At 62.8% G+C, this 91225-nt stretch carries 88 protein-coding genes and 2 pseudogenes (1 of these 90 cut by a window edge); 51 read left to right on the top strand and 39 right to left on the bottom strand.

Annotated elements, in window-relative coordinates:
* Window positions 1–132: 132 nt before the first annotated feature.
* Window positions 133–354 (top strand): annotated as a pseudogene (locus HU218_RS17115) (transglutaminase-like domain-containing protein); the annotation flags it as partial.
* Window positions 355–435: 81 nt separating this feature from the next.
* Window positions 436–930, top strand: a complete 495-nt coding sequence (locus tag HU218_RS17110; protein WP_343033019.1) for a DUF4129 domain-containing protein — start codon at window positions 436–438, stop codon at window positions 928–930.
* A 49-nt stretch (window positions 931–979) separates the two neighbouring features.
* Here HU218_RS17110 and rpoS read toward each other — a convergent pair whose 3' ends face one another.
* The 5 genes from rpoS to nadA all read right to left on the bottom strand — a co-directional run bounded on the left by rpoS (window position 980) and on the right by nadA (window position 5568).
* Window positions 980–1921, bottom strand: coding sequence for an RNA polymerase sigma factor RpoS (rpoS, locus tag HU218_RS02485; protein WP_174873365.1), 942 nt, complete (start codon window positions 1919–1921; stop codon window positions 980–982).
* A gap of 43 nt (window positions 1922–1964) precedes the next feature.
* The gene (locus tag HU218_RS02480; RefSeq protein ID WP_246210701.1) at window positions 1965–3143 is read right to left on the bottom strand and encodes a peptidoglycan DD-metalloendopeptidase family protein; all 1179 of its coding nucleotides are present in this window, start codon (window positions 3141–3143) and stop codon (window positions 1965–1967) included.
* Window positions 3143–3817, bottom strand: a complete 675-nt coding sequence (locus tag HU218_RS02475; protein WP_246210700.1) for a protein-L-isoaspartate(D-aspartate) O-methyltransferase — start codon at window positions 3815–3817, stop codon at window positions 3143–3145. Before HU218_RS02475 ends, HU218_RS02480 begins: the two co-directional genes overlap by 1 nt.
* Window positions 3802–4542, bottom strand: coding sequence for a 5'/3'-nucleotidase SurE (gene surE / locus HU218_RS02470; protein ID WP_174873364.1), 741 nt, complete (start codon window positions 4540–4542; stop codon window positions 3802–3804). Before surE ends, HU218_RS02475 begins: the two co-directional genes overlap by 16 nt.
* Window positions 4543–4650: 108 nt before the next feature.
* Window positions 4651–5568 (bottom strand): quinolinate synthase NadA, encoded by a 918-nt coding sequence (nadA, locus tag HU218_RS02465; protein ID WP_174873363.1) that lies wholly within the window; start codon window positions 5566–5568, stop codon window positions 4651–4653.
* A gap of 249 nt (window positions 5569–5817) precedes the next feature.
* On the opposite strand from nadA, the gene HU218_RS02460 reads away from it, so the two are divergent.
* From HU218_RS02460 to xerD, 6 genes are all read left to right on the top strand, one after another.
* Window positions 5818–8523: a bifunctional acetate--CoA ligase family protein/GNAT family N-acetyltransferase gene (locus tag HU218_RS02460; protein WP_174873362.1), complete on the top strand. Its 2706-nt coding sequence runs from the start codon at window positions 5818–5820 to the stop codon at window positions 8521–8523.
* Window positions 8524–8600: 77 nt separating this feature from the next.
* On the top strand, window positions 8601–8849 hold the full coding sequence (gene rpsP / locus HU218_RS02455; protein ID WP_174873361.1) for a 30S ribosomal protein S16: 249 nt from the start codon (window positions 8601–8603) through the stop codon (window positions 8847–8849).
* Between the two features lie 32 nt (window positions 8850–8881).
* Window positions 8882–9391 carry a ribosome maturation factor RimM gene (rimM, locus tag HU218_RS02450; protein ID WP_174873360.1) on the top strand — a complete coding sequence of 170 codons (510 nt, stop codon included), beginning with the start codon at window positions 8882–8884 and terminating at the stop codon, window positions 9389–9391.
* On the top strand, window positions 9391–10161 hold the full coding sequence (gene trmD, locus HU218_RS02445) for a tRNA (guanosine(37)-N1)-methyltransferase TrmD (protein ID WP_174873359.1): 771 nt from the start codon (window positions 9391–9393) through the stop codon (window positions 10159–10161). Before rimM ends, trmD begins: the two co-directional genes overlap by 1 nt.
* 1 nt (window position 10162) lies before the next feature.
* Window positions 10163–10522 (top strand): 50S ribosomal protein L19, encoded by a 360-nt coding sequence (gene rplS, locus HU218_RS02440; protein ID WP_174873358.1) that lies wholly within the window; start codon window positions 10163–10165, stop codon window positions 10520–10522.
* An 81-nt stretch (window positions 10523–10603) separates the two neighbouring features.
* Window positions 10604–11494 (top strand): site-specific tyrosine recombinase XerD, encoded by an 891-nt coding sequence (gene xerD, locus HU218_RS02435; protein WP_174873357.1) that lies wholly within the window; start codon window positions 10604–10606, stop codon window positions 11492–11494.
* A gap of 102 nt (window positions 11495–11596) precedes the next feature.
* Here xerD and clpA read toward each other — a convergent pair whose 3' ends face one another.
* Window positions 11597–13879, bottom strand: a complete 2283-nt coding sequence (gene clpA / locus HU218_RS02430) for an ATP-dependent Clp protease ATP-binding subunit ClpA (protein ID WP_174873356.1) — start codon at window positions 13877–13879, stop codon at window positions 11597–11599.
* The gene (gene clpS / locus HU218_RS02425; protein ID WP_174873355.1) at window positions 13879–14187 is read right to left on the bottom strand and encodes an ATP-dependent Clp protease adapter ClpS; all 309 of its coding nucleotides are present in this window, start codon (window positions 14185–14187) and stop codon (window positions 13879–13881) included. The genes clpA and clpS overlap by 1 nt, the downstream gene beginning before the upstream one ends.
* 238 nt (window positions 14188–14425) lie before the next feature.
* On the opposite strand from clpS, the gene HU218_RS02420 reads away from it, so the two are divergent.
* On the top strand, window positions 14426–14629 hold the full coding sequence (locus tag HU218_RS02420) for a cold-shock protein (protein WP_174873354.1): 204 nt from the start codon (window positions 14426–14428) through the stop codon (window positions 14627–14629).
* A gap of 53 nt (window positions 14630–14682) precedes the next feature.
* Here HU218_RS02420 and mdtH read toward each other — a convergent pair whose 3' ends face one another.
* Window positions 14683–15897: a multidrug efflux MFS transporter MdtH gene (gene mdtH / locus HU218_RS02415; protein ID WP_174873353.1), complete on the bottom strand. Its 1215-nt coding sequence runs from the start codon at window positions 15895–15897 to the stop codon at window positions 14683–14685.
* Between the two features lie 94 nt (window positions 15898–15991).
* On the opposite strand from mdtH, the gene HU218_RS02410 reads away from it, so the two are divergent.
* A complete protein-coding gene (locus HU218_RS02410; protein ID WP_174873352.1) occupies window positions 15992–16879 on the top strand; it encodes a LysR family transcriptional regulator in 888 nt (295 codons plus the stop codon).
* Between the two features lie 80 nt (window positions 16880–16959).
* Here the strand turns inward: HU218_RS02410 and icd are convergent, their stop codons facing one another.
* Both icd and HU218_RS02400 read right to left on the bottom strand, forming a co-directional pair.
* Complete coding sequence (icd, locus tag HU218_RS02405) at window positions 16960–18204, bottom strand: NADP-dependent isocitrate dehydrogenase (protein ID WP_174873351.1); 1245 nt, start codon at window positions 18202–18204, stop codon at window positions 16960–16962.
* A gap of 258 nt (window positions 18205–18462) precedes the next feature.
* Window positions 18463–20700, bottom strand: coding sequence for an NADP-dependent isocitrate dehydrogenase (locus HU218_RS02400; protein ID WP_174873350.1), 2238 nt, complete (start codon window positions 20698–20700; stop codon window positions 18463–18465).
* Window positions 20701–21157: 457 nt separating this feature from the next.
* On the opposite strand from HU218_RS02400, the pseudogene HU218_RS02395 reads away from it, so the two are divergent.
* Window positions 21158–21745, top strand: a pseudogene (locus HU218_RS02395) (pseudouridine synthase); the annotation flags it as partial.
* A gap of 219 nt (window positions 21746–21964) precedes the next feature.
* Window positions 21965–23743, top strand: a complete 1779-nt coding sequence (gene aceK / locus HU218_RS02390) for a bifunctional isocitrate dehydrogenase kinase/phosphatase (protein ID WP_174873348.1) — start codon at window positions 21965–21967, stop codon at window positions 23741–23743.
* Window positions 23744–23814: 71 nt separating this feature from the next.
* Here the strand turns inward: aceK and HU218_RS02385 are convergent, their stop codons facing one another.
* The 3 genes from HU218_RS02385 to HU218_RS02375 all read right to left on the bottom strand — a co-directional run bounded on the left by HU218_RS02385 (window position 23815) and on the right by HU218_RS02375 (window position 28790).
* On the bottom strand, window positions 23815–24234 hold the full coding sequence (locus tag HU218_RS02385) for a hypothetical protein (protein ID WP_174873347.1): 420 nt from the start codon (window positions 24232–24234) through the stop codon (window positions 23815–23817).
* Window positions 24235–24307: 73 nt separating this feature from the next.
* Window positions 24308–26851: a DNA mismatch repair protein MutS gene (gene mutS, locus HU218_RS02380; RefSeq protein ID WP_174873346.1), complete on the bottom strand. Its 2544-nt coding sequence runs from the start codon at window positions 26849–26851 to the stop codon at window positions 24308–24310.
* Between the two features lie 94 nt (window positions 26852–26945).
* Window positions 26946–28790 carry a sensor domain-containing diguanylate cyclase gene (locus HU218_RS02375; protein WP_174873345.1) on the bottom strand — a complete coding sequence of 615 codons (1845 nt, stop codon included), beginning with the start codon at window positions 28788–28790 and terminating at the stop codon, window positions 26946–26948.
* Window positions 28791–29005: 215 nt separating this feature from the next.
* Between HU218_RS02375 and HU218_RS02370 the strand changes: the two genes are divergently transcribed.
* The 4 genes from HU218_RS02370 (at window position 29006) to HU218_RS02355 (ending at window position 32269) form a co-directional block, all read left to right on the top strand.
* Window positions 29006–29575: a GbsR/MarR family transcriptional regulator gene (locus tag HU218_RS02370; protein WP_174873344.1), complete on the top strand. Its 570-nt coding sequence runs from the start codon at window positions 29006–29008 to the stop codon at window positions 29573–29575.
* A 3-nt stretch (window positions 29576–29578) separates the two neighbouring features.
* A complete protein-coding gene (locus tag HU218_RS02365) occupies window positions 29579–30916 on the top strand; it encodes a cytochrome ubiquinol oxidase subunit I (RefSeq protein ID WP_174873343.1) in 1338 nt (445 codons plus the stop codon).
* Complete coding sequence (locus HU218_RS02360; RefSeq protein ID WP_174873342.1) at window positions 30913–31923, top strand: cytochrome d ubiquinol oxidase subunit II; 1011 nt, start codon at window positions 30913–30915, stop codon at window positions 31921–31923. The genes HU218_RS02365 and HU218_RS02360 overlap by 4 nt, the downstream gene beginning before the upstream one ends.
* Before the next feature lie 211 nt (window positions 31924–32134).
* Window positions 32135–32269: a DUF3149 domain-containing protein gene (locus tag HU218_RS02355; RefSeq protein WP_174873341.1), complete on the top strand. Its 135-nt coding sequence runs from the start codon at window positions 32135–32137 to the stop codon at window positions 32267–32269.
* 159 nt (window positions 32270–32428) lie between these two features.
* Here HU218_RS02355 and HU218_RS02350 read toward each other — a convergent pair whose 3' ends face one another.
* Window positions 32429–33217 carry an inositol monophosphatase family protein gene (locus tag HU218_RS02350; RefSeq protein ID WP_174873340.1) on the bottom strand — a complete coding sequence of 263 codons (789 nt, stop codon included), beginning with the start codon at window positions 33215–33217 and terminating at the stop codon, window positions 32429–32431.
* 144 nt (window positions 33218–33361) lie between these two features.
* Here HU218_RS02350 and HU218_RS02345 point away from each other — a divergent pair, with 144 nt between their 5' ends.
* Genes HU218_RS02345 through HU218_RS02335 form a run of 3 tightly spaced genes read left to right on the top strand, consistent with a single transcriptional unit; the run spans window position 33362 to window position 35509 of the window.
* Entirely contained in the window at window positions 33362–34138 is a 777-nt protein-coding gene (locus HU218_RS02345; protein ID WP_174873339.1) for an RNA methyltransferase, read from the top strand.
* Entirely contained in the window at window positions 34135–35046 is a 912-nt protein-coding gene (locus HU218_RS02340; protein ID WP_174873338.1) for a DUF1853 family protein, read from the top strand. Before HU218_RS02345 ends, HU218_RS02340 begins: the two co-directional genes overlap by 4 nt.
* A 7-nt stretch (window positions 35047–35053) precedes the next feature.
* On the top strand, window positions 35054–35509 hold the full coding sequence (locus HU218_RS02335; protein ID WP_174873337.1) for a flavodoxin family protein: 456 nt from the start codon (window positions 35054–35056) through the stop codon (window positions 35507–35509).
* Between the two features lie 57 nt (window positions 35510–35566).
* Here HU218_RS02335 and fnr read toward each other — a convergent pair whose 3' ends face one another.
* Complete coding sequence (gene fnr, locus HU218_RS02330) at window positions 35567–36313, bottom strand: fumarate/nitrate reduction transcriptional regulator Fnr (protein WP_174873336.1); 747 nt, start codon at window positions 36311–36313, stop codon at window positions 35567–35569.
* Window positions 36314–36424: 111 nt separating this feature from the next.
* On the opposite strand from fnr, the gene hemN reads away from it, so the two are divergent.
* The gene (gene hemN, locus HU218_RS02325; protein WP_174873335.1) at window positions 36425–37831 is read left to right on the top strand and encodes an oxygen-independent coproporphyrinogen III oxidase; all 1407 of its coding nucleotides are present in this window, start codon (window positions 36425–36427) and stop codon (window positions 37829–37831) included.
* Window positions 37832–37934: 103 nt separating this feature from the next.
* On the opposite strand, the gene HU218_RS02320 is transcribed toward hemN, so the two are convergent.
* The 14 genes from HU218_RS02320 to iscR all read right to left on the bottom strand — a co-directional run bounded on the left by HU218_RS02320 (window position 37935) and on the right by iscR (window position 49027).
* A complete protein-coding gene (locus HU218_RS02320) occupies window positions 37935–39359 on the bottom strand; it encodes an alanine/glycine:cation symporter family protein (RefSeq protein WP_174873334.1) in 1425 nt (474 codons plus the stop codon).
* Window positions 39360–39634: 275 nt separating this feature from the next.
* Window positions 39635–40072 (bottom strand): Rrf2 family transcriptional regulator, encoded by a 438-nt coding sequence (locus HU218_RS02315; protein ID WP_174873333.1) that lies wholly within the window; start codon window positions 40070–40072, stop codon window positions 39635–39637.
* A 56-nt stretch (window positions 40073–40128) separates the two neighbouring features.
* The gene (hmpA, locus tag HU218_RS02310) at window positions 40129–41376 is read right to left on the bottom strand and encodes an NO-inducible flavohemoprotein (RefSeq protein ID WP_425509241.1); all 1248 of its coding nucleotides are present in this window, start codon (window positions 41374–41376) and stop codon (window positions 40129–40131) included.
* A gap of 142 nt (window positions 41377–41518) precedes the next feature.
* Window positions 41519–41779: a hypothetical protein gene (locus HU218_RS02305; RefSeq protein ID WP_174873331.1), complete on the bottom strand. Its 261-nt coding sequence runs from the start codon at window positions 41777–41779 to the stop codon at window positions 41519–41521.
* Between the two features lie 106 nt (window positions 41780–41885).
* Complete coding sequence (gene udk / locus HU218_RS02300; RefSeq protein WP_174873330.1) at window positions 41886–42500, bottom strand: uridine kinase; 615 nt, start codon at window positions 42498–42500, stop codon at window positions 41886–41888.
* A gap of 87 nt (window positions 42501–42587) precedes the next feature.
* Window positions 42588–43223 (bottom strand): glutathione S-transferase family protein, encoded by a 636-nt coding sequence (locus HU218_RS02295; RefSeq protein ID WP_174873329.1) that lies wholly within the window; start codon window positions 43221–43223, stop codon window positions 42588–42590.
* A 133-nt stretch (window positions 43224–43356) separates the two neighbouring features.
* The gene (gene iscX, locus HU218_RS02290; RefSeq protein WP_174873328.1) at window positions 43357–43551 is read right to left on the bottom strand and encodes a Fe-S cluster assembly protein IscX; all 195 of its coding nucleotides are present in this window, start codon (window positions 43549–43551) and stop codon (window positions 43357–43359) included.
* Window positions 43552–43561: 10 nt separating this feature from the next.
* A complete protein-coding gene (gene fdx, locus HU218_RS02285) occupies window positions 43562–43903 on the bottom strand; it encodes an ISC system 2Fe-2S type ferredoxin (protein WP_174873327.1) in 342 nt (113 codons plus the stop codon).
* 44 nt (window positions 43904–43947) lie between these two features.
* Window positions 43948–45807: a Fe-S protein assembly chaperone HscA gene (gene hscA, locus HU218_RS02280; protein ID WP_174873326.1), complete on the bottom strand. Its 1860-nt coding sequence runs from the start codon at window positions 45805–45807 to the stop codon at window positions 43948–43950.
* A 58-nt stretch (window positions 45808–45865) separates the two neighbouring features.
* Window positions 45866–46399 carry a Fe-S protein assembly co-chaperone HscB gene (gene hscB, locus HU218_RS02275; RefSeq protein ID WP_174873325.1) on the bottom strand — a complete coding sequence of 178 codons (534 nt, stop codon included), beginning with the start codon at window positions 46397–46399 and terminating at the stop codon, window positions 45866–45868.
* A gap of 86 nt (window positions 46400–46485) precedes the next feature.
* On the bottom strand, window positions 46486–46809 hold the full coding sequence (iscA, locus tag HU218_RS02270) for an iron-sulfur cluster assembly protein IscA (RefSeq protein WP_174873324.1): 324 nt from the start codon (window positions 46807–46809) through the stop codon (window positions 46486–46488).
* A 46-nt stretch (window positions 46810–46855) separates the two neighbouring features.
* Window positions 46856–47239 carry a Fe-S cluster assembly scaffold IscU gene (iscU, locus tag HU218_RS02265; RefSeq protein ID WP_174873323.1) on the bottom strand — a complete coding sequence of 128 codons (384 nt, stop codon included), beginning with the start codon at window positions 47237–47239 and terminating at the stop codon, window positions 46856–46858.
* A 55-nt stretch (window positions 47240–47294) separates the two neighbouring features.
* Window positions 47295–48512: an IscS subfamily cysteine desulfurase gene (locus tag HU218_RS02260; RefSeq protein ID WP_174873322.1), complete on the bottom strand. Its 1218-nt coding sequence runs from the start codon at window positions 48510–48512 to the stop codon at window positions 47295–47297.
* Between the two features lie 23 nt (window positions 48513–48535).
* Complete coding sequence (gene iscR / locus HU218_RS02255) at window positions 48536–49027, bottom strand: Fe-S cluster assembly transcriptional regulator IscR (protein ID WP_174873321.1); 492 nt, start codon at window positions 49025–49027, stop codon at window positions 48536–48538.
* Window positions 49028–49367: 340 nt separating this feature from the next.
* Here iscR and HU218_RS02250 point away from each other — a divergent pair, with 340 nt between their 5' ends.
* Window positions 49368–50489, top strand: a complete 1122-nt coding sequence (locus HU218_RS02250; protein ID WP_174873320.1) for a beta-ketoacyl-ACP synthase III — start codon at window positions 49368–49370, stop codon at window positions 50487–50489.
* A gap of 58 nt (window positions 50490–50547) precedes the next feature.
* Here the strand turns inward: HU218_RS02250 and HU218_RS02245 are convergent, their stop codons facing one another.
* Window positions 50548–51474, bottom strand: coding sequence for a LysR substrate-binding domain-containing protein (locus HU218_RS02245; RefSeq protein WP_174873319.1), 927 nt, complete (start codon window positions 51472–51474; stop codon window positions 50548–50550).
* A gap of 403 nt (window positions 51475–51877) precedes the next feature.
* On the opposite strand from HU218_RS02245, the gene HU218_RS02240 reads away from it, so the two are divergent.
* From HU218_RS02240 to HU218_RS02185, 12 genes are all read left to right on the top strand, one after another.
* The gene (locus tag HU218_RS02240) at window positions 51878–53470 is read left to right on the top strand and encodes an ABC transporter substrate-binding protein (protein ID WP_174873318.1); all 1593 of its coding nucleotides are present in this window, start codon (window positions 51878–51880) and stop codon (window positions 53468–53470) included.
* A 338-nt stretch (window positions 53471–53808) separates the two neighbouring features.
* Window positions 53809–54837, top strand: a complete 1029-nt coding sequence (locus HU218_RS02235) for an ABC transporter permease subunit (RefSeq protein ID WP_174873317.1) — start codon at window positions 53809–53811, stop codon at window positions 54835–54837.
* A gap of 13 nt (window positions 54838–54850) precedes the next feature.
* A complete protein-coding gene (locus HU218_RS02230) occupies window positions 54851–55777 on the top strand; it encodes an ABC transporter permease subunit (RefSeq protein WP_174873316.1) in 927 nt (308 codons plus the stop codon).
* A 9-nt stretch (window positions 55778–55786) separates the two neighbouring features.
* Window positions 55787–56761, top strand: coding sequence for an ABC transporter ATP-binding protein (locus tag HU218_RS02225; RefSeq protein ID WP_174873315.1), 975 nt, complete (start codon window positions 55787–55789; stop codon window positions 56759–56761).
* Entirely contained in the window at window positions 56758–57732 is a 975-nt protein-coding gene (locus tag HU218_RS02220) for a peptide ABC transporter ATP-binding protein (protein WP_174873314.1), read from the top strand. The genes HU218_RS02225 and HU218_RS02220 overlap by 4 nt, the downstream gene beginning before the upstream one ends.
* A 131-nt stretch (window positions 57733–57863) precedes the next feature.
* Entirely contained in the window at window positions 57864–58403 is a 540-nt protein-coding gene (coaD, locus tag HU218_RS02215) for a pantetheine-phosphate adenylyltransferase (RefSeq protein WP_174873313.1), read from the top strand.
* A gap of 89 nt (window positions 58404–58492) precedes the next feature.
* The gene (locus HU218_RS02210) at window positions 58493–59467 is read left to right on the top strand and encodes a class I SAM-dependent methyltransferase (protein WP_174873312.1); all 975 of its coding nucleotides are present in this window, start codon (window positions 58493–58495) and stop codon (window positions 59465–59467) included.
* A 109-nt stretch (window positions 59468–59576) separates the two neighbouring features.
* Complete coding sequence (gene trxA, locus HU218_RS02205; protein ID WP_174873311.1) at window positions 59577–59939, top strand: thioredoxin; 363 nt, start codon at window positions 59577–59579, stop codon at window positions 59937–59939.
* A gap of 120 nt (window positions 59940–60059) precedes the next feature.
* Complete coding sequence (locus HU218_RS02200) at window positions 60060–60590, top strand: glutathione peroxidase (RefSeq protein ID WP_174873310.1); 531 nt, start codon at window positions 60060–60062, stop codon at window positions 60588–60590.
* A gap of 120 nt (window positions 60591–60710) precedes the next feature.
* Entirely contained in the window at window positions 60711–61967 is a 1257-nt protein-coding gene (gene mltA / locus HU218_RS02195; protein ID WP_174873309.1) for a murein transglycosylase A, read from the top strand.
* Window positions 61968–61995: 28 nt separating this feature from the next.
* Window positions 61996–63120 carry an efflux RND transporter periplasmic adaptor subunit gene (locus HU218_RS02190; RefSeq protein ID WP_174873308.1) on the top strand — a complete coding sequence of 375 codons (1125 nt, stop codon included), beginning with the start codon at window positions 61996–61998 and terminating at the stop codon, window positions 63118–63120.
* A 10-nt stretch (window positions 63121–63130) separates the two neighbouring features.
* Entirely contained in the window at window positions 63131–66253 is a 3123-nt protein-coding gene (locus HU218_RS02185; RefSeq protein WP_174873307.1) for an efflux RND transporter permease subunit, read from the top strand.
* A 73-nt stretch (window positions 66254–66326) separates the two neighbouring features.
* Here the strand turns inward: HU218_RS02185 and HU218_RS02180 are convergent, their stop codons facing one another.
* Window positions 66327–67145 (bottom strand): mechanosensitive ion channel family protein, encoded by an 819-nt coding sequence (locus tag HU218_RS02180; protein WP_174873306.1) that lies wholly within the window; start codon window positions 67143–67145, stop codon window positions 66327–66329.
* Between the two features lie 171 nt (window positions 67146–67316).
* On the opposite strand from HU218_RS02180, the gene hemE reads away from it, so the two are divergent.
* The 7 genes from hemE (at window position 67317) to HU218_RS02145 (ending at window position 74615) form a co-directional block, all read left to right on the top strand.
* Window positions 67317–68378 (top strand): uroporphyrinogen decarboxylase, encoded by a 1062-nt coding sequence (gene hemE / locus HU218_RS02175; protein WP_174873305.1) that lies wholly within the window; start codon window positions 67317–67319, stop codon window positions 68376–68378.
* Window positions 68379–68741: 363 nt separating this feature from the next.
* Window positions 68742–70913, top strand: a complete 2172-nt coding sequence (locus tag HU218_RS02170) for a primosomal protein N' (RefSeq protein ID WP_174873304.1) — start codon at window positions 68742–68744, stop codon at window positions 70911–70913.
* Window positions 70913–72304 carry a D-alanyl-D-alanine carboxypeptidase/D-alanyl-D-alanine endopeptidase gene (gene dacB / locus HU218_RS02165; protein ID WP_174873303.1) on the top strand — a complete coding sequence of 464 codons (1392 nt, stop codon included), beginning with the start codon at window positions 70913–70915 and terminating at the stop codon, window positions 72302–72304. The genes HU218_RS02170 and dacB overlap by 1 nt, the downstream gene beginning before the upstream one ends.
* A 28-nt stretch (window positions 72305–72332) precedes the next feature.
* Complete coding sequence (grxC, locus tag HU218_RS02160) at window positions 72333–72590, top strand: glutaredoxin 3 (protein ID WP_174873302.1); 258 nt, start codon at window positions 72333–72335, stop codon at window positions 72588–72590.
* A gap of 121 nt (window positions 72591–72711) precedes the next feature.
* Complete coding sequence (gene secB / locus HU218_RS02155; protein ID WP_174873301.1) at window positions 72712–73164, top strand: protein-export chaperone SecB; 453 nt, start codon at window positions 72712–72714, stop codon at window positions 73162–73164.
* Between the two features lie 7 nt (window positions 73165–73171).
* The gene (locus HU218_RS02150; RefSeq protein WP_174873300.1) at window positions 73172–73615 is read left to right on the top strand and encodes an SH3 domain-containing protein; all 444 of its coding nucleotides are present in this window, start codon (window positions 73172–73174) and stop codon (window positions 73613–73615) included.
* Between the two features lie 4 nt (window positions 73616–73619).
* Window positions 73620–74615 (top strand): NAD(P)H-dependent glycerol-3-phosphate dehydrogenase, encoded by a 996-nt coding sequence (locus tag HU218_RS02145; protein ID WP_174873299.1) that lies wholly within the window; start codon window positions 73620–73622, stop codon window positions 74613–74615.
* A 37-nt stretch (window positions 74616–74652) separates the two neighbouring features.
* On the opposite strand, the gene HU218_RS02140 is transcribed toward HU218_RS02145, so the two are convergent.
* From HU218_RS02140 to aroQ, 6 genes are all read right to left on the bottom strand, one after another.
* A complete protein-coding gene (locus HU218_RS02140) occupies window positions 74653–75192 on the bottom strand; it encodes a redoxin family protein (RefSeq protein WP_174873298.1) in 540 nt (179 codons plus the stop codon).
* A gap of 117 nt (window positions 75193–75309) precedes the next feature.
* Window positions 75310–76500, bottom strand: coding sequence for a DUF3426 domain-containing protein (locus HU218_RS02135; protein ID WP_174873297.1), 1191 nt, complete (start codon window positions 76498–76500; stop codon window positions 75310–75312).
* Window positions 76501–76590: 90 nt separating this feature from the next.
* Window positions 76591–77481 (bottom strand): 50S ribosomal protein L11 methyltransferase, encoded by an 891-nt coding sequence (prmA, locus tag HU218_RS02130; protein ID WP_174873296.1) that lies wholly within the window; start codon window positions 77479–77481, stop codon window positions 76591–76593.
* A gap of 3 nt (window positions 77482–77484) precedes the next feature.
* On the bottom strand, window positions 77485–78840 hold the full coding sequence (gene accC, locus HU218_RS02125) for an acetyl-CoA carboxylase biotin carboxylase subunit (RefSeq protein ID WP_174873295.1): 1356 nt from the start codon (window positions 78838–78840) through the stop codon (window positions 77485–77487).
* 148 nt (window positions 78841–78988) lie between these two features.
* The gene (gene accB, locus HU218_RS02120) at window positions 78989–79450 is read right to left on the bottom strand and encodes an acetyl-CoA carboxylase biotin carboxyl carrier protein (RefSeq protein ID WP_174873294.1); all 462 of its coding nucleotides are present in this window, start codon (window positions 79448–79450) and stop codon (window positions 78989–78991) included.
* A gap of 28 nt (window positions 79451–79478) precedes the next feature.
* Window positions 79479–79928, bottom strand: coding sequence for a type II 3-dehydroquinate dehydratase (gene aroQ / locus HU218_RS02115; RefSeq protein WP_174873293.1), 450 nt, complete (start codon window positions 79926–79928; stop codon window positions 79479–79481).
* A 279-nt stretch (window positions 79929–80207) separates the two neighbouring features.
* Here aroQ and queA point away from each other — a divergent pair, with 279 nt between their 5' ends.
* The 7 genes from queA to ubiB all read left to right on the top strand — a co-directional run bounded on the left by queA (window position 80208) and on the right by ubiB (window position 85927).
* Window positions 80208–81233 carry a tRNA preQ1(34) S-adenosylmethionine ribosyltransferase-isomerase QueA gene (gene queA / locus HU218_RS02110; protein WP_174873292.1) on the top strand — a complete coding sequence of 342 codons (1026 nt, stop codon included), beginning with the start codon at window positions 80208–80210 and terminating at the stop codon, window positions 81231–81233.
* The gene (locus tag HU218_RS02105) at window positions 81233–81604 is read left to right on the top strand and encodes a gamma-butyrobetaine hydroxylase family protein (protein WP_174873371.1); all 372 of its coding nucleotides are present in this window, start codon (window positions 81233–81235) and stop codon (window positions 81602–81604) included. Before queA ends, HU218_RS02105 begins: the two co-directional genes overlap by 1 nt.
* A 2-nt stretch (window positions 81605–81606) precedes the next feature.
* Window positions 81607–82338, top strand: coding sequence for a bifunctional demethylmenaquinone methyltransferase/2-methoxy-6-polyprenyl-1,4-benzoquinol methylase UbiE (gene ubiE / locus HU218_RS02100; protein WP_174873291.1), 732 nt, complete (start codon window positions 81607–81609; stop codon window positions 82336–82338).
* Entirely contained in the window at window positions 82338–82886 is a 549-nt protein-coding gene (locus HU218_RS02095; RefSeq protein ID WP_174873290.1) for a M15 family metallopeptidase, read from the top strand. Before ubiE ends, HU218_RS02095 begins: the two co-directional genes overlap by 1 nt.
* On the top strand, window positions 82883–83554 hold the full coding sequence (locus HU218_RS02090) for a YiaD family glycine zipper/OmpA-like lipoprotein (protein ID WP_174873289.1): 672 nt from the start codon (window positions 82883–82885) through the stop codon (window positions 83552–83554). The genes HU218_RS02095 and HU218_RS02090 overlap by 4 nt, the downstream gene beginning before the upstream one ends.
* 93 nt (window positions 83555–83647) lie before the next feature.
* Window positions 83648–84232, top strand: a complete 585-nt coding sequence (locus HU218_RS02085; protein WP_174873288.1) for a ubiquinone biosynthesis accessory factor UbiJ — start codon at window positions 83648–83650, stop codon at window positions 84230–84232.
* 162 nt (window positions 84233–84394) lie between these two features.
* A complete protein-coding gene (gene ubiB / locus HU218_RS02080) occupies window positions 84395–85927 on the top strand; it encodes a ubiquinone biosynthesis regulatory protein kinase UbiB (RefSeq protein WP_174873287.1) in 1533 nt (510 codons plus the stop codon).
* Between the two features lie 79 nt (window positions 85928–86006).
* Here ubiB and HU218_RS02075 read toward each other — a convergent pair whose 3' ends face one another.
* Together HU218_RS02075 and HU218_RS02070 are read right to left on the bottom strand one after the other, a co-directional pair.
* Window positions 86007–86357 (bottom strand): GlpM family protein, encoded by a 351-nt coding sequence (locus HU218_RS02075; protein ID WP_174873286.1) that lies wholly within the window; start codon window positions 86355–86357, stop codon window positions 86007–86009.
* Window positions 86357–86725 carry an Mth938-like domain-containing protein gene (locus HU218_RS02070; protein WP_174873285.1) on the bottom strand — a complete coding sequence of 123 codons (369 nt, stop codon included), beginning with the start codon at window positions 86723–86725 and terminating at the stop codon, window positions 86357–86359. The genes HU218_RS02075 and HU218_RS02070 overlap by 1 nt, the downstream gene beginning before the upstream one ends.
* A 131-nt stretch (window positions 86726–86856) precedes the next feature.
* On the opposite strand from HU218_RS02070, the gene HU218_RS02065 reads away from it, so the two are divergent.
* The 4 genes from HU218_RS02065 to thrC all read left to right on the top strand — a co-directional run.
* Complete coding sequence (locus HU218_RS02065; RefSeq protein ID WP_174873284.1) at window positions 86857–88086, top strand: pyridoxal phosphate-dependent aminotransferase; 1230 nt, start codon at window positions 86857–86859, stop codon at window positions 88084–88086.
* Window positions 88087–88280: 194 nt separating this feature from the next.
* Entirely contained in the window at window positions 88281–89591 is a 1311-nt protein-coding gene (locus tag HU218_RS02060) for a homoserine dehydrogenase (RefSeq protein ID WP_174873283.1), read from the top strand.
* Window positions 89584–89907, top strand: coding sequence for a hypothetical protein (locus HU218_RS02055; protein ID WP_174873282.1), 324 nt, complete (start codon window positions 89584–89586; stop codon window positions 89905–89907). The genes HU218_RS02060 and HU218_RS02055 overlap by 8 nt, the downstream gene beginning before the upstream one ends.
* Before the next feature lies 1 nt (window position 89908).
* A protein-coding gene (gene thrC / locus HU218_RS02050; protein WP_174873281.1) for a threonine synthase crosses the window boundary here: on the top strand, window positions 89909–91225 show its 5' portion. 90 nt of this gene lie beyond the right edge of the window; the window shows 1317 of its 1407 coding nt (coding positions 1–1317); it begins with the start codon at window positions 89909–89911; its stop codon lies beyond the right edge, outside the window.

Here is a 91225-nt window from a genome sequence, read left to right as displayed (position 1 = left end):
CACCTCTACCCCGCGTTCTCCTTTGTTTTTTTTTTTTAAACACCCGCGCCCCCCGCGATCTCCCCACCCTGCTTCTCGTCGGCGGCGTCGGTTGTGTAAAAGGGCCTTAGCTACCCCCTTAACCCGCCGCAGCTACAGGGTAATGTGGTGGATGGCTTCCTGTTCGGTAGCCGGCAGGGCTTCTGCGAGCATTTCGCCTCCGCGTTTACTGTATTGGCGCGGGCTGCCGGGATGCCGGCGCGGGTGGTGGTGGGGTTTCAGGGCGGGGAGTTCAACCCGAACGGTGGATTCTGGTTGATCCGCTCTTCGGATGCCCATGCCTGGAGCGAGGTCTGGCTGGCTGGCCGCTGGCAGCGGGTCGATCCTACCGCGCTGGTGGCGCCACAGCGTAGTGCCGATGGTATCGAGCAGACCTTGCCGGCTGCCGCTCCGGCCATGCCGTTGCTGGGCGGACGCCCGCCGCTATGGCTACGCTGGGCGACGCAGCAGTGGCAGGCGGCCAACTTTGGCTGGCAGCGCTGGGTCGTGGGCTATGACGCGGAACGCCAGCTCAGCCTGTTCCGGCAGCTGGGGCTGGATGGCGTGTCGGTGCGGGCGGTACTGTTGCTGCTGGTCGGCGGTATGTTGCTGGTGATGCTGCCGCTGGTGTGGTGGCTGTTGTGGCGCCGGCAGCCAGCGCAGACGCCTCAACAGCAGGCATGGCAGCATTTGCTGCGCCGTTTGCAGCGGGCAGGGATTCCGGCGCTGGAGAGTGATACGGCCAGTCAGTTGCAGGCCAAGGCACAGGGGTTGGCCGCAGAAGAGGGGCATCAGCTTGAGGCGCTGCTGCAGCTGTGGCAGCGCTGGCAGTATGCGCCGCAGCCCCCCGTAGATGCCGCGCGGCAATGGCGTCAGTTATTGCGCCGTTTTCGTCCGCGTCGCCCACGCTGAAAACAAAACCGCCGGCAGGGGCCGGCGGTGTGGGGCAGCAGGCGGATGATCAGATCAGGAAGTCCTTGGTCACGCCACGGCGACGCAGGATGCGGCGCAGATGCTCCAGCCCTTCGATCTGGATCTGCCGCACCCGCTCGCGCGTCAGGCTCAGCGCACTGGCCAGTTCTTCCAGCGTGCAGACTTCATGGCCGTTCAGCCCGTAGCGGCGTTCGATCACCATGCGTTGTTTGTCGGTGAGCTGGGCCAGCCATTCATGCACAAAGTGCTCGATCTGGGCATTGTGCAGCTGGATATCCGGTTCTTCGTGCTGTTCGTCGGGGATCGACTCGCCAATGGACAGCATCGGGTCGATGTCCAGCGGCGCATCCAGCGAGGCCATGCGCTCGTTCAGGTTGAGTACCTTGCGTACTTCCTCGACGGTCTTGCCGGTCAGGTGGGCGATGTCCTCGATCGACGGCTCCCGCCCCATCTGGCTTTCCAGGTGGCGCGAGGCGCGTAGATAGACATTGAGTTCCTTGATGACATGCACCGGCAGGCGGATGGTGCGCGACTGGTTCATGATCGCGCGTTCGATGCTTTGGCGAATCCACCAGGTGGCATAAGTTGAGAAGCGGAAGCCGCGCTCCGGATCGAACTTTTCCAGCGCGTGCATCAGGCCGATATTGCCCTCTTCGATCAGGTCGAGCAGGGCCAGGCCGCGGTTGATGTAGTGCTTGGCGATGTTCACAACCAGCCGCAGGTTGTGCTCGATCATCTTTTGCCGGGCAGTGAAGTCACCCTGCACAACGCGCCGGGCCAAGGCGACCTCCTCGGCCGGCGTCAGCAGGGCATTGCTGCCGATATCGTTGAGATAGATCTGGGTGACATCCGCGATCTCCTCGTATTCCTTGGCTGCGGCAGCTTCCTCGGCTTCTTCCGCTTCGGCACGCAGGCCGGTTTCGGCTTCTTCGTCCAGTACTTCTTCCAGCAGATCCAGTTCGTCGCTCATGATCTTCCCCCGCTTGCGTTAGGACTCAAGACGGGGTTAGCCGTCAGGAGTGCTGTTCCAGGTACTTGCTTGGGTCTACGGGCTTGCCGAGTTGACGGATCTCGAAGTGAAGCTTGACCTGATCCGTATCGGTACTGCCCATTTCGGCGATCTTCTGCCCTTTTTTGACCGTCTGGCCTTCCTTTACCAGTAACTGGCTATTGTGGGCGTAGGCGGACAGGAAAGTTTTGTCGTGGCGCAGGATGATGAGCTTGCCATAGCCACGCAGACCGTTACCGCTGTACACCACCTTGCCATCGGCAGCCGCAACCACGGGTTGCCCCGCCTTGCCACCGATATCCAACCCTTTATTCTGATCAGAGAAACCTCTGATCACGCTACCCTGGGTTGGCCAGCCCCAGACTGGACCTGTCGCCTTGACCTTGTCACCGGCAGCATTGTTGTCTGTTGCTGGCACGGACGCGGAGGCATCTGTTTTCGGCGTTGCCGTCACAGTTGCCGGCATGTTGACCGGGGCAGGGCTGGCTGTTTTGCCGTTACCTTCACTCAGGGCCGGGAGACTCTTGCTGGCCTCTTCCGAATAGGGCAATTTCAAGGCTTTCGGATAGCGCTTGATTTCTACCCCGTCTGCTGCTGCGCCAGAGGGCGCTTTGGCAGAGGCCGGCATTTGCCCGGTAGCCGGCCTGCTTTCAATCGGTTTACCTTCTACTGCGGCAGCCTGTGCCGAGGCGCTGGCGGTTCCAGGTGGGGTCAGGCGCAAGACCTGGCCAACCTTGATATTGAAGCCTTCCAGATTGTTCCATTCGGCCAGGTCCTGGTAGCGCAGGCCATTGTTTACGGCAATGCGGTATACCGTCTCGCCTGGCTGCACTGTATGGGTTGCCTGTCCGCCTGCTATTGCCCGTGGGCGAAGGCTGCCGCCAATGGCCATTGCCTGTGTAGTCGCCTTGCTGCCATTGCTGGCTGCTACTGCCGCAGCTGGCTGGCTTTGGCTGGCGCTGCCCAGAACAGAGGGTTGGCCGCGAACAATCTGGGCCGGCGTATCTTGTTGCAATTGTGCGCAGGCACTTAGCAACAATGCGCCCAATAGTGGACTAAAACGAGTAATTTTTTTAGTTAGCGAATTGTTATGCATTGTTGTCAGTTTATATGCCAGCATTCCATACAAAGTAAATTGTCTGACAAAGCTGATTGAACGGGGTGTTGCGTTTTTGCCTTGCATCACTGCTTGCCCGGGAGCAGGGGCACGAATTTTGCGGCTTCCAGTTTGGTCTTGCGCATGCCGTCTGCGGTTTTCTCATACAACCACAGGTGCTGTTCCTGGCTATCTCCTACTGGCAGGATCAGCCTGCCGCCATCGGCTAGCTGCTCCAGTAAGGGTGTCGGAACCTGGCGTGCCGCAGCGGTGATGATGATGCTGTCAAAGGGCGCGATGTCAGGCAGACCGAGATGTCCATCGCCGTGTACCAGCCGGGCATGAACCAGCTTGGCATTGCGCAGGTTCTGTCTGGCTTTGTCCAGAATGCCGGCCAGACGTTCAATGGAAAATACCTGTGCTCCGGTTTTCAGCAGCACTGCTGTCTGGTAACCGCAGCCGGTGCCGACCTCCAGAATCTTGCCGGCAGCGGCTTTGCCTTCCAGCAGTTTTTCGGTCATGCGTGCGACCGTCAGCGGTTGCGAGATCGTCTGACCTTGGCCGATAGGCAAGGAAACATCGTCGTAGGCGCGAGTCGCCAGCGCCTGGTCGATGAACAGGTGGCGGGGGACCTCAAACATGGCGGCCAACACGCGTTCATCGGCGATGCCTTGCTGGCGCAGGCGCTCCACCATGCGCATGCGGGTGCGTTCCGATACCATGCCGTAGTTATTGCCTGCAGCTACTAGGGGTTGAGCCATGTCTTGATTGCACCCAGTTGGTCGCGGGCTGTCAGATCGATCATCAGCGGCGTGACTGACACTTGTTTGCGGCGGATGGCGTTGAAGTCGGTGCCGTCTCCGGCATCCTGCTCCGGACCGACCGGCCCGACCCAGTACACGGTTTCACCGCGCGGGTTCTGGGCGCGGATAACCGGCTCGGCCATGTGGCGGCGGCCCAGACGGGTCACTTCAAACGCTCCCAGCTGGTCCGGGGGAAGGTCCGGGACGTTGACATTCAGCAGCATCGGACTGGCAAACGGTTTGGCAATGAAGCGCTGCACCAAGTCGCTGGCAACCCGGGCGGCGCCATCAAAGTGATTGTTCTTGCCAGCCAGTGACACGGCAATTGCCGGAATGCCCAGTAGAAAGCCTTCTGTCGCGGCTGCCACGGTACCGGAATAGAGCGTGTCCTCGCCCATATTGGGGCCGTGGTTGATGCCGGAGATGACCAGGTCCGGGCGCTGTTCCAGAAAGCCGGTGACGGCGACGTGAACGCAGTCGGTTGGTGTGCCGTTAACGTAGTAGAAACCGTTAGCGGCTTTTTTCACGGATAACGGGCGATCGAGTGTCAGCGAGTTGCTGGCCCCACTGCGATCGCGTTCAGGAGCGACGACTACTACATCGGCCAACTTGCTCAGGCTGGCAGCCAGCGCCGCCAGGCCGGGGGCAAAATAGCCATCATCATTGCTGATCAGAATTCTCATGTCGCCCTTCCATTCAGAATGGCTGATTGTATCTATCTCCGGGCGTGGCGGGAACCTTATGCCGCAAGTGAAACAGCCCGCCATGCGGCGGGCTGTTCTTTGCGGTGCTTAACGATAGTAGCGCTGGCTGAATTCCAGCATCCGCTCGATCGGTAGGCGCGCGGCATCCATTTCCGCATCGCTGAGGTAGTCGATGCGGGTGCCGATGCCCTGCTGGGCGCGCTTCACTGCCTCGATGGTATTCATCTTCATGTACGGACAGGAGTTGCACTGGCAGCCGGCATAGATCGGGGCCTGGCGAATGTCCAGGTCCGGGCGGGCAAGGCGCATGTTGTAGAGAATGCCGTCTTCGGTGGCGACAAAAATCACATCTGTCACGGCGCCGGTGTAGGCTTTAACCCAGTTGAGCATGCCGGATGTGGAGCCTACGTATTCGGCACGCTTCAATACCGGCAGCGGGCTTTCCGGGTGCGCAATCAGGTGGGCCGGGCTGCTGCTGGCGCTGAGTGCTTCGTCAAGGGCGGCTTCGTTGAACTTGTCGTGAACTTCGCACACGGCAGACCACAGCGGCATGTTGTAGCCGTACTGATGGTTCAGATAGGCGCCCATATTGCGATCTGGCGAGAAGATCACCTGTTTGCCCTGCTCGTAAAGGTGGGCGATGATGTCGTCCACATTGCGGCTGGTAACGATCCAGTCGGAAATGGCTTTGTGTGCCGCCGACGAGTTGATGTAGGACACGTGCACATGGTCGGGGTAGCTCTCGCGCCACTGTTGCAGTGCCGCGACATCCGTCTGGGTGACCAGCGAACAGGTGGAGCCGGCATCCGGCAGGATGACTTCTGCCTGCGGATTGAGAATCTTGGCGGTTTCCGCCATGAAGCGGACACCGGCAAACACGATGATGTCGGCGTTGGATTCGCGGGCGAACAGGGATAGTTCCAGGCTATCGCCGACCTTGTCGGCCATTTGCTGGATTTCAGGCTGAGTGTAGTAGTGGGCGAGGGTAACGACGCGTTTGCTCATGTGCTGCTCCCGGCTGGGACGGCCTCGGTAAGTCGGGGTTATCGTTTGATGCGGCGCAACATTATGGCGCCGCCAAACTGGAAAGATTAGCAATAATAGACAGGTGGCGCTACTGTCGAACGTCGCTTGATGCGGTTGGCAAGTCGTGTCCAACGCGGTCAGCCGATAGTCATCGCCATTATCGGCCGTGGGTTTGGCTGCTTGTGCTCGTGCGGCCAACTGACTCGTTTTGCATCGGAAATCACCATCATGAAGCCGCATTATCTGACGCCGCTGTTCTCTCCCCGCAATGTTGCCGTGATCGGTGCCAGCGATACACCGGGGTCGGTCGGGCAGGCCGTGTTTGCCAACCTGCTGGCGGGTAATTTCCAGGGCAAGTTGTATCCGGTCAACCTCAATCACAAAGTGGTGGGCGGTATCCCGGCCCAGCCGTCGGTACGCCTGATCGAAGGGCCGGTGGATATGGCGGTGGTGACGACCGCCTTGCGCAGCCTGCCGGGTATCGTCAAGGACTGTGGCAAAAAAGGGGTGAAGGGCATCCTGCTGGCCAAGGATTTTGCCGACTCGGAGGCGCAGGAACGCGCCGCACTGGTCGAGGCACAGTCGATTGCCAAGCACTACGGTATTCGCATACTTGGCCCCAATGTGCTGGGGCTGATGCGGCCGGTAGCCGGCTTCAATGCCAGCAACTACAACAGCCGGGTCAAGGCCGGCAACCTGGCGCTGGTGTCGCAGTCATCGGCGCTGTGTACCGCGATGCTGGATTGGGCCGACAGCAAGGGCATCGGTTTTTCTAGTGTGGTATCGGTGGGCGAGGCGCTGGACGTCGAATTCGGCGAGATACTTGATTACCTGGTGGCTGATAACTTTACCCAGGGCATTCTGCTGCATGTACATCATGTGCACGATGCGCGGCGCTTCATGAGCGCCCTGCGGGCCGCGGCCCGCACCAAGCCGGTGGTGGTGGTGAAGTCGGGGCGCTACGAGGACGATGTCACCGGCCTGACCCACTCATCCAATCTGGTGGAAAGCGGTGACGTGTTCGATGCCGCACTGTCGCGCGCCGGTGTGCTGAGGGTGTCCACCATTGCCCAGTTGTTTACTGCCGCCAAAGTGCTGGCGGCCAACTATCGGGTGCAGGGCAAGCGGCTGGCGATTGTGACTAACGGCATCGGTCCCGGGGTGCTGGCGGCGGACAGCGCTTATATGTATGGCGTGGAACTGGCCAAGTTGTCCGATGCTTCCATGGCGCTGCTGAATGATGCCTTGCCCGCCAATTGGTCGCACGGCAACCCGGTGGACATCATCGGCGATGCCAGTCCGGTGCGTTTCCGTACCGCGGTCAAGGTGTGTCTGGACGATCCGAATGTCGACGGTGTGCTGGTGATCTTTACGCCGCAGGCCGGCACCGATCACCTGACCACCGCGCAGCTGATGGTGGGGTTGCAGCGGGAATCGAGCAAACCGATGTTCCTGTCGTGGCTGGGTGATGCCAAGGTGTCGGAAAGCCGCGAGCTGTTCTCCAAGGCCAAGTGTGCGCATTTCCGCGCGCCGGAATTCGCCATCGAGGTGTTCCGTAACCTGTCTTCCTATCACCATAACCAGCAGATGCTGCTGCAGACTCCGGCGCCACTGGAAGGAGCGCAGGTGCTGCCGGACGTCTCCAGAGCTCGTGCCGTGATCGCCGCGGCCAAGCAGCAGGGGCGGGCGGTCTTGTCTGAGCGGGAAAGCAAGGATGTGCTGGCGGCGTTCAATATTCCGGTCAATCCGGCGCGGCTGGCACGCGACGCGGATGAAGCGGCAAGGTTGGCCGCAGACATCGGCTATCCGGTGGTGCTGAAGATCGACTCTCCAGACATCATCTACAAGTCCGATGTTGGTGGCGTGGAATTGAATATCGCCAACGAGCCAAGTCTGCGCGAAGCCTATGCGGCGATTCTGGCGCGCGCCAAGGCGGCGCGGCCGGATGCGCGGCTGGAAGGTGTGTCGGTGCAGTCGATGCGCAAGCGCCGCAATGCGCGGGAGTTGATGGTGGGGGTGACCCACGACGCGTCATTTGGACCGGTGATTACCTTCGGTGCCGGTGGCATCGCGGTGGAGGTGATGCAGGATCGGGCGCTGAGCCTGCCGCCGGTCAACCACTATCTGGTGGAGCGCATGATCGACAAAACCCGTATCGGTCAGATACTGGGGCCATTCAAGAACATGCCGGCAGTGGACATGGAGGCGCTCAAGAGCGTGTTGCTGCATGTGTCGGAGCTGGTGTGCGAATTGCCGGAAGTGCGCGAAATGGACATCAATCCGGTGATGGCCGATGAGCAGGGGGTGTTGGCGCTGGATGCCCGCATCATCATCCAACCTTTGCCGGCGCGCAGCAAACCGTATGGCCACATGGCGATCATGCCGTACCCGATGCACATGGTGCATTGCTCGATGCTGAAGGATGGCACGCCGGTGATTATCCGCCCGGTGCGGCCGGAAGATGCGTATATGCAGCAGGAGTTTGTGCGCAACCTGTCGGAGGAAAGCCGTTACAACCGCTACATGTCAAGCATCAAGCAGCTGTCGCAATCGATGCTGGTGCGCTTTACCCAGCTGGATTACGACCGCGAGATGGCATTGGCGATGATCCATGAGTCAGAAGGCGTGGAAGAGCAGCTGGCAGTGGCGCGCTATGTCACCGATCCGGACAACGAAAGTTGCGAGTTCGCGCTGGAAGTGGCCGATCACTGGCAGGGCAAAGGGATCGGCGCCATTCTGATGAATGCGCTGTTCGATGCCGCGCGCGAACAGGGGCTGAAAATCATGGTGGGCGAGGTGCTGGCCGGCAATAAAGGCATGCTCAAACTGATGACGCGTCTGGGCTTTAGCGTGCAGGTGCACCCGGAAGACAGGGCGTTGACGATAGTGACCAAGAACCTGTTGCCGGAGCCCGCCGCGACGCCGGCCCAATAAGCACTTGCGGCGTAAGGGAAAAATGCCATAGAATCGGGGGCTTTTCTACGAATCCGAATTTTTGAGGATAATCGACAATGGTAGTTATTCGCCTCGCCCGCGGCGGTTCCAAGAACCGTCCGTTCTACAACGTAGTTGTTACCGATTCCCGCAACCGTCGTGACGGCCGCTTCATCGAGCGTCTGGGCTTCTACAACGCCGTAGCCAACGACAAGCAGGAACGTGTTCGCCTGGCCATGGACCGCGTGAACCACTGGATCGGTGTTGGCGCGCAAGTGACCGACGCTGTTGCCAAGCTGCTGAAAGAGCAGTCCAAAGCTGCCTGATTTGTCTTTAGGCCAGCAAGGAAGCAAGGCGCATGCGTGACGCAGATCTAGTGGTAATGGGGTTCGTCCGCGGCGCCTTTGGTGTTCGTGGCTGGGTGAAAGTCCAGGCAGACACCGAAAATACCGACAGTCTGTTCGACTACCCGCAGTGGTGGTTGAAGCAGAAAAACGGCGAATGGAAGGCTTTTACTTTCGAAGACGGTGCCGTCCAGCCCAAGGCGCTGGTGGTGAAGTTCGAGGAAGTAGATGACCGCGATGTGGCGGAAGCCATGCGTGGCATGCAGGTAGCTGTTCCGCGTGAACAGTTGCCCAAGCCTCCGGCGGATGAGTATTACTGGATTGATTTGATTGGCCTCGAAGTGGTCAACCGCGAGAACATCGTGTTGGGCAAAGTAGCCGACTTGATGGAAACCGGTGCCAACGACGTTCTGGTTGTCCGTGGTGAAACGGATGAGCGGCTGATACCTTTTGTGTCGGATTACATTGTCGATGTTGATCTGGCCGCAAAACGCATCACCGTGGACTGGGGCCTGGATTATTAATGCAGCTTGATGCCATTACGCTGTTCCCTGAGATGTTCGATTCGCTGACCCGCTTCGGGGTAACCCGGCGGGCACTGGAACAGTCGATCTGGCAGTTCGGCGCCTGGAATCCGCGCGACTTCACTACCGACAATTACCATACCGTAGATGATCGCCCTTACGGCGGTGGGCCTGGCATGGTGATGATGGTAGAGCCGCTGGAAAAAGCCATTGCCGCGGCGAAAGCCCGGCAGTCGGCGCAAGGTGTCGAGCAAAGCCACGTTATTTATCTGTCACCGCAAGGTGGCCGGCTGACGCACTCCAAGGCGGCGGAACTGGCACAAAAGCCAGGGCTGATCCTGCTGTGCGGCCGCTATGAAGGTATTGACGAGCGCCTGATCGACAGCGAAGTCGACGAAGAAATCTCGGTTGGGGATTATGTGCTATCCGGCGGCGAATTGCCTGCGATGGTGTTGATGGACGCGGTGCTGCGTTTGCTGCCCGGCGTGCTCAACGATGCGCAGTCCGCCTATGAAGATTCGTTCGTGAACGATCTGCTGGATTGCCCGCATTACACTCGGCCGGAAGAATATCGTGGTGTGCGTGTCCCGGATGTCCTGATGTCCGGCAATCACGCCATGATCGCCAAGTGGCGGCTGAAGCAGTCTCTGGGGCGCACTTTCGAGCGCCGTCCCGATCTGCTGGCGTCGCGCACATTGACCAAACAGGAATCTCGGCTGCTGGCGGAGTACCAGCAGGAACAAGATTCCGGCAAAAACAAGGAGCATTAACATGGATCTGATCCAGCAACTGGAACAGGAAGAAATCGCCCGTCTGGGTAAAACCATCCCTGAATTTGCACCGGGCGATACCGTTATCGTTCAGGTAAAAGTGAAGGAAGGTAACCGCGAGCGTCTGCAGGCTTACGAAGGTGTGGTAATCGCCAAGCGTAGCCGTGGTCTGAACAGCTCCTTCATCGTGCGCAAGCTGTCTTCCGGCGAAGGCGTTGAGCGTACTTTCCAGACTTTCTCCCCGCTGGTAGCTTCCGTTGAAGTGAAGCGCCGTGGTGACGTACGTCGCGCCAAACTGTACTACCTGCGTGGTCGTACCGGTAAGTCGGCACGTATCAAGGAAAAACTGGTTCGCAAGTAAGCCGTTATGGTTTGACTTGTCGTACCCTGAAAGCGCCAGCAACTGCTGGCGCTTTTTTCATGTCCAACGTTGGCCGCATAGATGACGGTAGCCGCTTCTCTCTATCTCGACGCATTCCTCGACACCTTGTGGCTGGCAGATAATCTGTCTGCCAATACCCTGGCGGCTTATCGCCGTGATCTGCAACGGCTGGAACAGGCATTGCAGCCGTATGGGCATAACCTCGACACCGCCGATACCCCGGCGCTGGAGCAGGTGATGCTGCAGCTGATCGAGACCGACAAGCCCGCTACCCGCGCCCGGCGCCTGTCAGCTGCCCGCCGTTTTTACCATTACTTGTGTCAGCAGAAGCTGCGGGCCGATGATCCAACCGTGCATCTGCAGGCTCCCAGGTTGGGCTTGCGACTACCAGGTTCGCTGTCGGAGGGGCATGTCGAGGCCTTACTGGCGGCGCCGGACGTGGACACCACACTTGGGCTACGTGACCGTGCGCTGATCGAAACCCTGTATGCCACCGGGCTGCGGGTCAGCGAGCTGGTCGGGTTGACGCTGCCGCAGTTGCATCTGAATGAGGGCTATGTGCGCATCATCGGCAAGGGCAACAAGGAGCGGCTGGTGCCGCTGGGCGAGCTGGCGGAAGGCTGGTTGCGACGCTACCTGGCAGAAAGCCGGCCGCTGATCATGGGGGCAGTGCGCGGCGATGACCTGTTTGTCAGCAATCGCAAGCAGGCGATGACGCGGCAGATGGCCTGGCACCTGATCGTCAAGTACGGCCGTCAGGCGGGGATACCGCCTCTGTCGCCGCATACCTTGCGTCATGCCTTTGCGACACATCTGGTAAATCATGGTGCCGATTTGCGTGTGGTGCAGCTGTTGCTGGGCCATGCCAGCCTGTCTACCACTCAGATTTATACCCACGTGGCGCGCGAACGGCTGAAGGCGCTGCATGCCATGCATCATCCGCGTGGTTAACTGGTGCTGGCCGCGACTCCCCTTGGTTTCAGCATGTTGCGGCCAACGTTGGCCGCAAAAAAACGCCCCGCTAAGCGGGGCGCTGTTTTATGAATGGACAGTTCAGACCATGGCTTCGGCTACCTCGCCGAAACTCAGCGCGACCTTGCCTTCGTCGTCCAGATCGACAGTGACTTCGCCGCCATGCGCCAGCTTGCCGAACAGCAGCTCGTCGGCCAGCGCCTTGCGGATGGTGTCCTGGATCAGGCGTGCCATCGGGCGGGCACCCATCAGTGGATCGAAACCATTCTTTGCCAAGTGCTTGCGCAGCTCGTCGCTGAAATGGATGTCCACTTTCTTGTCTGATAGCTGGTGCTCCAGTTGCATCAGGAACTTGTCCACCACCTGCAGGATGATGGCTTCGTCCAGCATGCGGAACGGGATGATGGCGTCCAGGCGGTTGCGGAACTCCGGACTGAACAGCCGCTTGATGTCAGCCATCTCGTCCCCGGTCTGCTTGCTGCCGGTAAAGCCGATCGAGGCCTTGGATAGCGACTCGGCGCCGGCGTTGGTGGTCATGATGATCACCACGTTGCGGAAGTCCGCCTTGCGGCCGTTGTTGTCGGTCAGCGTGCCATGATCCATGACCTGCAGCAGCACATTGAAGATATCCGGATGCGCTTTCTCGATCTCGTCCAGCAGCAGCACCGCATACGGATGCTTGTTGATCTGCTCGGTGAGCAAGCCGCCCTGCTCGAAACCGACGTAGCCCGGAGGCGCACCGATCAGCCGCGATACTGCGTGACGCTCCATGTACTCGGACATGTCGAAGCGGATCAGCTCCACGCCGAGGAAGTAGGCCAGCTGCTTGGCCACTTCGGTCTTGCCCACCCCGGTCGGACCGGAGAACAGGAAGGAGCCGATCGGCTTTTGCGGGTTGCCGAGGCCGGAGCGCGACATCTTGATGGCCGCGGCCAACGCCTCGATGGCTTTGTCTTGGCCGAACACTACGCTTTTCAGATCGCGGTCCAGGTTCTTCAATACATTGCGGTCGTCGCTGGAGATGGTCTTGGCCGGAATGCGCGCGATCTTGGCAATGATGTCCTCGATCTCGCCCTTGTTGATCACCTTCTTCTGACGCGACTTGGGCAGGATTTTCTGTGCCGCGCCGGCTTCGTCAATCACGTCAATGGCCTTGTCCGGCAAATGACGGTCATTGATGTAGCGGGCGGACAGCTCGGCTGCGGTAGACAGCGCGGCCAACGTGTATTTCACCCCGTGATGTGCCTCGAAGCGGCTCTTCAGCCCCTTCAGGATCTCGATAGTCTGTTCTACCGATGGCTCCGGCACATCGATCTTCTGGAAGCGACGGGAGAGTGCGCTGTCCTTCTCGAAGATGCCGCGATATTCGCCATACGTCGTGGCGCCAATGCAGCGCAGGCTGCCATTGGACAGCGCCGGCTTCAGCAGGTTGGACGCATCCAGCGTGCCGCCGGATGCGGCGCCAGCGCCGATCAGGGTGTGAATCTCGTCAATGAACAGGATGGCGTGGCTGTCTTCGGACAGCTGCTTGATCACCTGTTTCAGGCGCTGTTCGAAGTCGCCGCGATACTTGGTGCCGGCCAGCAGCGCGCCCATGTCCAGCGAATACACGGTGGCGCGGGTCAGTACCTCCGGTACTTCGCCAGCCACGATACGACGCGCCAGCCCTTCGGCAATGGCGGTCTTGCCCACGCCGGCCTCGCCGACCAGCAGCGGGTTGTTCTTGCGACGGCGGCACAGAATCTGGATCACGCGCTCGACTTCGTGCTCGCGACCGATCAGCGGATCGATCTTGCCGTCACGGGCCTGCTGGTTCAGGTTCTGGGTATAGTTTTCCAGTGCGCCACCCGGCGAGCCGCTGCCATCCTCGTTCTCGTTCTCGCCGCTGTCGTGGTGATCCTGGCTGCTCGAGCTGGAGGAAGGCTTGGAGCTTTGCTTGGTAATGCCGTGGGAAATGAAGTTCACCACATCCAGGCGCGAGATACCCTGCTGGTGCAGGTAGTACACGGCATGCGAATCCTTTTCGCCGAAAATGGCGACCAGGATGTTGGCCCCGGTGACTTCCTTCTTGCCGGAAGACTGCACGTGCAGGATGGCGCGCTGGATCACGCGCTGGAAACCGAGCGTGGGTTGGGTTTCCACGTCGGCATCACCCGGTACGGTGGGGGTGTGTTCGTCGATAAAGTCGGACAGCTGTTTTTTCAGCTGCTCGAGATTGGCACCGCAGGCACGCAGGACTTCGGCCGCAGACGGGTTGTCGGTCATCGCCAAGAGCAGGTGCTCAACGCTGATGAATTCATGCCGCTTGCGCCGTGCATCCATGAACGCCATGTGCAGGCTTACTTCCAGTTCCTGGGCAATCATCAGTTTTCCTCCATGACACACTGCAGCGGATGCTGGTGCGTCTGTGCGTGCTGCAAAACTTGTGCAACCTTGGTGGCGGCGATGTCTTTGGTGTAAACACCACAAAGACCCCTGCCTTCATTGTGGACCTGCAACATCACGCGGGTGGCTTTTTCCGCGTCCATGTGGAAGAAGTGCTGCAACACCTCTACCACAAAATCCATCGGGGTAAAATCATCGTTTAGTAACAAGACCTTATACAGAGGCGGCGGATTCGCCCGGACTTTTGTAGCCTCTGTTGAAACATCATCCTTGTACTGCGTAGACATGGGAGCCTTCTGCGAATTCGCGCTCAATTCAATTTTGGTTCGGGCAAGGGCTTTTTCAAGGTCTGCCGCTTTCTATTGCATTGTCTTGACGTTGTCACAGCCAGAGCGTAGAACTGCAGTCGGTGTTCCGCTGTGACGTGTCAGCCGTATGTATTACTGTACCTGCTGCTGCGCGCAAGCTCTCAATAATTTGCAGGCCTCACCAACCTGCTACCGTCTACTTGAGGTTTAGTGACACATGGCAACTGGTATCGTTAAGTGGTTCAACGACGCTAAAGGTTTTGGTTTCATCACTCCGGATGAGGGTGGTGAAGACCTGTTTGCACATTTCTCCGCAATCAATGTGCAAGGTTTCAAATCGCTGGCTGAAGGTCAGCGTGTAAGCTTCGAAGTGACCCAAGGCCCGAAGGGCAAGCAAGCGTCCAATATCCAGAAGGTGTAATCGCGTTACGCGGTTTTGCCTGCAAAAACCCGCATCGCCAGATGCGGGTTTTTTTATTGTCCCAATGCGCCGCTGGCGTGCAGCCGGCCAATCGATGGCGTCTGCAACTGCCGCTGTAGCGCCAGCAGGGTGACGATGCCGACTACGGTCAGTACCAGCCACGGCAAGGCCGGCAACGCCATGCTACGTGAAATATCCAGCAGCCAGCCGCCGCCCAGGTAGCCGGCGGCACCGCCCAGTGCCAGGCCCAGCCGGCTGGTGCCGGTGTAGCTGGCGCGAGCCTCGCTGCTGGCCATGCTGGCGAGCAGCGTCTCGCGTGCCGGTTCGGTAATCAGCGAGCCGATATAGAACAGCGCCAGGACTGCGAAGGCCATCACCGGCTGGCGAATCATGCTCATCAGCAGCAGGCTGAAACACATCAGTCCAATACCGCACAGAATGCGCCCCGCTGGCGTGAAGTGCCGCTCGCCGATGCGCGCCAGGGGGTAGAGCAGGCTTAGCGACAGCACGGTTTCCAGTGCAAACATCCAGCCCACCGCCTGGTTGCTGCCGGTCAGTTGCTTCAGCACGACCGGCACCAGCAGCATGATCTGTACGCCCAGCGCGTAGTAGCCGCTGAGGGTCAGCACCAGCTGCATGTAACGGCGATCGGCCAGTACCGTGCGCATCGAAGCCAGCGGCGAGCTGCGGCGGGCGGGAACGCGATAGCGCGGCAGTAGCCACAGGGTGGCCGCCGCGGCCAACACGAAGATAGCGCCGCCTCCCATACCCACCCCCCAGAAGTCGAAATGCAGCAGCCAGGAGCCAATCATGGCGCCGGCGACGCCGGCGGCACTCTCGACCATCATCAGCAGCGCGTAGAAGCGGCTGCGCTCGGACGGGCGAGTCAGCTTGAGGATCAGCGCCGAGCGCGGCGGATCGAACAGTGTGCCGCCCAGCCCTGACAGCACACAGGAAAATATCAAGAGCGTCGCGCTTTCCGCTTCGGCCATGGCGGCGAAACCGGCCGCGCGCAGCAGCATGCCGCCCACGATCAGCGGTCGGGCGCCATAGCGGTCAGCCAGCGAGCCACCCAGCAGCCCCAGCCCCTGTTGCAACAGCTGGCGAATGGCCAGTGCCAGCCCGACGGCCGCCGCGGCCCAGCTCATCTGGTCGACAAAATGCAGGCTGATCAGCGGAAACACGATGAAAAAGCCGAATACCACCAGCGCGGTGTCGAGAAAGATGAAATAGCGCCCCAGTCGTCGCGCCTGTGCCATGCGTGCCATGATCGCCCCATTCCCTGAATTGGTGCCCTATTGTCATGGTGGGCTAGCTATCATAGAAGCCGTTAACAGCTAATAATTACTATTGGATTTTATTATGGCTATTTCGATGGATGACCTGGCGCTGCTGCTGGATATCGTTGCCTGCGGCAGCTTCAGCCAGGCGGCGGCCAGGCGTGGCTGGTCGCAACCGCAGGTCAGCCAGCGCATTGCCGCGCTGGAGGCCGATATTGGCGCGCAGCTGTTTCTAAGGCACCGTCGCGGAGCCGTGGCGACGGCGGCCTGCCAGGCCTTTCTGCCGGCGGCGCGTAGCGCGCTGGAGACGCTGGAAGTTGGCCGCAAGGCGGTGCAGGGCGCACCGGCGCTGCCGCGGCTGACGCTGGCCTGCCTGCCGTCGCTGGCCTCGGTGGTGTTCGGGCCGGTATTGCTGGCGCTGGCCGAGGCACCGTTCGAAATCCGCTGCAGTACCGATCATTCTCCGACGATCATGGAGTGGCTGCTCACCGGTACCGCCGAGGTGGGGTTCGTGCTGAAGTGCCCGCCGATGGCCGGTATCCAGATGGAGCGTATCTGGCGTTCGCCGATTGTGCCGGTGGTGCATAAGAGCCATCCGCTGGCCCGCGCCGGCAGCTTGACGCTGGCCGAGGTGGCCAACCAGCGGTTGGCGCCACAGTTCTGGGGCGATGGCTGCGACGAGTTGCTGGCCTTGTTGCGGCCGCATCGCACGGTCAGTTGGCCGCTGCACGCGGTACAGCCGGCAGTGGCGGCGCGCGAGCTGGCGATGGAACATGGCTTTCTGACCTTCACACCGGAGGTGACGGTAAAACGGGATTTGCGCGAGGGACGGTTGGTGAAGCTGCAGATCAGCGACCTGCCGTTGTGGCAGTGGGAAGTGATGATGGCATGGCGCGCCGGCAAGCGCGCGGATGCGCCCAAACAGCAGGTACTGGACACGGTGCGGGCAATGGCGCCGGACTGGGCATAGCGGCGTGCGGCCAACGTTGGCCGCAAGGCTGTAAAGCACAAGGCCCGCACTGCGGGCCTTGTGCTTCGTCACGGCATGGCTTACATCCGCGCGATCATCGCATCGCCGAAGGCGGAGCAGCTGATCTCGGTGGCGCCGTCCATCAGGCGGGCAAAGTCGTAGGTGACCTGCTTGTCGGCAATCGCGGCTTCCATCGAGTGGATCACCAGGTCGGCGGCCTCCTTCCAGCCGAGGTGGCGCAGCATCATCTCGGCGGACAGGATCAGCGAACCCGGATTCACCTTGTCGAGGCCGGCGTACTTCGGCGCGGTGCCGTGGGTGGCTTCGAAGCAGGCGTACTGGTCGGAGATGTTGGCACCGGGGGCAATGCCGATGCCGCCGACCTGCGCCGCCAGCGCATCGGAAATGTAGTCGCCGTTCAGGTTCAGCGTGGCGACCACATCGTATTCGGCCGGGCGCAGCAGGATCTGCTGCAGGAAGGCGTCGGCAATGACATCCTTGACGACGATGTCGCGGCCGCTGTGCGGGTTCTTGAACTGGCACCACGGGCCGCCGTCAATCGGTTGGGCGCCGAATTCTTCCTGCGCCAGCTTGTAGGCGACATCACGGAACAGCCCCTCGGTAAACTTCATGATGTTGCCCTTGTGCACGATGGTCACCGAGCGGCGGTCGTTGTCGATGGCGTAGCGGATGGCGGCGCGTACCAGGCGCTGGCTGCCCTCGATCGACACCGGCTTGATGCCGATGCCGGAAGTTTCCGGAAAGCGCATCTTTTTCACGCCCATCTCGTCCTGCAGGAACTTGATCACCTTTTGGGCACCGTCGGACTGTGCGGCCCATTCGATGCCGGCATAGATGTCCTCGATGTTCTCGCGGAAGATCACCATATTGACCAGCTCCGGCTGTTTCAGCGGCGAGGGCACGCCGCGGAAGTACTGTACCGGCCGCACGCACTGGTACAGATCCAGCTCCTGGCGCAGTGCCACGTTCAGCGAACGGATGCCGCCGCCCACCGGCGTGGTCATCGGCCCCTTGATGGAGACCGAGTATTCCTTCAACGCATCGAAGGTTTCTTTCGGCAGCCACTCGTCCGGGCCGTACAGGCGGGTGGATTTCTCGCCGGCATAGACCTCCATCCAGTGGATTTTTTTCGTGCCGGCATAGGCTTTGGCAACGGCGGCATCAACCACCTTGATCATCACCGGGGTGATGTCGATGCCGATGCCGTCCCCTTCGATGAACGGAATGATCGGGTTGTTCGGTATCGGCTGCCCCGGCACGATTTTCTGCCCGCCGGCCGGCACCTTGATATGGGATGCAGTCATCGATGACTCCTTTGTTGTTGAGCGATGGCGTGGCAAGCCGCGCGACGGCCCGGTCTATGGCCGCGGCAAAAAGGCGGCTCCTGCTTGTTATTGTTAGTTCAAGGTTGGCCGCAGCGGTATCGGAGTTAACGGTGGCCGTTACCGGGCATGCTGCCGGGCGGCGACTGGCAGGCACAAAAAAACGCCAGGGCAATGCCCTGGCGTTGTCGGGTGCGGAAGGCCGGGCCGCCGTGGCGGCCGCTTTCCTGTTACGGCGATTTAGGCGTTGACGTTGGCCAGCGCGGCGTTGAAGGTCGCGCTCGGACGCATTACCGCCTCGCACTTGGCTCGGTCGGCCAGGTAGTAACCACCGATGTCCACCGGCTTGCCCTGTACCGCCTTCAGCTCGGCCACGATCTGCTGCTCGTTGTCAGCCAGCGTCTTGGCCAGCGGCGCAAACTGGGCGGCCAGTTCGGCGTCGGCAGTCTGTGCGGCCAACTCCTGTGCCCAGTACATGGCCAGATAGAACTGGCTGCCACGGTTGTCCAGCTCGCCGGTCTTCGGCGACGGGCCCTTGCTGTTGTCCAGCAGTTTGCCGGTAGCGGCATCCAGGGTCTGGGCCAGGATCTTGGCCTTGTCGTTGCCGGTTTTCAGGCCGAGGTCTTCCAGCGATACCGCCAGCGCCAGGAATTCGCCCAGCGAGTCCCAGCGCAGGTGGTTTTCTTCTACCAGCTGCTGTACGTGCTTCGGTGCGGAGCCGCCGGCACCGGTTTCGTACATGCCGCCACCGGCCATCAGCGGCACGATGGACAGCATCTTGGCGGAGGTGCCCAGTTCCATGATCGGGAACAGGTCGGTCAGGTAGTCACGCAGGATGTTGCCGGTTACCGAGATGGTGTCCAGACCGCGGATCACGCGCTCCAGGGTGTAGCGCATCGCGCGTACCTGCGACATGCACTCGATGTGCAGGCCGGTGGTGTCGTGATCCTTCAGGTAGCGCTTCACCTTCTTGATCAGTTCGTTTTCGTGCGGACGGTACGGGTCCAGCCAGAAGATTGCCGGCATGCCGGAGTTGCGGGCGCGGGTCACGGCCAGCTTCACCCAGTCGCGGATCGGGGCATCTTTTACCTGGCACATGCGCCAGATGTCGCCCTGTTCCACGTTCTGGCTCAGCAGCACTTCGCCGGTGGCCAGGTCAACGATATTGGCCACGCCGTCTTCGGAGATCTCGAAGGTCTTGTCGTGCGAGCCGTACTCTTCGGCTTTCTGTGCCATCAGGCCAACGTTCGGTACGGTGCCCATGGTCTTCGGATCGAAGGCGCCATGCCATTTGCAGAAGTTGATCATTTCCTGATAGATGCGGGCGAAGGTCGATTCCGGCATTACCGCCTTCACGTCCTTCAGGCGGCCATCGGCGCCCCACATCTTGCCGCCGTTGCGGATCATCGCCGGCATGGAGGCATCGACGATGATGTCGTTCGGCGAATGGAAGTTGGTGATGCCCTTGGCGGAGTCCACCATAGCCAGTTCCGGACGATGCTCGTGGCAGGCGTGCAGATCACGTTTGATCTCGTCCTGCTTGGATTGCGGCAGGGTGGCGATCTTGTCGTACAGGTTGGACATGCCGTTGTTCACGTTCACGCCCAGCTCGTCGAACAGCTTGCCGTGCTTCTCGAAGGCTTCCTTGTAGAAAATCTTCACGCAGTGGCCGAACACGATGGGGTGGGACACCTTCATCATGGTGGCCTTCACATGCAGCGAGAACATCACGCCGGTTTTGTGTGCGTCTTCGATTTCCTTCTCGTAGAACTCCAGCAGCGCCTTCTTGCTCATGAACATGGAGTCGATGATCTCGCCTTCCAGCAGCGATACCTTCGGCTTCAGCACGATGGTCTGGCCGCTCTTGGTCACCAGCTCCATCTTCACGTCGCGGGCGCGATCCAGGGTCATGGACTTCTCGCCGTGGTAGAAGTCACCGTGGTGCATGTGCGATACGTGGGTGCGCGATGCCTGGCTCCACTCGGCCATGCTGTGCGGGTGCTTGCGCGCGTATTCTTTCACCGCCTTGGGGGCGCGGCGGTCGGAGTTGCCTTCACGCAGTACCGGGTTCACCGCGGAGCCCAGGCACTTGCTGTAACGCGCCTTGATGGCTTTCTCTTCTTCGGTGGCCGGGTTTTCCGGATAGTCCGGTACGGCATAGCCCTTGGACTGCAGTTCCTTGATGCAAGCCTGCAGCTGGCCAACGGAGGCGCTGATGTTCGGCAGCTTGATGATGTTGGCGTCCGGGTCCTGCGTCAGGCGACCCAGCTCGGCCAGGGTGTCCGGCACTTTCTGTGCGTCGGTCAGATAATCGGGGAACTCGGCCAGTACCCGGGCGGCTACGGAAATGTCGGCAGTATCGACATTGATGCCGGCAGGGGCGGTAAAGGTACGGATGATCGGCAGGAAGGCGCTGGTTGCCAGCGCGGGCGCTTCGTCGGTAAGGGTGTAGATGATGGTCGGCTGTTCCGAAGGCATTACGCTATCTCCATGATTATCTTGTGACGACATAACGATGGCACGGGGGGCTTGCTGTGCGGGATGACAACCCGTGTCGACGCGGGGAAAGACTCAGGAAAGGCGGGCTCTGGGTTCCGGCGGCTTGTGGCGTACGCTGAACGGAGATGCCCGCGGACTCTCGGGCGGCTTTTCAGATGCGAATTATACCTCGCCGCAGCCGTTCTGTTCGACGCACATTCGAACTTTGATGTCGTTTTGGCAGTGAACGCTTGTTCGAATCTGAATTGTGTTGCGGCGCGGCGACGACGGCAGCCTCCTATTCCGTCGCGCTATAGCAGCTATGGTGGTTTTGTGTTCTTAAACGAATGTTTGAATTCGCCGTTTTCCCCGCCTGCTCGCCAGGTAAACGGCGGGGTGACCGGGGCTTGCCGTCGTTTGTTATCATCGCGACATTCGTTTATTGCCGTGACTCGCCATGCCTCAACTCATCCTGCTCAACAAGCCGTACGGTGTCATCTGCCAGTTTTCCGACCACCCGCTGCACCCGACGCTGAAGTCGTGCGTGTCGCAAGCCGGTGTCTATCCGGCCGGCCGGCTGGATACCGATAGCGAGGGCCTGCTGCTGCTGACCGGCGATGGCGAACTGCAGCATCGCATCAGCGATCCGCGCTGGAAGCAGCCGAAGACCTACTGGGTGCAGGTGGAAGGGCGGCCGGACGAGGACAAGCTGGCGGCGCTGCGTGCCGGCGTCGATCTCGGTGACTTCGTTACCCAGCCGGCCGAGGTGCGGGTGTTGCCGGAACCACCGGCACTGTGGGAGCGCAAGCCGCCGGTACGCTTTCGCAAGACGGTGCCGGATACCTGGCTGGAAATCATCATCAGTGAAGGCAAGAACCGCCAGGTGCGGCGCATGACTGCCAAAGTGGGGTTGCCCACCTTGCGCCTGGTGCGGGTGGCTATCGGCCCGTGGCGGCTGGACGACCTGCAGCCGGGCATGCAGCGCAGCATCGAGGTTTCTCTGGCCGATCTGCCGCGCCCGCGCCATGCCAAGCCCGCCGGGCCGGCCCCGGCGCGGAAGGACCCGAAACCGCAGGCAGTGCCGAAAGCTGCACCGACGCCAGCGCCGGCGCCGCGCTTCCGCTTTGCCAAGAAGAAGTGACGACCACTGATTGACGGCGTGATGGCCGGGGTGCCGCTTGCGGCGGCAGACAGCGGGCTCATCCCGATCCATAGTGGATAGTCCGGCCTGCGTTGCCGACGCGGGCGCAAGCGAGGTGACGCGATGCAGATCCCCGAATACTACAACCCGGTGGCGCGCGAAATTGCCCAAGCATTGGTGGAGGGCTTCGACCGCCATTACCGGCTGTTTCGCCACACTAGCCGGCAGGCCAAGCAGCTGTTCGAGGATGCCGACTGGCAAGGGGTACAGGCGCTGGTGCGCGACCGTATCCAGTTCTACGACGAGCGGGTGCAGGAGACGGTGCAGCGGCTGCAGCAGCAGTACCATGCCGACTTGCTGGATGACGAGATCTGGCAGCAGGCCAAGCTGTACTTCATCGGCCTGCTGACCAACCACAAGCAGCCGGAGCTGGCCGAAACCTTCTTCAACTCGGTGTTCACCCGCATCCTGCACCGTGACTACTTCAACAACGACTTCATCTTCATCCGCCCGGCGTTGTCTACCGAGTACATCGAATCCGATCCGCCGTGCTATCGCAGCTACTATCCGGCACCGGGCGGTTTGCGTCGCACCTTGCGCCAGATCGTCACCGATTTCGGCTGGCGGCGGCCGTTTGCCAAGCTGTCGCGCGACCGGGCGCGGGTGATCCGCGCGGTGGATGAGTTTTGCGGCCAACGTTGGCCGCAGGCCGAGGCCAACCTGCAGGTCCAGGTGCTCTCCAGCGCCTTCTACCGCAACAAGAGCGCCTACATCTTCGGCAAGGTGCTGAATGGCGGGCAGGTCTACCCGTTCGCATTGCCGGTGCTGCACGATGGCGATGGCCGGCTGTATCTGGATACCGTGCTGCTGGAGCCGTGGCGCATCGGTGTGCTGTTCTCCTTCAGTCGCGCCTACTTCATGGCCGATATGGAAGTGCCGTCCGGTTACGTGCAGTTCCTGCGCTCGATGCTGCCCACCAAGACCAAGGCCGAGCTGTACACCATGCTGGGGCTGCAGAAGCAGGGCAAGAACACCTTCTACCGCGATTTCATGCAGCACCTGCAGCACTCCAACGACCAGTTCATGATCGCGCCGGGTATCCGCGGCCTGGTGATGCTGGTGTTCACCCTGCCGTCCTACCCCTACGTATTCAAGCTGATCAAGGATGTGTTCGGCGGCCCCAAGGAAGTGGATCGAGCCACGGTGAAGGCCAAGTACCAGCTGGTAAAGCGCCACGACCGGGTTGGCCGCATGGCCGATACGCTGGAGTTTTCCAACGTGGCGTTTCCCAAGGCGCGCTTTACCGGCGAACTGCTGGACGAATTGCGGCAACTGGCTGGCAGCAGCATCGAGGAAAGTGCCGATACGCTGGTGATCCGGCACCTGTACATCGAACGGCGCATGAAGCCGCTGAACCTGTATCTGATGAACAGCGACGAGGCGGAGAAGGAGCGGGTGGTGCGCGAATACGGTGACGCGATCCGCGATCTGGCTGCGGCCAACATCTTTCCCGGCGATATGCTGTTCAAGAATTTTGGCGTGACGCGTTATGGTCGGGTAATTTTTTACGATTATGACGAAATCGAGTACATGACCGACTGCAACTTCCGCCGCATTCCGCCGGCGCCAACGCCGGAAATGGAGATGTCGGGCGAGGCGTGGTACCCGGTGGCGCGTGGCGATGTGTTTCCGGAGGAGTTCGGCACTTTCCTGCTGGGCGACCCGCTGGTGCGGCGGGTATTCCTGCACTACCACCGCGAGTTGCTGGATGCCGGTTTCTGGCAGCACAAACAACAGCGCATCCGTGACGGGTTTATCGAGGACTTCTATCCCTATCCGGTGGAAATGCGCTTCTGCCATCGCTATCCACGCCCGGCCCCGCGCACCGGCGGCGGCTACTGAGCGGCGGAAACGAAAGCGGGAGGCATCGCCTCCCGTTTGGGGTACTGCAGCTGCTCACGCCAGGCCGGCGGTCAGCGGTGGTCGTCAAAATACGCCACTGGGCCGGCGCTGGTCAGGCCGACATGAAAACAACTGTGCTCCGGAAATACCTCGCCGGCATTTTCTGCCGCGCGCACCACTTCGAACAGAACTTCCACCTCCTTGAAATACTTGGTAATGCGGTGGTTGTCAGACAGCCAAGTCTGGATGGCTGCACGTTGCGGGTGGTCGCCTTCTACCGCCAGGACACAGTCAGGGTGGCTGACCAGGCTGATAGCGGGCGGGATGGAGATACCATGGGTATCCAGTTCTTCCCGCACGATGCGGGCAAATTGCGATAACTCCTTGCTGGCACGTTCACGGATACCCGACAGCGGGAGGGCTTCGCCACCGTTGGCGGCACCGAACAGGCGCGCCAGCGCGGAAACTACGGCGTTACCTTCTGCATGCATAATCTTTTTGTCTCCTTTTCTCGGTGGCTCTCGATAAATTTATTGTAGGAAAGCCCGAAAAAATAACCTGCCTTTATTTTGTCATTTTTTGTAATTCGTACAGTTTTTCCAGCGCCTGGCGGGGAGAAAGATTGTCGACATCCAGCTCGGCCAATGCTTCCACTGCCGGGTGCGGTTCCGGCTCGTGCTGGATCACCACCGGGCTGCTGAACAGGTCCGGTTGCGCGCGGGCGGCGGACTCGTTTTCCAGCTCGGTAAGATAGCGCCGCGCTTCGCGGATCACCTTGGGCGGCACGCCGGCCAGCTGCGCCACCGCCAGGCCGTAACTCTGGCTGGCCGGGCCGTCTTCCACATGGTGCAGGAACACGATGCGGTCCTTGTGCTCCACCGCCGACAGGTGCACGTTGGCCACGCTGTTGTACTCGCTGGCGAGGCTGGTCAGTTCGAAGTAATGGGTGGCAAATAGCGTGTAGGCGCGGTTCTTTTCGATCAGCGCGCGGGCGATGGCCCAGGCCAGCGCCAGGCCGTCGAAGGTGGAGGTGCCGCGGCCAACCTCGTCCATCAGCACCAGCGATTTTTCGCTGGCGTTGTTGAGGATGTTAGCGGTTTCGGTCATTTCCACCATGAAGGTGGAGCGGCCGCCGGCCAGGTCGTCGCTGGCGCCGATGCGGGTGAAGATGCGATCGATCTGGCCGATGGTGGCGCGTTCGGCCGGCACAAAGCTGCCGATGTGCGCCAGCAGGGTGATCAGCGCGTTCTGGCGCATATAGGTGGATTTACCGCCCATGTTCGGGCCGGTGATCAGCAGCAGCTTGCGCTCGGCACCCAGCACGGTGTCGTTGGCGATGAAGCGCTCTACCTCGGCCTCCACCACCGGGTGGCGGCCGGCGATGATTTCCAGCCGGGTGTCGGCCACGAATTCCGGTTCCACGTAGTTGTGGGTCTCGGCCCGCTCGGCAAAGGCGGCCAGCACGTCCAGCCCGGCCACGGCCTGGGCGATCAGCTTCAGCTCGCTGATGTACGGCGCCAGCTGGTCCAGCAGCGCCTCGTACAGCTGCTTTTCCAGCGCCAGCGATTTGTCCTGCGCCGACAGCGCCTTGTCCTCGAAGGCTTTCAGCTCCGGGGTGATGTAGCGCTCGGCATTCTTCAGCGTCTGGCGGCGGCGGTAGTCGTCCGGTACGTTGTCTGACTGTGCCTTGCTGACCTCGATGTAGAAGCCGTGCACCTTGTTGAATTCCACCTTCAACGTGCTGATGCCGCTGCGCTCCTTCTCGCGCGCTTCCAGCGCCAAGAGGAAGTCGCCGCAGTCGGTCTGGATGGCGCGCAGCTCGTCCAGATCGGCGTGGAAGCCGTGGTTGATCACGCCGCCGTCGCGCAGGAAGGTGGACGGCTCCGGCAGGATGGCCTCGCTCAGCATGGTTTCCACCGGCGAGTTATCCGGCAGCAGCGCGGCCAACTCGCCCAGCAGCGGCGCCGGCAGCGCTGCGGCCAACGTTTTCACGCCGCTCAGCGCCTTGAGCGAGTCGCGCAGCGCCGCCAGATCGCGCGGCCGTGCCGAGCGCAGCGCCACGCGGGCGGTGATGCGCTCGATGTCGGCCACTTCGCGCAGCTGCGCATGCACCTCGCCGTGTGCGGCCAACAGGGCGCGCACTGCCTGCTGGCGGCGAATCAGCTTGTCGTGCAGGCGAATCGGGTGATGCAGCCAGTGGCGCAGCAGGCGGCTGCCCATGCTGGTGGCGCAGGTGTCCAGCAGCGACGCCAGGGTGGGGGAGGGCTCGCCGCGAATGGTTTCGGTAAGCTCCAGGTTGCGGCGGGTAGCGGCATCCATGCGGATCAGCTCGCCGGCGTCTTCCACCGCCAGCTGGGCGATGTGTGCCGGGTTCACGCCTTGCGTCGATTTGACATATTCCAGCAGCGCGCCGGCGGCGCCCACCGCCACCGGCAGGGTGTCGGCGCCGAAGCCAGCCAGGTCGCGCGTGCCGAAGTGGCGGGTGAGTGCCAGCTGCGACGATTCCACATCGAACTGCCACGGTGGCAGCTTCTTGCGAGGCATGGTGATGGCGTCGAACGCCGCCAGGCCGGTATCGTCTGGAATCACCAGCTCGGCCGGCTTCAGCCGCTCCAGCTCGCTGTGCAGCTCCTCCACGCCGGTCTGCATGATCTTGAACTCGCCGCTGGCCAGCGACAGCCAGGCCAGGCCCAGCACGCCCTTGTGCATGTTGATGGCCAGCACCAGGTTGTCGCGCTTGTCGTCCAGCAGCGCGGCGTCGGTCAGCGTGCCGGGGGTAACGATGCGCACCACCTTGCGCTCCACCGGGCCCTTGGCCAGCGCCGGGTCGCCGATCTGCTCGGCAATGGCCACCGATTCGCCCATCTTCACCAGCCGCGCCAGGTAGCCTTCCGCTGCGTGGTAGGGGATGCCGGCCATCTTGATCGGCTGGCCGCCGCTGGCGCCGCGCGCGGTGAGGGTGATGTCCAGCAGCCGCGAGGCTTTCTCGGCGTCCTCGTAGAACAGCTCGTAGAAATCGCCCATGCGGTAGAACAGCAGCTTGTCGGCGTGATCGCGTTTCAGGGCGAGGTACTGCTGCATCATCGGGGTGTGCTGGGGCGTGCTCATCGGGTGAATCCTGGGCAAAAGGTTGGCCGCAAAAATGCTGGCGCCCCGACTGGCGGGGCGCGGCGCGACATTTTACGGGATGCCATGCGGCTCGTCACGGCAGGGCGATGCAGCGGTTCCTGCCGGCGTGCTTGGCCTGGTATAGCGCCTGGTCGGCACGCATCATCATGCCGTGGCTGTCTTCGCCGTCGCGCTGTGCGGTGGCACCGATCGACACGGTGAGGGCAACGCTTTGCTGCTGGTAGTGCAACGGCTGCTGTCGCAGCTGTTGCTGCAGTTTTTCGGCATATTGCTGCGCGGCGGCCAGCGGGATGCCCGGCAGCAGCACGGCAAACTCTTCGCCACCCAGCCGGCCGGCCAGGGCGCCGGCGGGCAGCTGCTGGCAAAGCAGGGCGGCAAAGTGCGTCAGCACATGGTCGCCGCAGTCGTGGCCGTAGCGGTCGTTGACCTGCTTGAAGTGATCGAGGTCGAGCATCCACAGCGTCAGCGGGGCTGTTGCCTGCGCGGCGGCCTGGTCCAGTTGCAGCAGGAAATGGCGGCGATTGGCGATACCGGTGAGCATGTCGGTGCTGGCCTGTTCAAGCAGCTGCCGCTCCAGCGCCTTGCGCTCGCCGATGTCGCGCGCCGAGCCCAGGACAACCGGTTTGCCGTCCAGCAGCAGGCGGCGGGCGCAGACTTCGATTTCGAGCAGGTGGCCGTCGCGGTGACGGTTGACGCTGTCGAAGGTTTCGCCGCCCTCCAGGGTGCTGGCCAGGCGCTGGCAGATCAGCTCGGGGCTGCTGTTGGGTACTACCTGCCACAAGTGCATGGCCAGCAGTTCTTCCTGGCTGTAACCCAGCATCTGGCACAGGCAGTCGCTGACTTCCAGAAAGCGGCCTTCCATGTCGATGATGGAAAACGCATCGGCCGAGTTCTGCAGCACGGCCTGATACCAGCTGGTGCGGCTATCCAGCGAACGGCGGATTTCGCTGTTTTCCATGAGCACCGCCAGCAGGCGGGCGCATTCTTCCAGCATGGTGATGGCCTGCGGCGTGGGCGTGGCCGGCTGGTGCTGGTAGACGGCAAAAGTGCCATGCACCTTGCCCTTGCTGTCGATGATGGGTTCGGACCAACAGCTGCCGAGATCGAAGCGGGCGGCAATATCGCGGTAGGGCGCCCAGTACGGGTGCTGCTGCAGGTTTTCCGCGACCACGCGCTGGCCGCGCCAGGCGGCGGCCCCGCAGCTGCCTACCGCCGGCCCGATCGCCATGCCATGCAAAATGCTGTTGTATGCCGCCGGCAACGACGGTGCGGCCAACGGGCGCATGCGCTGCTGGTCATCCAGCAGCACGATGGCACACAGCCACGCCGGGTACTGTTGTTCGATCTGGTCGACTACGCCGGCCAGCAACTCGGGGAGCGGTTGCTGCCCGTCCAGATATTGCCGCAACACACCGCTGTGCAGCTCATGCCAGTGCATGCGCAGCTGCCGGGCTTCATCCTGTTGCTGGCGTTGCAACTCGGCGCCGGCACGGCGGGCAAACGGTGCCACGCTGGCCAGCAACTGCTCATCGAAGCTGTCGCACTGCGGGGAGAACAGACTCAGCACGCCCAGGCTGGTGCCGCTGCTGTCATATAGCGGCCAACCGGCATAGTCCCGCCAGACTCCGCCCAGCGGCGAGGCCGCGGCCTGCGCTGCCTGCTGGCGCAATGGCTGGCCGCTGCGGAGCACCTGTTCGCAGGGCTGGCCGGTTATCGCGTAGCCGGCAGCGGCATGCGGCAGGTTGCTGTGCACGATGCGCACCTGCTGCGACGGCTGCTCGGGCTGGCTGCCGATGACGGCCTGGCAGCCCGGGTAATGCGCGGCGATACCGTCAACCAGTGCCTGCAGGCACTGGCTGCCCGTGAGCGGGGCGGTAGCGTGCAGCAACTCGGTGCTAAGCCTGGAAGGGTCGTTCATGAGAACCCCGGGGGATGGCGATAGCAACAGTATCGCTTTTGTATCAACAGCCAACAATATGTAGCAATGCGCCAAGCACGGCTGGCGGCGATGCGGTTTGATGCAGGGCAAGCGATGGTCGGCGTAGCGGGCTGCCGAAGGTGACTGCCGAGACGCTTGCATGCGGTCTTTGATTTGTGTCAAACTTTCAGAAATTACTGAAAATTGGAAAAGACATGAATCTGCCACCCCTGATCCAGTCCTTCGTGCTGCATTTCGGCGAGATGGGCAGCCACTGGGGCATCAACCGCACCGTCGGCCAGATCTACGCCTTGCTGTACGTGTCCGACAAGCCGCTGAATGCCGACGATATCGTCGAGGCCATCGGCTGCTCGCGTTCCAATACCAGCATGGCGCTGAAGGAGCTGCAGGCGTGGCGGCTGGTCAAGCTGCAGCATCTGCCGGGCGATCGGCGCGAGTATTTCTCCACCCCGGACGATGTGTGGGCGATTTTCAAGACGCTGGCCGAGGAGCGGCAGAAGCGCGAGGTGGAGCCGACGCTGACCATGCTGCGCGGCGCGATGCTGGAAACCCCGTCCGGCGAGGCCGAACGTCACGCGCAGGCACGCATGAACGAGATGTACCAGTTGATCGAGCTGGTGACCAAGTGGTTCGCCGACATCCGCGACATGGATGTCGAGACGCTGCAGAAGCTGATGAAGCTGGGCAGCCAGGTGCAGAAGGTGTTGCAGTTCACCCAGAGTCTGTCACGCCTCACCGGCCGCGACAGCGGCAAGGAGGAGTAAATCATGGAGTCGCTCGACCCCGTCACCCTGGCGCGCATCCAGTTTGCGGCCAACATCAGTTTCCACATCCTGTTTCCCACCATCAGCATCGCCATGGGCTGGGTGCTGCTGTACTTCAAGACCCGTTTCGACCGCAGTGGCGATGCGGCGTGGCTGGACGCCTACGGCTTCTGGGTCAAGATCTTCGCGCTGACCTTTGCGCTGGGGGTGGTGTCCGGCATCACCATGAGCTTCCAGTTCGGCACCAACTGGCCGGGTTATATGCAGCACGTCGGCAACGTCGCCGGGCCGCTGCTGGCCTACGAGGTGCTGACTGCGTTCTTTCTGGAGGCCACTTTCCTTGGCGTGATGCTGTTCGGCCGCTCGCGGGTGAGCAACCGCGTACACACGCTGGCCACCTTCCTGGTGGCGTTCGGCACCACGGTGTCGGCGTTCTGGATCATTGCGCTCAACTCGTGGATGCAGACCCCGGCCGGCGTCAGCGTGGTAGGCGGCAAGGTGCATGTCGTGAGCTGGCTGGCGGTGATCTTCAATCCGTCGATGCCCTACCGGCTGACACACATGCTGCTGGCCTCCGGCCTGACCGTGGCCTTCCTGGTGGCCGGCGTGTCGGCCTACCGCTGGCTGCGTGGTGACCGTGTCGCCAGCGTGAACGCGGCGCTGAAAACCGGGGTAACGTTGGCCGCCGTGCTGATTCCGTTGCAGATCCTGGTTGGCGACGCGCACGGGCTGAATACCTTCCACCACCAGCCGGCCAAGCTGGCGGCGATCGAGGGCGTATGGCACACCGAGCGCGGCGCGCCGCTGCAGCTGTTTGCGCTGCCGGACGAGGCCACGCAGTCCAACCGCTACGCACTGGGTATTCCCAAGCTGGCCAGCCTGATCATCACCCACAGCTCGGACGGCGAGATTCGCGGCCTGAACGAGTTTGCCGGCGCACATCCGCCGGTGGCCAAGGTGTTCTGGAGTTTTCGCGTGATGGTGGCGGTAGGGATGGCGATGCTGCTGGCCAGTTGGCTGACGGCGTGGCAGCTGCGCCGCCGTGGCGAGCCGGCGCCGTGGCAGGCACGGCTGCTGGTGGCGATGACCTTTTCCGGTTGGCTGGCGACGCTGGCTGGCTGGTATGTGACCGAAATCGGCCGCCAGCCGTGGCTGGTGACCGGCATCCTGCGCACCGCCGATGCGGCGTCCAGCGTCGGTGGCGGCATGATCCTGTCCACCTTGCTGATGTACCTGGCGCTGTATGTGGTGCTGCTGGCGAGCTATGTGTCGGTGGTGTTCTATCTGGCACGCAAGGCCGGCAAGCCGCTTGCGGCCAACCTTGAAGGAGTGACGGCATGACTGCGGAACTGGTATTGCCGGTGATCTTTGCCGGGCTGATGGCGATCTCGCTGCTGGCCTACGTGATTCTGGACGGCTACGACCTCGGCGTCGGCGTGCTGTTGCCGCTGGGCAGCGATGAGCAGCGCGACACCATGATCGCCAGCATCGGCCCGTTCTGGGATGCCAACGAAACCTGGCTGGTGCTGGGCGTCGGCCTGCTGCTGGTGGCGTTTCCCATGGCGCACGGCATCATCCTGGGCGAGCTGTACCTGCCGGTGGCGCTGATGCTGCTGGGGCTGATCCTGCGTGGCGTGGCGTTCGACTTCCGTGTCAAGGCGCAGGCGCACCACCAGCCGGCATGGAATGCCGCCTTCGCGGCCGGCTCGCTGTTGGCCGCAGTGAGCCAGGGGGTGATGCTGGGGCGCTATCTGACCGGCTTCGCGCCCGGTGCTGCAGCGTGGGGCTTCGCGCTGCTGGCGGGTATCGGGCTGACCGCCGGCTACGTTTTGCTGGGTGCCGGCTGGCTGATCATGAAAACCGAGGGCGAGCTGCAGCAGCGTGCTGTCCGCTGGGCGCAGCGCGCGCTGCTGGGAACCGGTCTCGCGGTGCTGCTGGTGTCGATCGCCACTCCGCTGGCAAGCGCACGCATCGCCGCCAAGTGGTTTGCGTTGCCGGATTTCCTGCTGTTGTTGCCGCTGCCGCTGGCCAGTCTGGCGCTGTTCGTACTGCTGGCCATCAGCCTGCCAAGGTTGGCCGCAAGGCAGGCGGCGGGCAATGACAACTTTTGCTGGCTGCCGTTTGCCGCCACCGTCGGTATCGTGCTGCTGTCGTTCTGGGGGCTGGCCTATAGCGTGTTTCCGGAGATCGTCATCGGCCGGCTGGATATCTGGCAGGCGGCCAGCGATGCGGAAGCGCTGCGGGTTATTCTGGCGGGGGCCATCGTGGTGCTGCCATGCATCGCCGGCTACACCGTGTTTGCTTACCGCGTGTTCCGCGGCAAGGCGCGGGGGCTAAGCTATTCCTGAAGTAAAAACATTGCGCCAACACAAAAGGGCAGGAGAAATCCTGCCCTTTTTTGCGCCTGATACTGCATGACTGTGCGGCATATCCGGTAGTGCGGGATACAAGCGGTTACGCAGCGTTACTGCTGCTTGACTTGCATCAAAGCCCCTGTTTTGCGCATGGGTATGATGGCTTCATCCAGATTGAATGCCGGACTGCCGGAAGGAGAACATCGTGGAACTGTGGAAACAGCTGCTCTCGGATGATGTAGGTCGGTTGAGCATTATCGTGATTACGGTCACGACGATTATTGTCACTGTGGTGGTGAGCTATTTCGTCAAGAAGGCGAAATCCCGCGACGACAAGTAACACAGACGGCAGCTTTGGCCGGAACGAATCCTCTTGATGTGTGTGTGTTTGGGGGGGCGGTGGTGGGCCGTACCCCCTTCTTTTTTTGTGCACACAGACGCAAAAACACAAAAGCCCCCGACGGCGTTGCCGTCGGGGGCTTTTGCATGGGCGTGAGGATTACTTCACGTGCTGCGCGATGATCGGCAGCAGCTGACCCAGCACTTTCGGCGGAGCGGCCACGATGTCGCCGCTTTCGAACCAGGTCTGCTCGCCGTGGAAGTCGGTAACCATGCCACCGGCTTCCTGCACGATCAGGCTACCGGCTGCGATGTCCCACGGCTTGAGGTTGAATTCGAAGAAACCGTCCACGCGGCCGCAAGCCACGTTGCACAGGTCCAGCGCGGCGGAACCTTCGCGGCGGGCACCGGCGGTTTTCTTCAGTACGTCCTTCAGGATGTCCAGGTGGGGGTCCCGCATGCTCTGGTCGACAACCGGGAAGCCGGTGGGGATCAGGCATTCGTTCATGTTGATGCGCTTGGACACGCGGATGCGACGATCGTTGAGGAACGAGCCCACGCCGCGGCTGGCGGTGAACATATCGTTGCGGTTCGGGTCGTATACCACACCCTGCTGGATCTGGCCCTTGTGCGCCAGCGCGATGGAGATGCAGTACTGCTGATGGCCGTGGATGAAGTTGGTGGTGCCGTCCAGCGGATCGATGATCCACTCGTATTCGGCGTTGCCGAGGCCGGAGGCACCGGACTCTTCTGCTAGAATCCCGTGCTTCGGATACGCTTCCAGAATGACATCAATGATCGCCTGTTCGGCGGCACGGTCGACTTCGGACACGAAATCGTTGTGCTTCTTGTTTTCGACGCGAATGGAATCCAGGTTCAGCGATGCGCGCTGGATCACATTGGCGGCGCGGCGAGCGGCTTTTACCGCGACATTGAGCATAGGATGCATTGACGGCCTCACAATAGAAATGGGCAATCGTCGTCCCGCTGTCGGGCGACGCCTGCCGTAAACTTGTCTGGGTTAAGGAGCGACAAAACCCCGTCGCAGCGACGGGCGTTTCGGAAAACCCGCGATTCTACGCAAAATCACCCGATGAATAAACCCCAAGTACCTGATTTTTTGAAGAACATTCGCGTCGTGCTGGCGCGTCCCAACCATCCGGGCAATATCGGCTCGGCGGCGCGGGCGATGAAAACCATGGGGCTGACCCGGCTGTATCTGGTAGAGCCCAAAGTGTTTCCGTCCGAAGAGGCCGATACCCTGGCCTCCGGCGCGGTGGACGTGCTGCAGACCGCCACCGTGGTGTCGACCCTGGCCGAGGCGCTGGCCGATGTCACCGTGGCCTGCGCGCTGACCAGCCGCCGCCGTGAACTGACCACGCCGCTGTCCATTCCGCGAGAAACCACGCCGGAACTGATCGCGCGCGCGCGTGACGGCGAACAGGTGGCGCTGGTATTCGGCAACGAGACTTTCGGCCTGTCGATCGAGGAAGTGGAGCAGTGCAACCGGCTGGTGACCATCCCGGGTAACCCGGACTACTTCTCGCTCAACCTTGCCATGGCAGTGCAGGTGATGACTTACGAGCTGTTCAGCCACACCGGCGTCAACGTCGACTACCTGAAGCCGGACGGCAATAGCGCCACCCAGGGCGAGGTGGACGGCATGGTGGATCACCTGGACGCCACGCTGGAAGACATCGGCTACTACCGCCGTCGCAACAGCGAACGCATGATCCGCCGCCTGCGCACCATGTTCCACCGTGCCGGCCTGCTGCGCGAGGAGATCGACATCCTGCGCGGCTTCTACAAGCAGGCGCAGCGTCTGGCCGGCAAGGAGCAGGCCGGCGACAAGGACGGTAACGAGGCATGAGTTACCGTCACCGGCTGGCAGATGGCCTTCGCGCACTGCGTTGCCAGCCGGTGCGCGATCTGGCATTTCTGCTGAGTTGCCCGCCGCCGTGGCATAGCGGCGCAGAACTCGACTGCGCCCGCTTGCTGGGGCCGCAAGGTTGGCCGCAACTGTTGGCGCTGGATGCGGCACCGCAGCCCTTGCTCGACTGGCTGGCCGCGCACCCGACACGCCGGCTGGGGGTGTATGCCGAGCTGCTGTTGCAGTTCTGGTTCGAGCACGCGCCACACATCGACTGCGTGGCGGCCAACCTGCCGCTGGCCGAGCATGGCCGCAGCATCGGCGAATTCGACTATCTGTTGCGCATCGACGGGCAGCCGTTGCATCTGGAGGCGGCCAGCAAGTTCTACCTGCAGCTGGATGATGCCAGCGGCGAACTGGTCGGCCCCAGCCTGCGCGATGCCTGGCCGCTGAAATACCGCAAACTGGCCAGCCAGCTGGCGCTGTCCTGCCACCCGGCGGCGCAGCTGCCGGCTGGCTTTGCCGGTTGCCCAGCCTACAGCCGGCTTAGCGGCTGGCTGTTTTATCCGGCGGCTCCGCGGCCAACGTTTCCGTGCAATACGGATGCCTGTTGCGGCTGGTGGCGGCGTTTGTCCGAACCCTGGCCGCAGCACGATGCCGATAGCCGCTGGCTGGTGCTGCCGCGGCTGTGCTGGCTGGCGCCGGCGCGCGCGGCGGACGAGGTGGTGCTGACGCTGGCACAGCTGCAAGCCGAACTGGCGCTGGCCGATGGCGCGCGACTGGTGGCGGAGCTGGTGATCGGGGCGGACGGCGACTGGCACGAGATCGCGCGCGGCTTCGTGGTGCGCGACGACTGGCCGTTGCCCGGCATGCTGGCCGAACTGCAGCGCAAGTTGGCCGCATCGTGAGGCGGTGATGAAAACCCTGCTGTTCGTCTATGCCAGCCAGAGCGGCCATACCCGCGCGCTGGTGACGGCCGCCGCCGCGGCGGCCGGTGGCGAGGACACGGTGGCCGTGCGGGTACTGCCGGCGCTGCAGGCCGGCATCGACGATCTGCTCGGCTGTCACGCACTGGTGCTGGCGACGCCGGAGAACTTCGGTTACATGGCGGGCGCGCTGAAGGATTTTCTCGATCGGACTTTCTACCCGGCACAAGGCAAGGTGGCGGGCCTGCCTTACGCGGTGATCATCAGCGCCGGCAACGACGGCCAGGGCGCGCTCTCCGCCATCCGCCGCATTGCCACCGGCTACCCGCTGCAGGAGGCGCTGCCGCCATTGCTGGTGCAGGGCGAGGTAACGGCGGCAGCGCTGGACGCCGCCGCCGAGCTGGGCGCCACGCTGGCGGCGGCATTGTCGATCGGCGCTCTCTAGCCGCCAGCAAAAAAAAAAACGCCCCGCAGGGCGGGGCGTGCTGGATTGCGGGCCGGATCAGCGCAGGCTGTTGGCTTGGGCGCAGCCGGCAACCAGTGCCTTCAGCTCTTCCGGTTGCAGCATCTGGATGTGCTTGTGATCGACCTTCAGCCAGCCCTGCTGCTGGAACTTGGACAGCGTGCGGCTGACGGTCTCCAGTTTCAGCCCCAGGAAGCTGCCGATTTCCTCACGGCTCATGCGCAGGATGAAATCGTAGGCGGCAAAGCCACGCGCCGACAAACGCTGCGACAGGTTGAGCAGGAAGGCAGCCAGCCGTTCCTCGGCCTTCATATTGCCCAGCAGCAGCATCACCGACTGGTCGCGCACGATCTCGCGGCTCATCAGGCGGAAGAAGTGGTGCTGCAGGCTGGGGATGTCGCGGCCCAGCGTTTCCATACGGTTGAACGGCAGCTCGCACACCTCGCTGTCCTCCAGCGCGATGGCATCGCAGCCGTGCTGGCTGGCGGAGATGCCGTCCAGCCCCATCAGCTCGCCGGACATGTGGAAGCCGGTAACCTGCTCGCGGCCATCCTGGCTGGAAACGCAAGTCTTGAAGTAGCCGGTACGCACCGCATACAGCGAGCGGAAGCCTTCGCCGGAGCGGAACAGGTATTCGCCACGTTTCAGGCGACGGCTCTGGCGGATAACGGCATCCAGCTGGGCCATTTCTTCCCGGTTCAGGCCAACGGGCAGGCAAAGTTCACGCAGACTGCAGTTGGAGCACGACACTTTCAGCGTGTGCAGAGTGGGGGTTTGCTCGGTCATTGGGTTCCGGTTTTCGCAAGGCTAGAGGCTTGCTTGACACGTATCAAAGCGTGGCAAGGCTGAATTGCGCAAATTTACCAGCCCACCACCAGTTTTCCAAGCCAGAAAATTATGACACCCACCGCCCCCTTTATGCCGACCCAATGTGTTTTCGATAGAGAACTTATCGAAAGACTTGAAGGATCCGGTCCGCGCTACACTTCCTATCCGACGGCAGACCGCTTTCACGGCGGCTTCGGGGTGAAGGATTACGAACACTGGCTGGAGCAGCATGCCATCGGCGCCAGCCACCGGCCGATCTCGCTGTATGTGCATGTGCCGTTCTGTAACACCATCTGCTATTACTGCGGCTGCAACAAGATCATTACCAAGGACAAGAGCCGCGCCGACCAGTATCTGGACTACCTGGAAAAGGAAATCGCGCTGGTGGCGGCGCGCTTGGGCTACCGCGAAAAGGTGATCCAGCTGCATTTTGGCGGCGGTACGCCGACCTTCCTTTCCGACGAGCAACTCAGCCGGGTGATGGCGGCCATTAATAAGCATTTCGAGTTGCTGCCGGATGGCGAATTTTCCATCGAGATCGACCCGCGCAAGGTTGGCCGCGACACCGTGCTGCATCTGGGCAAGCTGGGTTTCAACCGCATGAGTGTCGGCATCCAGGATTTCGACCCGGCGGTGCAGCAGGCGGTCAACCGCCTGCAGAGCGAGGAAGAAACGCTGACCGTGATCAACGCGGCGCGCGAGGCCGGCTTCAAGTCGGTGAGCGTGGACCTGATCTACGGCCTGCCGCTGCAGAGTGCCGACTCGGTACGCCGCACCGTGGACAAGGTGCTGGCAATGAATCCGGACCGCATCGCGCTGTACAACTACGCGCACCTGCCCAGCGTGTTCATGCCGCAGCGGCGCATCAACGAGGCCGATCTGCCGACCGCCGAGCACAAGCTCGACATCCTGCAGAACTCGGTGCAGCAGCTGACCGATGCCGGCTACGTGTTCATCGGCATGGACCACTTTGCCAAGCCGGACGACGAACTGACGCGCGCGTTGCAGCAGGGGCGCTTGCAGCGCAACTTCCAGGGCTACTCCACCCATGCCGACTGCGACATGATCGGTCTGGGCGTGTCGTCGATCGGCAAGGTCGGCCCCTGTTACGTGCAGAACGAGAAAGACATCGACGCCTACTATGCGGCGCTGGATGCCGGCCATCTGCCGGTGCTGCGCGGCATGACGCTGACCCAGGACGACATCCTGCGCCGCAGCGTGATCCAGTCGCTGATGTGCCGCTTCTCGCTGTCGGTGGAGGCAATCGAGGAAATCTTCGGCATCAACTTCGCGCAGTACTTTGCCGACGAACTGCCGCAGATCCGCGAACTGCAGAAGATGGGCTTGCTGACCTTCGACGGAGACTTCCTGATGGTGGCGCCCAAGGGCCGCTTCCTGATCCGCAACATCGCCATGATTTTCGATCGTCACCTGCGCGAGCGCGAAACCAAGGCGCGCTACTCCAAGACCATCTAGTCGGCCTAGTGATTCGGCCATAAAAAAACCGCCACCCGGCAAGGGCGGCGGTTTTTTTTGTCTGCCCGTCTGCGGCCAACGTTGGCCGCAGCGGCGCAGGGGCTTACTTCCAGCTTTCCGGGTGGATCTTGGCCTGGATTTCCGGGTATTGCTTCACATCGAACACCGGCTGCTTGTTGCCGGCTTTCAGCTGCTGCTGGTAGTCCTTCAGCAGGGTGAACACATACTTGGACAGCATCACGATGGCGAACAGGTTGATCAGCGCCATGATGCCCATCGACAGGTCGGCCATGTCCCATACCAGCGGCGAGCTGCCGATGGCGCCGAATGCCACCATGAACAGCACCAGCAGGCGGAAGCCCAGCATCACCAGCTTGTTGTTCTTGATGAACTCGACGTTGCCTTCGGCGTAGGCGTAGTTACCGATGATGGAGCTGAAGCAGAACAGGAACAGTGCCACCGCCAGGAAGTGACCGCCCCAGCCGCCCAGCGTGGCGGACAGTGCTGCCTGGGTCAGTTGCACGCCCTTGAGCTCGGCACCCGGTACGTAGGCACCGGACAGCAGCACGATGAAGGCGGTGCAGGAGCACACCACGATAGTGTCGATGAACACGCCGAACATCTGCACGATGCCCTGGCTGGCCGGGTGGCGGGTAGTTGCCGCGGCGGCCGCGTTCGGGGCGGAGCCCATACCGGCTTCGTTGGAGAACAGGCCGCGCTTGATGCCCAGCATCATCGACTGGCTAATGGCATAGCCGGCAAAACCGCCAGCCGCCTGTTGCAGGCCGAAGGCGCTCTTCACGATCAGCATGATGACGCCCGGGATTTCCGCCAGATGACCGAAGATCACGAACAGGGTCATGCCCAGGTAGATGGCGGCCATCAACGGCACCATCCATTCGGCAACTTGTGCCACCTTGCGCAGACCGCCGAAGATGATCGGCGCGCTGATCAGCACCAGGCCGATGGCGACCAGGTTCTTGTTCCAGCCCCAGGCACCTTCGGTGGCGGCCACGATGGAGTTGGCCTGTACCGCGTTGAACACCAGGCCAAAGGCCAGGATCAGCGACAGCGAGAAGGCGATACCCAGCCAGCGCATGCCCAGGCCCTTCTGGATGTAGTAGGCCGGACCGCCGCGGAAGGTGTTGTCGTGGTGGCTGACCTTGAACAGCTGTGCCAGGGTGGATTCGGCAAACGCGCTGGCCATGCCCAGCAGTGCGGTCATCCACATCCAGAACACGGCACCCGGGCCGCCCAGGGCGATGGCGGTAGCCACGCCGGCGACGTTACCGGTGCCCACGCGGGAGGCGAGGCCGGTGGCAAAGGCCTGGAACGAGGAAATGTCGTTCTCGCCGCCGATGTGGCTGCGGCCGCCAAGCATTTCCTGCCAGCCGCGCGGCAGCAGGCGCAATTGCATGAAGCCGGTGCGCAGCGTGAAAAAGACGCCTACGCCGATCAGGATGTAAATCAGCAGCTGGCCCCAGATGAGGTCGTTGCCCTGATTGATCAGGTTATGGAGGGCTTCCATGTCGACTCCTAAAGGAAGAGTGAAGGTGTTGTAAAAGGTCGTTCGGGGACTCTTGTTGTTCGGTTTCGCGCAAATGTGCCCGAGGGCGCGCATCATACCGCAAAAATAAATTGTATACGTTCGAAAACGAATATATGTCGCTGAAAAAGCAAGCATTTGGCACGAATGCTTGATCGGATTGGAATGTGTTGTGGCGAAACGAACTATTTGAGGCGGGATGCGCTGCCGGCAGGGGGCGCCGGCAGCGGGGGAGGTGACACAACCGGCCCGGCGGCTCAGGCCGGGCGCAGCTGATGCAGGATGGCGATCGCTTCGCCAGTGGGGCTGGCGACGACGTCGGCCAGGGTGTAGCGGTCCAGCACGGCAAAGAACGCCGCCAGTGCCTCGTCCAGCACCCCCTTGAGCCGGCAGCGGCCGCGCAGGAAGCAAGCCGGTTCGGCGCAGTCGATCAGGTCGCCGATGTCTTCCAGCGTGCGGATGATCTCGCCCAGTCGGTAGTGGCTGGCCTGACGCGCCAGCGCCAGGCCGCCACCCTTGCCGCGGCTGGTGGCCAGCCAGCCTTGTTGCGCCATGAAATGCACCACTTTCACCAGATGATTGCGCGACACGCTGAAGCGCTCGGCAATCTCGCCGATGGTGACCGGGGTAGCGCTGGGCGTGCTCAGGTACATCAATACCCGCAGGCCCAGGTCGGTGAAGTGCGTCAGTTGCATGGTGCTGGCTTGGCTGGCAAAGCACAGAGCATACGCTTGCTGGACGTTGGCCTCAATTACAGCCCGGCGCCGCCGGTGCCGAATGCCTCGGCATGGATGCGATCTGCCGACACCCCCAGCGCCAGCAGCGCGGCTTTCTGCTGCTGCATGAACGGCAACGGGCCGCACAGGTAATAGTCGGCATCCGCCAGGATGGCGCTAGCGGCGACCGTCGCCAGCGTCATGCGGCCAACGTGCTGGTAGTCGCTGCCGGCCACATCCTGCTGGCGCGGGAATTCGTACCAGCAGTGCGCCTGCAGCTGCGGGTATTCGCGGCTCCAGTTGGCCAGCTGCTGGCGGAAGGCATGCACGCCACCGTGGCGGCAGGCATGCAGGAAGCGGATCTGCCGCGGGCTGTCCTGTTGCAGCAGCTGTTCCAGCATCGACAGCATCGGGGTGATGCCGACACCGGCGCTGATCAGCACCACCGGGCCGCTACGCTCTTGATGCAGGAAGAAGTCGCCCAGCGGCGGTGCCACGTCGAGGACGTCGCCGACGTTTACCGCGTCATGCAGCTGGTTGGAGACCATGCCGGCGGGGCTGTCGTTGCCGGCTTCGCGTTTCACCGAGATGCGCAACGCGCTGCCGCCGGGCGCTGCCGACAGGCTGTACTGGCGCGGCTGCATCATGCCCAGTTGCGGCACCAGCAGGCGCAGCGACAGGTACTGCCCCGGGCGATAGTCCGGCAGCGGGCCGCCATCGGCCGGTTGCAGATAGAAGGAGGTGATTTCCTCGCTTTCCACCACCTTGCGGCCAACCTTGAAACCGCGCCAGCCGCTCCAGCCGCCCGGCTGGTTGGCGCTCTGCTGGTACAGCTTGGCTTCCTCGGCGATCAGGATATCGGCCAGCTGGCCGTAGGCGGCAGCCCAGGCGGCGATCAGCTCGTCGCTGGCGGCCTCGCCCAGCACTTCGCGGATCGAGGCCAGCAGGTGAGCGCCGACAATCGGGTAGTGCTCGGCACGAATGCCGAGACTGGCGTGCTTGTTGGCGACCAGCGCCAGTACCGGCGCCAGTACCGACGGGTCGTCGATGTGTTCGGCGTAGGCGGCCACGGCCATGGCCAGCGCCTGTTGCTGGCTGCCGGCCTGCTGGTGGCCCTGGTTGAAGATCTGCTTCAGTTCCGGGTTGTGCTGGAACATGCGGGCGTAGAAATGGCGGGTAAGGGTAACGCCGTGTTCTTTCAGTATCGGGGCGGTGGCTTTGACCAGTTGGCGGGTGACTGCATCCAGCATGGGGGTGTCCTTTAAGGTGTGTAATTTATACATATTTAAAGGCGCCAGTATCGTGATGAAGCTGGTCGCCGCTCTGCCGTGTCGGTTTGGTGAGGCTACCGGCGGCGGCAAAAACTAAAGATGTGCAAACTATACATATTTAAAGCCGCACTGTCACCCGTGCACCGCTAACGGTTTAGAACGGGTGAGCGGATGGCAAGCGTTGCGGTGGCGGCAGGCATGAAAAAACCGGGCCGCAGCCCGGTTTGTCGCTACCGTCCGCCTCCGTGATGTCGTCGGCGTCAGTGTGCCAGTGGTCCTGATACCAGTCATCAAGCTCGGCCAGCAGTGCCTGCTTGTGGCCGAAACGCGCGCCGGAGGCGCTGCGCTGGTGGGCGCCGCCCTTTTTCATTTGCGGCGCATGCGCAAACGGATTGCGCGGTTTTATCGTCAGCATGGGGTCTCCCGGTGGATAACGCTGGCGGCCAACCTGGCAGGTTGGCCGCCGCTGCCCGCTTGGAGCGGGTGGTGGCGACAAAGTTGCACCCTGCCGCCAAATTGCTTCAGCCGATCAGGCTGGCGACCTTGGTGGTGATGATGTCTACCGCCGGCTCGTTGGCGCCGTGCGGCAGGATCACGTCGGCAAAGCGCTTGGTCGGCTCGATGAACTGGTTGTGCATCGGCCGCACGGTGCTCAGGTACTGCTCGATCACGTTGTCGGTGGTGCGGCCGCGCTCGGCGATATCGCGCTTCAGGCGACGGATGAAACGCACATCGGCGTCGGTGTCGACGAAGATCTTCAGCGACATCATGTCGCGCAGGGCCGCGTCGTACAGCGGGAACAGCCCCTCGATCACGATCACCGGCGCCGGCTCCACGCGCACGGTTTCCTCGGCGCGGTTGTGGCGGGCAAAGTCGTAGACCGGCATGTCGATGCCCAGCCCGTTGCGCAGGTCGTCGATGTGCTCAATCAGCAGCGGCCAGTCAAAAGCCTGCGGATGGTCGTAGTTGGTGCCCAGGCGCTGTTCGAACGACAGGTGGCTCTGGTCGCGGTAGTAGTAGTCCTGCACGATCACCGCTGCCATCTCCGGCCCGATCGCCTCCAGTACCTTGCGGGTAACCGTGCTCTTGCCGCTGCCGCTGCCGCCGGCGATGCCGATGATGAACGGTGTGCTCATGGATGTTGCCCCAGAAAAAAAGCCCGCCATTCTAATGACTTGGCGCGCATCCGACTACCTGTCCGCACAAACGGGCCGCTGCCGGCCTTATGCCAGCGTGCCGGCCTGTTCGGTTTCCGCGGCGTCGAACCATTCCAGCATCGCGCTATCGGCCAGTACATGGTCGACATAGGCGGCGGCCGCTGCCGGCAGCTCGATGCCGTAGCTGACGAAACGGCAGGCTACCGGTGCGAACATGGCATCGGCGATGCTGAAGCGGCCGAACAGCCACGGGCCGGCGTCCTGGTGGCGATGGCGCAGCTGTTGCCAGATGTCGCAGATGCGCTGGATGTCGGCGGCGGCTTCTGCCGATGGCTGATGGCGGGTGCGCAGGGTGATGTTGAACGGCAGCTCGCCGCGCAGCGCCAGAAAGCCGCTGTGCATTTCGGCGGCAATCGCGCGCGCCTCGGCGCGCTCGGCCTGGTCGTCCGGCCACAGTCGGGAGGCCGGGAACAGCTCGTTGAGGTATTCGCAGATCGCCAGCGAGTCATGCACGCGCAGATTGTCGTGGAACAGCACCGGCACCTTGCCGGCCGGGTTGGCCGCCAGCAGGTGCTGGCGGGTGTCCGGCATGTACAGGCGGATGTGCTGTTCGCGGAACGGTTCGCCGATGTGCTTGAGCAGCAGCCACGGCCGTAACGACCACGACGAGAAATTCTTGTTGCCGATTACCAGGGTCAGCATGACAGTCTCCGGGAGCAATGGTGGAAAGCGGAATGCTCCAGCATAGCAAAGCCGCTCCGCCGGCAGGCGGGATAAACGCAAACGCCCTGCACGGGGCAGGGCGTTTGTCAGGGCATGCGGCCAACGTGCGGACTTATTCCGCCTCGTCGATCCATGCCTGCTGGATGGCTTCCAGCACTTTTTCGCCGCCACGCATGTGGTCGTCGTCAAAGCCGGGCAGGTCCACGACCCAGTTATGCAGGTCGACAAAGCGCACGGTCTTCGGATCCACCTCCGGATGCGCGTCGCACAGTTCGATGGCGATGTCGTGGATGTCGCTCCATTTCATGGCAGGCTCCTCAGTGATGTTCGCGGGCGTGGTTGATGGTGTAGCGCGGAATCTCCACTACCAGGTCCTGGTCGGTAACGATGGCCTGGCACGACAGCCGCGACTGCGCTTCCAGACCCCAGGCCTTGTCCAGCATGTCGTCTTCCAGCTCGTCGGACGGCGGCAGCGAATTGAAGCCCTCGCGCACGATGACATGGCAGGTGGTGCAGGCACAGGACATCTCGCAGGCGTGCTCGATCTCGATGTCGTGGGCCAGCAGTGCTTCGCAGACGGTGGTGCCGGTGGCGACGTCGTCAAGTACGGCGCCATCCGGGCACAGGTCGGTATTGGGCAGCACGATGATACGCGGCATGGAATGTTCTCCGGGTTGGCCGCACGCGGCGGCCGTCTCAATGGTTACAGGGCGCCGATGTTCTTGCCTTTGAGCGCGCGCTGGATGTTGCGGTCCATGCGGCGGGCGGCAAACGGCTCGCTAATCTGGTTCAGGCGCTGGGTGGCAGCATTGACCTCGCGGGTCTGCTGGGGGGCAATGGCGGTATGCAGGCCGGCCAGCGCGCCATCCAGCTCGGCACGCTCCTCGGCGGCCAGCAGGTCGCCGTCCACTTCCAGCGCGGCGTGGATGGCGGCGATCAGGCTTTCGGCATCCACAATCGCCTCGCGCAGCTTGCGGGCGTTGATATCGTCCTGCACGTGGGTCATCGACTCGGTCAGCATGCGGCTGATCTCGTCGTCGGACAGGCCGTAGGACGGCTTCACCTCGATGTGGGCTTCCACGCCGGAGGTCAGCTCGCGCGCGGTCACCGACAGCAGGCCGTCGGCGTCCACCTGGAAGGTAACGCGGATGCGGGCGGCACCGGCCACCATCGGCGGGATGCCACGTAGTACGAACTTGGCCAGGCTGCGGCAGTCGGCCACCAGCTCGCGCTCGCCCTGCAGCACATGGATGGACATCGCGGTCTGGCCATCCTTGAAGGTGGTGAACTCCTGCGCGCGTGCCACCGGAATAGTGCTGTTGCGCGGGATGATCTTCTCGGCCAGGCCGCCCATGGTCTCGATGCCCAGCGACAGCGGGATCACATCCAGCAGCAGCCAGTCCTCGCCACCCTTGTTGCCGGCCAGTACATCGGCCTGGATGGCGGCGCCCAGCGCTACTACCTTGTCCGGATCGAGGTTGGTCAGTGGCGGGCGGCCGAAGAAGTCGCCAACGGCTTTCTGCACCTGCGGCATGCGGGTGGCACCGCCCACCATCACCACGCCCTTGACGTCGTCGATGGTGATCTTGGCGTCGCGCAGCGCCTTGCGTACCGGCAGCAGCGTCTTGTCGAGCAGGGTCTTGCTGATGTCGTGGAAGGTGGCCTGCGACAGTTCCAGGTCCACGGTCAGACCATCGGACAGTAGTGCGGTAATGCGGGTGCTGGCGTGCTCACTCAGCGCTTCCTTGGCTTCGCGGGCGCGGGTCAGCAGCAGGCGGGTATCCTGTGCGGTCAGGCCGTGCAGGCTGGCCTGTTCCAGAATCCAGCAGTAGATGCGGTGGTCGAAGTCGTCGCCGCCGAGCGAGGAGTCGCCGCTGGTGGCCAGCACCTCGAACACGCCGCGCGACAGCGCCAGCACCGACACGTCGAAGGTGCCGCCGCCGAGGTCATACACCACATAGGTGCCTTCGGAGTCGTTGTCGAGGCCATAGGCGATGGCCGCGGCCGTGGGTTCGTTCAGCAGACGCAGCACGTTGAGGCCGGCCAGACGGGCGGCATCCTTGGTGGCCTGGCGCTGGGCATCGTCGAAGTAGGCCGGCACGGTGATCACCGCGCCCACCAGATCGCCGCCCAGGCTGCGCTCGGCGCGCTCCTTCAGGGTGCGCAGGATGTCGGCGGAGACTTCCACCGGGCTCTTGTTGCCGGCGCGGGTCACCAGCTGCACCATGCCCGGCGCGTCGACAAAGCGGTACGGGCTGCGGCCAACGTCCTGGATGTCTACCAGACCGCGACCCATGAAGCGTTTGACCGACACTACCGTGTTGGCCGCATCGCGGCTCTGTTCGGCCTGCGCGGCGTAGCCCACCACGGTGTCGCCATCCGGCGCGTAGCGCACTACCGACGGCAGCAGGTTGCGGCCCTGCTCGTCCGGCAGCACGACGGCGCTGCCGCTGCGTACGGTGGCAACCAGCGAGTTGGTGGTACCCAGATCGATGCCCACTGCCAGACGGTGCTGGTGCGGGGCGGCGGAGAGGCCGGGTTCGGCGATTTGCAGTAGGGCCATGTCGGGTCAGCTTATTTTGTGCTCAGGTTGGCCGCGGCCAAGCTGAGGTTTGTTCGGTTCAGTACAGCAACGCTTCGATGGCGTCGCCGATTTCCTGGTCCAGTTTTTCCAGAAAGCGCAGCTTGCGTACCAGCAGCGCGGCGGCGGCGTGGTCCGGCGCATCGTCCAGCACCGTGGCCAGCTCTTCTTCCAGCGCCTTCACATCGCCGCGCAACTGCGCGGTCAGGGCTTCCAGTGCCGCCACATCCTTGCCGTGACGCGCATCCTCGATGCTCTCGCGCCATTCCATCTGTGCCATCAGGAACGCCGGCGGCATGCTGGTATTGGTTTCTTCGGCAGTGTCGACACCGGCCAGCGTCAGCAGGTAGCGGGCACGCGCTAGCGGCGATTTCAGCGTCTGGTAGGCTTCATTGATGCGGGTAGCCTGCATCAGTGCCACGCGCTTTTCGGCATCGCCGGCGGCGGCAAAGCGGTCGGGATGGGCCGCGGCGGCGGCGGTGCGCCAGGCGCTGTCCAGCTGGGCCGCATCGATACGGAAACGGCGCGGCAGCTGGAACAGCGCAAAGTGATCCTGCGAGAAGTCGGCGGACATGCGGGCTTTCTGCAAAAACCGGGGATGAAAACGCTAAAACCGGCCCTGCCGCGTGGAGGCAGCAAAGCCGGCAGGGCAGAACGGGCTTAGACGTTGAAGCTTTCGCCGCAACCGCACTCGTTCTTCACGTTCGGGTTGTTGAACTGGAAGCCCTCGTTCAAGCCTTCCTTGGTGTAGTCCAGCTCGGTGCCGTCGATGTAGGCCAGGCTCTTGGCGTCGGTGAAAACGGTAACGCCGTGGCTTTCGAAGGTGACATCGTCGTCGCTGGCGATGTCAACGAACTCCAGCTTGTAGGCCATGCCGGAACAGCCGGAGGTCTTCACCCCCAGGCGGATACCCAGACCCTTGCCGCGTTTGGCCAGGAAGTTGCTGACGTGGGTTGCTGCGCGTTCGGTAAGCGTGATTGCCATTTGCTTCTGCCTTCTTGCTACCGGCAGGCCGGAGCCTGCCGTGGAATCATTTCGCGTGCTTCTGCTTGTAGTCGGCCACGGCCGCCTTGATGGCGTCTTCGGCCAGGATCGAGCAGTGGATTTTCACCGGCGGCAAGGCCAGTTCTTCGGCGATTTCGGTGTTCTTGATCGCCAGTGCTTCGTCCAGCGATTTGCCTTTTACCCACTCGGTCACCAGCGAGCTGGAGGCAATGGCGGAGCCACAGCCGTAGGTCTTGAACTTGGCGTCTTCGATCACGCCTTCTTCGTTGACCTTGATCTGCAGTTTCATTACGTCGCCACAGGCCGGTGCTCCCACCATGCCGGTACCAACCGATTCGTCACCCTTGTCGAAAGCGCCCACGTTGCGCGGGTTTTCGTAGTGGTCCATCAACTTGTCGCTGTAAGCCATGATCTTCTCCTGCGTGCGGCCAACCCTGTAATGTTGGCCGCATCATCAAAACGGTTTAGTGGGCAGCCCACTCGATGGTGTTGAGGTCGATGCCTTCCTGGAACATTTCCCACAGCGGCGACAGTTCGCGCAGCTTGCCGATCTTCTGCTGCAGCAGCTTGACCGCGAAGTCGATGTCTTGCTCGGTGGTGAAACGGCCGATGGAGAAGCGGATCGAGCTGTGCGCCAGTTCGTCGTTGCGGCCCAGGGCGCGCAGTACGTAGGACGGCTCCAGCGAGGCGGAGGTACAGGCCGAACCGGAGGAGACGGCCAGGTCCTTGATCGCCATGATCAGGCTTTCGCCCTCGACGAAGTTGAAGCTCACGTTCAGGTTATGCGGTACGCGCTGCTCCATGTCGCCGTTCAGGTACACCTCTTCGATGCTCTGCAGGCCGGCCCACAGGCGGTCGCGCAGCGCGCCGATGCGGGCGTTTTCCGCGGCCATCTCTTCACGGGCGATACGGAAGGCGGTGCCCATGCCCACGATCTGGTGGGTAGCCAGGGTGCCGGAGCGGAAACCGCGCTCGTGGCCGCCACCGTGCATCTGGGCTTCCAGGCGCACGCGAGGCTTGCGGCGGATGTACAGCGCGCCGATGCCTTTCGGACCGTAGGTCTTGTGGGCGGAGAAGCTCATCAGGTCAACCTTGAGCTTGTCGAGGTCGATCTCCACCTTGCCGGTGGCCTGGGCGGCATCCACATGGAACAGCACGCCACGGGCGCGGCACAGTTCGCCCAGTTCGGCGATCGGCTGAATCACGCCGATTTCGTTGTTCACCATCATGATGGAGGCCAGGATGGTGTCCGGGCGCAGCGCGGCTTCGAAATCGACCAGGCTTACCAGCCCGTTTTCCTGCACGTCGAGATAAGTCACCTCGAAGCCCTGACGCTCCAGCTCGCGCATGGTGTCCAGCACGGCCTTGTGCTCGGTACGCTGGGTGATCAGGTGCTTGCCCTTGCTCTTGTAGAACTGGGCTGCGCCTTTCAGCGCCAGGTTGTTGGATTCGGTGGCACCGGAGGTCCACACGATCTCCTTGGGATCACAGTTCACCAGCTGGGCAACGTCGGCGCGGGCGTTTTCCACGGCTTCTTCCGCCACCCAGCCGTAGCTGTGGCTGCGGGAGGCCGGGTTGCCGAACTGTTCGGTCAGGTACGGGATCATTACTTCGGCCACGCGCGGGTCAACCGGGGTGGTGGCGGAGTAGTCAAGGTAGATCGGGTGCTTAAGCTCGCTCATTACGGGTTCTCCACGTAGTCGCGTCAGGCAGCGTTGCTGCCGGCGATGGCGTCGCTACAGGCGGCTGTGCGGCGCAGGGTGCGTTGATCTTGTACGACGCTGGTGTCTTTTGCCTTCTGGTTGTCTACCAGGCTGGCCAGGCTGATCTTGGACAGGTAGTCGAAGATGGTGGCGTTAAGGCTGGTCCACAGGTCGTGGGTCATGCAGCGGTGGTTGTCGTGGCAATTCTCGCGGCCGCCGCACTGGGTGGCGTCTACCGGTTCATCCACGGCAACAATGATGTCCGCGACGGAAATCTCGGCCACGGTACGGGCCAGGGTGTAACCGCCGCCCGGTCCGCGCACGCTTTCAACCAGCTGCGCACGGCGCAGTTTGCCGAACAGCTGTTCCAGGTAGGACAGCGAAATGCCCTGGCGCTCGCTGATGCCGGCCAGCGTTACCGGTCCGCCGGTTTCGCGCAGGGCGAGATCCAGCATGGCGGTGACGGCAAAGCGTCCTTTGGTGGTGAGGCGCATGGTGTAGGCTCCCAGAGTGGTTGACCGGATTATCCTAATTCCGAGTAATTTAGTCAACTATTGCGTGCGGGGAGTCCGGTATGAATGGCGGCAAAGATAAAGGCGTGGCCGGCAAGGGGGAATCCTGCGCTTGGCGTAGTCCGGACGGCTGATCCGGTGCCGGTTCGGGGCAGGGCTGCGGCGAAGCCGGGATTTTACCTGTAAATCCGCGAGCTTGGCAGTGTTTTTTCCATTGCCGGGATGTGAGTCGCTGGTGCGGTGATGGCATGGTGTATCATTGGGCAAACAATTGTTTGATTGATGGTGGGCCAAGCTGCCCGACAGAACGAAGGAAACAACCATGCAAGATGTGGTGATCAGCGGCAGCGGCCTGTTTACGCCGCCCCATGCCGTTAGCAACGAGGCGCTGGTAACGGCGTTCAACGCTTATGTGAACGACTACAACCAGCAGCACGCTACGGCTATTGCCGCCGGTGAATTGGCGCCGCTACAGGAGTCCAGTGCGGAATTCATTGAAAAGGCGTCCGGTATCAAGCAGCGCTATCTGATGGATGCCAGCGGCGTGCTGGACCCGCAGCGCATGACGCCGTATCTGCCGGAGCGCAGCAACGACGAGTTGTCGGTGCCGGCCGAGATGGCGGTGGCTGCTGCGCGCGACGCGCTAGCCGCAGCCGGCAAGACGGCTGCCGACATCGATATGGTGATTGCGGCGGCTTCCAATATGCCGCGCCCGTATCCGGCGCTGTCCATTGAAGTGCAGCAGGCGCTGGGGATCAACGGTTTTGCCTTCGACATGAATGTGGCCTGCTCGTCGGCGACTTTCGGCATCCAGACCGCCGTCAACGCCATTGCCAGCGGTCAGGCACGCGCGGTGCTGATGGTGAATCCGGAAGTCTGCTCGGCGCATCTGAACTTCCGCGATCGCGATAGCCACTTCATTTTTGGCGATGCCTGCACCGCGGTGGTGCTGGAGCGTGCCGACACGGCGACTGCGGCCAACGTGTTCGAGGTGCTGGGCTGCAAGCTGGCGACCGTGTTCTCCAACAATATCCGCAACAATTTCGGCTTCCTCAATCGCTGCGACGAGAGCGGCAGCGGTGCGCTCGACAAGCTGTTTGTGCAGCAGGGGCGCAAAGTATTTAAAGAGGTATGTCCGATGGTGGGTGAGCACATCGTGACGCACCTGGACAGTAAGGACATCCAGCCGGCCGGGGTAAAGCGCTTCTGGCTGCATCAGGCCAACCTCAGCATGAACCAGCTGATCGCCCGCCGTGTGCTGGGACGTGATGCCGATACTCTGGAAGCGCCGGTGATTCTGGACCGCTACGCCAATACCAGTTCAGCCGGTTCGGTGATCGCCTTCCATCTGCATCATGCCGATATGGCCGCTGGCGACATCGGCGTGCTGTCGTCGTTCGGGGCCGGCTACTCGGTTGGTAGCGTGATCGTCCGCAAGCGCTGAATGGACTGACTGCAACAAGGGCGCCAGTAGGCGCCCTTGTTGTCATGCGGCCGGGCTCTTACTCCTGCGTCAGTGCAGTCGCCCACGGCAGCAATTGCTTGTCGTTTACCACGCTCAGGGTGGCACGGCGGAAGTCCTGCAGGATGGCCGAACGGCTGCCGCTGGACGGGTAGGCGAGCACATAGCTGTGACAGGTGTCGGTGACAAAGGGGCGAGTGATAACACCCTGGTGTTGCCATAGCTCGGAAGCGAACGGTTCGACGATAGACACGCCAAAACCGTGTGCCACCATCGCGTAGCGGGTATGTGAGGTGTGGGTGCGGATGGTGTAGTGCGGATGCACACCGGCATGGCCGAAGTACTTGGCTTCCTGGTTCTGGCTGAGCGGGTAATTGGGCATCCAGCCGATGACGGTTTCGTGGGCGAGATCCTGCGGGGTGATGACCTCGCGGGCGGCCAACGGGTGATCGGCGCGCATGGCGCACAGCACGGGGGCTTCCAGCAGCGGTTCGACTTCGATGCCGGCAATGGCCGGAATGCTCAGGCTCAGGGCGACGTCTACCTTCAGATCCTGCAGCTTTACCATGACTTCGGCGTTGCCAACGGTATCGATCTTGACGGGGACATCGGGGCGCAAGGCAAAGAACTCTTTGAGGATGTGCGGCAGCAGGCTGGTCGAAAGGACAGGCATGCAGGCAATGGCCAACCCTTCGTTTTCCTCGGCGCGGATGGTGTCTGCGGCCTGACGCAGGCGCTCCAGGCCGAGAAAGTTCTCCTCGACCGCGCGCTGGAAGCGGATGGCGGCCGTCGTTGGCTCCATGCGGCCTTTGGTGCGGTTGAACAGCCGGAAACCAAGGTCTTCCTCCAGATCGCTGATCAGGCGGCTGATGGCAGGCTGTGTGATGTGCATGCGGCGTGCGGCGGCAACCGTCGTGCCGCAGCTCATCAGGCAACGAAATGCCTCGATCTGTCTAAAACGAATCATTTTTATTTGTGGCGGCGCGGTTGGCCGACATGGAAAACGATGCGTCAACCCTATAACAAAATCACATAGAACATCAATTTTATTTAGTGGATGTGATAGCGAGGCTTGTGAAATACTCGGCCGCCATCGGCCCTGGAAGGTGTCCGACTGGGCACCGGAGCCCGGCCCCGTGCATGAGGGAGCATGCAGGGAGTGCAAACTGCCGCCACGCGGCCCCAGAAACATAAATGCACAGTGATAAATGCATGGCACAACAAAATGGCAGCTAATTACTTGTGATCAGCCGCCTGCGTTCCATAATGCATTTGTCCGGGGCTAACAAAATCCGGTACGCCTTTTGCATTGTTTATGTGGCAATGCCAGGTATCACTTCTTCAAAAATAGAAATAGGGAAATGAGAAACATGCAAGTAGCCAAGCATCTGCTGTTTGCTGCCGGTCTGACCGTTGCAGCAACTGCCGCCCACGCCGCGGGCACCCTGATTTACTGTTCCGAAGCCAGCCCGGAAGGCTTTGACTCCGCGCAGTACACCGGTGGTACCACGTTTGACGCTGCCGGCCATGCCATGTTCAACCGACTGGTCGAGTTCGAAAAAGGTTCCACCCGCACCATTCCGGGTCTGGCCGAGTCCTGGACCATCTCTCCGGATGGCAAGGAATACACCTTCAAGCTGCGCAAGGGCGTGAAGTTCCATACCACCGACTACTTCAAGCCGAGCCGCGAGTTTGGTGCCGATGACGTGGTGTTCACCTTCACCCGCATGATCGACAAGAACTTCCCGTTCAACAAAGCCTACCCGGCAGAATTCCCGTACGCCTCCGATACCGGTCTCGATGCCAACATCGTGAAGGTGGAAAAAGTTGACGCCAATACCGTCAAGTTCATCCTGAAAGACCCGGACGCCGACCTGCTGGCCAAGATCGCCATGCCGTTCGCTTCGGTGCAGTCCGCTGAATACGCCGACAAGCTGCTGAAGGAAGGCAAAGCCTCCATGATCAACCAGCAGCCGATCGGTACCGGTCCGTTCGTATTCGTGCGCTACCAGAAAGATGCGCAGATCCGCTACAAGGCCAACAAGGACTACTGGCGCAAGGGTGCGGTTAAAGTCGACAACCTGATCTTCGCGATCACTACCGACGCCTCGGTACGTGCGCAGAAGATGAAGGCCGGCGAATGCCACATCATGTCCTATCCGAAACCGCAGGATCTGGCCAGCATGAAAGCTGACCCGGCACTGAAAGTGACTACCGCTCCGGGCTTCAACATCGGCTACCTGTCGTACAACGTTGAAAAGCCGATGCTGAAGAAGCTGGAAGTGCGTCAGGCACTGGACATGGCGATCAACCGCAAGGCCATCATCGACGCGGTATACCAGGGTCAGGGCCAGGAAGCGGCCAACCCGTTCCCGGCTTCGCTGTGGTCCTACAACAACAAGCTGCGTAACGCCCCGATGGACATCGCCAAAGCCAAGGCCCTGCTGGCCAAGGCCGGCTATCCGAACGGCTTCGAGATCACCCTGTGGGCGATGCCGGTACAGCGTCCGTACAACCCGAACGCCAAGCTGATGGCCGAAATGATCCAGTCCGACTGGGCCAAGATCGGCGTGAAAGCCAAGATCACCACCTACGAATGGGGTGAGTACCTGAAGCGCATGAAGAACGGCGAACACGACACCGGCCTGATCGGCTGGACCGGCGACTATGCCAGCCCGGATAACTTCCTGGGCGTGCTGCTGACTTGCGAAGCCGTAGGTGGCTCCAACTATGCCCGTTACTGCAGCAAGGACTTCGATGCCGCAGTCCTGAAGGCACGCAAGAGCACCGACATGAAAGAGCGCACTGCGCTGTACATGAAGGCTCAGGAAATCTTCAAGAAAGATCTGCCGTGGTCGACCATTGCCCACTCGACTGTAAACCAGCCGATGCGCAAGGAAGTTAACGGCTTCAAGATCAGCCCGTTCGGCGATTACTCCTTCGAAGGCGTAAGCGTTAAGTAAGCGGTAACTGAAGAAGCGCGGGGTTCGCCCCGTACTTATGGACAAGGAGGGCGCCATCGGCCCCTCCTTGTTTGCTGATTGGCTATCAGGTTATGCAAAAGGAAAGTCGGCGCGGTTGCGGCAAGCGACAGCGTTGACCTGGGTCAAGGCTACCAGCGAAGGTCATCGCTAAAGTGCGTTCTGCCGTGGCGGCCTTGCAGCTGGTATAGGTGGGTGGTTCAGATGCAACCAGTCGCCCGGCGCCTCCCCCTCGCGTGTCTGGCACGCTTTCCTTGCGCTCTCCGTTCTAGTAGCACACGTCGTGTCGTCACAAGCGGCATGCACGGGAGACGTATCTTATGTTCGCATTCATTTTGCGCCGGTTGGGTGTACTCATTCCGACCTTCTTTGGCATCACGCTGCTGACTTTTGCGCTGATCCGCATGATTCCCGGCGATCCGATCGAGGTAATGGTGGGCGAACGCTCGCTCGATCCGGTGATGCACGCCGCTGCCATGAAGCGCCTGGGTCTCGACCAGCCGCTGTACGTGCAGTACTTCGATTACATCGGCAAGCTGTTCCATGGCGATCTGGGCGCCTCGCTCAAGACCCAGGAAAGCGTGTGGAAAGAGTTCACTACCCTGTTCCCGGCCACGCTGGAGCTGGCGCTGTGCGCGCTGGTATTTGCCACCGTTGTCGGCTTGCTGGCCGGGGTGGTTGCCGCCATCAAGCGCGGTTCGATCTTCGATCACGGCGTGATGGGGGTTTCGCTCACCGGCTTCTCGATGCCCATCTTCGTATGGGGTCTGCTGGCGGTGATGCTGTTCTCGGTCTATCTCGGCTGGACCCCGGTGTCCGGTCGCATCGACCTGCAATATGACATCGCCCCCGATACCGGCTTCATGCTGATCGATGCCTGGCGTGCCCAGATCGCCGATCCGGAGCTGAATGCCGGTGCCTTCAAAGACGCCATCATGCACCTGATCCTGCCGGCCATCGTGCTGGGCACCATTCCGCTGGCGGTGATCGCACGGATGACCCGTTCCTCGATGCTGGAGGTGCTGCGTGAAGACTATGTGCGTACTGCGCGCGCCAAGGGTCTGTCGCCGGCGCGCGTGATCTTCATCCATACCCTGCGCAATGCGCTGATTCCGGTACTGACCGTGATCGGCCTGCAAGTCGGCACGCTGATGGGCGGCGCCGTGCTGACCGAGACCATCTTTTCCTGGCCCGGTATCGGCAAGTGGCTGATCGAGGCTATCGGCCGCCGCGACTATCCGGTGGTGCAGAACGGCATCCTGATCGTGGCTACGCTGGTGATCGTCACCAACTTCATCGTCGACATCCTGTACGGCATCGCCAACCCGCGTATCCGTCACGCCAAGTAAGCAGGAAACCAACATGGCAAATGTGAATACAACGTCGCAAACCGTTGCGGCCAACGAAGATCCGGCGCTGAGCTATCCGTCGCCGCTGAAGGAATTCTGGTCCAGCTTCAAGCAGAACAAGGGCGCCGTAGCCGGCCTGATTTTCATGTCGGTCGTGGTGTTCTGTGCGCTGTTCGCCGGCATCATCTCGCCGCACGATCCGCTGGAACAGTACCGTGACCACCTGCTGACCCCGCCATCGTGGGCCGAAGGCGGTGTCAGCCAGTTCCTGCTGGGCACCGACGAACTGGGCCGCGACATCATGGCGCGCCTGTTCTACGGTGCGCGCATGTCGCTGCTGATCAGCCTGATGTCGGTGCTGCTGTCGCTGATTCCGGGCGTGATCCTGGGCCTGCTGGCGGCATTCTTCCCCAAGGTGCTGGGCGGCCTGATCATGCGGCTGATGGACATCATGATGGCGCTGCCGTCGCTGCTGCTGGCCATCGCCATCATGGCCATTCTCGGGCCGGGCCTGATCAACGCCATGATCGCCATCGCCGTGGTGGGCCTGCCGGGTTACGTGCGACTGACTCGTGCTTCCGCCATTACCGAGCTGAACCGCGACTACGTGACCGCGGCCCGGGTATCCGGTGCCGAACTGCTGCGCCTGATGTTCGTGACCGTGCTGCCCAACTGCATGGCACCGCTGATCGTGCATGCCACCATGAGCTTCTCTTCCGCCATCCTGGAAATCTCCGCACTGGGCTTCCTCGGCATGGGTGTGCAGCCGCCGACGCCGGAGTGGGGCACCATGCTGTCCGGCGCCCGTGACTACATGACCAGTGCCTGGTGGGTGGTGCTGATGCCCGGCCTGACCATTCTGCTGGCGGTGCTGTCGATCAACCTGATGGGTGACGGTCTGCGTGACGCGCTGGACCCGAAAATGAAGCGCGCGGCGTAAGGGAAAATCATGAGTCTGTTGCAAATCAAGAATCTGTCGGTCGAGTTCGGCAATGCGGCCAACCCGTTCCGCGCGGTAGAAAACCTCGACCTTAGTGTCGACCAGGGCGAGATCGTCGGTATCGTCGGCGAGTCCGGCTCCGGCAAGTCCGTCACCATGATGGCAATGATGGGGCTGCTGGAAGGGCAGGGCCGCATCGTTGCCGACCAGCTGGAATTCGACGGCAAGAACCTGCTGACCATCAGCCCGAAAGAGCGCCGCAAGATCGTGGGCAAAGACATCGCCATGATCTTCCAGGACCCGATGACCTCGCTCAACCCCAGCTACACCGTCGGCTACCAGATCATGGAAGTGCTGAAAGTGCATCAGGGGCTGCGTGGCGCGGAGCTGAAAGCGCGCGCGCTGGAACTGATGGAACTGGTGGAAATCCCGGCAGCCAAGACCCGTCTGGAAGCCTACCCGCACCAGCTGTCCGGCGGCATGAGCCAGCGCGTGATGATTGCGGTGGCCCTGGCCTGTAACCCCAAACTGCTGATTGCCGACGAACCGACCACCGCGCTGGACGTCACCATCCAGGCGCAGATCATGGAGCTGCTGGTCAATCTGCAGAAAGAGCGCAATATGGCGCTGATCATGATTACCCATGATCTGGCGGTGATTGCCGAAGTGGCGCACCGCGTGGCGGTGATGTATGCCGGCCAGGTGGCAGAAGAAGGCCATGTGCCGCGTCTGTTCCAGCACCCGGTGCACCCGTACACCGAGGCGCTGCTGTCCTCCATCCCGGAACACAGCAAGGGGGCGCGTCGCCTGACCACGCTGCCGGGTATCGTGCCGGGCCAGTACGACCGCCCGAAAGGCTGTCTGCTCAGCCCGCGCTGCCCGTATGTGCAGGAGCGCTGCCGCGCCGAACGTCCGGCCATTACCCCGTATGAGCATGGCGCCGTGCGCTGCTTCTACCCGCTGTTTGACAAGGAGGCCCAATGAGCCAGACCGTATTGCAGGCTCGCGACCTGACCCGTCACTACGAGGTGTCGCAGGGCTTCCTGAAGCCGAAGGCGATGGTAAAGGCGCTTAACGGCGTATCGTTCGAACTCAAGTCCGGCAAGACGCTGGCCGTGGTGGGCGAGTCCGGTTGCGGCAAGTCCACGCTGGCGCGCCAGCTGACGCTGATCGAGGCGCCGACCGCCGGCTCGCTGGTGCTGGATGGCGTCGATATCGCCCGCGCCAGCAAGGCCGAGCTGAAGGCGATGCGCAGCAAGGTGCAGATGGTGTTCCAGAACCCGTATGCCTCGCTCAACCCGCGCCAGAAGATCGGCGACCAGCTGGGCGAGCCGCTGCTGATCAACACCAAGCTGTCCGCCAGCGAGCGTGAAGTAAAAGTGCGGGCGATGATGAAGCGCGTCGGCCTGCGCCCGGAGCACTACTACCGCTACCCGCACATGTTCTCCGGCGGCCAGCGCCAGCGTATTGCCATCGCGCGCGCCATGATGCTGCAGCCGCAGATCGTGGTCGCCGACGAACCGACCTCGGCATTGGACGTATCGATCCAGGCACAGGTACTGAACCTGTTCATGGATTTGCAGGAAGAGTTCAACACCGCCTATGTGTTTATCTCGCACAACCTGGCAGTGGTCGAGCACGTGGCCGACGACGTGATGGTGATGTATCTGGGCCGTGCGGTGGAAGTGGGCAGCAAGGAGGCGATCTACAGCCAGCCGCTGCACCCGTACACCAAGGCGCTGCTGTCGGCGACGCCGTCGGTGCGCGAGGAAGACCGCCGCGCCAAGATCAAGATCACTGGCGAGCTGCCCAGCCCGCTCAATCCGCCGACCGGCTGCGCCTTCCACAAGCGTTGCCCGTTTGCCACCGAGCGTTGCAGTCAGGAAGTGCCGCAACTGCGCGAACTGGCGGGGCATCAGGTGGCCTGTCACCACGCGGAGAGCATCAACGCCTGAGCGCACTGTGGTCAGGCCCATGCACTACAGTACAAGCACCGGAGTGGTGAATCGCACCGCTCCGGTGCTTTTTATTCTGCAATGCAGCAAAAAAACCTTGTCCCACCTTCTAGCCGCAAGTACATTCCGCCATGACACATAGCAACAAAGGAAAGCGTCAATTGAAGCGAGCCGTCTATGCCGGGAGTTTTGACCCGGTAACCAACGGGCATCTGTGGATGATCCGCGAAGCCGTCGAGCTGTTCGACGAGCTGGTGGTTGCCATTGGCGTCAATCCGGAAAAACGCTGCAGCTTCTCGGTGGACGAGCGGCTGGACATGCTGCGCGCGGTGACGCGTGGCTTTTCCAAGCTCAAGGTGGAAGTGTTCGAAAACCAGTTTCTGGTCAATTACGCGCAGAGCATCGACGCCAACTACATCATCCGCGGCATCCGCACCGCCAGTGATTACGAGTACGAGCGCACCATGCGCTACATTAACTCCGACCTGCACGCCGATATCACCACCATCTTCCTGCTGCCGCCGCGCGAATACGCCGAGGTGTCCTCCACCATGGTGAAGGGACTGATGGGGCCGCAAGGCTGGGAACAGATGATTCGCCACTACGTGCCGGAACCGGTGTACCGCAAGCTGGTAAACTATTATCAGCAGCAGGTGCAGCAGCTGGACTAAGCATCACCACACTGCGGCCAACGTTGGCCGCATACCGCATACCCCACGCGCCGGACATCCTCCGGCGCGTCGCATTTCCGAGGTAAACCATGGTAGACGTATCCGCCTTTGTTGGCCGTCTCTCCAAGAACTACAAGCATTACGCCAAGTGGGCGCGTCGCGGCGAGCTGGAGGCCTGGCGCGTGTACGACCGCGATGTGCCGCAATTCCCGCTGATCATCGATGTCTACGGCGAGCGTATCCACCTGCAGGAATACGATACCGGCTGGCAGATCGGCGATGACGAATACGCCGAATGGATCGCCGCGGTACAACAGGCAATTTGCGAGGTCACCGGCGTGGCGCCGGACGCCATCTCGCTGAAGGCGCGCCGCCGGCAGAAGGGCGACAGCCAGTACGAGAAGACCGGCCGCGAGGGCGAGGATTTCGTGGTGGCGGAGCAGGGCCAGCGTTTCTGGGTGAACCTGGATGCCTATCTGGATACCGGCCTGTTTCTCGATCACCGCAACACCCGCAAGCGGGTGCGCGAAGAAGCCGCCGGCAAGCGCTTTCTCAACCTGTTTGCCTACACCGGCAGCTTTACCGTTTACGCCGCCGCCGGCGGTGCCGTCAGCAGCGAGACGGTAGACCTGTCCAACACCTATCAGGCGTGGAGCCGCCGCAATTTCGAGCTCAACGGCCTGGATCTGGCCAGGCACGTGCTGGTCCGCGACGACGTGTTCCAGTATCTGGAAGACGCCGCCTTTGCCGGCAAGCAGTTCGATCTGATCGTGATGGACCCGCCGAGCTTCTCCAACAGCAAGAAGATGCAGGACGAGCTGGATGTGCAGCGCGACCACGTCAAGCTGGTGGACGGTGCCATGCGCCTGCTGGCGCCGGACGGCGTGCTGTATTTCTCCAACAACCTGCGCAGTTTCGAGCTCAGCCCACTGCTGGTGGAGGACTACGCGGTACGCGACATCAGCAAGCAATCGGTGCCGGAGGACTTCCGCAACAAGAAGATCCACCAGTGCTGGCGCATCACCCATCGCCAGCCGCAGTCAGCGATAGCGACACACAATTAAAAAATTTATAAATTCAATGGTGATCCTGCCTTGAGATTTGCCGCGGCAGCGCCACTTCTCCAGACATCAGGGCCGGCAATCGTCGCCGGCCGCAACCAAGGATGACAGCATGTCTTACGTGAACATCACCGCCGATACCTTCAACGACTACGCCGAGCGCGACGGTATCCTGTTTCTGGATTTCTGGGCCGACTGGTGTGGTCCTTGCAAGATGTTCGGCCCGATTTTCGAGGCGGCTGCCGACAAGCACCCGGACATCGTGTTCGGCAAGATCGATACCGAAGCCGAACGCGAGCTGGCGGCGCATTTCCAGATCCGTTCCATTCCGACGCTGATGGCGCTGAAAGACGGCATCGTGGTGTTCCATCAGGCTGGCGCCATGATGGGCGGCCAGTTCGACCAGCTGATCCAGGCAGTACGCGATCTGGACATGGAGCAGGTCCGCGCCGACATCGCCAGCAAGGAGCAGTAAGCCTGGCGCCGGGCGCGGTAACGCAACTTGTGGCCGCGCAAGCGGTCTGTATCACTGTTGGCCGCAACGTTCGCGTTGCGGCCAACGTCTGTTCAGCCATTTGTTGCCGGAGTCCCCGCCATGCGCAAGCTGTCCTCCCTGTTGCTGTTGTTGCCGGCCATCGCCAGTGCCGCCTGCCCGCCCTTGCTCGACCACCGCGTTCCCGGCCTGAGCGGTGGCAGCATCGATATGTGTGCCTATCAGGGCAAGGCGGTGGTGGTGGTCAATACCGCAAGCCATTGCGGCTTTACCCCGCAGTTCAAGGGGCTGCAGACGCTGTGGCAGAACTACCGCGACAAGGGGCTGGTGGTGGTGGGCTTTCCCAGCGACGATTTTTTCCAGGAGCTGGACCAGGATCAGGCGGTCGCCAGTTTCTGCCAGGTGAACTACGGCGTCAGTTTCCCGATGGCCAGCCGCGTGCATGTGCGCGGCGATGAGGCCGATCCGCTGTTCCGGCAGCTGGCCGCGGCCAGCGGCGATGCGCCGAAGTGGAACTTCTACAAGTACGTGATCGCCGCCGACGGCAAGACCGTCACCGCCTTCAGCCCGCTGACGCGGCCGGATTCCGCCAGCTTCATCAAGGCGGTGGAAGCGGCGCTGCCGGGGCCCTAAGCGCCGTGGCGCGGCCTGCCTGGCGGCAGGCATTTGCCTTTCTTCGCCGCCCTTCATTACCATCGCATTTTCGCCGCCGCTGCGGCCAACCTGTCCGATTCCACTGCCCGCGACCCATCCATGTTCAAGCGTCTGATGACCCTGGCCAGCACCCTGCTGCTGGCTGCCTGTGCCAGCTATCCGCCATCCGGCGGCAGCAGCAGTCCGGTGAGCTACCAGCCGGCCCGTTTCAGTGATCTGCCCGGCTGGGGCGCGCCGCTGGCGGGCGAAAGCCTGGCGGCGTTGCGTGCCAGCTGCCGCAGCCTGCAGGGGCGGCCGCAGTGGCAGGGCGCCTGCAGCGAAGCCAGCGCCACCGATGCGGCCAACCCGCAGGCGGTGCGCAGCTTCTACGAGCAGCGCTTCGTGCCGTGGCAGGTCAGCGAGGCCGGCAAGGATAGCGGACTGATTACCGGCTACTACGAGCCGCTGCTGGCCGGCAGTCGCAGCCAGTCGCCGCAGACGCCGTATCCGGTGTACGGCGTGCCGGCCGATTTGTATGTGCTGGACATCACGCCGGCGCAGCGGGCGCTGCCGCAACTGGTGGCGCGCCGCGGCAGTGGCAACCGCCTGCAGCTGGTGCCGGGCAAGACCGTGGCCGGCGATGGCGAAATCCAGATCACCCTGGCCGACTTTGTCACCGACAGCCGCACCCGTGCGCTGAAAGGCCGGCTGGAGGGCAACCGCCTGCTGCCGTACTACACCCGTGGCGAGATCGACGCCGGCAAGGGTGTGGCGACTATGCCGGTGCTGGCGTGGGTGGAAGACGAAACCGAGCTGTTCTTCCTGCAGGTGCAGGGCTCCGGCCGCATCCAGCTGGAAGATGGCAGCTTTATCCGTGTCGGCTATGCCGACCAGAACGGCCACGGCTACAAGTCCATCGGCCGCTGGCTGGTAGACCAGGGGCAGATGCGTATCGAGGACGTATCGATGCAAAGCATCAAGGCGTGGATTGCGGCCAACCCGCAGCGTCGTGCCGAGCTGTTTGCCGTCAACCCCAGCTACGTGTTCTTCAAACCGCTGCCGGCCAATGACAGCGGCCCGCTGGGCGCCATGGGCGTGCCGCTGACCGGCGGCTACAGCGTGGCGGTCGATCCGCGTTACATCCCGCTGGGGGCGCCGCTGTACCTGGCCACCACCTGGCCGCTGGATGGTACGCCGCAGCCGTTGAACCGGCTGGTGCATGCGCAGGACACCGGCGGCGCCATCCGTGGCGGCGTGCGCGCCGACTTTTTCTTCGGCTTTGGTGCCGAGGCCGGCATGTACGCCGGGCGCATGAAACAGAGCGGCAAGCTGTGGCTGCTGCTGCCCAAGGGCATGACCCCGGCGGCCAACCCCTGAACGCCGCCTGATGCGGCAAGGATTCCCGATGCACACGCCTGACCTGATCAAGGTTGGCCGCAGCCTGTTGCTGCCGGCCGTTGTTATTGCTCTCGCGGCCTGCGGCCGCCCGGCACCGCCGGAGGCCGTGCCGGCCAGCGGCGCCCAGGCGGCGGCGCCGCTGCGGCAACTGTCCGCTGCCGACGTGTTGCAGACCACGGTGGCGCCGGTCGCCAGCCTGCTGCCGTTTACCGCCACCCTCAACGCCCTGCAGTCGGCGGAGGTCGCCGCGCAGGTGGACGGCACCGTGCAGCAGGTGCTGGTGCGCGAAGGCGAGCAGGTGACGCGCGGCCAACTGCTGGCGCGCATCGACAGCGAGGCGCTGCAGCAGCAGCTCAACGAGCAGCAGGCGCAGCTGGCCAATGACGAGGCGCGGCTGAAACTGGCGCGCCTCAAGCTCGACAAGCAGCGCGAACTGCTGCAACAGGGCTTTATTTCCAAGCTGGCGTTCGACGAAACCGAAAGCGACTACCAGGTGCGCGCCGGCGAGCTGGCGGCGCGGCGCAGCCAGCTGGCGCGGGCGCGCAAGAGCCTGAGCGAGAGCGAGGTGCGCGCACCGATGGCCGGCACCGTGTATGCGCGGCTGACCCAGCCGGGCGAGCAGGCGGCACGCAACCAGAAGCTGTTCGCCATCGCCGATCTGGCCGAGCTGGAGGGCGTGGCCAGCATTCCGGCGCGGCTGGTGGGGCAACTCAAAATTGGCCAGCAGGCCCGCTTCACGGTGGAAGGCATCGATGGTGGCTTTAGCGCGCAGCTGGTGCGCATCAACCCGGTGGCCAATGCCGCCACCCGGACCTTCAATGTCTACCTGCGGGTGGATAACCGCGCTGGCCGGCTGCGCGCCGGCCAGTTTGCCCAGGGCGGCGTGGTGCTGGCCGAAGTCGATAACGCGATCCGCCTGCCGCTGGCGGCGCTGCGCGATGCCGACAGCGCCGCGCCGTGGCTGCTGGCGGTGCGGGATGGCCGCCTGCAACGGCAGCCGGTGAAGGTGTTGCTGCGCGCCGACAGCGAGCGCCAGGTGGCGGTCAGCGGCATTGCCGCCGGCCAGACGGTGTTGGCCGCACCGCTGTTGGGGCTGAAGGCCGGGGACGCCGTGTCCCTGCCGCCGCGCTGAGGACGCCGCCATGTGGCTAACCCGCGTCAGCGTGCAGAACCCGTATTTCGCCGCGGTGATGATGCTGCTGCTTACCGTGCTGGGGCTGTTTGCCTGGCGCAATCTGGCAGTGGAGGAGTTCCCGGATATCCGTTTCCCGGTGGCGGTGGTGATGACCGGCTACCCCGGCGCCTCGCCGGAGGTGGTGGAAAGCGATGTCACCCGCCCGATCGAGGAGGCGGTGAACACCATCAGCGGCGTCAAGCACATCCGCTCCTATTCCTTCGAGGGCAACTCCACCGTGGTGGTGGAGTTCGAGCTGTCCGCCGATGCCGCCCAGGGGCTGCAGGAGGTGCGCGACAAGGTGGGCGCGGTGCAGGGCCGGCTGCGGCGCGAGGTGAATACCCCCGCCATCTCGCAGATGAACCCCAATGACGAAGCGCTGATGTCCTACACCCTCAGCTCGACCGACAGCAGCCTGCGCGAGCTGACCAGCTGGGTGGACCAGGTACTGAAAAAGCGGCTGCAGACCGTGTCCGGCGTCGGCGAGGTGAAGCTGGTGGGCGAGCGCCGCCGCGAGATCCGCATCGATATCGACCCGTACCGGCTGGAGGCGCTGGGGCTATCGGTGGCCGAGGTGGCCGATGCGGTGACGGCGGCCAACCGTGATTATCCGGCCGGCCAGGTCAGCAGCCAGCACAACGAGCTGGCGGTGCGGGTGGCCGGCAAGCTCAAGAGCGTCGATGATTTTGCCGCGCTGGTGATCGCCAGCCGTGGCGGCAGCGATATCCGCCTGGCCGATGTTGGCCGCGTGCGCGATACCGAGGCCGAGCAGAACAGTGTCACCCTGATCGACGGCAAGCCGGGCATCGGCATCGACATCCGTGCCGCGCGCGGCGCCAACGTGGTGCAGGTGGCCGACGGCGTGAAGCGGGTGCTGGACGGACTGCGGCCGCAGGCGCCGCCGGGCACCGTGGTCAACCTGACCTACGACAAGTCGCGCGAGGTGAAAGGCTCGCTGTACGAGGTGCAGAAGACGCTGGGCGAGGGCGCGCTGCTCACCGTGCTGATCGTGTTCCTGTTCCTTGGCAGCTGGCGCAGCACGGTGATTACCGGCCTGACGCTGCCGATCTCGATGATCGGCACGCTGTTCGCGCTGCAGGCAATGGGTTTCTCGCTGAACCTGATGACGCTGATGGCGCTGTCGCTGTCGGTGGGGCTGCTGATCGACGACGCCATCGTGGTGCGCGAGAACATCGTGCGCCACGCCAACCTCGGCAAAGGCCATGTGCAGGCGGCGCTGGATGGCACCAACGAGATCGGTCTGGCGGTGCTGGCCACCACGCTTACCATCGTGGCGGTATTCCTGCCGGTGGGCTTCATGGGCGGCATCATCGGCAAGTTCTTCCACCAGTTCGGGCTGGCGGTGACGGTGGCGGTGCTGATCTCGCTGTTCGTGTCGTTCACGCTGGACCCGATGCTGTCGTCGATCTGGCATGACCCGCACCACCACGGCGACCGCCATCGCGGTCCGGTAGGCAAGTTGCTGGACTGGTTCGAAACCTCGCTGGACCGCATGGCGGCCGCTTATGTGGCGGTCATCCGCTGGGCGCTGGCGCATCGCAAGACGGTGTTGCTGGCGGCGCTGGCGCTGACGGTAGGCAGCTTCATGCTGGTGCCGCTGATCGGCGGCGAGTTCCTGCCGCGCGCCGACAAGGGCGAGTTCCGTCTCGGCTTCAAGACCGCCGCCGGTTCCACGCTGGCCTACACCGAGCAGAAAGCACGCGAGGTGGAGGCACGGCTGCGCACGCTGCCGGAAGTGAAAACCATCGACAGCAAGATCGGCGGCGGCAGCTTCGGCGCCGGCCGCAACCAGGCCAATATCACCGTCAATGTCGGCGACAAGCAGCAGCGCGAGCGCGACCTGTTCCAGCTGATGGCGGCGGCAAGGTTGGCCGCACAGCAGGTAGCCGGCATCGAGCTGGATTCGGTGGAGGAAACCGGCAAGCATGGCCCGCCGGGCAAGCCGGTGAAGCTGGGCATCCGCGGTAGCGATCTGGCCGCGCTGCAGCGTGCCAGCGGCGACATCATGGCGCGGCTGCGCCAGATCAAGGGGGTGAGCGACGTGCAGTCCAGCCTCAACGATGCCGATCCGGCGCTGAACGTGCAGGTGAAGCGCGATGCCGCCGCCACGCTGGGGGTGGACCTGGCGCGGGTGGGCAGTACCGTGTCGACGCTGCTGGGCGGCAGCACCGTGACGCAGTGGGAAGCGCCGGATGGCGAGAACTACGACGTGCGGCTGCAGGTGCCGCGCGACGCGCGGGTGGCGGAGCTGCTGGACGTGCTGACGGTGCCGGGCAAGCGCGGCGACAGTGGCGAGGCGCAGATGGTGCCACTGTCGCAGGTTACCAGCGTGCTGCCGGGCACCAGCCCGCGGCAGATCGAACGTAGCGACCTGATGCGCGAAATCAGCATCAGCGCCAACCTCAGTGGCCGTGGCAGCAGCGAGGTGTTTGCCGACATCGACCGCATGCTCAAAGGCATCCAGCTGCCGCAAGGCGTGGTGCTGGCGCAGGAGGGCGAGCGCAAGGACATGCAGGAATCGCTGGGCTATGCGGTACAGGCGCTGGCGATGGGCGTGGTGTTCATCTACCTGATCCTGGCGGCGCAGTTCCGCAGCTTTACCCTGCCGGTGACCATCATGGTGGCGCTGCCGCTGTCGTTTGTCGGGGTGTTCGTGGCGCTGCTGCTGTTCGGCTCGACGCTGAACATGTTCTCGGTGATCGGCATCATCATGCTGATGGGGCTGGCGTCCAAGAACGGCATCCTGCTGGTGGACTTCATCAACCAGAGCCGGCGCGAGGGCATGGCGCGCGAGGAGGCCATCGTGGCGGCCGGCCGTGTGCGGCTGCGGCCGATCATGATGACCTCGCTGGCGATGATCTTCGGCATGCTGCCGCTGGCGCTGGCCAGCGGTGCCGGTTCCGAGACGCAGCGACCGATGGCGCACGCCATCATCGGCGGCATGGTGACCTCCACCGTGCTGACGCTGATCGTGCTGCCGGTGGTGTACACCTATCTCGATAGCCTGCGTATGCTGATCCGCCGCCTGCTGGCGCGGCTGTCCGGCCAGAAGCTGGCCGCACCGCACTGAGTCGGGCGATACCAAACAAGCAAGGCCGCTGCATGGCAGCGGCCTTGTGCGTTGCCGGGCCGTGCGGCCTACGTTATTGCTTCACGTACACCACCTGCGCCGGCATCGGCGCCGGGAAGCCATCGCCGCCCAGGGCGTCGCGGATCAGCTTGTTGCTGTCGAAATACACCTGCCAGTAGTTGTCGTTATGGCAGTACGGCCGCACCGTCAACACCGGCCCGACCAGGTTGAACTCCAGAATCGCCACTTCCACCGCCGGCTCGGCCAGCACATTGGGAATGGCCGCCAGCCGCTGGCGCAGCAGCGCGATGGCGGCGTCCACGTCGGCACTGCCGGCCAGCTGCGCCTTCAGCTCCACGCGGCGGTGCGGGTTGGTGCTGAAGTTCTGCAGCGTGTCGCCCATGATCTTGCCGTTGCCGACCATGGTCAGCACATTGTCCGGGGTGTTGATGGCGGTGGTGAACAGGCCGATCTCTTTCACCGTGCCGGTGACGCCGCCGGCGGTGACGAAGTCGCCGACTTTCATCGGCCGCAGCACGATCAGGAACACGCCGGCGGCAAAGTTGGACAGCAGCCCGGACCAGGCCATGCCGATGGCGACGCCGGCGGCAGCGAACAGCGCGGCAAAGGTGGTGGTCTGGATGCCGAAGTAGCCGAGGATGCCGACCACCAGCATCACGTTGAGGGTGACGTTAATGGTGGTGCCGAGGTAGCGCATGATGGTGGCGTCGACATGCTGCCGCTCCAGTGCGCGCTGTACCAGGGTGCCGACCTGGCCGATCAGCCAGCGGCCGATGATCCAGAACGCCAGCGCCGCCAGCAGGGTGCCGCCGATGTTGAAGGCGTAGTCGGTGGCGACCTGTTGCCAGTGGGAGAAGTTGAGCTCGTTCATGACGCTTCCTTTGGTGAGGGTTACCCAAGCAGTCAAGCACACGGGCATGGCAGTCACAAGGCAGATGTCATGCCGATGCCGGCAAATTTCGCGGCTTCAGATGGCGTCAGATCAAGGCAGCGGGCAGGGCGCACGGTATAATGCGGCCAACCTTTTAGCCGAAACTCCGCCATGACCCAGCTGAAGAACGATACTTTCCTGCGTGCGCTGCTGAAGCAGCCGGTTGACTACACCCCGATCTGGATGATGCGCCAGGCTGGCCGCTACCTGCCGGAATACCGCGCCACCCGCGCCCGTGCCGGCAGTTTCATGGGACTGTGCACCAGCCCGGCGTTCGCCACCGAGGTGACGCTGCAGCCGCTGGAGCGTTTCCCGCTCGATGCCGCCATCCTGTTCTCCGACATCCTCACCGTGCCGGATGCGATGGGGCTGGGGTTGTACTTTGCCGAAGGCGAAGGCCCCAAGTTCGAGCGCAATCTGCGCGAGGAATCTGCGGTGCTGGCGCTGCAGCCGGCGCCGCTGGAAAAACTGCAGTACGTGTTCGATGCGGTTGCCAGCATCCGCAAGGCACTGGATGGCCGCGTACCGCTGATCGGCTTCTCCGGCAGCCCGTTCACGCTGGCCTGCTACATGGTGGAAGGCGGCGGTTCCGATGACTTCCGCCACATCAAGGGCATGCTGTACAGCCGCCCGGACCTGCTGCACCGCATCCTGGACGTGACCGCGACGTCGGTGACCGCTTACCTGAACGCGCAGATCGATGCCGGTGCGCAGGCGGTGCAGATTTTCGATACCTGGGGCGGCGCGCTGAGCCACGCGGCGTACAAGGAATTCTCGCTGGCTTACATGCAGCGTATCATCGCCGGCCTCAAGCGCGAGGCCGACGGCCGCCGCGTGCCGGTGATCGTGTTCACCAAGAACGGTGGCCAGTGGCTGGAAGAGATTGCCGCCATCGGTGCCGATTGCGTGGGCCTGGACTGGACCACCGACATCGGCCAGGCGCGTGCCCGCGTCGGCGACAAAGTGGCGCTGCAGGGCAACTTCGATCCCAACGCGCTGTTCGGCAGCCCAGCGGCGATCGAGGCCGAGGCCGGCCGTATTCTGGCCGCCTACGGTCACGGCTCCGGCCATGTGTTCAACCTGGGGCACGGCATTTCGCAACACGCCAACCCGGAACACGCCGCCGCGCTGGTGGCGGCGGTGCACCAGCTGTCGCGTCAGTACCACGTCTGAACCCGGTCTTTAGGACAGTACGGCCACTCGTCGCGGGTGGCCGTTTTTGCTGGCAGCCGGTTCTGCTTGATACGGGGGCTTGACAGTGCTGCCGGCTGTTGTTCCTCGACTTATGCACACCAAAATCGGGCAAAGCACCGTTCTGTCAAGGGACGTTGCCAGAAAAAAGTGCATATTGCTAAGTTATTGATTTGTAAGTAATTAATTTTCAGATTAATTTTTGTGCAATCTAGTGGCAAAGCCGCGCCGGAGCGCTTTCTGCCAGCTTGCATACAGCTTGTGCACAAAGTTATCCACAGCAATTGTGCACAGTTTGCGCCAGGCCGCGCCAGTGCTGGCTTGGCGCCTTGGCAGGGAGAAAATGTGGCATCGACGGTGATCAGCGTCTGGCTGGATGTGCCCCTGCGTGGGGCATTCGCCTACCTGCACGATGGCCCGCTACCGAGCGGCCAGCGCGTGCTGGTGTCGTTTGGCAACCGCCAGTTATGTGGTGTGGTTGACACCACTGTCATGCCCGATGACATCGCACCGGAACGCCTCAAGACCATCCTGCAGGTATTTGACAGCCTGCCGCCCTTGCCGGAAAGCCTGCTGGCGCAGGTGCGCTTTGCCGCCCGCTATTACCTGCATCCGCAGGGGCAGACCCTGTTTACTGCCTTGCCGACCGTGCTGCGCGAGCCGCGCGACATCAAGTTGCCGGATCGCGCCTGTTACCAGCTGACGCCGCAGGGCCTGGCGCAGCCGCCGGCGGCGCGCAGTACCGCCAAACTGGCGCTATGGCAGGCACTGCACGAGCCGCAGGAGCGCGAGGCCTTGCGCCGCGTGCATGCGCAGGCCAGCGCCTATCTGAAAGCCGGCCTCGCCAGTGGCGACATCGCTGCGGTGCCGTGGCAGGCGCCGGCGCTGCAGATCGACGGTGAACTGGCACTGAACGACGAGCAGCTGGCGGCGCGGGATGAGGTTGCGGCCAACCTTGGCCGCTTTGCGCCGTTCCTGCTGCACGGCATTACCGGCAGCGGCAAGACCGAGGTCTATCTGCAGCTGATCGCCCGGGTGCTGGCCGCTGGCCAGCAGGTACTGGTGGTGATTCCGGAAATCAACCTGACGCCGCAGCTGATCGACCGCTTTGCCCGCCGTTTCCCGGCCACCCGCATCGTCTGCCTGCATAGCAACCTGGCGGACGGCGAACGGCTGGAAGGCTGGTGTGACGGCTGGTTCGGCCGCGCCGGCATCGTCATCGGTACGCGGCTGGCGGTATTCACCCCGCTGCCGCAGCTGGGGCTGGTGATCGTCGACGAGGAGCACGACGGCTCGTTCAAGCAACAGGATGGCCTGCGCTACCACGCCCGCGACCTGGCGGTGTGGCGTGCGCATGCGGCCAACGTGCCGGTGCTGCTGGGCAGCGCCACGCCCAGCCTGGAAACGGTGGCCAATGCCGACGCCGGCCGCTATCGCAAACTGGTGTTGAACCGGCGCGCGCACGGTAGCGCCACGCTGCCGCAGGTGGGGCTGGTGGATATTCGCCGCCAGAAGCTGGTGGAAGGGTTGGCCGCACCGGTGATCGACGAGCTGACCCGCGCGCTGGAGCGCCGCGAGATGAGCCTGGTGTTCATCAACCGTCGCGGTTACTCGCCGGTACTGGCCTGCAGCGCCTGCGGCTGGACCTCGGCCTGCAAGCATTGCAGCGCGCGCATGGTGCTGCACCTGTCCGCCCGCCAGCTGCGTTGCCACCACTGCGGCGCGCAGGAGCGCATCCCGCTGCAGTGTCCGTCCTGCGGCAACCCGGATGTACAGCCGCTGGGCGAGGGCACGCAGCGGCTGGAGGCGGCGCTGCAGCGCATGTTGCCGGGCGCGCGCATCCTGCGTATCGACCGCGACAGCACCAGCAGCAAGGCGGCGTGGGATGCCATCTACCAGCGCGTGCATGCCGGCGAAGTGGATGTGCTGGTGGGAACGCAAATGCTGGCCAAGGGTCATGACTTTGGTGCGCTGTCGCTGGTGGTGGTGCTCGGCAGCGACGGCGGACTGTATTCGGCTGATTTCCGCGCCGGCGAGCGCCTGTTTGCACAGCTGATGCAGGTGGCCGGCCGTGCCGGTCGCGCCGGTGTGCCCGGCCGGGTGCTGCTGCAGACGCAGTGGCCGGAACATCCGCTGTACCAGGCGCTTCAGCAACACGATTTTGACGGCTACGCCGCCACCATGCTGCAGGAGCGGCGCGAGGCGGGCTTTCCGCCGGCTGGCTTCCAGATATTGTTGCGCGCCGATGCACCGGCCTACGCCGATGCCGAGGCGTTTCTGCAGGGTGTCTTGCAGCAGCTTGGTGCCATGCCGGAGGGCGTCGATGTGTTCGGGCCGGCGCCGGCGCTGATGGTGCGTCTGGCGGGGCGCGAACGGTCGCAACTGACTTTCGAGGGGGCCAACCGCCAGGCCCTGCATGGCTGGCTGCGTGCGCAGCTGCCGTTACTGGAACAACTGGCGCGCAAGGCTGCGCGCGGTTTGCGCTGGTCGCTGGATGTCGACCCGCTGGAGATGTAATGAAGAAACTGCTGTTGTTGCTGGCGGTGGTGGCCGCGCCATTGTATGCCGCCGCGCCGGCCGGCTTTAACGATGACGAGATCGCGCTGTGGGCGGCGCCGGTGGAAGGCAAGGCCGTGTTCGAGTCGCATCGCGGCGATGCGGCGGTCAACCCGGCGTCCACCATGAAGCTCATTACCAGCTGGGCGGCGCTGAACCGCCTGGGGCCGAACTACCGCTGGCAGAGTGAATTCCGTACTACGGCGCCGCTGCGCGACGGCGTGTTGCAGGGCGATCTGTACTGGCTGGGGCGGGGCGATCCGCGACTGGACAGCGCCCGCTTTGCCGAAATGCTGCGCCAGCTGCGGCTGCGCGGGGTGCGCGACATCGCCGGTCGGCTGGTGCTGGACCAGAGCGCCTGGCAGGGCATTGGCAGTGCCGACGGTTTTGGCGGCGATGCCGACCGCGTGTTCACCGTGCCGCCGCATACGCACCAGCTGAACCTGAAAGTGGCGTGGCTGCGTTACTACTTCGAGGCCGGGCAGCCCCGGGTGCTGCTCGACCCGCCGCTGCCGGGCTTCAGCCTCGACAACCGCTTGCAGCCGGGCGATGGCAGCAGCTGTGGTGATGTGCGCCGCTTTGTCACGGTCGAGCAGCAGGGCGCGCAGCTGCGCGTCAGCGGCCGGTTGCCGGCCGCCTGCGATGGTGCGGCCAACTATGTGAACCTGCTGGACAGCAACGAGTTTGCCTACCAGACCTTTGCCGCGCTGTGGCGGCAGCTGGGCGGCAGCGGCCCGCGCGGCGTGGCCGTGGCCGCCACGCCCGCGGACGCGCGCAGCCTGTTGCGGCAGGAGTCGGCCGATACCCTGGCCAGCGTGCTGGTTGACGTCAACAAGTTCAGCAACAACACCATGGCACGCAGCGTGCTGCTGACACTGGGGGCAGAGCACCCGGCCAGCGGCAATACCTTTGCCGACGGCGTGGCGGTGGTACGCCAGCTGCTGGCGGAGCGCGGCCTGCCGCCGCAGCCCCTGGAAATGGAAAACGGCGCCGGGCTGTCGCGTCGGGCCCGCACCAGCGCCCAGCTGTTGGGCGAGGTGCTGCGCGATGCGCTGCGCGGGCCTTACGGGCCGGAGCTGGCCGCCAGTCTGCCGCTGGCCGGCGTCGACGGTACGCTGAAGAAGCGGCTGGGCGAAGTGGGCGGCAGTCTGCGCCTGAAAACCGGCTCGCTGGACAATGTGCGCGCGCTGGCCGGCTACTGGCAGGCGCCAGGCGGGCAGCGGCTGGTGATCGTCGCCATCGTCAATTCGTCGCGTGCCGAGCGGCTGACGCCGCAGCTGGATGCCGCCGTGGCGGCACTGGTGGCACGCTATCAGGCAAGGTTGGCCGCAAGCACCGCAGCAGGCTTATAATCGATCGACTTTTTTGCAGGAAACCAGTATGCAACCCGTCACCATGTACACCACCGCGGTATGCCCGTACTGCATCCGCGCCAAACAACTGCTGAGCAGCAAGGGCGTGACTGCCATCGAGGAGATCCGCATCGACCTGGACCCGGCCGAGCGCGAGAAAATGATGAGCATCACCGGCCGCCGTACCGTGCCGCAGATCTTCATCGGCGACACCCACGTCGGCGGCTGTGACGACCTGGTGGCGCTGAACGCTGCCGGCAAGCTGGAGCCGCTGCTGGCCGGCTAGGCCGGTGCGGGCGGTATCTTTTCGTGCGATGATGCACGACGCGCCGGCGTGCCGGGCAGAACCTGTCCGCCGGCCCAGACTTCAACCCAGCACCTTCCGGGTGCCTTCGAGATAGCACAACATGAGCGAACAACAACAGCTGGAACCGGTTTTCTCCATCGAAAAGATCTATGTGAAGGACATGTCCTTCGAAGTGCCGCATGCCCCGCAGGTATTCCTGGAGCAGGCCCAGCCGGAAATCGACATGCAGCTGGCCAATGGCGGCCAGCAACTGGAAGAAGGTTTCTTCGAAGCATCGCTCACCATTACCGTGACGGCCAAACTGCCGGAAAAAACCATGTTCCTGTGTGAAGTGACCCAGGCCGGTATTTTCCAGATCCAGAACGTACCGGCAGACGATATCGACCCGATCCTGGGCGTGGCTTGCCCGAACATCCTGTTCCCGTATGCCCGCGAAGCGGTATCCAACCTGGTAAGCCGCGCTGGCTTCCCGCCGGTACTGCTGTCGCCGATCAACTTCGAAGCCCTGTATCTGCAACAGCGCGCTGCCCAGGCCGAAGCCGGCAACGCCTGATACCACTATGAAGCGACATCTGCTTGTTGCTGCCGCCGTACTCGCCTCGCTGGCCAGTACGGCGTTTGCGCTGGAATTCCGTTCGGTGAAGGAAACCGGTGTCGCGCTGTACGAGGCGCCGACCCTCACCGCCAAAAAACAGTTCGTCGTCAGCCGCTACTACCCGGTAGAAGTGCTGTCCACGCAGAAAGACTGGTCGCGGGTGCGCGATGCCACCGGCGGTATCGCCTGGATACCGGGCGCCGCGCTGTCCAGCCGCCGTACCCTGCTGGTGACGGCCGACCGTCTGGCGGTGCGCGATAGCGCCAGCGAGCAGGGCAAGCTGTTGTTCTGGGCGGAAAAAGACCTGGTGCTGGATATGGTCGAGCCGCCGCATAGCAGCTGGGTCAAGGTGAAGCACCGTGACGGCAGCAGCGGTTATGCCCAGATCAGCGGGCTGTGGGGACTGTAAGCGCATGAAAATAACCGTTATCGGTGCCGGTGCCTGGGGCACGGCGCTGGCCATCGCTTTCAGTCGCCAGCATGAAGTCACGCTGTGGGGCCGCGATGCCGCGCAGATGGTGGACATGCAGGCCAATCGCCTTAACCGCCGCTATCTGCCGGACTGCCCGCTGCCGGACAAGCTGCACTTGTCTGCCGATCTGTCCGAGGCGGTGGTGGGGGTGGAGCTGGTACTGGTGGTAACGCCGATCGCCGGCTTGCGGCCAACCCTGAAAGAGCTGGCGCGCTTGCGGGTGGATGCACCGCTACTGTGGGCGTGCAAGGGCTTCGAGGCCGGCTCCAGCCTGCTGCCGCATCAGGTGGTGGCAGAGGAGTTCCCGCGGCTGAAGACGGTCGGCGTGCTGTCCGGCCCGAGCTTTGCCAAGGAAGTGGCGCTGGGCTTGCCGGCCGCGGTATCGCTGGCATCGGAAAACTACGGCTTTGCCCGCGATTTCGCCCGCGAATTGCACAGTCCGCTGCTGCGCATCTACGCCAATGACGATCTGGTCGGCGTGGAAGTGGGCGGCGCGGTGAAGAACGTGATGGCGATCGCCACCGGCGTGGCCGATGGTCTCGGCTTTGGCATGAACGCCCGTGCCGCGCTGATTACCCGCGGCTTGGCGGAGATTACCCGCCTGGCGGTGGCGCTGGGCGGTAGCCAGCAGAGCATGCAAGGCCTGTCCGGTGTCGGTGACCTGATTCTGACCTGCACCGGTGCGCTGTCGCGTAACCGCCAGGTTGGTCTCAAGCTGGCCGAAGGCAAGTCGCTGGACACCATCCTGCACGAGCTCGGTCATGTGGCCGAGGGAGTGCCGACTGCACGCGAGGTGCTGAAGATGGCCGAGCGTTTACAGGTGGACATGCCGATTACCGCCGCGGTATGCGAGTTGCTGTATCACCACGCCACGCCGCAGAGCGTGGTGGAAAGCCTGCTGGGGCGCACGCCCAAGCCGGAGTTTGGCCAGCAGTGAGCTGCTGCAAAAAAAAGGCGCCCGCGGGCGCCTTTTTTCATGTCTGCGACGGCTGGTTTGGCAACCTGGCTAGCAGGGCGTTCCGGATGGCGGCGATGTCGAAGTCGCTGTCGGCATTCTCCAGCCGCTGCGCATGCAGGATGCGGTCATCTTCATCCACCAGCCACAGCGCCGGGCAAGTCATGCCGGAGAGTGGAAAGTCCTGCAGCAGGACGCCGAAATGCTTGTGGAAGTCGCGTCCGCGCAGCGTGGACAGCAGTACCACATTGGGCAGGCCGTGTTCCTTGCGGGCGCGGTGCAGGCTGAATGGCGAATCGACGCTGATGACGATGAATTGCAGCAGCGGCCAACCTTCCAGTTTGCGGCGCAACTCCTGCAGCAGGGCCAGACCGCCCAGTTCGGCATCCAGCGACAGCAGTGTCACGACCAGCTTGGTGCGGCCGAGAAAACGTTCCAGCGATACGTCGCGCAGGTGTTCATCCACCAGCATGAAGCTGGGCAGCATCTGCCCAGCCTCCGGAAAATCGCCCCCTACCGCCAAACTCTCATCGCCGTAACGCAAGAAATGCTGTGCCATGCTGCTCTCCTGTCGACATCCCGCTGGTCGTTACCACCGGTGTTTGATGCCTTCATGGTGGCCCAGCATGGCTAAAAAGCAAGCTTGGCCGCAGCAGCGGCCGCGTGGGGTAACTGCTTAGGGGTAGAAGAAGTCCAGGCTGTAGCCTTGTGCCTTGTCTCCGGCCACTTCCATGCGCAACTGCAGTTTCAGCTCGCTGTTGGCATTGAACTGTCCCAGCTGGTAGTCCTGGCGCTTCAGGTATTCCTGCGGCCGCAGCACCTTGCGCATCATGATCTGGTCATTGGCGTTTTTCAGCGTGACTTCCATCAGCGGCAGCTGTTGCGGGTAGGGCGCCAGGTTTTTCAGGGTGGCGTTGAGCTGGATCAGCCGGTCGTTATCCGGCACGAATGCCAGTTCGGACCACTCGGTGCGGATCATCTGGCGCTCGCTGGGCAGCGGCACGCTGCAGTGCAGAACCTGGCATACGGATTCGAACACCGGGCGCAGTTCCGGCATTTCGGCACTGGCGCGGGTGCGGTTGATGAACAGGATCTGCGCCAGCAGCAACAGCAGCAAGATGATGGCCAACAGCGATAGCAGGGCAGTGCGCCACCACGGCTTGCTGGCGGCGGTATCTGCCGGATTATCGTCGATCACCGCCGTGGTGATGGCATCCGGTTCGGGCGGTTCTGTCCAGATGGAGTGGCTTGGCGTGGCCTGTTCTTCGGCCTCGTCGGTATCGAAAGGGTTGGCCGCAAGCGGGGTGGCCGCTGTCTCGGCATGGTGTTGCGGGCGCAAGGCATCGGCCAGCGCCTGCTGGAATTCTTCCAGCTGCTGGCGGCCATCGCTTTCGGCATCGCGCGCGGCACTGCGGAAGTCCTGGCGGATCTCGGCGGCACGCGCGGGGGGCGCAATCTCACGTTCGCGCAGCAGGTCGAATTCCGGCAGGGAAAAATCTTCCTCGTCGTTTGACGGCAGGGTACTGGCCGCTGGTGTCGCCGGCACTGGGGCGGGTTCCTGCGGTACTTGCGGTTGCGCCTGCGGGCTGGCGGGGCTGCTGGTTGGCTCTGGGGTTGGGATTTCCGGTTCGAAATCCGGCAGCTCCAGCTCGAAATCGTCGTCTTCTGCCTGGCGCAGCGGCGGTTCCGGCGCCTTGGGGGCCGGTGCCACGCGTTCCACTACCGCTGGCGGATTGTCAAAGTAACTGGGAGCGTGGAATACATGGTTGCAGCGGCCACAACGCACCATGCCGCCGGCCAGTGCCAGGTGGGCATCGGTGACTTTGAACTTGGTCTGGCAAGTGGGGCACTGTGTGGTATGGCTCATGTCGGGTTCTGTATTGCCTTGTATGGTTGGCCGCCGGAAAAAAGGGCCGCCGGCATGGCCGGCGACCCTCGGTACGACGTTGACACGGTATCAGGCGCGTTTGCTGCCACTCAGGCGTGTCCAGCCTTCGTCGAATACCGCTGGGTCCATGTCGAACCACTGGGCGTAGATCGCGGACAATTCCTCGGCCTGTTCGGCCAGAATGCCGGACAGCACGATTTTACCACCGGTTTTCACGTGGCTTGCCAGCAATTCACCCAGCATGCGTAGCGGATTGGCCAGAATGTTGGCCACGACAACGTCGTATTCGCCGGCTTGCAGGCTGTCTGGCAGGCCGAAATCGCCGCTGACGCTGTTTTGCACGGCATTATCGATACTGGCGCGCACCGCCTGGGCATCGATGTCGATACCGCGGGTGTAGCCGGCGCCCAGTTTCATGGCGGCAATCGCCAGAATGCCGGAACCGCAACCGTAGTCGAGCACGCTCTCGCCGCCCTTGATCTGGCTGTCCAGCCACTGCAGGCACAGTCGCGTGGTGGGGTGGCTGCCGGTACCGAACGCCAGGCCGGGATCCAGTTGCAGATTGATGGCCGCCGGGTCCGGCGACACATGCCAGGTCGGGGTAATCCACAGCCGGTCGGAGATGCGTATCGGGTCGAACTGGCTTTGCGTCAGGCGCACCCAGTCTTGCTCCTCCACGCGGCCAACGCTGTACTGCGGTACCGCGATGCGGCACTGGTTGGCGGCCGCGGCGATCATCAGTGCCACATCGGCATCTTCGGCGAACAGCGCGTTGATCAGGCTGTGACTCCACAGCTGGTCAACCGGCTCGCCCGGCTCGCCGAAAATCGGCTGTTCCTCGGCGGTGCCGGCCAGCGCGTCCTCGATGGTGGCCGACAGGGCGCCGACATCCATCAGGACGTCGGCCAGCTTTTCGGCGATCACCGAATCGGCATGAATGGTGGCTTGCAGCCAGGCCATGGTTTAACTACCTTTCTTCAGCTGTGCCAGTCGCTCTTCCAGATAGTGGATGCTGGTGCCGCCGTGACGGAACTCGCCATCCAGGAACAGTTCCTGATGCAGCGGGATGTTGGTCTTGATACCGGTCACCGCCATTTCCGACAGTGCCACGCGCATGCGGGCCATGGCCTGATCGCGGGTGTCGCCGAAGGCGATCAGCTTGGCGATCATGGAATCATAGTGCGGCGGAACGGTGTAGCCCTGGTAAATGTGCGAGTCGATACGGATGCCCGGGCCACCGGCCGGATGGTAGCTCTCGATCTTGCCCGGCGACGGGATGAAGCTGAACGGATCTTCCGCATTGATACGGCACTCCATGGCATGGCCACGGAAGTGGATGTCCTTCTGCTTGAAGCGCAGCGGCAGGCCGGCGGCGATGCGGATCTGTTCCTGCACGATATCGATGCCGGTGATCAGTTCGGTCACCGGATGCTCAACCTGGACGCGGGTGTTCATCTCGATGAAATAGAACTCGCCGTTTTCGTACAGGAATTCGAAAGTACCGGCGCCGCGATAACCGATGCGACGGCAGGCGTCGGCGCAGGCCTCGCCAATGCGCTTGCGCTGTTCGGCGGTGATGCCCGGCGCCGGCGCTTCTTCGATGATCTTCTGGTGGCGGCGCTGCATCGAGCAGTCACGCTCGCCCAGATACACGGCGTTGCCGTGCTCGTCGGACAGTACCTGGATCTCGATGTGGCGCGGCTGCTCCAGGAATTTTTCCATGTACACGGTCGGGTTGCCAAAGGCAGCGCCGGCTTCGGTACGCGTCATATTCACCGAGCTGATCAGTGCGGCTTCGGTATGCACCACGCGCATGCCGCGGCCACCGCCACCACCGGCGGCCTTGATGATCACCGGGAAGCCGATCTTGCGGGCAATCTTGGTGATTTCCGCCGGATCGTCCGGCAGCGCACCGGCCACGCCGGGTACGGTCGGTACGCCGGCTTCGATCATGGCCTGCTTGGCGGAAACCTTGTCGCCCATCATGCGGATGGTTTCCGGGCGCGGGCCGATGAATACAAAGCCGGACTGCTCGACGCGCTCGGCAAAGTCGGCGTTTTCCGACAGGAAGCCGTAGCCCGGGTGAATGGCCTGGGCATCGGTGACTTCGGCGGCGGCGATCAGTGCCGGTACATTCAGATAGCTCTGGCTGGACGGCGCCGGGCCGATACACACCGATTCATCGGCCAACTTCACGTATTTGGCTTCGCGGTCGGCTTCGGAGTGCACGACGACGGTCTTGATGCCCATTTCGCGGCAGGCGCGCTGGATTCGCAGCGCAATCTCGCCACGGTTGGCGATGAGGATTTTTTCAAACATGATCGTATCTCCTGGCAACTTCCGCTGTGCAGGCCTGGCCAGTGCGGCAGCGGTTTTGCCCGGGCTGTTCTGCCAGCCCTAACAACACGTCAAAAACGGAAAGGGCACTCTGTCGTGCCCTATCGTCAGCATGCTACACGTTGGCCGCTTATTCGATGATGAACAGCGGTTCGCCGTATTCAACCGGCTGGCCGTCGTCAACCAGGATGGCTTTCACCACACCGGCGCGCTCGGCTTCGATTTCGTTCATCAGCTTCATCGCTTCGATGATGCACAGGGTGTCGCCTACATTCACGCTCTGACCGACTTTAACGAACGGCTCGGCATCCGGGCTCGGCTTGCTGTAGAAGGTGCCGACCATCGGCGACTTCTGGGCCTTGCTCATGTCGGCAGCGGCGGGGGCAGCTTCGGCGGCCGGTGCGGCAGCCGCGGCCGGGGCGGCAGCCATCTGCGGGGCAACCTGATAATGCATCGGCTGGGCCATGGCCACAGCGTGGTTGGCGGAGACACGGGTGATGCGAACTTTTTCTTCGCCTTCGGTCACTTCGAGTTCAGCAATGCCGGATTCCTCGACGAGATCGATCAGCTTTTTCAGTTTGCGCAGGTCCATGGTTTTCCTTCGGATAGATATTCGGGTGTTATGCCGGCACGGCCAGACGCTTCATCGCGTGGGCCAGGGCCAGCTCGTAGCCATGAGCGCCCAGACCGCAAATGACGCCGACCGCCAGATCGGAAAAATACGAGTGCTGGCGGAACGGTTCGCGGGCGTGGACGTTGGACAGGTGGACTTCGATAAACGGCACCTTGACACCGGCGATAGCGTCGCGCACGGCGACACTGGTATGGGTAAAGGCTGCCGGATTAATGATGATCATCGCCGTCCCGTCGGATAGGCAGGCATGGATGCGGTCGATCAGGACATGCTCGGCATTGCTTTGCAAAACGTCCAGTTCGAAACCTGCAGCCAGTGCCTGTTCACGCAGGCGGTTATTGATGTCATCCAGGGTGTCCCGGCCGTAGTGCTGTGGCTCGCGCAGTCCGAGTAGGTTCAGATTGGGGCCGTGCAGCACGAGGATTTTTCGGGTCAAGATGTCAGTCCCTGTTTTGATATGGGCGCGAGTTTGCCGCAATTGGCTGCAAGATGTCCAGTAATTGCGGCATTTCAAACGATTGTTTGCCGGTGCTGGCTGTTGGCAAAATGCCGCGCTTTGGAGTGAAAGCACTAATGGAGCTGGCGCATTGTAACGATGTTGTCGCACGACTGTGCCTGTCTGTTAGGACTGGCTTGATATGCCGCAAGATGCGCTTGTTGTCGCGGTGCGGCAGGCAAAAGGTATAATCCGCCGGTTTAGTAGATGAAGCCCGCCATGCACGTTTCCGACTTCGATTACCACTTGCCCGATAACCTGATCGCCCAGCACCCGCCGCTCGAGCGCGGCAGCAGCCGTCTGCTGCTGGTGAATGGCGCGCAGCTGCAGGACAGCCGCTTTACCGAGTTTGCCAGCCAGTTGCAGGCCGGCGACGTGATGGTGTTCAACGATACCCGCGTGATCAAGGCGCGCCTGTTCGGTGAAAAGGACAGCGGCGGCAAGATCGAGGCGCTGGTGGAGCGGGTGCTGAACGAACATGAAGTGCTGGCGCATGTGCGCGCCAGCAAGTCGCCCAAGCCGGGAACACGCATGACCTTTGCCGGCCGCTGGCAGGCCGAGATGCTGGCGCGCGACGGCGAACTGTTCCACCTGAAGTTTCTGGATGCGGCCAACGTGTTCGACATCCTGGACGAATCCGGCAAGCTGCCGTTGCCGCCGTATATCGAGCGCGATACCGACGCCGATGACGACGAGCGCTACCAGACGGTGTACGCCCGCGAAAAAGGCGCGGTGGCCGCGCCCACCGCCGGCCTGCACTTTACCGATGCCATGCTGCAGCAACTGCGCGACAAGGGCGTGCAGCTGTGCAATGTCACCCTGCACGTCGGCGCCGGTACCTTCCAGCCGGTGCGGGTGGAGAATATCGCCGAGCACAAGATGCACAGCGAGATCTACGACGTGCCGCAGGCCACGGTCGATGCCATCCATGCCGCGCATAAGGTTGGCCGCAAGGTGCTGGCGGTGGGGACCACCAGTATGCGCGCACTGGAATCGGCCGCCCGCGGTGGCGAACTGCGCGCCGGTCGCGGCGAGACTGACATCTTTATTACCCCAGGCTACCGCTTCCAGGTGGTGGACAAGTTGCTGACCAACTTCCACCTGCCCAAGTCCACGCTGCTGATGCTGGTGTCGGCGTTTGCCGGTTACCAGGAAATGCGCGCCGCCTATGCCCATGCGGTGGCGCAGCAGTACATGTTCTTCAGCTATGGCGATGCCATGCTGCTTACCCGCAAGGAACCATGATGAGCGGTTTGACTCACGACAGTGCCAGCCCGCTGGAAATCAAGCTGCACGCCGTGTCGCAGCAGCTGGAAATCAGCTACGACGACGGCGCCAGTTTCAGCCTGAGTGCCGAGTATCTGCGGGTGTACTCGCCGTCGGCCGAGGTACGCGGGCACGGTGTCGGCAACGAGGTGCTGCAAGTCGGCAAGAAGCACGTGGCCATCACCGCGCTGGAGCCGGTCGGCCATTACGCGCTGAAGATCGTGTTCAGCGATGGCCACGACAGCGGCTTGTTCAGCTGGGCCTATCTATACGAGCTGGGCGTGAAGCACGACCAGTACTGGCAGGATTATCTGAATCGCCTCGCCGCTGCCGGCGCGGGCAGGGAGTAAACATGAGCAAGACGCACTTTGGCTTCAAATCGGTAGAAGAAACCGAAAAGGCCGGCAAGGTGGCCGAGGTATTCCATTCGGTGGCGCAGAAGTACGACGTGATGAACGACCTGATGTCCGGCGGCCTGCATCGCGTGTGGAAGCATTTCACGCTGACCACTTCCGGCGTGCGCCCGGGCGACAAGGTGCTGGATATTGCCGGCGGAACCGGCGATCTGGCGCGCGGCTGGGCCAAGCGCGTGGGCAAGAGCGGCGAAGTGTGGCTCACCGACATCAACAGCTCGATGCTGACCGTTGGCCGCGACCGGCTGCTGGATGAAGGCATGATGCTGCCGGTATCGCTGGCCGATGCCGAGAAGCTGCCGTTTCCGGACAACTACTTTGACGCGGTGTCGGTGGCGTTCGGCCTGCGCAATATGACGCACAAGGACGCGGCGCTGAAAGAGATGTGCCGCGTGCTGAAGCCGGGCGGCAAGCTGTTCGTGCTGGAGTTTTCCAAGGTCTGGAAGCCGCTGTCGCCGTTCTACGACTTCTATTCCTTCAAGGCGCTGCCGGTGATGGGCAAGCTGGTGGCCGGTGATGCCGACAGCTACCAGTACCTGGCCGAATCGATCCGCATGCACCCGGATCAGGAAACCCTGAAGCAGATGATGCTGGAGGCCGGTTTTGGCCGCGTCGATTACCACAATATGACTGGCGGCGTGGTCGCGCTGCACAAGGGCGTCAAGTTCTGATGAGCATGATGCTGGCGCAGCGGCTGGCGGAGCTGGGCATCGACCCGCAAACGTTGGCCGCACGCGGCCTGCGGCTGCATGCCGAGCCGGCTGCACTGGTCGAGGCGGATCGCGGCGCGGATGGCCGCGTATTCGAACTGATTGCCCCGGCCGCGGTCGCATGGCAGCAGCTGCGCGATGCGGCGGCGGCCGATGGCATCAGCCTGTTTCTGGTATCGGCCTTCCGCAGCATCGCCCGTCAGCATGAAATCGTCGCCGCCAAACTGGCGCGCGGCCAACGTCTGGAAGAAATTTTGCGGGTCAGCGCCGCACCGGGCTACAGCGAACACCATACCGGGCGAGCCATCGACATCGGCACGCCGGGCTCGCCGCTGCTGGAGCAGGAGTTTGAAACCACGGCGGCGTATGCATGGCTGACTGCCCATGCCGGCCGCTTCGGTTTTACGCTCAGCTATCCGGCCGGCAATGCCGACGGCTATTTGTACGAGCCGTGGCACTGGTGCTGGCAAACGCCTGATCCGCGTACCCCCAAGGAGCAACAAGTATGAACAAGCGTCTTTCCACGACCACCCTGGTTACCCTGATTTCCGCCGCGCTGCTGGCCGGCGGCTGTGCCAATATGGACCAGTACACCAACACCCAGCAGGGTGCCGTCATCGGCACCATCGGCGGGGCAGTGCTGGGTGCCGCCGTGGCCGGCAAGGGCAACCGCAACAAGGGTGCGGTGATCGGCGCCATTGGCGGTGGTCTGGCCGGTGCCGGTGTCGGTGCCTATATGGATAGCCAGGCCAAGGATTTTGAAAAGCAGCTGGCACCGCAGATCAAGTCCGGCGCCATCGAGCTGCAGCGTAATGCCGACAAGAGCCTGACCGTGGTGATGACCTCGGCCACCGCCTTTGACAGCAGCTCCGCCGCACTGAAGTCCGGCTTCCTGCCGACGCTGGATACCATTGCCGGCATCGTGCGCAAGTACGGCAAGACCACGCTGGATATCGAAGGCCACACCGACTCTTCCGGCAACGACCGCATCAACCAGCCGCTGTCCGAACAGCGTGCCGCCTCGGTAGAACAGTACCTGTCGTCCAAGGGCGTGCAGCAGGAACGTATGCAGTCGATCGGTTATGGCGCCAGCCGTCCGCGTGCCGATAACGGTAGCGAAGCCGGCAAGCAGCTGAACCGCCGCGTGGAAATCCACATCATTCCGGTAGTGCAGTAAGCCGGGTAGCGATCTGCCCGCCAGCTGGCCGATGGCAGCATAGCCTGCTGTTGGCCGCAATAGCGGGCAACGTAACGGATAAGGACTCTGACCATGGGGCTGCGCATCGCCACCTTTAACCACCTGCTGAACCAGCATCCGGAAGTACGCGCCGACCTGGCGCTGCATGCCGGGCGCCGCATCGCCATTACCCTGCCGCCGATCGATCTGGCCGGCGTGGTGACGGCCGATGGCTGGCTGGCCGCCTGCGAGGGCGAGCCGGAAGCACGCTTGCGGCTGAAGCACGGCGTGGCGCTGGCGCAGCTGTCCGGTCGCGAGCCGGCGTTGTCCGACATCGTGCTGGAAGGCGATATCGAACTGGCCACCGAGGTTGGCCGCATCGTGCGGCGGCTGCAGTGGGACGCCACCGAAGACCTGTCGCGGCTGGTGGGCGATGTGGCGGCCAACCGGGTGCAGGGCTTTGTGCGCAGCCTGTTCGGCATCAAGGGCGAAATCGGCGGCCGGCTGCTGGAGAACTGGGTAGAACATCTGCGCGAAGAAGCGCCGCTGCTGGCGCGCAAGCAGGATGTCGCTAGCTTCGTTGCCGCCGTGGACGTGTTGCGCGAGGATGCAGACCGTTTCGACAAGCGGCTGGCGCTGTTGCAACAGCAGCTGGCAGACAAGCCGCCAGTACGCTGATATGTCGCCAGCAACCGGTGCCCAGGCACCGGTTTTTTCTTGCCGGCCACGGCGCCGGCGTTGCAAAGCCCGCCCCGGCGCGACTATGCTTCGCGCTTTGTATGCCTGCGGCCAACCTTGCGCTGCGGCGGCACCTCCACTTTTCTCTCGACTGAACCCATCATGCGTATCGCGCGGCTCGCCAAGATCGTTGCCACTTTTTACCGTTATGGCCTGGATGACTTCCTGGTCGATCGTCCGCGGGTGCGGCTGCTGCACTGGCTGTTCCGCCTGACGCCGCTGCCGCGCGACCTGTCGTTGCCGCGGCCGGTGCGGGTGCGGCTGGCGCTGGAAAGCCTGGGGCCGATCTTCGTCAAGTTCGGTCAGGTACTGTCCACCCGCCGCGACCTGCTGCCGGAAGATTACGCCGACGAGCTGGCGCGGCTGCAGGACAAGGTACCGCCGTTCGATTCTGCCACCGCCCGCGCGGTGATCGAGCAGAGCCTGGGGCGGCCGATTGCCGAGTTGTACGACGAATTCGACGATGTGCCGGTGGCCAGCGCCTCGGTGGCGCAGGTGCATCGCGCGCGCTTGCATGGCCAGGATGGCAAGCCGGGGCTGCCGGTGGCGGTGAAGGTGCTGCGGCCGGCGATCAAGCCGGTGATCGAGCAGGATCTGGCGTTGCTGGCGGTGCTGGCCGGGCTGGCGGAGCGTTTCCTGCCGGATGGCAAGCGGCTGAAGCCGCGCGAGGTGGTGGCCGAGTTCGACCGTCACCTGCACGACGAGCTGGACCTGATGCACGAAGCCGGCAACGCCAGCCAGCTGCATCGCAACTTTATCGGCAGCGACATGCTGATTGTGCCGGAGGTGTACTACGACTACAGCAGCCGCGACGTACTGACGCTGCAGTGGATGGACGGCATTCCGGTGGGGCAGATCGAGCGCCTGCGCGAAGCCGGCGTCGATCTGAAGAAGCTCAGCCGTTTCGGCGTGGAAATCTTCTTCACCCAGGTGTTCCGTCATGGCTTCTTCCATGCCGACATGCACCCGGGCAATATCTTCGTCGCCGACGACGGCCGCTATATCGCGCTGGATTTCGGCATCGTCGGCAGCCTCACCGAAACCGACAAGCACTACCTGGCGGTGAATTTCCTGGCTTTCTTCAACCGCGACTACCACCGCGTCGCCACCGCCCACATCGAATCCGGCTGGGTGCCCAAGGAAACCCGCGCCGAGGAACTGGAAGCGGCGGTGCGCACGGTGTGCGAGCCGATCTTCAACAAGCCGCTGTCGCAGATTTCCTTCGGCATGGTGCTGCTGCGGCTGTTCGAGACCAGCCGCCGCTTCAACGTGGAGATCCAGCCGCAGCTGGTGTTGCTGCAGAAGACGCTGCTGAATATCGAAGGCCTGGGGCGGCAGCTGGACCCGGAGCTGGATCTGTGGGACACCGCCAAGCCGTTCCTCACCAAGTGGATGAACGAGCAGATCGGCTGGCGCGGCCTGCTGCGCACCCTCAAGCACGAGGCACCGCAATGGGCCACCACGCTGCCGGCGCTGCCGCGCAAGCTGAACGAGGCGCTGTCCGGCCAGACTACCGAGCTGCTGGTGCAGGGCTATATCCAGCTGATGCGCGAGCAGAAGCGGCAGAATTTCCTGCTGCTGCTGATTGCCGTATTGCTGGCGGCGCTACTGCTGGCCGGCTGGCTCGGACGCTAGCCAGCGTCCATGTGGTGCAGATAAAGACAAGGCCGCCCACGGGCGGCCTTGTGCGTTGCGGCCAACGTTGGCCGCAGCTTCAATGCAGCCAGTACTGCCAGCCCCACAGCAACAGGCCGGCGGCCACGGCCCAGCAGGCGGTGGCGGACAGCAGCGTCAGCGGCAGCGACAGCCGTTCGGCCAGCGCGTACACCGCCAGCAGGTAGACGGCATAGGGCAGCAGCGAGCCAAGGCCGAACAGTGCGGTGTAGCGTAGCGCCAGCGTGCCGCGCTCGCTGCCGACGATGTAGTGGGCAAGCAGCGCGAAGGTGGGAAACAGCGGTACCAGCCCGGCGATGACGAAGTAGCGGCTCTGCGACAGCAGGCTGATCAGCAGCACCGCCAGTGCGCCCAGTAGCGCCTTGCCGGCCAGCGCCAGGTCGAACGTCATTATTCGCCCAGCAGCACGGCGATGACGGCGCGGTCCTCGGCCAGCAGGATGTTGTAGGTACGGCAGGCGGCGTTGCTGTCCATCACCTCCACGCCGATGCCGGCATTGGTCAGCGCGGCGGTCAGTCGCGGGTGCGGAAAGCGCAGACGTTGGCCGCTGCCGAAGATCACCACCTCCGGTTGCAGTGCCAGCAGGGCGCTGAAATGTTCTTCGGCCAGGGTTTCGAAACTGCTGGCGGCCCACGGCTGGATGCTGTCGCCGGTGACGATCAGGCTGCCGCTGTGGCGCTCGCCGTTGATCTCGACATAGCCGGTACCGTAGGCGGTGAACAGGTTGCTTCCGGCAGTTTTGGCTTCGTGTAATTTCATGGTGGAATCCCGTCGGCAGTTGTAGTGCAGTGCACCACGTATTGGGATAGGATTATAACCCGCCTGCAGCGTGGCCAGACGTTGCAGCGGCGGACAGACAGCTCCCCAACCCCACAACAGTGACAGTGCCCATGCAGCCCATCCAGAAATCGCAAAAACTCGCCAACGTCTGCTATGACATTCGCGGTCCGGTGCTTGAACACGCCAAGCGCATGGAAGAGGAAGGTCATCGCATCATCAAGCTCAATATCGGCAACCCGGCCCCGTTCGGCTTCTTCGCGCCGGACGAGATTATTGAGGACGTGATCGTCAACCTGCAGAACGCCTCCGGCTATTGCGATTCCAAGGGCCTGTTTGCCGCGCGCAAGGCCATCATGCATTACGCGCAGCAGAAGCAGATTCCGAACGTGGGCATGGAAGACATCTACATCGGCAACGGCGTGTCCGAGCTGATCGTGATGGCGATGCAGGCGCTGCTGGACAATGGCGACGAAGTACTGGTGCCGGCGCCGGACTACCCGTTGTGGACTGCGGCGGTGAGCCTGGCCGGCGGCAAGCCGGTACACTATTTGTGCGAAGAGGAAAACGGCTGGCTGCCGTCGATTGCCGACATTCGCGCCAAGATCACCCCCAATACCAAGGCGCTGGTGATCATCAATCCGAACAACCCGACCGGCGCGCTGTATCCGGACCATATTCTGCAGCAGCTGGTGGACGTGGCGCGCGAGTACGGCCTGTTGCTGTACGCCGACGAAATCTACGACAAGGTGCTGTACGACGGCGCTACCCATACCTCCATCGCCTCGCTGGCACCGGACCTGATGGTATGCACCTTCAACGGCCTGTCCAAGAACTACCGTGCCTGCGGCTACCGCGCCGGCTGGCTGATCCTGTCCGGCGACAAGCGCCGCGGTAAGGACTACATCGAGGGCCTCAACATGTTGGCCTCGATGCGGCTGTGTGCCAACGTGCCGTCGCAGTACGCGATCCAGACCGCGCTGGGCGGCTACCAGAGCATCGATGACCTGGTGGCGCCGGGTGGCCGTCTGGCACGCCAGCGCGATCTGGCGCACAAGCTGCTCACCGCTATTCCGGGGGTAACCTGCGTCAAGCCGCAGGGCGCGCTGTACCTGTTCCCGCGCCTGGATCCGGATATTTATCCGATCGAGGATGACCAGCAGTTCATCTTGGAATTGCTGCAACAGGAGCGGGTGTTGCTGGTGCAGGGCAGTGGCTTCAACTGGATTGCGCCGGATCACTTCCGCGTGGTATTCCTACCCAATAGCGACGATCTGACCGAGGCTATCAGCCGGATCGCCCGCTTTCTGGAAAACTATCGCAAACGTCACGGTACCGATTGATGCGCCATATCCATGCCGCCTGCCAGCAACACCTTGTCAAAGGCAAGGTGGCGGCGGGGCATGGCTGACAGGTAAATCGAGGGGGCGCTTGCGCCCCCTTGTTGCGACTGCAGGATGCCGAGTCGGGCCGGTGTGGCCGGCCCCGCTGGACATCTTGATCCAGGGACAAATAAACAGAACTGAGGAGTTTAACTATGAAGCCAATCAATATTGGCCTGATGGGTGTGGGGACGGTCGGTGGCGGTGTCGCCACCGTATTGAAGCGCAACGCGGAAGAAATCAGCCGCCGCGCCGGGCGCGAGATCCGCCTGACCATCGCTTCGCGCCGCAATGTGGCACTGGCCCGCGAAATGGTGGGGCCGGAAGTGACCGTAACCGATGATCCGTTTGCCGTGGTGAATAACCCGGACGTGGACATCGTGGTGGAGTTGATCGGTGGCGACTCCTTGGCCAAGGAACTGGTGCTGCAGGCCATTGCCAACGGCAAGCATGTGGTGACGGCCAACAAGAAACTGTTGGCGGTACATGGCAACGAGATCTTTGCCCGCGCCCAGGAAAAAGGCGTGATGGTGGCGTTCGAGGCCGCGGTGGCCGGTGGCATCCCCATCATCAAGGCGCTGCGCGAAGGCCTGTCGGCCAACCGTATCGAGTGGCTGGCCGGCATCATCAACGGCACCTCCAACTTCATCCTCACCGAAATGCGCGAGAAGGGTGCTGACTTTGCCGATGTGCTGAAAGAGGCGCAGGCGCTGGGTTATGCCGAAGCCGACCCGACTTTCGACGTGGAAGGCCACGACGCCGGCCACAAGCTCACCATCATGGCGGCGATTGCCTTCGGTATCCCGATGCAGTTCGACAACTGCTATCTGGAAGGCATCAGCAAGCTGGAAGGCAAGGACATCCAGTACGCCGAGGAGCTGGGCTACCGCGTGAAGCTGATCGGTCTGACCCGTCGTACCGAGCAGGGCGTCGAGCTGCGTGTGCATCCGACGCTGATTCCGGAAGACCAGCTGATTGCCAACGTCAACGGCGTGATGAACGCGGTGCTGGTGCGCGGCGACGCCGTTGGCCAGACGCTGTTCAACGGTCCGGGCGCCGGCGCACTGCCGACCGCTTCTGCCGTGGTGGCCGATCTGGTGGACGTAACCCGTCTGATGACTGCCGATCCGGGGCACCGTGTCCCGCATTTGGCGTTCCAGCCGGACCAGCTGAAAGACCTGCGTATCCTGCCGATCGAGGAAGTGGTCAGCAGCTACTATCTGCGCATCCAGGCGGCGGATCGTGCCGGCGTGATGGCCGACATTACCCGGCTGTTGGCCGAAAACGGCATTTCCATCGAAGCGCTGATCCAGAAAGGCGCGGTTGCCGATGGTTCCGCCGAGATCGTGATCCTGACCCATCGTGTAGTGGAAAAGGCGGTCAACAAGGCCATCGCCGCCATCGAGGCGCTGGATAGCGTCGCCGGCAAGGTGGTGCGTCTGCGCATGGAAGAACTCAATGGCTAAGCACAGCATTGCCGTGTTGTTGTGCCTGCTGCTGGCAGGCTGCGCCACGTTGATGCCGCGCTCGGTCGCCGAGCAGAAGCTGGGCGAGGCCTGTCGCAGCAAGATCAACAATACGCCCTTGCTGCCCGTGCTGCTGTCCACCCCGCAGCGGGTGGACAGTTACTGCGGCTGTGCCAGCAACAAGCTGGTGTCCAGTCTCAGTGATGACGAAATGCGGGAAGTCGCCAGCAAGGGCAAGGCCCTGCTGGGCGAGCCGAAGTGGCAGGGCCGCCTGCTGAATGTGGGCGTGCAATGCCTGAATACCCTGGTGGAATGACATGAAATACATCAGTACCCGTGGCGGCATGGCGCCGCTCGAATTCTCCGACACCATCCTGATGGGCCTGGCGCCGGATGGCGGTCTGGCATTGCCGGAAAGCTACCCGCAGGTTGGCCGCAAAGAGCTGGATGCCTGGCGGCAGTTGTCCTATGCCGAGCTGGCATTTGAAGTGATCCGCCTGTTTGCGACCGATATTCCGGAAGCGGACCTCAAGGATATTCTTGATCGCACCTACACCGCCAAGGTGTACGGCTCGGCGGAGATTACGCCGGTGAAGCGTCTGCATGACGGGCTGGTGATCCTGGAGCTGTCCAATGGCCCGACGCTGGCGTTCAAAGACATGGCGATGCAGTTCCTCGGCAACCTGTTCGAATACGTGCTGGCAAAGAAGGGTGAGCAGCTGAACATTGTCGGCGCCACTTCCGGTGATACCGGCTCAGCCGCCGAATACGCCATGCGCGGCAAGCAGAACATCAACGTGTTCATGATGAGTCCGGACGGGCTGATGAGCTCGTTCCAGCGCGCGCAGATGTACAGCCTGCAGGATACCAACATCCACAACATCGCCATCAAGGGCATGTTCGACGATTGCCAGGACATCGTGAAGGCGGTGCAGAACGATCACGCCTTCAAGGCGCAGTACAAGATCGGCACCGTGAACTCCATCAACTGGGCGCGGGTAGTGGCGCAGGTGGTGTACTACTTCAAGGGTTATTTCAACGCCACCAGCAGCAACGACGAGAAAGTCAGCTTCTGCGTGCCGTCCGGCAACTTCGGCAACGTCTGTGCCGGCCATATCGCCCGCCAGATGGGCTTGCCGATCGAGCGCCTGATCGTGGCTACCAACGAAAACGACGTGCTGGACGAGTTCTTCAAGACCGGTCGTTACACGCCGCGTGGCACCGCCAACACCTACGTTACCTCCAGCCCGTCGATGGATATTTCCAAGGCGTCCAACTTCGAGCGTTTCGTGTTCGATCTGGTTGGCCGCGATGGTAGCAAGGTGAAGGCGCTGTGGGCAGCGGTCGATGGCGGCAAGGGTTTTGACCTGGCCGACCAGCTGGCGCAGGTACGCGAGCAATTCGGTTTTGTCTCCGGCAGCAGTAGCCATGCCGACCGGCTGGCGACCATCCGCGCTGTGGATGCCGAGGATGGCGTGGTGGTGGATACCCACACCGCCGATGGTATCAAGGTGGCACGCGAAGTGCGCCAGCCGGGCGAGACCATTGTCTGCCTGGAGACCGCGCTGCCGGCCAAGTTCGCCGATACCATTCGCGAGGCGCTGAATCGCGAGGCGCCGCGTCCGGACGGCTTT

The sequence above is a fragment of the Vogesella oryzae genome (assembly GCF_902829295.1).
Lineage (GTDB): Bacteria > Pseudomonadota > Gammaproteobacteria > Burkholderiales > Chromobacteriaceae > Vogesella > Vogesella oryzae.
This window is presented reverse-complemented; position numbering and strand designations above follow the sequence as displayed.

Excerpts from the sequence above, each read along its gene's own strand:
- grxC (WP_174873302.1), top strand. The coding sequence starts at position 72,333 with ATGCAACCCGTCACCATGTACACCACCGCGGTATGCCCGTACTGCATC.
- HU218_RS02220 (WP_174873314.1), top strand. The coding sequence starts at position 56,758 with ATGAGCCAGACCGTATTGCAGGCTCGCGACCTGACCCGTCACTACGAG.
- udk (WP_174873330.1), bottom strand. The coding sequence starts at position 42,500 with ATGAGCACACCGTTCATCATCGGCATCGCCGGCGGCAGCGGCAGCGGC.
- HU218_RS02365 (WP_174873343.1), top strand. The coding sequence starts at position 29,579 with ATGGAGTCGCTCGACCCCGTCACCCTGGCGCGCATCCAGTTTGCGGCC.
- HU218_RS02190 (WP_174873308.1), top strand. The coding sequence starts at position 61,996 with ATGCACACGCCTGACCTGATCAAGGTTGGCCGCAGCCTGTTGCTGCCG.
- rpoS (WP_174873365.1), bottom strand. The coding sequence starts at position 1,921 with ATGAGCGACGAACTGGATCTGCTGGAAGAAGTACTGGACGAAGAAGCC.
- icd (WP_174873351.1), bottom strand. The coding sequence starts at position 18,204 with ATGACTGCATCCCATATCAAGGTGCCGGCCGGCGGGCAGAAAATCGTG.
- mdtH (WP_174873353.1), bottom strand. The coding sequence starts at position 15,897 with ATGGCACGCATGGCACAGGCGCGACGACTGGGGCGCTATTTCATCTTT.
- HU218_RS02305 (WP_174873331.1), bottom strand. The coding sequence starts at position 41,779 with ATGCTGACGATAAAACCGCGCAATCCGTTTGCGCATGCGCCGCAAATG.
- hemN (WP_174873335.1), top strand. The coding sequence starts at position 36,425 with ATGACACCCACCGCCCCCTTTATGCCGACCCAATGTGTTTTCGATAGA.
- HU218_RS02400 (WP_174873350.1), bottom strand. The coding sequence starts at position 20,700 with ATGCCTTCGGAACAGCCGACCATCATCTACACCCTTACCGACGAAGCG.
- HU218_RS02235 (WP_174873317.1), top strand. The coding sequence starts at position 53,809 with ATGTTCGCATTCATTTTGCGCCGGTTGGGTGTACTCATTCCGACCTTC.
- HU218_RS02245 (WP_174873319.1), bottom strand. The coding sequence starts at position 51,474 with ATGATTCGTTTTAGACAGATCGAGGCATTTCGTTGCCTGATGAGCTGC.
- HU218_RS02420 (WP_174873354.1), top strand. The coding sequence starts at position 14,426 with ATGGCAACTGGTATCGTTAAGTGGTTCAACGACGCTAAAGGTTTTGGT.
- HU218_RS02460 (WP_174873362.1), top strand. The coding sequence starts at position 5,818 with ATGAAGCCGCATTATCTGACGCCGCTGTTCTCTCCCCGCAATGTTGCC.
- nadA (WP_174873363.1), bottom strand. The coding sequence starts at position 5,568 with ATGAGCAAACGCGTCGTTACCCTCGCCCACTACTACACTCAGCCTGAA.
- aceK (WP_174873348.1), top strand. The coding sequence starts at position 21,965 with ATGCAGATCCCCGAATACTACAACCCGGTGGCGCGCGAAATTGCCCAA.
- HU218_RS02135 (WP_174873297.1), bottom strand. The coding sequence starts at position 76,500 with ATGAGCCATACCACACAGTGCCCCACTTGCCAGACCAAGTTCAAAGTC.
- HU218_RS02320 (WP_174873334.1), bottom strand. The coding sequence starts at position 39,359 with ATGGAAGCCCTCCATAACCTGATCAATCAGGGCAACGACCTCATCTGG.
- iscR (WP_174873321.1), bottom strand. The coding sequence starts at position 49,027 with ATGCGCCTCACCACCAAAGGACGCTTTGCCGTCACCGCCATGCTGGAT.
- HU218_RS02150 (WP_174873300.1), top strand. The coding sequence starts at position 73,172 with ATGAAGCGACATCTGCTTGTTGCTGCCGCCGTACTCGCCTCGCTGGCC.
- HU218_RS02340 (WP_174873338.1), top strand. The coding sequence starts at position 34,135 with ATGAGTTACCGTCACCGGCTGGCAGATGGCCTTCGCGCACTGCGTTGC.
- HU218_RS02250 (WP_174873320.1), top strand. The coding sequence starts at position 49,368 with ATGCAAGATGTGGTGATCAGCGGCAGCGGCCTGTTTACGCCGCCCCAT.
- HU218_RS02085 (WP_174873288.1), top strand. The coding sequence starts at position 83,648 with ATGGGGCTGCGCATCGCCACCTTTAACCACCTGCTGAACCAGCATCCG.
- hmpA (WP_425509241.1), bottom strand. The coding sequence starts at position 41,376 with ATGTATAAATTACACACCTTAAAGGACACCCCCATGCTGGATGCAGTC.
- accC (WP_174873295.1), bottom strand. The coding sequence starts at position 78,840 with ATGTTTGAAAAAATCCTCATCGCCAACCGTGGCGAGATTGCGCTGCGA.
- prmA (WP_174873296.1), bottom strand. The coding sequence starts at position 77,481 with ATGGCCTGGCTGCAAGCCACCATTCATGCCGATTCGGTGATCGCCGAA.
- HU218_RS02230 (WP_174873316.1), top strand. The coding sequence starts at position 54,851 with ATGGCAAATGTGAATACAACGTCGCAAACCGTTGCGGCCAACGAAGAT.
- HU218_RS02140 (WP_174873298.1), bottom strand. The coding sequence starts at position 75,192 with ATGGCACAGCATTTCTTGCGTTACGGCGATGAGAGTTTGGCGGTAGGG.
- HU218_RS02090 (WP_174873289.1), top strand. The coding sequence starts at position 82,883 with ATGAACAAGCGTCTTTCCACGACCACCCTGGTTACCCTGATTTCCGCC.
- HU218_RS02240 (WP_174873318.1), top strand. The coding sequence starts at position 51,878 with ATGCAAGTAGCCAAGCATCTGCTGTTTGCTGCCGGTCTGACCGTTGCA.
- HU218_RS02335 (WP_174873337.1), top strand. The coding sequence starts at position 35,054 with ATGAAAACCCTGCTGTTCGTCTATGCCAGCCAGAGCGGCCATACCCGC.
- clpS (WP_174873355.1), bottom strand. The coding sequence starts at position 14,187 with ATGTCTACGCAGTACAAGGATGATGTTTCAACAGAGGCTACAAAAGTC.
- HU218_RS17110 (WP_343033019.1), top strand. The coding sequence starts at position 436 with ATGCCGTTGCTGGGCGGACGCCCGCCGCTATGGCTACGCTGGGCGACG.
- trxA (WP_174873311.1), top strand. The coding sequence starts at position 59,577 with ATGTCTTACGTGAACATCACCGCCGATACCTTCAACGACTACGCCGAG.
- HU218_RS02375 (WP_174873345.1), bottom strand. The coding sequence starts at position 28,790 with ATGAACGACCCTTCCAGGCTTAGCACCGAGTTGCTGCACGCTACCGCC.
- accB (WP_174873294.1), bottom strand. The coding sequence starts at position 79,450 with ATGGACCTGCGCAAACTGAAAAAGCTGATCGATCTCGTCGAGGAATCC.
- HU218_RS02075 (WP_174873286.1), bottom strand. The coding sequence starts at position 86,357 with ATGACGTTCGACCTGGCGCTGGCCGGCAAGGCGCTACTGGGCGCACTG.
- HU218_RS02350 (WP_174873340.1), bottom strand. The coding sequence starts at position 33,217 with ATGCATCCTATGCTCAATGTCGCGGTAAAAGCCGCTCGCCGCGCCGCC.
- HU218_RS02105 (WP_174873371.1), top strand. The coding sequence starts at position 81,233 with ATGAGCGGTTTGACTCACGACAGTGCCAGCCCGCTGGAAATCAAGCTG.
- hemE (WP_174873305.1), top strand. The coding sequence starts at position 67,317 with ATGACCCAGCTGAAGAACGATACTTTCCTGCGTGCGCTGCTGAAGCAG.
- HU218_RS02055 (WP_174873282.1), top strand. The coding sequence starts at position 89,584 with ATGGCTAAGCACAGCATTGCCGTGTTGTTGTGCCTGCTGCTGGCAGGC.
- queA (WP_174873292.1), top strand. The coding sequence starts at position 80,208 with ATGCACGTTTCCGACTTCGATTACCACTTGCCCGATAACCTGATCGCC.
- ubiE (WP_174873291.1), top strand. The coding sequence starts at position 81,607 with ATGAGCAAGACGCACTTTGGCTTCAAATCGGTAGAAGAAACCGAAAAG.
- HU218_RS02200 (WP_174873310.1), top strand. The coding sequence starts at position 60,060 with ATGCGCAAGCTGTCCTCCCTGTTGCTGTTGTTGCCGGCCATCGCCAGT.
- HU218_RS02360 (WP_174873342.1), top strand. The coding sequence starts at position 30,913 with ATGACTGCGGAACTGGTATTGCCGGTGATCTTTGCCGGGCTGATGGCG.
- ubiB (WP_174873287.1), top strand. The coding sequence starts at position 84,395 with ATGCGTATCGCGCGGCTCGCCAAGATCGTTGCCACTTTTTACCGTTAT.
- rplS (WP_174873358.1), top strand. The coding sequence starts at position 10,163 with ATGGATCTGATCCAGCAACTGGAACAGGAAGAAATCGCCCGTCTGGGT.
- fnr (WP_174873336.1), bottom strand. The coding sequence starts at position 36,313 with ATGACCGAGCAAACCCCCACTCTGCACACGCTGAAAGTGTCGTGCTCC.
- HU218_RS02410 (WP_174873352.1), top strand. The coding sequence starts at position 15,992 with ATGGCTATTTCGATGGATGACCTGGCGCTGCTGCTGGATATCGTTGCC.
- hscB (WP_174873325.1), bottom strand. The coding sequence starts at position 46,399 with ATGTCCGCCGACTTCTCGCAGGATCACTTTGCGCTGTTCCAGCTGCCG.
- HU218_RS02060 (WP_174873283.1), top strand. The coding sequence starts at position 88,281 with ATGAAGCCAATCAATATTGGCCTGATGGGTGTGGGGACGGTCGGTGGC.
- HU218_RS02295 (WP_174873329.1), bottom strand. The coding sequence starts at position 43,223 with ATGCTGACCCTGGTAATCGGCAACAAGAATTTCTCGTCGTGGTCGTTA.
- rpsP (WP_174873361.1), top strand. The coding sequence starts at position 8,601 with ATGGTAGTTATTCGCCTCGCCCGCGGCGGTTCCAAGAACCGTCCGTTC.
- secB (WP_174873301.1), top strand. The coding sequence starts at position 72,712 with ATGAGCGAACAACAACAGCTGGAACCGGTTTTCTCCATCGAAAAGATC.
- HU218_RS02095 (WP_174873290.1), top strand. The coding sequence starts at position 82,338 with ATGAGCATGATGCTGGCGCAGCGGCTGGCGGAGCTGGGCATCGACCCG.
- surE (WP_174873364.1), bottom strand. The coding sequence starts at position 4,542 with ATGAGAATTCTGATCAGCAATGATGATGGCTATTTTGCCCCCGGCCTG.
- HU218_RS02345 (WP_174873339.1), top strand. The coding sequence starts at position 33,362 with ATGAATAAACCCCAAGTACCTGATTTTTTGAAGAACATTCGCGTCGTG.
- clpA (WP_174873356.1), bottom strand. The coding sequence starts at position 13,879 with ATGATTGCCCAGGAACTGGAAGTAAGCCTGCACATGGCGTTCATGGAT.
- HU218_RS02480 (WP_246210701.1), bottom strand. The coding sequence starts at position 3,143 with ATGCAAGGCAAAAACGCAACACCCCGTTCAATCAGCTTTGTCAGACAA.
- xerD (WP_174873357.1), top strand. The coding sequence starts at position 10,604 with ATGACGGTAGCCGCTTCTCTCTATCTCGACGCATTCCTCGACACCTTG.
- HU218_RS02370 (WP_174873344.1), top strand. The coding sequence starts at position 29,006 with ATGAATCTGCCACCCCTGATCCAGTCCTTCGTGCTGCATTTCGGCGAG.
- mutS (WP_174873346.1), bottom strand. The coding sequence starts at position 26,851 with ATGAGCACGCCCCAGCACACCCCGATGATGCAGCAGTACCTCGCCCTG.
- iscU (WP_174873323.1), bottom strand. The coding sequence starts at position 47,239 with ATGGCTTACAGCGACAAGTTGATGGACCACTACGAAAACCCGCGCAAC.
- HU218_RS02475 (WP_246210700.1), bottom strand. The coding sequence starts at position 3,817 with ATGGCTCAACCCCTAGTAGCTGCAGGCAATAACTACGGCATGGTATCG.
- HU218_RS02315 (WP_174873333.1), bottom strand. The coding sequence starts at position 40,072 with ATGCAACTGACGCACTTCACCGACCTGGGCCTGCGGGTATTGATGTAC.
- dacB (WP_174873303.1), top strand. The coding sequence starts at position 70,913 with ATGAAGAAACTGCTGTTGTTGCTGGCGGTGGTGGCCGCGCCATTGTAT.
- fdx (WP_174873327.1), bottom strand. The coding sequence starts at position 43,903 with ATGCCGCGTATCATCGTGCTGCCCAATACCGACCTGTGCCCGGATGGC.
- HU218_RS02070 (WP_174873285.1), bottom strand. The coding sequence starts at position 86,725 with ATGAAATTACACGAAGCCAAAACTGCCGGAAGCAACCTGTTCACCGCC.
- HU218_RS02225 (WP_174873315.1), top strand. The coding sequence starts at position 55,787 with ATGAGTCTGTTGCAAATCAAGAATCTGTCGGTCGAGTTCGGCAATGCG.
- HU218_RS02210 (WP_174873312.1), top strand. The coding sequence starts at position 58,493 with ATGGTAGACGTATCCGCCTTTGTTGGCCGTCTCTCCAAGAACTACAAG.
- HU218_RS02185 (WP_174873307.1), top strand. The coding sequence starts at position 63,131 with ATGTGGCTAACCCGCGTCAGCGTGCAGAACCCGTATTTCGCCGCGGTG.
- iscX (WP_174873328.1), bottom strand. The coding sequence starts at position 43,551 with ATGAAATGGAGCGACATCCACGACATCGCCATCGAACTGTGCGACGCG.
- HU218_RS02180 (WP_174873306.1), bottom strand. The coding sequence starts at position 67,145 with ATGAACGAGCTCAACTTCTCCCACTGGCAACAGGTCGCCACCGACTAC.
- mltA (WP_174873309.1), top strand. The coding sequence starts at position 60,711 with ATGTTCAAGCGTCTGATGACCCTGGCCAGCACCCTGCTGCTGGCTGCC.
- iscA (WP_174873324.1), bottom strand. The coding sequence starts at position 46,809 with ATGGCAATCACGCTTACCGAACGCGCAGCAACCCACGTCAGCAACTTC.
- HU218_RS02145 (WP_174873299.1), top strand. The coding sequence starts at position 73,620 with ATGAAAATAACCGTTATCGGTGCCGGTGCCTGGGGCACGGCGCTGGCC.
- HU218_RS02385 (WP_174873347.1), bottom strand. The coding sequence starts at position 24,234 with ATGCATGCAGAAGGTAACGCCGTAGTTTCCGCGCTGGCGCGCCTGTTC.
- trmD (WP_174873359.1), top strand. The coding sequence starts at position 9,391 with ATGCAGCTTGATGCCATTACGCTGTTCCCTGAGATGTTCGATTCGCTG.
- HU218_RS02065 (WP_174873284.1), top strand. The coding sequence starts at position 86,857 with ATGCAGCCCATCCAGAAATCGCAAAAACTCGCCAACGTCTGCTATGAC.
- HU218_RS02260 (WP_174873322.1), bottom strand. The coding sequence starts at position 48,512 with ATGAGCGAGCTTAAGCACCCGATCTACCTTGACTACTCCGCCACCACC.
- rimM (WP_174873360.1), top strand. The coding sequence starts at position 8,882 with ATGCGTGACGCAGATCTAGTGGTAATGGGGTTCGTCCGCGGCGCCTTT.
- hscA (WP_174873326.1), bottom strand. The coding sequence starts at position 45,807 with ATGGCCCTACTGCAAATCGCCGAACCCGGCCTCTCCGCCGCCCCGCAC.
- coaD (WP_174873313.1), top strand. The coding sequence starts at position 57,864 with ATGACACATAGCAACAAAGGAAAGCGTCAATTGAAGCGAGCCGTCTAT.